This window comes from Stenotrophomonas sp. GQ19 (assembly GCF_059758695.1).
Genome location: NZ_JCAXES010000014.1, coordinates 1 through 89978, shown reverse-complemented (window position 1 = coordinate 89978; position 89978 = coordinate 1). Strand labels below are relative to the sequence as shown.

General features: G+C 66.9%; 76 protein-coding genes, 2 tRNA genes and 2 pseudogenes. 38 read left to right on the top strand and 42 right to left on the bottom strand.

Features of this window, described 5'->3' with window-relative positions; all coding sequences use genetic code 11:
• Nucleotides 1–436 precede the first annotated feature (436 nt).
• On the bottom strand, nt 437–2968 hold the full coding sequence (locus AC6CHL_RS20080) for a glycoside hydrolase family 3 protein (protein WP_498295949.1): 2532 nt from the start codon (nt 2966–2968) through the stop codon (nt 437–439).
• Nucleotides 2969–3352: 384 nt separating this feature from the next.
• Here AC6CHL_RS20080 and AC6CHL_RS20075 point away from each other — a divergent pair, with 384 nt between their 5' ends.
• Nucleotides 3353–4360: a LacI family DNA-binding transcriptional regulator gene (locus AC6CHL_RS20075; RefSeq protein WP_448134602.1), complete on the top strand. Its 1008-nt coding sequence runs from the start codon at nt 3353–3355 to the stop codon at nt 4358–4360.
• A gap of 9 nt (nt 4361–4369) precedes the next feature.
• Here AC6CHL_RS20075 and AC6CHL_RS20070 read toward each other — a convergent pair whose 3' ends face one another.
• Nucleotides 4370–5641 carry a sugar MFS transporter gene (locus AC6CHL_RS20070; protein WP_051598702.1) on the bottom strand — a complete coding sequence of 424 codons (1272 nt, stop codon included), beginning with the start codon at nt 5639–5641 and terminating at the stop codon, nt 4370–4372.
• A 411-nt stretch (nt 5642–6052) separates the two neighbouring features.
• Between AC6CHL_RS20070 and AC6CHL_RS20065 the strand changes: the two genes are divergently transcribed.
• The 3 genes from AC6CHL_RS20065 to AC6CHL_RS20055 all read left to right on the top strand — a co-directional run bounded on the left by AC6CHL_RS20065 (nt 6053) and on the right by AC6CHL_RS20055 (nt 11832).
• Nucleotides 6053–9052: a TonB-dependent receptor gene (locus AC6CHL_RS20065; protein ID WP_448134603.1), complete on the top strand. Its 3000-nt coding sequence runs from the start codon at nt 6053–6055 to the stop codon at nt 9050–9052.
• Between the two features lie 19 nt (nt 9053–9071).
• A complete protein-coding gene (locus AC6CHL_RS20060) occupies nt 9072–10079 on the top strand; it encodes a cupin-like domain-containing protein (RefSeq protein ID WP_498295947.1) in 1008 nt (335 codons plus the stop codon).
• A gap of 166 nt (nt 10080–10245) precedes the next feature.
• A complete protein-coding gene (locus AC6CHL_RS20055) occupies nt 10246–11832 on the top strand; it encodes a sensor domain-containing diguanylate cyclase (protein ID WP_498295946.1) in 1587 nt (528 codons plus the stop codon).
• A 36-nt stretch (nt 11833–11868) separates the two neighbouring features.
• Here the strand turns inward: AC6CHL_RS20055 and AC6CHL_RS20050 are convergent, their stop codons facing one another.
• The 6 genes and pseudogenes from AC6CHL_RS20050 to AC6CHL_RS20025 form a co-directional block, all read right to left on the bottom strand.
• Complete coding sequence (locus AC6CHL_RS20050) at nt 11869–12741, bottom strand: energy transducer TonB (RefSeq protein WP_498295944.1); 873 nt, start codon at nt 12739–12741, stop codon at nt 11869–11871.
• Between the two features lie 57 nt (nt 12742–12798).
• On the bottom strand, nt 12799–14535 hold the full coding sequence (aceK, locus tag AC6CHL_RS20045) for a bifunctional isocitrate dehydrogenase kinase/phosphatase (RefSeq protein ID WP_498295942.1): 1737 nt from the start codon (nt 14533–14535) through the stop codon (nt 12799–12801).
• A 587-nt stretch (nt 14536–15122) separates the two neighbouring features.
• The gene (locus AC6CHL_RS20040; protein ID WP_038685821.1) at nt 15123–15482 is read right to left on the bottom strand and encodes a hypothetical protein; all 360 of its coding nucleotides are present in this window, start codon (nt 15480–15482) and stop codon (nt 15123–15125) included.
• Nucleotides 15483–15532: 50 nt separating this feature from the next.
• Nucleotides 15533–15946 (bottom strand): annotated as a pseudogene (locus tag AC6CHL_RS20035) (roadblock/LC7 domain-containing protein); the annotation flags it as partial.
• Entirely contained in the window at nt 15939–16487 is a 549-nt protein-coding gene (locus AC6CHL_RS20030) for a GTP-binding protein (protein WP_498295940.1), read from the bottom strand. The gene AC6CHL_RS20030 and the pseudogene AC6CHL_RS20035, both read right to left, overlap by 8 nt.
• Nucleotide 16488: 1 nt before the next feature.
• Nucleotides 16489–17445: a hypothetical protein gene (locus AC6CHL_RS20025; protein ID WP_498295938.1), complete on the bottom strand. Its 957-nt coding sequence runs from the start codon at nt 17443–17445 to the stop codon at nt 16489–16491.
• A 315-nt stretch (nt 17446–17760) separates the two neighbouring features.
• Here AC6CHL_RS20025 and AC6CHL_RS20020 point away from each other — a divergent pair, with 315 nt between their 5' ends.
• The gene (locus tag AC6CHL_RS20020) at nt 17761–18651 is read left to right on the top strand and encodes a hypothetical protein (protein WP_498295936.1); all 891 of its coding nucleotides are present in this window, start codon (nt 17761–17763) and stop codon (nt 18649–18651) included.
• Between the two features lie 197 nt (nt 18652–18848).
• Here the strand turns inward: AC6CHL_RS20020 and AC6CHL_RS20015 are convergent, their stop codons facing one another.
• The 5 genes from AC6CHL_RS20015 to AC6CHL_RS19995 form a co-directional block, all read right to left on the bottom strand.
• The gene (locus AC6CHL_RS20015; protein ID WP_038685818.1) at nt 18849–21074 is read right to left on the bottom strand and encodes an NADP-dependent isocitrate dehydrogenase; all 2226 of its coding nucleotides are present in this window, start codon (nt 21072–21074) and stop codon (nt 18849–18851) included.
• A gap of 239 nt (nt 21075–21313) precedes the next feature.
• Complete coding sequence (locus tag AC6CHL_RS20010; RefSeq protein ID WP_038685817.1) at nt 21314–21817, bottom strand: hypothetical protein; 504 nt, start codon at nt 21815–21817, stop codon at nt 21314–21316.
• A 44-nt stretch (nt 21818–21861) separates the two neighbouring features.
• Nucleotides 21862–22155, bottom strand: a complete 294-nt coding sequence (locus AC6CHL_RS20005) for a LysM peptidoglycan-binding domain-containing protein (RefSeq protein WP_038685816.1) — start codon at nt 22153–22155, stop codon at nt 21862–21864.
• Nucleotides 22156–22523: 368 nt separating this feature from the next.
• A complete protein-coding gene (gene queF / locus AC6CHL_RS20000; protein WP_498295933.1) occupies nt 22524–23342 on the bottom strand; it encodes an NADPH-dependent 7-cyano-7-deazaguanine reductase QueF in 819 nt (272 codons plus the stop codon).
• A gap of 156 nt (nt 23343–23498) precedes the next feature.
• Nucleotides 23499–24830 (bottom strand): M20 family metallopeptidase, encoded by a 1332-nt coding sequence (locus AC6CHL_RS19995; protein ID WP_448136902.1) that lies wholly within the window; start codon nt 24828–24830, stop codon nt 23499–23501.
• A gap of 226 nt (nt 24831–25056) precedes the next feature.
• Here AC6CHL_RS19995 and AC6CHL_RS19990 point away from each other — a divergent pair, with 226 nt between their 5' ends.
• From AC6CHL_RS19990 to AC6CHL_RS19955, 8 genes are all read left to right on the top strand, one after another.
• Nucleotides 25057–26301, top strand: coding sequence for an efflux RND transporter periplasmic adaptor subunit (locus tag AC6CHL_RS19990; RefSeq protein ID WP_038685813.1), 1245 nt, complete (start codon nt 25057–25059; stop codon nt 26299–26301).
• An 88-nt stretch (nt 26302–26389) separates the two neighbouring features.
• Complete coding sequence (locus tag AC6CHL_RS19985; RefSeq protein WP_038685812.1) at nt 26390–29620, top strand: efflux RND transporter permease subunit; 3231 nt, start codon at nt 26390–26392, stop codon at nt 29618–29620.
• 34 nt (nt 29621–29654) lie between these two features.
• Nucleotides 29655–32780, top strand: a complete 3126-nt coding sequence (locus AC6CHL_RS19980) for an efflux RND transporter permease subunit (protein ID WP_498295931.1) — start codon at nt 29655–29657, stop codon at nt 32778–32780.
• A 213-nt stretch (nt 32781–32993) separates the two neighbouring features.
• Nucleotides 32994–35063 carry a TonB-dependent siderophore receptor gene (locus AC6CHL_RS19975; protein ID WP_498295929.1) on the top strand — a complete coding sequence of 690 codons (2070 nt, stop codon included), beginning with the start codon at nt 32994–32996 and terminating at the stop codon, nt 35061–35063.
• Nucleotides 35064–35541: 478 nt separating this feature from the next.
• Entirely contained in the window at nt 35542–37719 is a 2178-nt protein-coding gene (yccS, locus tag AC6CHL_RS19970; protein WP_141057790.1) for a YccS family putative transporter, read from the top strand.
• A 221-nt stretch (nt 37720–37940) separates the two neighbouring features.
• Nucleotides 37941–39830 (top strand): MFS transporter, encoded by a 1890-nt coding sequence (locus AC6CHL_RS19965; RefSeq protein WP_498295927.1) that lies wholly within the window; start codon nt 37941–37943, stop codon nt 39828–39830.
• A 214-nt stretch (nt 39831–40044) separates the two neighbouring features.
• Entirely contained in the window at nt 40045–40323 is a 279-nt protein-coding gene (locus AC6CHL_RS19960) for a CD225/dispanin family protein (RefSeq protein WP_038685807.1), read from the top strand.
• A gap of 64 nt (nt 40324–40387) precedes the next feature.
• Nucleotides 40388–40810, top strand: a complete 423-nt coding sequence (locus AC6CHL_RS19955) for a DUF2752 domain-containing protein (RefSeq protein WP_038685806.1) — start codon at nt 40388–40390, stop codon at nt 40808–40810.
• Nucleotides 40811–40859: 49 nt separating this feature from the next.
• Here AC6CHL_RS19955 and ampE read toward each other — a convergent pair whose 3' ends face one another.
• From ampE to AC6CHL_RS19930, 5 genes are all read right to left on the bottom strand, one after another.
• A complete protein-coding gene (gene ampE, locus AC6CHL_RS19950) occupies nt 40860–41753 on the bottom strand; it encodes a regulatory signaling modulator protein AmpE (protein WP_448134615.1) in 894 nt (297 codons plus the stop codon).
• Nucleotides 41754–41867: 114 nt separating this feature from the next.
• Nucleotides 41868–42773, bottom strand: a complete 906-nt coding sequence (nudC, locus tag AC6CHL_RS19945; RefSeq protein ID WP_448134616.1) for an NAD(+) diphosphatase — start codon at nt 42771–42773, stop codon at nt 41868–41870.
• A 73-nt stretch (nt 42774–42846) separates the two neighbouring features.
• On the bottom strand, nt 42847–43236 hold the full coding sequence (gene erpA, locus AC6CHL_RS19940; RefSeq protein WP_038685803.1) for an iron-sulfur cluster insertion protein ErpA: 390 nt from the start codon (nt 43234–43236) through the stop codon (nt 42847–42849).
• Between the two features lie 47 nt (nt 43237–43283).
• Nucleotides 43284–43745: a bactofilin family protein gene (locus AC6CHL_RS19935; protein ID WP_038685802.1), complete on the bottom strand. Its 462-nt coding sequence runs from the start codon at nt 43743–43745 to the stop codon at nt 43284–43286.
• Nucleotides 43746–43749: 4 nt separating this feature from the next.
• Nucleotides 43750–44502: a DUF6776 family protein gene (locus AC6CHL_RS19930; RefSeq protein WP_038685801.1), complete on the bottom strand. Its 753-nt coding sequence runs from the start codon at nt 44500–44502 to the stop codon at nt 43750–43752.
• A 183-nt stretch (nt 44503–44685) separates the two neighbouring features.
• On the opposite strand from AC6CHL_RS19930, the gene AC6CHL_RS19925 reads away from it, so the two are divergent.
• Genes AC6CHL_RS19925 through AC6CHL_RS19915 form a run of 3 tightly spaced genes read left to right on the top strand, consistent with a single transcriptional unit; the run spans nt 44686 to nt 49544 of the window.
• Nucleotides 44686–45315 (top strand): DUF4126 domain-containing protein, encoded by a 630-nt coding sequence (locus AC6CHL_RS19925; protein WP_038685800.1) that lies wholly within the window; start codon nt 44686–44688, stop codon nt 45313–45315.
• A gap of 21 nt (nt 45316–45336) precedes the next feature.
• Nucleotides 45337–47223 carry an EAL domain-containing protein gene (locus tag AC6CHL_RS19920; protein WP_425598290.1) on the top strand — a complete coding sequence of 629 codons (1887 nt, stop codon included), beginning with the start codon at nt 45337–45339 and terminating at the stop codon, nt 47221–47223.
• Complete coding sequence (locus tag AC6CHL_RS19915; RefSeq protein ID WP_498295924.1) at nt 47223–49544, top strand: ATP-binding protein; 2322 nt, start codon at nt 47223–47225, stop codon at nt 49542–49544. The genes AC6CHL_RS19920 and AC6CHL_RS19915 overlap by 1 nt, the downstream gene beginning before the upstream one ends.
• Before the next feature lies 1 nt (nt 49545).
• On the opposite strand, the gene bfr is transcribed toward AC6CHL_RS19915, so the two are convergent.
• The 3 genes from bfr to AC6CHL_RS19900 form a co-directional block, all read right to left on the bottom strand.
• On the bottom strand, nt 49546–50016 hold the full coding sequence (gene bfr / locus AC6CHL_RS19910) for a bacterioferritin (protein WP_128096615.1): 471 nt from the start codon (nt 50014–50016) through the stop codon (nt 49546–49548).
• 166 nt (nt 50017–50182) lie between these two features.
• A complete protein-coding gene (locus tag AC6CHL_RS19905; protein ID WP_038685797.1) occupies nt 50183–50392 on the bottom strand; it encodes a (2Fe-2S)-binding protein in 210 nt (69 codons plus the stop codon).
• Between the two features lie 138 nt (nt 50393–50530).
• Entirely contained in the window at nt 50531–51154 is a 624-nt protein-coding gene (locus AC6CHL_RS19900; protein ID WP_038685796.1) for an RNA pyrophosphohydrolase, read from the bottom strand.
• A gap of 119 nt (nt 51155–51273) precedes the next feature.
• Between AC6CHL_RS19900 and AC6CHL_RS19895 the strand changes: the two genes are divergently transcribed.
• Nucleotides 51274–51350, top strand: a tRNA-Met gene (locus AC6CHL_RS19895).
• Between the two features lie 51 nt (nt 51351–51401).
• Nucleotides 51402–51476 (top strand) — tRNA-Gln (locus AC6CHL_RS19890).
• A gap of 819 nt (nt 51477–52295) precedes the next feature.
• On the opposite strand, the gene rpsI is transcribed toward AC6CHL_RS19890, so the two are convergent.
• Entirely contained in the window at nt 52296–52688 is a 393-nt protein-coding gene (gene rpsI / locus AC6CHL_RS19885; RefSeq protein ID WP_017354549.1) for a 30S ribosomal protein S9, read from the bottom strand.
• A gap of 2 nt (nt 52689–52690) precedes the next feature.
• On the bottom strand, nt 52691–53119 hold the full coding sequence (rplM, locus tag AC6CHL_RS19880; RefSeq protein ID WP_038685795.1) for a 50S ribosomal protein L13: 429 nt from the start codon (nt 53117–53119) through the stop codon (nt 52691–52693).
• Between the two features lie 184 nt (nt 53120–53303).
• On the opposite strand from rplM, the gene coq7 reads away from it, so the two are divergent.
• Nucleotides 53304–53948, top strand: a complete 645-nt coding sequence (gene coq7, locus AC6CHL_RS19875; protein WP_038685794.1) for a 2-polyprenyl-3-methyl-6-methoxy-1,4-benzoquinone monooxygenase — start codon at nt 53304–53306, stop codon at nt 53946–53948.
• A gap of 188 nt (nt 53949–54136) precedes the next feature.
• Here coq7 and speD read toward each other — a convergent pair whose 3' ends face one another.
• Nucleotides 54137–54931: an adenosylmethionine decarboxylase gene (gene speD, locus AC6CHL_RS19870; RefSeq protein ID WP_025874620.1), complete on the bottom strand. Its 795-nt coding sequence runs from the start codon at nt 54929–54931 to the stop codon at nt 54137–54139.
• 147 nt (nt 54932–55078) lie between these two features.
• Here speD and crp point away from each other — a divergent pair, with 147 nt between their 5' ends.
• Both crp and AC6CHL_RS19860 read left to right on the top strand, forming a co-directional pair.
• Nucleotides 55079–55768, top strand: coding sequence for a cAMP-activated global transcriptional regulator CRP (crp, locus tag AC6CHL_RS19865; RefSeq protein ID WP_038685793.1), 690 nt, complete (start codon nt 55079–55081; stop codon nt 55766–55768).
• A gap of 262 nt (nt 55769–56030) precedes the next feature.
• Nucleotides 56031–56792 (top strand): sulfite exporter TauE/SafE family protein, encoded by a 762-nt coding sequence (locus AC6CHL_RS19860; protein ID WP_038685792.1) that lies wholly within the window; start codon nt 56031–56033, stop codon nt 56790–56792.
• Between the two features lie 54 nt (nt 56793–56846).
• Here AC6CHL_RS19860 and AC6CHL_RS19855 read toward each other — a convergent pair whose 3' ends face one another.
• From AC6CHL_RS19855 to AC6CHL_RS19835, 5 genes are all read right to left on the bottom strand, one after another.
• Entirely contained in the window at nt 56847–57563 is a 717-nt protein-coding gene (locus AC6CHL_RS19855; protein WP_447595943.1) for a haloacid dehalogenase-like hydrolase, read from the bottom strand.
• Nucleotides 57560–58363: an indole-3-glycerol phosphate synthase TrpC gene (gene trpC / locus AC6CHL_RS19850; RefSeq protein WP_038685790.1), complete on the bottom strand. Its 804-nt coding sequence runs from the start codon at nt 58361–58363 to the stop codon at nt 57560–57562. Before trpC ends, AC6CHL_RS19855 begins: the two co-directional genes overlap by 4 nt.
• A gap of 65 nt (nt 58364–58428) precedes the next feature.
• Nucleotides 58429–59466: an anthranilate phosphoribosyltransferase gene (gene trpD / locus AC6CHL_RS19845; protein WP_038685789.1), complete on the bottom strand. Its 1038-nt coding sequence runs from the start codon at nt 59464–59466 to the stop codon at nt 58429–58431.
• Nucleotides 59467–59499: 33 nt separating this feature from the next.
• Nucleotides 59500–60078 (bottom strand): anthranilate synthase component II, encoded by a 579-nt coding sequence (locus AC6CHL_RS19840; RefSeq protein WP_448134618.1) that lies wholly within the window; start codon nt 60076–60078, stop codon nt 59500–59502.
• Nucleotides 60079–60080: 2 nt separating this feature from the next.
• The gene (locus AC6CHL_RS19835; RefSeq protein ID WP_498295919.1) at nt 60081–60854 is read right to left on the bottom strand and encodes an SIMPL domain-containing protein; all 774 of its coding nucleotides are present in this window, start codon (nt 60852–60854) and stop codon (nt 60081–60083) included.
• 588 nt (nt 60855–61442) lie between these two features.
• On the opposite strand from AC6CHL_RS19835, the gene AC6CHL_RS19830 reads away from it, so the two are divergent.
• Entirely contained in the window at nt 61443–62564 is a 1122-nt protein-coding gene (locus AC6CHL_RS19830; RefSeq protein WP_498295917.1) for a PAAR domain-containing protein, read from the top strand.
• Nucleotides 62565–62617: 53 nt separating this feature from the next.
• Entirely contained in the window at nt 62618–63058 is a 441-nt protein-coding gene (locus tag AC6CHL_RS19825) for a hypothetical protein (protein WP_161578743.1), read from the top strand.
• A gap of 84 nt (nt 63059–63142) precedes the next feature.
• Here the strand turns inward: AC6CHL_RS19825 and trpE are convergent, their stop codons facing one another.
• The gene (gene trpE, locus AC6CHL_RS19820; protein WP_478070277.1) at nt 63143–64618 is read right to left on the bottom strand and encodes an anthranilate synthase component I; all 1476 of its coding nucleotides are present in this window, start codon (nt 64616–64618) and stop codon (nt 63143–63145) included.
• 171 nt (nt 64619–64789) lie between these two features.
• Nucleotides 64790–65722 (bottom strand): lipid kinase YegS, encoded by a 933-nt coding sequence (yegS, locus tag AC6CHL_RS19815; RefSeq protein ID WP_038685784.1) that lies wholly within the window; start codon nt 65720–65722, stop codon nt 64790–64792.
• Nucleotides 65723–66489: 767 nt separating this feature from the next.
• On the opposite strand from yegS, the gene AC6CHL_RS19810 reads away from it, so the two are divergent.
• From AC6CHL_RS19810 to AC6CHL_RS19800, 3 genes are all read left to right on the top strand, one after another.
• Nucleotides 66490–68355: a polymorphic toxin type 15 domain-containing protein gene (locus tag AC6CHL_RS19810; RefSeq protein WP_498295915.1), complete on the top strand. Its 1866-nt coding sequence runs from the start codon at nt 66490–66492 to the stop codon at nt 68353–68355.
• Nucleotides 68352–69035: a GAD-like domain-containing protein gene (locus AC6CHL_RS19805; RefSeq protein WP_498295913.1), complete on the top strand. Its 684-nt coding sequence runs from the start codon at nt 68352–68354 to the stop codon at nt 69033–69035. Before AC6CHL_RS19810 ends, AC6CHL_RS19805 begins: the two co-directional genes overlap by 4 nt.
• A gap of 589 nt (nt 69036–69624) precedes the next feature.
• Nucleotides 69625–70230 carry an SMI1/KNR4 family protein gene (locus tag AC6CHL_RS19800; protein ID WP_428712128.1) on the top strand — a complete coding sequence of 202 codons (606 nt, stop codon included), beginning with the start codon at nt 69625–69627 and terminating at the stop codon, nt 70228–70230.
• 52 nt (nt 70231–70282) lie between these two features.
• On the opposite strand, the gene AC6CHL_RS19795 is transcribed toward AC6CHL_RS19800, so the two are convergent.
• The 4 genes from AC6CHL_RS19795 to AC6CHL_RS19780 form a co-directional block, all read right to left on the bottom strand.
• A complete protein-coding gene (locus AC6CHL_RS19795; protein ID WP_498295911.1) occupies nt 70283–70477 on the bottom strand; it encodes a hypothetical protein in 195 nt (64 codons plus the stop codon).
• A gap of 86 nt (nt 70478–70563) precedes the next feature.
• Entirely contained in the window at nt 70564–71052 is a 489-nt protein-coding gene (locus AC6CHL_RS19790; protein ID WP_498295909.1) for a GNAT family N-acetyltransferase, read from the bottom strand.
• A 3-nt stretch (nt 71053–71055) separates the two neighbouring features.
• Nucleotides 71056–71733, bottom strand: coding sequence for a ribulose-phosphate 3-epimerase (rpe, locus tag AC6CHL_RS19785; RefSeq protein WP_038685783.1), 678 nt, complete (start codon nt 71731–71733; stop codon nt 71056–71058).
• A gap of 43 nt (nt 71734–71776) precedes the next feature.
• The gene (locus tag AC6CHL_RS19780) at nt 71777–72106 is read right to left on the bottom strand and encodes a J domain-containing protein (protein ID WP_313245000.1); all 330 of its coding nucleotides are present in this window, start codon (nt 72104–72106) and stop codon (nt 71777–71779) included.
• A 142-nt stretch (nt 72107–72248) separates the two neighbouring features.
• Here AC6CHL_RS19780 and AC6CHL_RS19775 point away from each other — a divergent pair, with 142 nt between their 5' ends.
• The 8 genes from AC6CHL_RS19775 to AC6CHL_RS19740 all read left to right on the top strand — a co-directional run bounded on the left by AC6CHL_RS19775 (nt 72249) and on the right by AC6CHL_RS19740 (nt 80202).
• Complete coding sequence (locus AC6CHL_RS19775; RefSeq protein ID WP_038691715.1) at nt 72249–73175, top strand: phosphoribosylaminoimidazolesuccinocarboxamide synthase; 927 nt, start codon at nt 72249–72251, stop codon at nt 73173–73175.
• A gap of 232 nt (nt 73176–73407) precedes the next feature.
• The gene (locus AC6CHL_RS19770) at nt 73408–73890 is read left to right on the top strand and encodes an Mpo1 family 2-hydroxy fatty acid dioxygenase (RefSeq protein ID WP_463601857.1); all 483 of its coding nucleotides are present in this window, start codon (nt 73408–73410) and stop codon (nt 73888–73890) included.
• A gap of 404 nt (nt 73891–74294) precedes the next feature.
• Nucleotides 74295–77123, top strand: a complete 2829-nt coding sequence (locus tag AC6CHL_RS19765; RefSeq protein ID WP_498295907.1) for a monovalent cation/H+ antiporter subunit A — start codon at nt 74295–74297, stop codon at nt 77121–77123.
• Nucleotides 77123–77512, top strand: a complete 390-nt coding sequence (locus AC6CHL_RS19760; RefSeq protein ID WP_038685779.1) for a Na+/H+ antiporter subunit C — start codon at nt 77123–77125, stop codon at nt 77510–77512. The genes AC6CHL_RS19765 and AC6CHL_RS19760 overlap by 1 nt, the downstream gene beginning before the upstream one ends.
• Entirely contained in the window at nt 77509–79044 is a 1536-nt protein-coding gene (locus AC6CHL_RS19755) for a monovalent cation/H+ antiporter subunit D (RefSeq protein ID WP_498295905.1), read from the top strand. Before AC6CHL_RS19760 ends, AC6CHL_RS19755 begins: the two co-directional genes overlap by 4 nt.
• Entirely contained in the window at nt 79041–79547 is a 507-nt protein-coding gene (locus AC6CHL_RS19750) for a Na+/H+ antiporter subunit E (RefSeq protein WP_498295903.1), read from the top strand. The genes AC6CHL_RS19755 and AC6CHL_RS19750 overlap by 4 nt, the downstream gene beginning before the upstream one ends.
• Nucleotides 79544–79828: a K+/H+ antiporter subunit F gene (locus AC6CHL_RS19745; protein ID WP_038685776.1), complete on the top strand. Its 285-nt coding sequence runs from the start codon at nt 79544–79546 to the stop codon at nt 79826–79828. Before AC6CHL_RS19750 ends, AC6CHL_RS19745 begins: the two co-directional genes overlap by 4 nt.
• Nucleotides 79825–80202: a Na+/H+ antiporter subunit G gene (locus AC6CHL_RS19740; RefSeq protein ID WP_038685775.1), complete on the top strand. Its 378-nt coding sequence runs from the start codon at nt 79825–79827 to the stop codon at nt 80200–80202. Before AC6CHL_RS19745 ends, AC6CHL_RS19740 begins: the two co-directional genes overlap by 4 nt.
• A gap of 136 nt (nt 80203–80338) precedes the next feature.
• Here the strand turns inward: AC6CHL_RS19740 and AC6CHL_RS19735 are convergent, their stop codons facing one another.
• Together AC6CHL_RS19735 and AC6CHL_RS19730 are read right to left on the bottom strand one after the other, a co-directional pair.
• Entirely contained in the window at nt 80339–81295 is a 957-nt protein-coding gene (locus AC6CHL_RS19735; RefSeq protein WP_038685774.1) for a sodium:calcium antiporter, read from the bottom strand.
• 119 nt (nt 81296–81414) lie between these two features.
• Nucleotides 81415–82026, bottom strand: coding sequence for a hypothetical protein (locus tag AC6CHL_RS19730; protein ID WP_498295901.1), 612 nt, complete (start codon nt 82024–82026; stop codon nt 81415–81417).
• A gap of 133 nt (nt 82027–82159) precedes the next feature.
• Here AC6CHL_RS19730 and AC6CHL_RS19725 point away from each other — a divergent pair, with 133 nt between their 5' ends.
• The 3 genes from AC6CHL_RS19725 to AC6CHL_RS19715 all read left to right on the top strand — a co-directional run bounded on the left by AC6CHL_RS19725 (nt 82160) and on the right by AC6CHL_RS19715 (nt 83421).
• Entirely contained in the window at nt 82160–82684 is a 525-nt protein-coding gene (locus AC6CHL_RS19725) for a hypothetical protein (RefSeq protein ID WP_498295899.1), read from the top strand.
• Between the two features lie 225 nt (nt 82685–82909).
• A complete protein-coding gene (locus AC6CHL_RS19720; RefSeq protein WP_141057821.1) occupies nt 82910–83161 on the top strand; it encodes a type II toxin-antitoxin system Phd/YefM family antitoxin in 252 nt (83 codons plus the stop codon).
• Nucleotides 83158–83421 (top strand): Txe/YoeB family addiction module toxin, encoded by a 264-nt coding sequence (locus AC6CHL_RS19715; protein WP_137190623.1) that lies wholly within the window; start codon nt 83158–83160, stop codon nt 83419–83421. Before AC6CHL_RS19720 ends, AC6CHL_RS19715 begins: the two co-directional genes overlap by 4 nt.
• Before the next feature lie 79 nt (nt 83422–83500).
• Here the strand turns inward: AC6CHL_RS19715 and AC6CHL_RS19710 are convergent, their stop codons facing one another.
• The 3 genes from AC6CHL_RS19710 to hppD all read right to left on the bottom strand — a co-directional run bounded on the left by AC6CHL_RS19710 (nt 83501) and on the right by hppD (nt 86803).
• A complete protein-coding gene (locus AC6CHL_RS19710; protein WP_498295897.1) occupies nt 83501–84301 on the bottom strand; it encodes a pentapeptide repeat-containing protein in 801 nt (266 codons plus the stop codon).
• The gene (hmgA, locus tag AC6CHL_RS19705; protein ID WP_498295895.1) at nt 84265–85566 is read right to left on the bottom strand and encodes a homogentisate 1,2-dioxygenase; all 1302 of its coding nucleotides are present in this window, start codon (nt 85564–85566) and stop codon (nt 84265–84267) included. The genes AC6CHL_RS19710 and hmgA overlap by 37 nt, the downstream gene beginning before the upstream one ends.
• A gap of 166 nt (nt 85567–85732) precedes the next feature.
• Nucleotides 85733–86803 (bottom strand): 4-hydroxyphenylpyruvate dioxygenase, encoded by a 1071-nt coding sequence (gene hppD, locus AC6CHL_RS19700; protein ID WP_448134877.1) that lies wholly within the window; start codon nt 86801–86803, stop codon nt 85733–85735.
• Between the two features lie 175 nt (nt 86804–86978).
• Here hppD and AC6CHL_RS19695 point away from each other — a divergent pair, with 175 nt between their 5' ends.
• Nucleotides 86979–87470: a MarR family winged helix-turn-helix transcriptional regulator gene (locus AC6CHL_RS19695; protein ID WP_128095606.1), complete on the top strand. Its 492-nt coding sequence runs from the start codon at nt 86979–86981 to the stop codon at nt 87468–87470.
• 115 nt (nt 87471–87585) lie between these two features.
• Here the strand turns inward: AC6CHL_RS19695 and AC6CHL_RS19690 are convergent, their stop codons facing one another.
• Together AC6CHL_RS19690 and AC6CHL_RS19685 are read right to left on the bottom strand one after the other, a co-directional pair.
• Nucleotides 87586–88728 (bottom strand): hypothetical protein, encoded by a 1143-nt coding sequence (locus AC6CHL_RS19690; protein WP_498295893.1) that lies wholly within the window; start codon nt 88726–88728, stop codon nt 87586–87588.
• Nucleotides 88729–89394: 666 nt separating this feature from the next.
• A pseudogene (locus tag AC6CHL_RS19685) lies at nt 89395–89978 on the bottom strand (IS3 family transposase); the annotation flags it as partial.

Genomic DNA, 89978 nt, shown 5'->3' with positions numbered 1-89978 from the left:
AGAGCGACGCGGTGCTGCCGGCCGCTGGCCGGCTCCACGCACAAACACCCACACCCGGGTAGTGCCGGCCGCTGGCCGGCTCCACGCACGAACACCCACACCCGGGTAGTGCCGGCCGCTGGCCGGCTCCACGCACGAACACCCACGCCGGTAGTGCCGGCCGCTGGCCGGCTCCACGCATAAACACCCACGCCGGTAGTGCCGGCCGCTGGCCGGCTCCACGCACAAATACCCACACCCGGGTACCGCCGGCCGCTGGCCGGCTCCACGCACGAACACCCTCGCTCGGGTACCGCCGGCCGCTGGCCGGCTCCACGCACAAATACCCACACCCGGGTACCGCCGGCCGCTGGCCGGCTCCACGCAGCCCCGCCGAACGCCAGCCGGGCAGAGCCCGGCTCTACGGACAATGCACGCCAGCCGGCAGAGCCCGGCTCTACGGGCAGCGCACCACGCCCGGCGCCTTGTCTGCATTCACCGACACGCGCACCTGGGTGAACGCCGCGGCAAACGGCGTGTCGGCACTCACTACGAACGGCGCTTCCACCGCCCCCAGGTCCACGCCGCGCTTGGCAAAGCACGCCAGCGGCACGGTCACGGTCTGCTTCTGGCCCGGCACCAGCGTGGTCAGCAGTGGCGCGATATCCACGCCGCCTTCGCACCCGGTGCCGCACTGCATGCTCACCGTCACCGGCGATGCCGGGCGCTGCACCAGCTGCACGTCGAACTGCAGCGCGCCGTGGTTGCGCGCCAGCGCGCCCAGGTTGCGCCGCGAGGTGCTGCGCGCGATCAACTGCGCCGGTGCCCGCCACGTGACTTCCTTGGCATCCTGCTGGGTGTTCACCTGCACGGTGCGCACCTGCACCACCGGCGTGGCGGTCGGCCAGCGCAGTGTGGCGTTGAGGTCGTTGCCCAGCGGCTGGGTGGCGCCGTTGGCAGCCACGTGCAATGCGAACGGCGGGGTATCGGCACGGTTGAAGATCGGCAGCGTGGTCACCTCGCCGCAGTTGTCCGGATTGGCTTCGGGCAGGCGCGTCAGCGTGCCGGGCGCGGTGTAGGCCAGGCCGTGACCCAGCGCGAACAGCGGCGGGCGCTTCGGGTCGGGCCGGTCAATCGGCGCCGGGCACGGCACGCCCGGCCACGGGAAGCTCAACCGGCCGCGGAAGTCGTGCGTGGGCTTGCCGTCCTTGCCCGCCACCAGCACGTCGGTGATGCCACGGCCTTCGCTGCCCGGCAGCCACGCGGCCACGAACGCCTGGGACAGGTTGAGCAGGTCGTTGGTGTACATCGGGCGGCCGGAGAAATACACGGTCACCACCGGCTTGCCACTGGCCTGCGCCGCGCGCAGCACGGCCAGGTCCTGCGGGTAGGCGCGGCTGTGGCTGACCGAATCGGAGGCCAGGATGTCGCCGTTGGTTTCGGCGTAGGGGGTTTCGCCCACCACCGCCACCACCACATCGAACCTGCTCGGATCCAGCCCGGTGCCGTCGGCGCTGTAGGCCACCTGCTGTGTGCCCAGTTCGGCGCGCAGCGCACCCAGTACCGAATCGGCGTTGGGGAAATCGGCGTTGGTGTTCTCGGTGCCCTGCCAGGTCAGCGACCAGCCACCGGCCTGGTCGGACAGGTTGTCGGCGCTCTTGCCCACCACCATCACCCGCGCGTCGCGGCGCAACGGCAGCGCGCTGCCTTCGTTCTTCAGCAGCACCAGCGACTCACGCACCGCCCGGCGCGCCAGCGCGCGGTGCTGCACGGCGTTGGCGTCACCGGCGTAGCGACTGTCCGAAGGTGTGTGCTCGAACAGGCCAGCGCGCAGCTTGACCCGCAGGATGCGGCTGACCGCATCGTCGATGCGCGCCATCGGGATTTCCCCCTTCTCCACCTGCGCGATGGTGTTGGCGATGAATGCCTTCCAGTCGTCGGGCACCATCACCATGTCGATGCCGGCGTTGATCGCCTGGGCGCAGCTGTCGTTGCGGCAACCCGGCACCTGGGCGATGCCGTTCCAGTCGGAGACGACGAAACCGTCGAAGCCCATCTTGTCTTTCAGGGCATCGGTGAGCAGCGCCTTGTTGCCGTGCATCTTGCCGTAGTCGACGCGGCCGGTGCGGTCGTTCCAGCTGTTGAACGAGGCCATCACCGTCTGCACGCCTTCGCCCAGCGCACCGTAGTAGCCCTGCCCGTGCACGTTGACCATGGTGGCCTTGTCCACCAGCGCCTCGCCCTGGTCACGGCCGTTGTCAGTCGCACCGTCGCCGATGTAATGCTTGGCCGTGGCGACCACGTTGCCGTCGTCGCCGAAACGGCCCTGCGCGCCCTTGACGTAGGCGCGTGCGTACTCGCGCACGCGTGCCGGGTCGGACGAGAAACTCTCATAGGTGCGGCCCCAGCGCGGGTCGTGCGCCACGGCCAGAGTGGGCGCGAACACCCAGTCGATGCCGGTGGCGCGGGTGGCGCGTGCAGTGGCCTCTCCGATGCGCTCGACCAGCTCGGCATCGCCGGCCGCGCCCAGGCCGATGTTGTGCGGGAACAGCGTGGCGCCATGGACGTTGTTGTGGCCGTGCACCGCGTCGGTGCCCCAGATCACCGGCACCGGCGTGCGTGCGTCGGTGGCCAACGAGGCCGCCCGGTACGCGTCAGCCAGTTTCAACCAGTCTGCAACAGTGGCGTGCTTGTTCATGCCCGGCCACGAGCCGCCGCCATTGAGCACCGAGCCGATGTAGTACTGGCGCACCTGCGCCGGGGTGATGGTCTTGATCTCCGGCTGGGTCATCTGCCCCACCTTCTGCGCCAGTGTCATCTGCGCCACGATCTGCTTCACCCGCGCCTCGATGGCCGCATCGCTGGCAATCGCGCTGGTCACCCGCGGCCAGTCCTGCAGGCGTTCGCCACTGGCAGGCGCAGCGGCCACCGGTGCGGCCAGGGCCAGCAGCAGGCAGCTGCCAAGAAGGGTCTTGTTGGGGCTGTTCACGGACAACTACCTCCGGTGGAATGACGCGCGATCGGGGTGGGCGCCGCGCGGATGACGACCACGCGCGATGGGCGACGACGGGGTGTCGGCGCGCATTTGGATCGGTTCAACGCCCCTGTCTGACAGCGCTGTCATACAAACACCCGGCACTACTGTCAACCACTGGAAGGCCCGCGCGGGACGTGCGCCCCGCTACGACGGGGATTACCGCGCGAGCGGTTGCATCGATCTCATGCTGGGTGTTGCAACGCCGCACGAAATTCAACGGCGCGCCACAAGCCATCGCGGCATGGCACCATCGGCCTGCCTCGGCAATCTCTACGTGATGTTGCCGCACTACCATCGGCAGTTGCCGACCTGCCCCTACATAGGATCCACCGCACCATGCGTAGTCGAATCGAGGATGTCGCCGCAGTCGCGGGCGTTTCGATCAAGACCGTGTCCCGCGTGCTCAACAACGAGCCCAACGTGCGCGCCGAAACGCGCGAGCGGGTCACCGCGGCCGTGGCGCGGCTGGGCTACAAGCCCAACCTGTCGGCACGCAGCCTGGCCGGGCAGCGCTCCTATGCACTGGCGCTGGTCTACAACAATCCTTCGCGCAACTACCTGATGGAAATCCAGAACGGCATGCTCGAAGCCTGCCACGCCACGCATTACAACCTGATCCTCGGGCCGGTCGGCGTCGGCCGCAGCACCCTGCCCGACCTGGCCGCCCTGTTCGAGAATTCGCGGCCCGATGGCGTGGTGCTGATTCCACCGTTGACCGACGATGCGGTGGTGCTGGCCTATCTGGAAGAGCACGACATTCCTTTCTCCAGCATCGCCCCGCGCCACCCGGACGGCCGCATCGGCGTGCGCATGGATGAAACCACGGCCGTGGTGGAACTGATGGGCCACCTGGTGGCGCAGGGCCACCGCCGCATTGGCCACATCAAGGGCCCGCGCGCGCACGGTGCCTGCCAGTGGCGCCTGGCCGGCTATCGGCAGGCGCTGCGTGAGCACGGCATCGCCTACGACCCGGCCCTGGTGGTCAACGGGCAGTTTTCGTTCGAATCCGGGATCGAGGCGGCCAATTCGCTGCTCGACCTGGCACAACCGCCCACCGCCATCTTCGCGGCCAACGATGACATGGCCGCCGCGGTCTACCGCGTGGCCGGCCAGCGTGGCCTGCGCGTTCCGCGTGACCTGTCGGTATGCGGCTTCGATGACACGCCCATCGCCGGGCATATCTACCCGGCGCTGACCACGGTGCGGCAGCCCACTTCGCACATGGGCCGGCTGGCCACCGAACAGCTGATCGACCACATCCGCTCACCCGACGCCGGCCGCATGGTCACGGTGGACCATGCGGTGCTGGTGCGCGAATCGACCCACGCGCCGCGACGGCGCTGAGGCGCGTGGTTACGCGGCGTGGCGCGAGCCCCGCCACGCGTAGAACACGATGTACAGGTAGCACAGCATCGGCAGCAGGAACGACAGCTGCAGGCCGTGGTTGTCGGCCACCCAGCCCATCGCCAGCGGTACCACCGCACCGCCCACGATGGCCATCACCAGCAGGCTGGAGCCCTTGCCGGTCAGCGCGCCCAGCCGCGCGATGGCGAGCGCGAAGATGGTCGGGAACATGATCGAGTTGAACAGCCCGATGCTGACCACCGCCCACTTGGCCAACCCGCCACCGGCCAGCATGGTCACCGCCAGCAGCGCCATCACCACCAGCGCGAAGATGCCCAGCAGGCGGCGCGGGTCGAGCCGTGCCAGCAGCACGGTGCCGACCAGGCGCCCGACCAGCGCACCGCCCCAGTACAACGACACGTACCGCGTGGCTTCCTGCTCGGTGAGCCCTTCGCCGATGCCCGGCATCGACAGGAAGTTGACCAGCACGCTGCCGATGGATACTTCGGCGCCCACGTAGAAGAAGATCGCCAGCACGCCGTAGCGCAGGTGCGGATGCCGCAGCGCGTCGCGGATGCGCCCGCCGGTGGCGCCCTCTTCCACGCCCGGGATGGCCGGCAGGCGGAACATCCATATGGCCGCGGCCAGCACGAACAGCGCCACCGCCAGGCCGAAGTACGGCAGCTGCACCGACTGCGCCTCGGCGGCGCGGTAGGCCAGCGCCTCGGCGTGCGGCAGCAGCGCCAGGGCTTCATCGGTGCGCGGTTCGGCCGACAGGATCAGCAGGCCGCCGAACAGCGGCGCCAGCGTGGTGCCCAGTGCATTCATCGACTGCGCCAAGGTCAGCCGGCTGGATGCGGTCTGCTCCGGTCCCAGCAGCGCCACGTACGGGTTGGCCGCCACCTGCAGCACGGTGATGCCGGTGGCGAGCACGAACAACGCTGCCAGGAACAACCCGTACACATGTGCATGCGCGGCCGGCCAGAACAGCAGCGCGCCCACGCCGGCAATGGCCAGCCCGGCCACGATGCCACGCTTGTAGCCCACGGCCGCGACCAGCCGTCCTGCCGGCAGCGACATCAGGAAGTACGCACCAAAGAAGGTGAACTGCACCAGCATCGCCTGCACCCAGGTGAGCGCGAAGGCGGCCTTGAGGTGCGGAATGAGGATGTCGTTGAGGCAGGTCAGGAAGCCCCACATGAAGAAGATCGCGGTGACCACCGTCAGCGCCACGCGGTTGCTTTGCACGTGTTGCCCGCGCACTGCAGCAGGGTTGTCCATTGCATGTCCTTGTTGAAGGGTATGCCAGCCATTCGGCGGCCACACATGGAACCCGCTTCGTCATCGATTGTCCAGCGCTGTCAGCAGACAGGACATGGGCGGCACGGCAGCCTGCGTGGGGCATCCGCGCAGTTTCGTTCTGCACTGCACAACGCTGCCGGCATGCTGCAGCGGCAGCACGGGATACCGCATGAAACACACCGCAGGCCCTGCGCCACGGTGCTTTACCGGTCGTCGCTACGGCCCGGATGACAGCGCTGGACGTGGCGCCCGTGCCGGTGGGATCGGCAATGGCAGGGTCGTTTGTTGACAACGCTGTCAACGATGGCCCCCAATCCGGCCCGTGTGCTGTTGAACCGTGCCATCACGCCGTAGGACGCCATTATCGATTTCCCTGGGGAGGGAGCTTTCATGAAGACGTACAAGGTCGTACCCCGCAAGGCGATGCTCACTTCCGCGCTGCTGGCCGTGCTGGCCAGCCCTGCCTGGGCACAGGATCCGGCCCGCCCGGCCACGGGCGAAGCGCCCGACCCGACCACGCTGGACGCGGTGCAGGTCACTGGCATCCGCGGCAGCCTCACCTCGTCGATGAACCTCAAGCGCGACAGCCAGGGTGTGGTCGATGGCATCGTGGCCGAGGACATCGGCAAGTTCCCCGATACCAACCTGGCCGAATCGCTGCAGCGCATCAGCGGCGTGTCGATCGACCGTACATCCAGCGGCGAAGGGTCCAAGGTGACCGTGCGCGGCATCGGGCCGGACTTCAACCTGGTGCTGCTCAACGGCCGCCAGATGCCCGCGTCCAACCTGGGCAACGGCGGCGGTGGCCTGTCCGGCTCGCGCTCGTTCGATTTCGCCAACATCGCCTCCGAATCGATCTCGGCGGTGGAGGTGTACAAGACCACCCGCGCCGACAATCCCACCGGCGGCATCGGCGCCACCATCAACATCAAGACGCTGCGCCCGCTGGAGGCCGAGCCGGTGATCAGCCTGGGCCTGAAGGCGGTCAACGACAGCTCCAACGACAACCTGCCGCGCACCCTGCAGGGCGCCAACATCACCGGCGAGCTGTCGGGCATCTTCAGCCAGCGCTACGCCGACGACCGCTTCGGCGTGACCCTCAGCGCCAGCCACCAGGAGCGCGATTCGGGCTTCAACCAGGCCACCGTGGCCGAGGGCTGGGCCACCTTCCAAGGCAACGAAAGCAGCGACTGGCGCGCCTTGCCGCAACCCGGCCAAGGCTATTCAGACCGCATCCAGAACCGCCCCGACGCCACCGACATCTACGGCCGCCCGCAGAACACCGCCTACAACGTCAACGGCGTGCAGCGCCAGCGCACCAACGCCCAGGCCACCCTGCAGTGGAAGCCGGCCGACAACGTCACCACCACGCTGGACTACACCTATGTAGAGAACAAGGTGCAGCAGCAGCGCAGCGAGTTGTCGGTGTGGTTCAACTACGGCCCCGGCGACAGCACCTGGACCAATGGCCCGATCGCGGCGCCGATCATCTACAGCGAAGACATGGTCAACTCGGACGTGTCGATGGGCGGCATGAAGCTGGCCACCAAGAACAGCATGGACGCGCTGGGCTTCAACGTGGCCTGGGAAGTCAACGATGCGTTGAACCTGTCCTTCGACGTCCACAATGCCACCGCCGAATCGCAGCCGGACGGCCCGTATGGCTCGGCAGGCGTGCTCGGCGTGGCCGCCTTCGTGCGCGGCAAGACCACCGTGGACTACAGCGGCGACCTGCCGATCATCAACATCGCGCTGCCGCCGGGCGGCGTGCAGGCCAACCAGGCGCTGGTCACCGGTTCGGTATTCCAGAACAGCTACAACAAGTCCAAGGTGCAGCAGTACCAGGGCAGCGGCACCTTCAAGTTCGCCGACTATTCCGCACTGGATTTCGGCGTCGGCCATACCAAGGTGGAGAACCGCTCGGCCTCGGCGATCATGCAGCGCGACAGCTGGGGCGGGCTGGGCAACCCGGCCGACTATGACGACAGCATCTGGTACGCCGACGACATGGCCAAGTACTTCGATGCGTTCTCCGGGCACAGCGACCCGCGCCTGACCGGCCAGTTCCTGGTGTTCGACTTCGACCGCCTGCGCGAGCGTGCCGGCCAGGTGGCCGCCAATGGCGAGCCGCCCTGCCCCACCTGCTACCTGGCGCCCACCGAGTACACCGAAGACATCCGCACCACCGAAACCTCCAAAAGCGCCTACCTGCAGTACCGCACCACCTTCGACTGGTCGATGCCGCTGCATGTGGCCGCCGGCGTGCGCTACGAGCAGACCGAGGTGGAATCGACCGCGCTGGTGCGCGTACCGACCAGCATCAACTGGGGCTCGGCCAACGAGTTCAACCTGGGCTATGCGGCCGAGGGCACCTTCATCGGCGGCAAGGGCAAGTACGACTACGTGCTGCCCAACGTGGACCTCAAGCTGGACATCACCGAGGCGCTGGCGCTGCGCGGCAGCTACAGCCGCAGCATCGGCCGCCCCGGCTGGACCCAGATCGACAGCGGCCGCCGCTTCGACAACATCGTGCGCACCCAGGGCGGCACCGGCTCGCGCGGCAATCCCGGGCTGGAGCCGCTGCTGGCCGACAACTTCGACCTGTCGCTGGAGTGGTACTACGGCGAATCCAGCTACGCCTCGCTGGGCTTCTTCCGCAAGAACATCAAGAACTTCATCAGCAACACCATCGTGCGCGACAACAGCGCCGGGCTGCACACCCCGGTGGGCGGCACCTACTGGAACGAGGCGCTGGCCTCGGGCTGCGGGGTGACCGACATGCCCTGCATCCGCGATTACATCTTCGCCAACCACGACGGCGACCCGGGCGTGACCGCCACCGGCACCAACTCGGCCGGCCAGCGCACCGGCACCATCGTCGGCCAGCCCGGCGACCCGGTCGCCGGGTTCGACATCACGGTGCCGGCCAACCAGCGCTCGGACCACCTGGACGGCTGGGAACTGAGCGTGCAGCAGCTGTTCGGGCAGACCGGCTTCGGCCTGGCGGCCAACTACACCAAGGTGAAGTCCGGCCTGACCTTCGACAACCTGAGCCTGGGCGACCAGTACCCGATGATCGGCTTGAGCGACTCGGCCAACCTGGTGCTGTTCTACGAGAAGTACAACTGGCAGGTGCGTGCGGCCTACAACTGGCGCGACAAATTCCTCAACGGCATCGGCGGGCAGGGCCCGAACCCGAACTACACCGACGCCTATGGCCAGCTGGACCTCAACATCAGCTACGCGGTGAGCGACCAGCTCACGCTGAGCCTGGAGGCGATCAACCTGACCGACGAAACCATGCGCACCTATGCGCGCCACACCAACATGCTGCGCTACGCCACCCAGACCGGGCCGCGTTACATGTTCGGGGTACGCTACAAGTTCTGAGCACAGGAACCACGGCGCGATGACAGGCCGGATCGAGGAAGTGCATGGGCTGGACCCGGCGCAGCTGCACACGCAGCTGCCCGGCTGGACCACGCCCAAGGTGCTGCGCGGGCTGGTGGCGCACTGGCCGATGGTGGCTGCGGCACGCACATCGGCGGCCGCAGCGGTGGCACACCTCAAGCAGTTCGACCACGGCCAGTTGCCGGTCACCGCCACCACGGCGCCGCCACAGGCGCAGGGGCGGCTGTTCTACAACGCGGACATGAGCGGCTTCAACTTCCGCCGTGAGCAGATCGCCCTGAAGGTGGTGCTCGACACCCTGCTCAAGTACCAGCCCGACCCCGACCCGCCCGGCATCTACGTGGCTTCGACCACGCTGGACAGCTTCCTGCCCGGTTTCGGCGCGTGCAATCCGCTGGCGCTGGGGGTGGACGACCCGCTGGCCAGCATCTGGATCGGCAACCGCTCGCGCATTGCCGCCCACCAGGATGTACCGGACAACCTGGCCTGCGTGGCTGCGGGCCGACGCCGGGTGACTCTGTTCGCCCCGGAGCAGATCGACAACCTGTACATCGGTCCGCTGGATTTCACCCCCGCCGGCCAGGCCATCAGCCTGGTCGACTTCGCCGCACCGGACCTGCAGCGCTTTCCGCGTTTTGCCCAGGCGTTGGCACATGCGCAGGTGGCCGAGCTGGGCCCGGGCGATGCGGTGTTCATCCCCTCGCTGTGGTGGCACCACATGGAAGGGCTGGACACGTTCAATGTTCTGGTGAACTACTGGTGGCGTCCGGTGCCGGCATGGATGGATGCGCCCATGAACGCGTTGATGCTGGCCATGCTGGCGCTGCGCGAGCTGCCTCCGCACCAACGCGAACAGTGGCGTACCGTCTTCGACCATTACGTGTTCCATGCCAACCCGGACACCGCCGCGCATGTCCCCGCCCACGCACGCGGGGTGCTGGGCGCGCTGGATGCGAACACGGCCGCACAGGTGCGCAGCGTGCTGCGCCGACGGCTGGAGCGCTGAACGCGTGCGGGTGTGCGCTTCACCCACGGCGCGCCGTAATCCGCAATAATCCGCGGCGTGACCCGTAGTCCGCCCGGGGGCGGGATGTTGCGCTCCTGATTGCTCCATCGCTGCCGTTCCATCCGCATCCCGGCTGGCGCTGCACCCTGCCAGTCCGAAGCCCCGCATGCGCCCGTTTTCCACCCGCCTCAACCTTGGCAAGCTGATCCTTGGCCTGGCCCTGCTCAGTGCCGTGGTGGCGCTGGCCAATACCCTGCACGCCAGTTACCGGGTGCAGCGCGAGCAGTTGATCGGCACCACCCTGGAAGCCAACCGGGTGTATGCCAGCAAGCTGGCCGAGACCACCCAGAACTTCATCCAGTCCGCGCAGCAGCAGCTGGCCTACAGCGCCACCGCGCTGGGCCAGCGCGCGCACGACCGCCGCGAGCTGGAAGCCGAAGCGGCACGCCTGCAGCTGCAGACCAACAGCTTCAATTCGGTGTTGATCGTCGACCCGGCCGGCACCGTGCTGGCCACCTCGCCGCAGAGCCTGGCGCTGCAGGGCGTCACCCTCAACAGCCGCGGCAACAAGGACGCGCTGGACCGGCGCGAGCCGTTCATCAGTGACCCCTACCAGTCGGCCACCGGGCGCCTGCTGGTGGCCATCTCCCATCCCGTCTTCAGCGCGCAGGGCCAGTACCAGGGCTACGTCAGCGGCACCATCTACCTGCGCGAGCGCAGCATCCTGCAGACGCTGCTGGGCAAGCACTACTACCGCGACGGCTCCTACCTGTACGTGGTCGACCGCAACGGCCGCATCCTGTACCACATCGAACCCAACCGGGTGGGTCAGTTCGCGATGGAGAACCCGGCGGTGCTGGCGGTCAGCAAGGGCCACACCGGCGCCCAGCAGGTGCGCAACAGCCACGGCGTGCAGATGCTGGCCGGCTATGCGCCGGTGCCGATCGTCGGCTGGGGCGTGGTGGCCCAGCGCCCGGCCGACGCCACGCTGGCGGCCTTGTCCACGCTGATGAAGGCAGTGATCTGGAATGCGATTCCGCTTGGCGTGCTGTCGCTGCTGATCACCTGGTGGTTTGCGCGGCGCATCTCGCTGCCGCTGTGGCAGCTGGCGCGCAACGTGCAGAACCGCGACACCGGCATCGCCATCCGCCATGTCACCGGCATCCGCGCGTGGTACTACGAAGTGGCGCACCTCAAGCAGGCCCTGCTGTACAGCTTCAACCTGCTGCAGGACCGCATCGGCAAGCTCAACCGCGCCAGCATGACCGACCCGCTGACCGGGCTGCAGAACCGCCGCGGCCTGCAACAAGGGCTGGAAGACTGGCAGGCGCGCGGGCAGCCGTTCGGGATCATCGCGCTGGACATCGACCGCTTCAAGACCATCAACGACCGTTTCGGGCATGCGGTGGGCGATGCGGTGATCCTGCGCATCGCGCAGCTGATGCGCGACGACTCGCGCGACACCGACCTGCTCTGCCGCAACGGCGGCGAAGAGTTCCTGATCCTATTGCCGGGCATCGACACCGAGGCGTCCGCACGCATCGCCGAACGCCTGCGCGTGCAGGTGGCCGCCGAAGTGTTCGAGGAGGTCGGCTCGGTCACGGTGTCGCTGGGCGTGGCCCACTACCCCAGCTATCACGAGGATCCGCAGCAGGCGCTGCGGCTGGCCGACAAGGCGCTCTACATGGCCAAGGAACAGGGCCGCAACCGCACCGTGGTGCACCCGGCACCGGAACGGCGCGGCACGAACTGAGGGCGCCGCCCGCCCCCGGCTGCACGGCCGGGGGGTTCAGGTGCCTGGCGGGGTCAGCAGCTGCGGCCCGGTGGGGGTTGCGTCCGCCATGTACACCCCGCCCGCTGGGAGCAGGTCGCCGGCATCGTTGGCCAGCGCCCGGTCCGCGCGCCAGGGCGCCTGCTGGCGGGGTCCGGGGACGTAGACGTCCCACGCGCCATAGCGGACATCCTCGCCGTGGAAGGCGAAGCTCACCGGCACCCGCACCGTCCAGTCGTTGGCGTCCTTGTCCATGCCGGTGGTTGGCGCGCGGAAGGTCCAGCTACGCGCAGCGGCCATCGACGCGCGCGCCAGTGCATCACGCATGCGCTGCATCTCCGCTCCCCTGGCCACCACCTTCATGTTCACCTGTTCGGTGGCCACATCCAGTACCTGCCCGTCACGACCAATCTTCAGCAGCAGCAGGACATCACCGCGTCCGCCGATCGACGCGACACTGTCAGGGTAGAACGGCGGCCGCATGGTCACGGCGGTCACACTGTCGGTGGCCACGGGATCGTAGTGGTCGAAATTTGCCGCCAACAGGGTGAGCAGGGTAGCGCCGTCGGGCTGTGACTTGCCGCCAATGCGCAGGATGACGGGCGTGCGCATGCGGACCGGGCGTCCGTCTTCGGTGCCGGGCGCGAAGCGCCATGCGTTCACCACCTGATCGACGAAGCCGGCGATGGGAACGGGCACGCTGTCGCGCTGGTCCAGCGTGAAGCCTTCCACCTGGCCTTCCGGACCCACATCAACGCTACCGGACAGCACCATGCTGGCTTCGGCCTGGGCGCGTATCGTGCGCTCGCTCTGCGCGGCAGCCTCGGGAAGCGCGGCCATGCCGATCGCGCCGATCGCCAACGCCATCGCAAGAATATGGGATGAACGCATCGCACCTGCTCCTTGTGGACGGCGCTGAGCGTAGCGCAGGGCTGGCAGGGTTTCCAATCAGGCCAGTCGCTGGCCTGAGGCATAAGGCGGCGTATCTGGAAAGTCACCGGCAGCAAAGCGTGCCTGCAGGCCCTGCCACCACGCAGGGTCGAACAGGTACGCGAAGTGCTCGCGCACGGCCGCCAGCTCGGCCCCCGGCAAGCCCATGAACATCCAGAAGCGCTCGGGAAACACGTCGCGTGGACCGATCTGGAACCATGGCTCGTCGGCCAATGCTTCCTCTGCATTGCGGGGCGTGGGCCAGGCGCGGAAGGTGCAGTCACTGACCAGGCACAGTTCGTCGTAGTCGTAGAACACCGCACGCCCATGCCGGGACACGCCGAAGTTCTTCGGCAGCATGTCGCCTGGGAAAATGTTGTTGCGCGCCATGTCGGTGATCGCCTGCGCGTAGTCCAGTGCCGCGTTGCGCCGGGCCTCGCTGGCCTGCTCGCGCAGGTACAGGTTGAGCGGACGGAACCGGCGCTGCACGTAACACAGCGTTACCACCACGTCGTCGCCGTCCTCGCTGACGCTGCTGCGGCACTGGGTCAACAGCTCGTCCAGCAGTGCCGGGGCGAAACGCGCACGCGGAAACCGCAGGTGGCGATAAGGCTGCGCATCCAGCAGGCGGCCCACGCGGTCAAGGTTGAAGACCAGCGCATACTTCTCTTCCACCTGCTGCCGGGACATCGCCTTGGGCCAGGCGAAGCGGTCGCGGATCAGCTTGAACACCAGCGGATAGCTGGGCAGCGTGAACACCGCCATGACCATGCCCGGGGTGCCATCGGCATGCACCAGCTGCTCGGTGGGATGGTCCTGGAAGTGCCGGAAGAAGGTGCGGTAGCGCTCGGTCTTGCCCTGCTTGGCGCGCCCCAGCACGGTGTAGATTTCATCGATGGGCTTGCCCGGCAGCAGGCTGCGCAGGAACACCACCGCATCGCCCACCGTGGCGAGGTCGGCCTGGAAATAGCTGCGCGACACACCGAACAGGTGCGCCACGTCGCGGCGCCGGGTCAGCACGGCCTCGGCGCGCAGGCCATGCTGGTCGTTGACCAGTGCGATCACGCACGGCGAAAAGCGATGCTCGCCGAACACGCGGCCCACCAGATACGCGCGGCGTTCGCGGTAGAACACGGTGTCCAGCAACTCGATGCTGCGCACCGGGTAATCGCCCCAATGCGCCAGGTCGTCCTGCAGCCGCACCGCGATCGCCGCCGCGCAGCGCAGCTGATGTGCATACGGTACATCGAACCGGTAGTCGCCCAGTACCCGCAACAAGGCTTCGGCCGGGCGCGTGGCCGACAGGGTGTAGCTGTGGCGGGCGACCGGATGGGTGATCGCGTCGGACGGCTCGACATCCATGGCCATGAACTCGATGGCCGCATCCACGCCCTGCGTGGCGAACAGCCGCCGCGCCAGGGTGTTGTAGAAGGTCTTGTACAGCTCGGCATCGATCAGGCCATCCAGCAGCGCGGCGTAGGCCTGGCGTACGTGCAGCCACAGCGTGCGGGTACCCACCTGCTCGCCAGCGCCGCGGCGCAGGGCATCCACGGTCTGGGCGATGCAGTGGTCATACAGGCCGATGCGCTCGACGGCGTCCTGCCGGGCACCGGCCCAGTCACGCGTTTCAAAGCGCAGCCGCGCCCGCTGCGTGACGGCCGCAAAGCGCGCGTGGTAATGCTCGAAGCCATCGCGGATCAGCAGCGCCAGCGTTGTGGCCAGCGTACCGGGATCAGGAATATCGGCGGCTGCCATTCATCGCACCGAAGGGACCAGCGGTCACCATACGACAGCCGCCGCTGCCTGGGGTAGCGGGAGAAAAAAGGTTCTTCTCCCCTCTGAGGGGAGCGCCTTGTTGCAAGGGCCGTCGCAGACTGTGCACGAAGCTACGCGGGTGGCCGGGTGTGCAGGCGCTGTTTGGATTGGCTTCGGTCTCCGATCGGGCCGGTCGCGAGCGTGAGGGCCCCGTAGCAGCCGGTAGGCCCCTGGTGCAAATGTCCCCCGGCCGCGGGGCGGCCTCCTCCTTTATTTTGCCCAGGAGCCTACCGCCTGCTACGGGGCTCGGCTTGCGGTGCGGACGGGGAGCTGGGCTTTTTTGATGGCCGTTGGTGGGTCGGGCGCTGGGTCCCTATGCCCTTGGAGGCGAAATAAAGGAGGAGGTGGCGGCCGCAGGCCGACGCCGGGGGCGTCGCCGGAAAGGGCATAGGGGCCCAGCGCCCGACCCACCAACGGCCGCGCCTGGAAAGATCAAAAGCACGCTTTTGATTGCCCCGCATAGCGACGGAGACCCAAAAAAAACGCCGCCGGCCGCCACCACGGCGCGGCCGGCGGCGGAGGGAACCTTACAGAGCCAGTTCGGCTTCCACGTCCTGCACCTTGCGGCGTGCCAAGGCGAGGTTGGACTTGTTGCGGTCCAGGACCAGGTACAGGAACAGGCCCTTCTTGCGCGAGACCGGGCGCAGGATGTGGTACGCCTTGCCCAGCGAGATCAGGATGTCTTCGATGGTGTCGTTGAGATTGAGCGATGCGGCCGTCTTCATCTTGGCGCGAATCACCTCGGTGTTGCCTGCCGCCGCCACTTCCATGTCCATCCCCGAACCGGCCTCCCCCAGCAGCATGCCGCTTTCGTAATCGACCAGCGCCACCGCCTGCGCGCCATCGATGGTCATCAGCGCGTTCAAGGTATCGTCGAGTCCTGCCATGTTGCACCCCGTTGGTTGTCGAGCCCCGTGTTCCCCTGCGGATCGGCTCGTGATCCGCTGAGTTCGGCCATGATGTTGCGGCCACATTCCTTCGCACTCCACAGCACCTTGCCGATCACGCAGCGCGCGTCGCAGGCGGTCATCAGCAGCAGCGGCGCCGGCGTTGCAGGCAGGGCCAGCATCAGCACCTTGCCCTCGCCGGCTTCCAGCATCAGCACTTCCAGTTCGCCCAGCGCCAACTCGCGGCCCACCGCAGCGGCCAGGGCCAGCATCGCGCTGGTCATCGCGGCCAGGCGCTCGCCATTGCCATGCGTGCCTGCCGCCGGCACCAGCGCGAAACCATCCACGCTGGCCAGCACCACGCTGCGCACCCCGTTGATGTCATCGGCAAAGCCCTGCAGGTGATGGCCCAGGCGCGCGCGCAAGGCCGGGTCGAGGCGGCGTGCATCGTGTCCATCAGCCATGCGCAGCCACCAGGGCACCGGCTTCCATTTCGCTCATCAGCACGTCCATCAGGCACAGCCCCTGTTCGCGGTCGCGTGCATCCACCGGCACCACCGGCAGCCAACGGCCCTGCTGGCCGGTGTGTACGGCGCAGGCCTCCAGGTCGAACTGCGGGGCCAGGTCCAGCCGCGACACACCGATCACCGCCGGCACCTGCGCAGCGTGCTGCCGCAACACCGCCAGGTACGCGGCCAGCTCGTCGGCCACGGTCTCGCGGGTGGCATCCAGCAGCAGCACCACGCCACTGGCCCCCTGCAGCAGGATCGGCCAGAGGAAATCGAACCGCTGCTGCCCGGGCGTGCCATACAGACGCAGGCGGTCGCCGTTGGGAAGGTCGATGTCGGCGTAGTCCATCGCCACCGTGGTCGATGCCTTGTCCGCGCCCTGGCGGTCGCTGTTGTGCACATCGGTGTTGATCACCGCCCCGGCGGCGATGGCACGCACCAGCGTCGATTTTCCACACCCCATGCTGCCCAGCACCACGATCTTGTGTTCGCGCACGTCAGCCCCCGCTGCGCTGGCGCACGCTGCGCCACATCCGGGCCAGCAGGCCACCGGCATCGCTGCCGCCGATGAACCGGCTGCCACCGGCCGGTGCCTCCAGCGCGGCGTAACCGCACAGGTAGGCCGGGTGTACGAAGGCGCGCACAGCGTCGCCGGAAATGTCCAGCAACGACGCACACTCGTCCACGCTGCAGGCCCGTTTCAGCAGCAGCGAACACAGCCGGAAGCTGTCGTGCTGGTGGCCCAGCACGCGGAAATCCGGCCAGCGCAACAGGCGCACCCGTGCGTGCTGTTGCAGGCGTACATCCAGGTCGTGCCAATGCGCCGGGTGCTGGCCCCAGTGCCACAACAGCGGGCGCAGCGACTGGCGCGGCAGCTCACCGGCCAGTTGCTGGTAACGCTTGGCGGCGATGCCATGCAGCGCCAGTTGTTCGAAATCATCGGAGAGCAGCTGCGCCAGCTCGGCATTGCCGCTGCCGTCAGGCACCACCATCTGGTCCTGCTCGAAATCCAGCAACAGCACCGGCAACCCATTCAAGGCCAGCACCGCATGCCCGTGCCGGGACTGCAGGCTTTCGCGCAGCGCGCGGGTGATCGCCTTGGCGCCGCGCGCCGCACAGGGCTCTTCGATCGGCACAACGGTCGGTGCGGCGGGCATCTGGCGCAGTGCGTGCTCGATGGCATGGTCGTCCAGCACCGCGTGCTCATCGCCCTGGCCATGACGCAGGCGGCCATCCTGGTCTTCGATCCAGAACTGGATCTTCGGCCGCTCGCGCACCATGCGCAGCGCGGCATTGCGCAGTGCCGGGGTGTCCTTGATCACCAACAGATCGCAGTCATCCAGATCACGGCAGCTGCGCACGGTGTCGGCCGGCAATGCCGCGGCCGAGCGCAGGCGCTGCAACAAGGCGTGCTCCCCCTGGATATCCGATCCGACCACCAGCACCCTGGCCATCGCCTTCCCCTGCGTTGTGAGAGATCACACTTACTGCAGAAAAGATCGTCGATAGGCTATGCCATCGATACCGGGGCTTAAGTGATGCATCGCACAGATTGAAGTGACGTTTCTGCACAGCCCGTGGGTGGCCAGACGTTGTGGCGACAAGGCAAGTTCCGTACCACTCGCGTTGACGCGGCCTTCATGCCCGCGCGCGAGCCTCGATGGACGTCTCAGTTCGGACGCGTGCGGAAGTCGCACGACGGGATGCGATAGAGTCGTTGCGTATCGGTGGGTCCAGCGGGCATGCAGGGAGGCAATGGAATGCGGGGCATGACACATGCAGGCGCCTGGTTCGCCGGTGGGCTGGCGGTTCTGTTGATGGGTGTGGTGGCCTGGAGCATGCTGCACAGGCAGCCCGGCGCGCAGGCCGCAGCGACCCACATGCCCACGCCGCCGTCGCCGCGGCACGCGGCACTCTCTGCCCATGCCGTCGCCGCACTGCCGATGTCCACTGCGTCCCTGGCACGCATGGCCGAAAAAGCCAACGCCGAGCTGGCGCAGCTCAACATCGCGGCGCAGGCCGGTGACCGCTTGGCGCAGCGCACCCTCGCCGAACGGTACGAGCACTGCACGTTCGTCAACCTGGCGCGTGCGGACTATCTGCGTGGCGTGGAGCATCTGGCCGACGGGGCGTTCGACCCGACGGCGGGCCCGGCCATCATCGATGCCGGGCACCGCATCTTCGCCCGCTGCGGCGGCAAGGAGGGGCTGCACTATCCGCTCACCGCCACGAGGACGTTGCGCAGACAGGCAGCCGCCCAGGGCGACCTTGCATCGCAGGCGTGGCTGCATGTTTCCGCGCAGGCCCCCTTGGACAAGGCCGACTACCTGGAATTGATCGAGCAGTCGATCGCCGCCGAGGATCTGGACGCCCTGAACTACCTGGGTCAGATGGCCTACCGCTACGACGATGGCAGCCAACCGGTCTCGGGCGAGCTGGCCGGGTACGCGTTGCAGATTGCCGCGTGCCGGCGCGGCGCCGATTGCGTGGCCGGTGGCCCGCTGATGGATCAGTTCTGCCAGATGGGGTCGTGCGGCAGCGGCGACTACGAGCAGCTGGTTCGCAACGAGCTGCTGCAGTCCGGCCAGCTCGCGGGGCTCGATGCGGCCATTGAGCGGCTCACGCCGTTGTTCCCGGCGCCGGCGGCCACGCGGCGGTAGTGCCGAGGTGGGGAGCCACACGGCGGTAGTGCCGAGATGGGCAGCCACCCATGGGGTAGATCTACCCACCGGGGTGGTTGCGTGCGGTTGGATAGGGGCGGGGTGCCGGTGCGTCGGTGAGGGTCAACCAAGCCCAACAAAAAACCCGCGCCGAAGCGCGGGTTTCTGTCGATCACCGCAGGTGCGGCGTCGAGACCTTACAGCGCAGCCAGCGCGCTGTTGAAGGTGCTGCTCGGGCGCATCGCGGCCGAGGCCTTGGCCACGTCCGGACGGTAGTAGCCGCCGATGTCGACGGCCTTGCCCTGCACCGCAGCCAGCTCTTCGACGATCGTCTGCTCGTTGTCAGCCAGTGCCTTGGCCAGCGGGGCGAAGCGGGCCTTCAGCGCGGCATCGTCGTCCTGCGCGGCCAGGGCCTGGGCCCAGTACAGCGCGATGTAGAAGTGGCTGCCGCGGTTGTCGATGCCACCCAGCTTGCGCGACGGCGACTTGTCGTTGTCCAGGAACTGGCCGTTGGCCTGGTCCAGGGTCTTGGCCAGCACCGTGGCGCCGGCGTTGTCGTAACGGTTGCCGAGGTGTTCCAGCGAGGCGGCCAGGGCCAGGAACTCGCCCAGCGAATCCCAGCGCAGGTAGTCCTCTTCCACGAACTGCTGCACGTGCTTGGGGGCCGACCCGCCGGCACCGGTCTCGAACAGGCCGCCACCGGCCATCAGCGGCACGATCGACAGCATCTTGGCGCTGGTGCCCAACTCCATGATCGGGAACAGGTCGGTGAGGTAATCGCGCAGCACGTTGCCGGTCACCGAGATGGTGTCCTCGCCCTTGCGGATGCGGTCCAGCGAGAACGCCGTCGCTTCCACCGGGGTCAGGATGCGGATGTCCAGGCCGGTCGTGTCGTGGTCCTTCAGGTAGGTTTCCACCTTGGCGATCACCTGCGCGTCGTGCGCACGTGCGGCATCCAGCCAGAACACCGCCGGGGTGCTGCTCAGGCGGGCGCGGTTGACGGCCAGCTTCACCCAGTCCTGGATCGGCGCATCCTTGGTCTGGCACATGCGCCAGATGTCACCGGTCTGCACGGCGTGTTCGAACACCACGGCGCCCGCCTCGTCGGTGACGCGCACGGTGCCGTCGGCCGGGATCTGGAAGGTCTTGTCGTGCGAGCCGTATTCCTCGGCCTTCTGCGCCATCAGGCCGACGTTGGGCACCGAGCCCATGGTGGCCGGATCGAACGCGCCGTGGGTGCGGCAATCGTCGATGACGGCCTGGTACACACCGGCATAGCAACGATCAGGGATGACGGCCTTGGTGTCCTGCAGCTTGCCGTCGGCATTCCACATGCCACCCGAGTCGCGGATCATCGCCGGCATCGACGCATCGACGATGACGTCGCTGGGCACGTGCAGGTTGGTGATGCCCTTGTCCGAGTTGACCATCGCCAGGCCCGGGCGCTTGCCGTATTCGGCGGCGAGGTCGGCCTTGATGGTTTCCTGCAGCGCTTCAGGCAGCTGCGGCAGACGCGCGTAGAGATCGCCGATGCCGTTGTTGGGATCGAAGCCGGCCTGCTTGAGCACGTCGGCGTGCTTGGCCAGCACGTCCTTGTAGAACTCTTCGACGACCACGCCGAACATGATCGGGTCGGAGACCTTCATCATGGTGGCCTTGAGGTGCAGCGAGAACAGCACGCCCTTTGCCTTGGCGTCGGCGATCTGCGCCTGCACGAAGCTGGCCAGCGCGTTGCGGCTCATCACGGCGGCATCGACGATCTCACCGGCCTTGACCGCGGTCTTTTCCTTCAGCACGACGGTGGTGCCATCGGCCTGCTGCAGCTCGATCTTCAGGCTGCCGGCGGTAGCCAGCGTGGCCGACTTTTCGCTGCCGTAGAAATCGCCGCCGTCCATGTGCGACACATGCGACTTGGACTCGGTGGACCACTTGCCCATGCGGTGCGGGTGCTTGCGCGCGTAGTTCTTCACCGACAGGGGCGCGCGGCGATCGGAGTTGCCTTCGCGCAGCACCGGGTTCACCGCGCTGCCCTTGACCTTGTCATAGCGCGCCTTGATGTCGCGCGAGACGTCGTCGGTGGGCACGTCCGGGTAGTTCGGCAGGGCAAAGCCCTGGTCCTGCAGTTCCTTGATGGCCGCCTTCAGCTGCGGCACCGAGGCGCTGATGTTGGGCAGCTTGATGATGTTGGCGTCCGGGGTGGTCGCCAGCTGGCCCAGTTCGGCCAGGTGGTCCACTTCCTTCTGCGCGTCCTTCAGGTAATCCGGGAACAGCGCCAGGATGCGGCCGGACAGCGAGATATCACGGGTTTCAACGGCAATGCCGGCGGTGGCGGTGTAGGCCTCGACGATCGGCAGCAGCGACTGGGTCGCCAGGAACGGGGCTTCATCGGTAAGCGTGTAGAGAATCTTGGGCGAACTGGACATGGGGGACGGAGGCTCTCTTGCGGATCTGATGAGTGACCGCGCCGGGTGGGGCGCGCTGCGGGAAACTCCCGCATTGTCGCGTTTTAAGCCCCCCGGAGCAAAGCCGGGCCATACGCGAACGTATTGGAACACTGTGGTGCGGCCAGCTTCGTATCATCTGAAACCAGCCCATAAAAAAGACGCAGCCTCGCGGCTGCGTCCATCGTGAGCCTGTTGCCGGGAGAGAGTCGGCTGGCGGCTTACTTGACCTCGAACTCTTGCGGCGTTCCTGCCGCCTTACCATCTACCGTGACTTCCGCGCGGTACTTGCCCGCCGGCCAGCCCTTGGCATTCTTGAAGGTGACGTTGGTGGTGTCGGCACCGGTGGTGTTGAGTGCCTGGTTCTGCTCACCGGCCACCTGCCCGTCCTGGAACGTCAGCTTGGCGGCCACGTTGGCGTTGTTGGCCGCGCCGTCAGTGCGTACCGAGACGATGATGTCGTCCTTCGGTGCGAACAGCGCCACCGTTGCCACGCTCTTGTCGGCGGCAGCGGTCTTGCCCACCGTCACGGCGGTCACGTTCACGCCGGCTGCCGCAGCCATCGGCTCGGGCGCCGCAGGCGTCATCGGTGCCGGTTCAGCCGGGGTCATCGCCGCCGGTTGTGCGTTGTTGTCGGCGGTGTCTTCTTTCTTCTTGCAGCCGGCCAATGCCACGGTGGCCAGCAGGGCAGCGAGAACGGCAGTACTGATGGATGTCTTCTTCATGTAATTCCTCCCTGGGAATTCAGTGGACTACAAGCAAGGGTGACTCAGGCTTTGGGCGGCAACTTGAGGGTCTGGCCGGGGAAAATCTTGTCCGGGTCCTCGAGTACGTCACGGTTGGCCTCGAAGATCTTCTTCCAGGCGTTGGCGTCGCCCAGTTCCTGCTTGGCGATCTTCGACAGCGAGTCGCCCTTCTGCACGGTGTAGGTGCCTCCTACCTTTTCGGCGGTGCTGTCCACCGAAGCGGTAACGCCGGAGAAATCCGCCTTTTCGACCTTCTGCGCGGTGCTGTCCACGCTGGAGGTGACACCGGAGAAATCGGCCTTCTTATCGGTACTCATCCACACACTCCCGTCTTCATTGACGACATGGAACGGACGGTGTCACAGCGGGTGTTAATAGGGCATGGCGTGGATGTGAAGACGCGCGGAACGCCGACGGGCGGCCACGTTGCCGGGGGGTAGAGCCACCCCATGGGTGGCTGCGCGTGGTGCCGGGTTCCGCGGTAGAGCCACCCCATGGGTGGCTGCGCGCGGTGCCGGGTTCCGGAGGTAGAGCCACCCCATGGGTGGCTGGGCGTGGTGCCGGGTTCCGGAGGTAGAGCCACCCCATGGGTGGCTGCGCGCGGTGCCGGGTTCCGGGGCAGCGACCCGTGGGGTCGCTCTACCAGGCGGTGCGGGGTTCCGGGGCAGCGACCCGTGGGGTCGCTCTACTGGCGTAGGTCGCGGACGGTGCGGGCCGGCAGTTCGATGCCCGGGCTGGCCCGCCACGGGTTGATGTCCAGCCCGCCGCGGCGGGTGTAACGCGCTTCCACTTCCAGCCACTGCGGTGCACAGCGCTGGGTGATTTCGCTGAAGATCCGCTCCACGCACTGCTCGTGGAATTCGGCGTGCTCGCGGTAGCTGACCAGGTACTTCAGCAGCCCCTCGCGATCGATCTGCGGCCCGTGGTAGCGGATGCTCACACTGGCCCAGTCCGGCTGCCCCGTTACCGGGCAGTTGGATTTCAGCAGCGCCGAACTCAACGTCTCGGTCACCACCTGCGCGGCGTCGGCCGACAGGAATTCCGGCGCCGGCGGCCCGTAGCGCTCGATCGCCACATCCAGCTCGTCCAGCGACTCGCCCTCGGCCACCTCGACCAGCATCGGCACCCCGAACCGCACCGTCACCACCGCCCCGGCGCACCCGGACAGATCGGCGGTGATCCGCAGCCGCGCCGCCTCGTCATCCTCGAAGCGCGTGCTGTTGAGCGAATTGAGGTACAGCTTGAACGACTTGGATTCGATCAGGTTGGGCGACGTGCACGGCACGCTGACCGTGGCCACCGCCACGCGCGGCTTGCCGCGCCGGTCCAGCCAGCTCAGCTCATAGGCCTGCCAACGGTCATGCCCGACGAACGGCAGGGCCGCCTCGTCCAGACCGATCTCTTCACGCGCGCCACGGCGCGGAATGGGAAACAGCAGCGCGGAATCGTACTGCGACGGGTATGCAACCTCGCGACCGAGGCTGGAGTCCTGGGGGGTATTCATCGCCCCATTTTACGCCGGGAGGCGCGCGGCGTCTGGCGACGAACGCGGAAGGCCATGGCGACCGGGGGGCAGTGCGCCCCCAGGCGGCGGGAGGGCCGGAACCCGCCCGCCCGTGTTGGTTTTCGCCCCGGCCAGCGGCCGGGGCCTACCGTCGTTTTACCCTGCCGCCGGCGCTGGCGCCGCCGTCCCGTTGAGATAATCCAGGCTCACCTGCAGCAACGCCCGCAGGCCCACGTCCAGCGCCTTCTCATCCAGCAGGAACTTCGGCGAGTGGTTGGCCGGCGCCGTCGCCGGATCGATCCCCTCGCTCGTCGACCCCACGAAGAAGAACAGCCCCGGTACCTCCTTGGCGTACAGCGAAAAGTCCTCCGCCCCCATCTGCAGCGGCGGCTCGTACACATTGTCCTTGCCCACCACCGCCTGCAGGCTCGGCAGCATCCGCGCCGTCAGCGCCGGATCGTTCACCGTCGCCGGATTGCCCTCGGACTCGTAGATCTCCGTCACCGCCTTGGCCCCGTGCGCCGCCGCCGTGTGCTCGGCCACGTTGCGCAGGTCCGCGAAAATCTGCTGCCGCATCCCCTCGTCGAACGTCCGGATCGTCCCCACCATTTCCACCTCGTCGGGAATGATGTTGTAGCGGATACCGCCCTTGATCGCCCCGAAGGTCAGCACCGCCGGCTGCTTGGACAGATTCGCCCGCCGGCTCACGATCGTCTGCGCCGTCCCCACCAGATCAGCCGTCGCCACGATCGGGTCCACCCCGTTCCACGGCGCCGACCCATGCGTCTGCCGCCCGATCACCTTGATCCCGAACCGGTCCGAGGCGGCCATCAACGGCCCCCCGCGCACCGCGATCTGCCCGGCCGGCACGCTCGAAAACACATGCAGCCCGAACACCGCCTCCGGCTTGAAGTCGGCAAACAGACCCTCCTTCAGCATCAACGCCGCACCGCCCTCTTCCGGCGGCGGCGCCCCTTCTTCAGCGGGCTGGAAGATCAGCATCACCTCGCCCGGCAGGTTCGCCTGCATCTTCACCAGCGCGTCGGCCACCCCCAGCAGCGTGGCGGTATGCGCATCGTGCCCGCAGGCGTGCATCACCCCCACCGGCTCGCCGCGGTAGGTACTGGTGGCCTTGGACGCGAACGGCAGCCCGGTCTGCTCGGTCACCGGCAGGGCGTCCATGTCCGCGCGCAGCGCGATCCGCGGGCCCGGCTTGCCACCCTTGATGATCGCCACCACGCCGTGGTGGGCGATGCCGGTTTTGGGCTTCAGCCCCATCGCGCGCAACTGCTCGGCCACCTTGGCCGACGTGCGCTCCTCGCGGTTGGACAGCTCCGGGTGCTGGTGGAAATCGCGCCGCCAGTCGACCACCTTGGCCTTCAGCCGGGTGGCCGCCGCCGTCACTTCCGGGCGCTCGGCGGGGGTAGCCGCGGCCAGCGCGGGGCAGGCAAGCAGCAGGGCGGACAGCAGCAGCGACAGACGAGGCATTGCACATCTCCACGGACGAACAGGACGGTCGAACCTGAATGTAGGGCATCGGCGCACTTGCTGCTGTAACTTTCTGCCCCCGCAGGCGTTCATTCATGGAACCCGGCCGGTCACATCCGGTCTGATCGCCCGTCCCATCCGTCATGCATGAAAGCTCCCGGGCGACGGGTATGCTTTGCACCAGCCATTTGGGCCCTGCCCTCCGCCAGCCTCAGGAGTTAGTTGAATGTCGCGTTTCTGGAAGATCGTGCTGCTGGTGGTCGCAGTGCTGGTGGTGGGGTTCATCGGGGTGCGCATGCTCGGCGGTGGCAAGCCCAAGGGCGACGCGGCGGCTGCGGGCGCCGGCCAGGAGGGGCAGGAGCGCAACGCCGGTCCCGTGCCGGTCACCGTGGTCGAGGCAGCCCGCCAGGACGTGCCGGTGTACGCCAGCGCGCTGGGCACCGTGGCGGCGATGAACACCGTCACCGTCAGCCCGCAGGTGGGCGGCCAGCTCATCAGCATCAACTTCAAGGAAGGCCAGGAAGTGCAGAAGGGCGACCTGCTCGCGCAGATCGACCCGCGCACCCTGCAGGCCAGCTTCGATGAAGCCGCCGCGGCCAAGCGCCAGAACCAGGCGCAGCTGGCCACCGCACGCTCCAACTACCAGCGCTCCAATTCGCCGGAGTACCGCCAGTACGTGGCCAAGACCGACCTGGACACCCAGCGCAACCAGGTGGCCCAGTTTGAAAGCGCGGTCGCCGCCAACGACGCCAGCATGCGCGCCGCCCAGGTGCAGCTGCAGTACACCAAGGTCACCGCCCCGATCTCCGGCATTGCCGGCATCCGCGCGGTGGACGCCGGCAACATCGTCAGCGCCGGCACCGCGCTGGTCACCCTGACCCAGATCCACCCCATCCACGTGGTCTTCAACCTGCCCGAGCGCCAGCTGCCCGACGTGCGCCAGGCCCAGAAGGCCGGCCCGGTCACCATCGCCGCGCTCGACCGCAACGATTCCCACGTGCTCACCGACGGCGGCACCCTGGACGTGGTGGACAACCAGATCAGCAGCGACAGCGGCACCTTCCGCGCCCGTGCGCTGTTCAACAACAGCGACAACAGCCTGTGGCCGGGCCAGTTCGTGAACGTGCGCATGCAGCTGCGCACGATCGGCGGCGGCGTGGTCATTCCGACCCAGGCAGTGATGCGCGGCCCGGACGGCGAGTACGTCTACATCGTCAAGCCCGACAGCACCGTGGCCATGCAGACGGTCAAGAGCGGCGTGGAAGTGGGCGACAGCAACGTGCAGATCACCGAGGGCCTCAAGGGCGGCGAGCGCGTGGTCAGCGAGGGCCAGTTCCGGCTCAAGCCGGGCAGCAAGGTCACCGCGCTCAAGCCGGGTGAAACCCCGGCGCCGCCGACCGACGCCGAGCTCAAGGCCGCCGCCCAGCAGGACAAGGGCGGTGGTGGCCGCCGCGGTGGCGGTCCGCGCTGAGCGCGCCTGCCTGACGTTCCCGACGCCGGCCGGCTGGCCGGCGTCTGCCCGCTTCAACGCCGCATGACGTAACAGCAAGGATCCGCCCGTGGGCTTTTCGACGATCTTCATCCGCCGCCCGATCGCCACCTCGCTGTTGATGGCGGGTCTGCTGCTGCTCGGCATCCTCGGCTACCGCCAGCTGCCGGTGTCGGCGCTGCCGGAGATCGACGCGCCCAGCCTGGTGGTGACCACCCAGTACCCGGGTGCCAACGCCACCACCATGGCCTCGCTGGTGACCACCCCGCTGGAACGCCAGTTCGGGCAGATCTCCGGGCTGGAGATCATGACCTCCGATTCGTCGGCCGGCCTGTCCACGATCATCCTGCAGTTCTCGATGGACCGCGATATCGATATCGCCGCCCAGGACGTGCAGGCCGCGATCCGCCAGGCCACCCTGCCCTCCTCGCTGCCCTACCAGCCGGTCTACAACCGGGTGAACCCGGCCGACGCGGCCATCGTCACCCTCAAGCTCACCTCCGACACGCGCCCGCTGCGCGAGGTCAACAACTACGCCGACTCGATCCTGGCCCAGCGCCTGTCGCAGGTGCAGGGCGTGGGCCTGGTGTCCATCGCCGGCAACGTGCGCCCGGCCGTGCGCATCCAGGTCAACCCGGCGCAGCTGTCCAACATGGGCCTGACACTGGAAGAACTGCGCAGCGCGCTGACCCAGGCCAACGTCAACGCGCCCAAGGGCTCGCTCAACGGCAAGACCCAGTCCTATTCGATCGGCACCAACGACCAGCTGACCAGCGCCGCCGAGTACCGCGACACCATCATCAGCTACAAGAACGGCCGCCCGGTGCGGCTGTCGGACGTGGCCAACGTGGTCGATGGCGTGGAGAACGACCAGCTGGCCGCGTGGGCCGATGGCAAGCCGGCGGTGCTGCTGGAAGTGCGCCGCCAGCCCGGCGCCAACATCGTGCAGACCGTCGAGCGCATCCGCGCGCTGATCCCGCAGCTGCAGAACGTGCTTCCGGCCGACGTGCACCTGGAGATCTTCTCCGACCGTACCGAGACCATCCGCGCTTCGGTGCATGAAGTGCAGTTCACCCTGATCCTCACCATCTGCCTGGTGGTGGCGGTGATCTTCGTGTTCCTGCGCCGGCTGTGGGCCACCATCATTCCCTCGGTGGCGGTGCCGCTGTCGCTGGCCGGCACCTTCGGGGTGATGGCCTTTGCCGGGATGTCGCTGGACAACCTGTCGCTGATGGCGCTGGTGGTGGCCACCGGCTTCGTGGTCGACGATGCGATCGTGATGATCGAAAACATCGTGCGCTACATCGAGCAGGGCAAGAGCGGCCCGGAAGCGGCCGAGATCGGCGCGCGCCAGATCGGCTTCACCGTGCTGTCGCTGACCATCTCGCTGGTGGCGGTGTTCCTGCCGCTGCTGCTGATGCCCGGCGTGACCGGCCGCCTGTTCCACGAGTTCGCCTGGGTGCTGAGCATCGCGGTGACCTTGTCGATGCTGATCTCGCTGACCCTCACCCCGATGATGTGCGCCTACCTGCTCAAGCCCGACGCGCTGCCCGAAGGCGAAGACGCCCACGAGCGCGCCGCGGCGGCCGGCAAGGAAAACCTGTGGACGCGCACCGTGGGCGCCTACGAGCGCAGCCTGGACTGGGTGCTGGACCACCAGCGCATGACCCTGGCGGTGGCCGCCGGTGCGTTGGTGCTCACCGTGGTGCTGTACGTGGTGATCCCCAAGGGCCTGCTGCCCGAGCAGGACACCGGCCTGATCACCGGCGTGGTCCAGGCCGACCAGAACATCGCCTTCCCGCAGATGGAACTGCGCACCAAGGCGGTCGCCGAGGCGCTGCGCAAGGACCCGGCCGTGACCGGCGTGTCGGCCTTCATCGGCGCCGGCAGCATGAACCCCACCCTCAACCAGGGCCAGCTGTCGATCGTGCTCAAGGAGCGCGGCGACCGCGACGGGCTGGATGAGATCCTGCCGCGCCTGCAGCAGGCCGTGGCCGGCATTCCCGGCGTGGCGCTGTACCTCAAGCCGGTGCAGGACGTCACCCTGGACACCCGCGTGGCCGCCACCGAGTACCAGTACTCGCTGTCGGACGTGGACAGCGCGCAGGTCGCGCTGCAGGCCACCCGCCTGACCGAAGCGCTGCGCCAGCGCCCGGAACTGGCCGACGTCGACAACAACCTGTCCAACCAGGGCCGCGCGCTGGAACTGACCATCGACCGCGACAAGGCCAGCGTGCTGGGCGTGCCGATGCAGACCATCGACGACACCCTGTACGACGCGTTCGGCCAGCGCCAGATCTCGACCATCTTCACCGAACTCAACCAGTACCGCGTGGTGCTGGAAGTGGCGCCGGAGTTCCGTACCAGCACCGCGCTGATGAACCAGCTGGCGGTGGCCTCCAACGGCGCCGGCGCACTGACCGGCAGCAACGCCACCAACTTCGGCCAGGTCACCTCGTCCAACTCGTCCACCGCCACCGGCATCGGTGCGCAGAACACCGGCATTCCGGTGGGCGCGGGCAACATCATCCCGCTGGCGGCGCTGGCCGAGGGCAAGATCACCAGCACCCCGCTGGTGGTGAGCCACCAGCAGCAGCTGCCGGCGGTGACGGTGTCGTTCAACATCGCCCCGGGCTATTCGCTGTCCGATGCGGTCAAGGCCATCGAAGAGACCAAGGACGGCCTGGACATGCCCTCGCAGGTGCATGCGCAGTTCATCGGCAAGGCCGCGGAATTCACCGGCAGCCAGACCGACGTGGTGTGGCTGCTGCTGGCCTCGCTGGTGCTGATCTACATCGTGCTGGGCGTGCTGTATGAAAGTTACATCCACCCCTTCACCATCATCTCGACGCTGCCCCCGGCCGGCGTGGGTGCGCTGCTGGCGCTGATGGTGTGCGGGCTGCCGCTGTCGGTGGACGGCATCGTCGGCATCGTGCTGCTGATCGGCATCGTCAAGAAGAACGGCATCATGATGGTGGACTTCGCCATCGAAGCGCGCCGCGCCGGTGCCAACGCGCACGACGCGATCCGCCGCGCCTGCCTGCTGCGCTTCCGCCCGATCATGATGACCACCGCCGCGGCCATGCTCGGCGCGCTGCCGCTGGCACTGGGCACCGGCATCGGCTCGGAGCTGCGCCGCCCGCTGGGTATCGCCATCGTCGGCGGCCTGCTGCTGTCGCAGCTGGTCACCCTGTACACCACGCCGGTGATCTACCTGTACATGGAGCGCTTCTCCGAGTGGATGCGCGAACGCCGCGAGCAGCGCGCGCTGCGCCACGCCAGCGCCCAGGACCGCGCATGAGCACGCCGTACCTGCGCGCCCCGGGGGCACCGGCATGAACATTTCCGGGCCCTTCATCCGCCGCCCGATCGGCACCGCGCTGCTGGCCATCGGCCTGTTCGTGGTTGGCCTGTTCTGCTACCTGAAACTGGGCGTGTCGGCGCTGCCGAACATCCAGATTCCGGTGATCTTCGTGCACGCCAGCCAGTCCGGCGCGGACGCCACCACCATGGCCTCCACGGTCACCGCGCCGCTGGAACGCCACCTGGGCCAGCTGCCCGGCGTGGACCAGATGCGTTCGTCCAGCTCCGAAGGCAGCTCGCTGGTCTTCATGATCTTCCAGAGCGGGGTCGACATCGATTCGGCCGCGCTGGACGTGCAGACCGCGATCAATTCGGCCCAGGCCGACCTGCCGTCCGGGCTCGGTTCGCCGATGTTCCAAAAGGCCAACCCGAACGACGACCCGGTGATCGCCATCGCGCTCACCTCGCAGACGCAGTCGGCCGACGAGCTGTACAACGTGGCCGACTCGCTGCTGGCCCAGCGCATCCGCCAGATCAGCGGTGTGTCCTCGGTGGATATCGCCGGTGCCTCCACGCCGGCGGTGCGGGTGGATGTGAACCTGCGCCTGCTCAACGCGCTCAACCTCACCCCCGATGACCTGCGCAACGCGGTCCGCGCGGCCAACGTGACCTCGCCCACCGGCTTCCTCACCGACGGCAACACCACCACCGCGATCATCGCCAACGACTCGGTGGCACGCGCGGCCGACTTCGCCAACCTGGTCATCAAGACCCAGGACGACGGCCGGGTGATCCGCCTCAAGGACGTGGCCAACGTCTACGACGGCCAGCAGGACGCCTACCAGGCCGCGTGGTTCGACCACAAACCGGCGGTGGTGATGTATGTGTTCACCCGCGCCGGCGCCAACATCGTGGAGACCGTGGACCGGGTCAAGGCGCAGATCCCGATGCTGCGCGACTACCTGCAGCCGGGCACGGTGATGACCCCGTACTTCGACCGCACCCCGACCATCCGCTCGTCGCTGCACGAAGTGCAGATCACCCTGCTGATCAGCCTGGCCATGGTGATCCTGACCATGGCGCTGTTCCTGCGCCGGCTGGCACCGACCCTGATCGCGGCGGTCACCGTGCCGTTGTCGCTGGCCGGTGCGGCGCTGGTGATGTACGTGTTCGGTTTCACCCTGAACAACCTGAGCCTGCTAGCGCTGGTGATCGCGATCGGGTTCGTGGTCGACGATGCGATCGTGGTGATCGAGAACGTCATGCGCCATCTCGACGAAGGCATGCCCCGCATGCAGGCCGCGCTGACCGGCGCGCGCGAGATCGGCTTCACCATCGTCTCGATCACCGCCTCGCTGGTGGCCGTGTTCATCCCGCTGCTGTTCGCCAGCGGCATGGTCGGTGCGTTCTTCCGCGAGTTCACCATCACCCTGGTGGCGGCGATCGTGGTGTCGATGATCGTCTCGCTCACGCTCACCCCGGCGCTGTGCAGCCGCTTCCTGAGCGCGCACGCCGAACCGGAAAAGCCCTCGCGGATCGGCCGCTTCCTGGATGCCACGCACGACCGCATGCTGCGCGTGTACACGGTCTGCCTGGACTTCTCGCTGCGCCACGCCCTGCTGCTGTCGCTCACCCCGATCCTGCTGATCGTGGCCACGGTGATGCTGGGCGGGGCGGTCAAGAAGGGCTCGTTCCCGGCCCAGGACACCGGCCTGATCTGGGGCCGGGCCAACTCCAGCGCCACGGTGTCCTTCGAGGACATGGTCAACCGCCAGCGCCGCATCACCGACATGCTGATGGCCGACCCGGCGGTGAAGACCGTGGGCGTGCGCCTGGGCAGCGGCCGCCAAGGCTCCAGCGCGCAGTTCAACGTGCAGCTGAAGACCCGCAAGGAAGGCCGCAAGGAAACCACCGCGCTGGCCCTGGCACGGCTGAGCGCCAAGGCCGACCGCTACCCCGACCTGCAGCTGCGCCTGCGCGCGATCCAGGATCTGCCCAGCGATGGCGGCGGCGGCAACAGCCAGGGCGCGCAGTACCGGGTCTCGCTGCAGGGCAACGACCTGGCCCAGCTGCAGGAATGGCTGCCCAAGGTGCAGGCCGCGCTGAAGAAGAACCCGAAGCTGCGTGACGTGGGCACCGACGTGGACACCGCTGGACTGCGCCAGAACGTGGTGATCGACCGTGCCAAGGCCGCACGCCTGGGCGTGTCGGTGGGTGCGATCGACGGCGCGCTGTACGGCGCGTTCGGCCAACGCCAGATCTCCACCATCTACTCGGACATCAACCAGTACAGCGTGGTGGTCAACGCACTGCCCGAACAGACCGCCACCCCGCGTGCGCTGGATGAGATCTACGTGCGTGCCGGCAACGGCGAGATGATCCCGCTGACCGCCGTGGCGCATCAGGTGCCCGGGCTGGCACCGCCGCAGATCACCCACGAAAACCAGTACACCACGATGGACCTGAGCTACAACCTGGCGCCGGGCGTGAGTACCGGCGAGGGCGAGGCGATCATCAAGTCCACCGTGGACGGCCTGCGCCTGCCCGGCGACATCCGCATCAGCGATGGCGGCGGCTTCAACGTGCAGCTCAACCCGAACTCGATGCTGATCCTGGTACTGGCCGCCATCATCACCGTGTACCTGGTGCTGGGCATGCTGTACGAAAGCCTGGTGCACCCGGTGACGATCCTGTCCACGCTGCCGGCCGCGGGCGTCGGCGCGCTGCTGGCGTTGTTCGTGACCAACACCGAGCTGTCGGTGATCTCGATGATCGCGCTGGTGCTGTTGATCGGCATCGTCAAGAAGAACGCGATCATGATGATCGACTTCGCGGTGGTGGCCCAGCGTGAGCACGGCAAGAGCCCCCGCGATGCGGTGCGCGAGGCCAGCATCGTGCGCTTCCGCCCGATCATGATGACCACCATGGTGGCGATCCTGGCCGCGGTGCCACTGGCCATCGGCTTGGGCGAAGGCTCCGAACTGCGCCGCCCGCTGGGCATCGCGATGATCGGCGGCCTGCTGTTCTCGCAGAGCCTGACCCTGCTGAGCACGCCGGCGCTGTACGTGATCTTCTCGTGCCTGCGCGAACGCTGGGTCAACCGCCGTGCCCGTCGCCGCGAGCGGCGTGCAATGAAGCGCGGCGCCATCGCCCGGTAGGTACCGACCGTTGGTCGGTACGCGCGGTCGGTACGCCACGGTTTGACGCCAAGCAACAAAACGCGAACAATTCGCATCCAGCCACGGTCCTGCATCGCCTTCGCGATGCCCCCGCTGCCGGTTCCCGGCCAGCCTGCGCGATCCAGCCATCGACCCTCCCCCGCCCTCTGTAGATCGCGGACGGCGTTGTGCTGTCCGCCAAGGAACCCATCGATGCTGTCGTCCCCCCTGCCCCGCCTGGCCACGTTGGCCGTTGCGCTGTCGCTGGCCTGCGCCGCCCATGCCCAGTCCACTCCGGACGGCGCCGTGCGCGCGCGCTCGGCCACCGATCTGGATGCGGTCAAGGTCATCGCCGAACGCACCCACACCGACACCGGCGCGCTCGGCGACCGCGCCGTGCGCGACACCCCGTTCGCGATCGCCGTGGTTGGCCGCGAAGAGATCGAAAAGCGCCAGGTGGTCTCGCTCGGTGACGCCTTCCTGACCGACCCCTCGGTGGTCACCCAGGTCAGCGCGTATGCCAGCGGCTGGAGTTCGCCGATCCGCAACCGCGGCATCGACCTCAGCTACGACAGCTACCGCGTCAACGGCCTGCAGGTGTCCTCGTGGGGCACCGAATGGCCGCTGGAAGTGATGGAACAGGTGGAACTGCTCAAGGGCCCCGGTGGCTTCATGTACGGCTTCGGCCAGCCCGGCGGCATCGTCAACTACGTCACCAAGAAGCCCACCGACACCCCCACCTTCGCTGCCCAGCTCGGCTGGCGAGAGGCGGGTATCGTGAGCGGCCAGGTCGACGTGGGCGGGCGCTTCGGCAATGAAGACATGTTCGGCTACCGCTTCAACGCGTACCAGGAGAAGGGCGAAACCTTCAATGGTGGCGAGGTCAACCGCAAGGTCGGCGCCCTGTCACTGGATGCGCGCCTGAGCGACAGCCTCACCTGGACCTTCGATGGCGTGTTCCAGTCGCGCGCGCTCAGCAACGAATCGCCGCAGTACTACTTCATCGGTCTGACCGAGCTGCCGCGCCCGCTGGCCGGCGACATCGACAACAGCATCGACGGCAGCTACTACGACACCCGTTCCAGCCTGCTCTCCACCGCGTTGAACTGGCAGATCAACAGCGACTGGAAGGCCAGCCTCAGCTATGGCGTGACCACCTCGTGGAACGACGTCAACAAGGTGTTCGCCTACATCGACAACGTCAACGGCGATTACAACGTCAACACCTACGAACTGGGCGGCAAGAGCGAGTGGAAGCTGGCCCAGGCCATCGTACAGGGCCGCTTCAACACCGGCCCGCTGTCGCACCAGGTGGTGGCCGGCGTCTCGCACCAGACCGGCCTCGGCTGGGACCGCCCGAACGAATGGAACACCATCGGCCGCGGCAACATCTACCAGCGCCCGGTGCTGCGCCACGATGCCGTGGGTTCGCGCGTGCTCAGCCGCGGCAGCGAAACCGTGCAGCAGGCGGTGTTCGTCAGCGACACGGTCAGCTTCGCCGATGGCTGGTCGCTGCTTGCCGGCGCGCGCTACAACGATTTCGAGAACAAGGGCGCCTACCACACCTACCCGGTCACCCCCACCTACGCCCTGATGTACAAGCCGGCCGATGCCGTCACCCTGTACGCCAGCTACGTGGAATCGCTGGAAGCAGGCAGCCGCGTCGGCAGCGACTACATCAACGCCGGCACCGTGCTCGACCCGACCATCAGCACGCAGTACGAGATCTGCGCCAAGATCGAGTACCCGCGCTGGAACGCCAACGCCGCCGCCTTCCGCCTGGAGCGCGGTGCCAATATCGACCGGCTCACCCCGGCCGGCAAGGTGCTGGTGCAGGACGGCATCACCCTGTACGAAGGCGTTGAGATCAGCGGCAACGTCCGCCTGACCGATGCGCTCACCGTCGGCGGTGGCGTCACCTGGCTCGACCCCACCTACGACAAGCTGTCCCCCGACAGCGTGGCCCAGCAGGGCAACCGCACCGTCGGCGCCGCCCGCTGGCAGGGCGTGCTGCACGCCGACTACAGCATCCCGCAGGTGGACGGCCTGAGCGTGTATGCGCTGGCCCGCTACTACGGCGATGTCTATTACGACGCCGACAACACCCTCAAACTGCCGGACTACACTCTGGTCAACGCCGGCCTGGGCTACCGCATGCAGCTCGACGGCCACCCGGTCACCTGGCGCGCCGGCGTAGAGAACCTGGCCAACAAAAAATACTGGTCCAACGCCGGCGTCGGCCTGCCGCGCACCTTCGCGGTGAGCGTGCGCTTCGACATGTAATTCGATCGGCCGGTAGCTCCCCACACCCGGGAACGCCGGCCGCTGGCCGGCTCCTCGCCCACCCTGCGCACCCGGGAATGCCGGCCACTGGCCGGCTCCTCGCACACCCTCCACACCCGGGTAGTGCCGGCCGCTGGCCGGCTCCTCGCACACCCTCCGCACCCGGGAATGCCGGCCACTGGCCGGCTCCTCGCACACCCTCCGCACCCGGGTAGTGCCGGCCGCTGGCCGGCTCCTCGCACACCCTCCGCACCCGGGTAGTGCCGGCCGCTGGCCGGCTCCTCGCACACCATCAACACCTGAGAATGCCGGCCGCTGGCCGGCTCCTCGCACCTCCGTCCGGGCGCACGGGGAGCCGGCCAGCGGCCGGCACGCGCATCGTGCCCGCCCTGCGCAGCACGTTGACGTTGGATCGCCGTCAGGCTGTCCCCTTCACCCCACACCCGCAATAATGGGCTGCCCCGCACCCCGAGCCCGCATGTCCGCCCGAGAATCCCGCCTGAGCCGCCTGTGGGCGCATGAAAAGGCCAGCTACGGCCTGCGGGTACTCATCGCGCTGTCGGTGGCCATGGGCCTGTGCTGGCACCTGGACCAGCTGCCCGCGCTGCCCGGCGTGTTCCTCGGCATCATTGCCAGCGCCATCGCCGAAACCGACGACAACTGGTGGGGCCGGACCAAATCGGTCGCCCTCTCCCTGCTCTGCTTCGTCATCGCCGCCGCCGCGGTGGTCGAACTGTTCGCCTGGCCCTGGCTGTTCATCGCCGCACTGGCCGTGTCCACCTTCGGCCTCACCCTGCTCGGCGCGCTCGGCGAACGCTACGCGTCCATCGCCCAGGCCACCGTCACCCTGGCCATCTACACCATGATCGGCCTGGAACAGCACGGCGCCAGCGACCGCGCCCAGGCCATCAGCGCGGTCAGCCACCTGCTCGCCGGCGCGCTCTGGTACGGCCTGCTCTCGATCCTGTGGACCGCCCTGTTTGCCAACCGGCCCGTGCGCGAGCGCATCGCCCGTCTGTACCTCGAACTGGGCCGCTACCTGCAGCTCAAGGCCGACCTGTTCGAACCCATCCGCGACGCCGACGTGCAGAAGCGCCAGCTGGCCCTGGCCGAACAGAACCGCCGCGTGGTGGAGGCGCTGAACATCGCCAAGGTCGCCATCCTCGCCCGCTTCGGTCGCTCCGGCCGGCCCGGCGTGCAGTCCGGCCTGTACCTGCGCCTGTACTACATGGCCCAGGACTTCCACGAACGCGCCAGCTCCTCGCACTATCCCTATGGCGCGCTCACCGAGGCCTTCTTCCACAGCGACGTGCTGTACCGCTGCCAGCGCCTGCTCGCCCTGCAGGGTGAGGCCTGTGCCAACCTGGGCCTGGCCATCCGCCTGCGCCGCCCGTTCCAGTACGGCGAGCGCACCAAGCAGGCCACCGCCGACCTCACCGATTCGCTCACCTGGCTGCGTGCCCAGCACAACCCGCAGTGGCAGCGCCTGCTGTCCTCGCTGGAGCTGCTCGGCCACAACCTGCAGAGCATCGAGCGGCGCCTGTCCGAGGCCGAAAAGTCCGACGCCACGTTGGACAACGTCGACACCCGCCTGCGCGACACCAATCCGCATACCCTGCGCGAAATGTTCGTGCGCATCCGCCAGCAGCTCACCCCCGGCTCGGTGCTGTTCCGCCACGGCCTGCGCATGGCGCTGGCCCTGATCGTCGGCTTTGCGGTGATCCGCCTGGTCAACGCCCAGAACGGCTCGTGGGTGCTGCTCACCATCGTGTTCGTGTGCCGCCCGCATTTCGGCGCCACCCGGCAACGGCTGGCCCAGCGTATCGCCGGCACCCTGATCGGGCTGGTGCTGACCTGGGCGCTGATGCAGCTGTTCCAGGACCTGCGCATCGAACTGCTGATCGCCCTGCTCTCGGCGCTGCTGTTCTTCTTCACCCGCAGCGACCGCTACCTGGTGGCGTCGGCGGCCATCACGGTCATGGCGCTGACCTGCTTCAACCTGATCGGCGACGGCTTCCTGCTGATCTGGCCCCGCCTGGTCGACACCCTGCTGGGCTGCGCGATCGCCGCGGCCGCGGCCTTCCTGATCCTGCCCGACTGGCAGGGCCGCCGCTTGAACCTGGTCATGGCCCGCGTGCTGGCCAACTGCGCGCGCTACCTGGATGCGGTGCTGGGCCAGTACGGCAGCGGCATGCAGGACGACCTGGCGTACCGCATCGCCCGCCGCGACATGCACAACGCCGACGCCGCACTGTCCACCGCGCTGTCGAACATGCTGCGCGAGCCGGGCCACGTGCGCCGCAACCTGGATGCCGGGTTCCGCTTCCTGGCGCTCTCCAACACCCTGCTGGGGCATCTGTCGGCGCTCGGTGCGCATCGCGCGCAGCTGGACAGCTACGCGCAGGACGCCCAGGCACTGGCCGGCGGCGAGCGGGTGGAACAGGCCATGCAGCAGATCGCCGCGGCGCTGGAGCAACGCCAACCGGTGGAGGAGGCCGATAACGACGGCGACCGCGCCCTGGCCGAGCAGCTGGAACAGATCACCGACGACATGCCGCCCAAACTGCAGCTGATCCGCACCCAGATGGGCCTGATGCTGCGCCTGCTGCCCAAGCTGCGCGGCGCCGCCAACGAGGCCGCGCGCACCTTGCGGTGAGGGGGCTCCGGGGCAGCGGGGCAGAGCCCCGCTCTACGACGGCTCCTGCAACGCCGTAAGACGTCCCCCGTAGCGCCGGGCTCTGCCCGGCAGCCGTCGATCGGCGCAACGCCATACGACCGTCCCCGTAGCGCCGGGCTCTGCCCGGCAGCCGTCGATCGACGCAACGCCGGGGGCCGCCCGGCTGCATGCTAGGCTGCGCCGGTTCGCAAGGAGTTTCCATGTCCGGCCACAGTCAGTTCGCCCTGCTCAAGCAGCGTCGCTTCCTGCCGTTCTTCGTCGTCCAGTCGCTGGGTGCGTTCAACGACAACGTGTACCGGCAGGCCATCATCGGCCTGCTGTTCTACCTCGGCGTCAGCCAGGAAGAGCAGTCGCTGTACACCACGCTGGCGCCGGCCATCTTCATCCTGCCCTACTTCCTGTTCTCGGCACTGGCCGGGCAGATCGCCGAAAAACTGGAAAAATCGCGGCTGATCGTGATCACCACCACCATGGAGATCGCGATCATGTCGCTGGCCGCGGTGGGCTTCCTCACCCAGAGCATGCCGGTGCTGCTGGTGGCCCTGTTCTGCACCGGCCTGCAGTCCACCCTGTTCGGCCCGGTGAAGTATTCGGTGCTGCCTTCGGTGCTGCGCCCGGAAGAACTCACCGGCGGCAACGGGCTGGTCGAGATGGGCACCTCGATGTCGATCCTGACCGGCATGATCAGCGGCGGCATCATCTTCACCCTGGCCGGCAGCTTCGGCCCGGTGGTGGCGGCCACCGCGGTGATCGCGCTGGCCATCTTCGGCAACATCACCGCGCGCATGATCCCGAAAGTGGATGCGGGCGCGCCGGACTTGAAGATCAACTGGAACCCGATCCCCGAATCGCTGGCCGTGCTGCGCCTGGCCAAGAAGCAGAAAGCGGTGCGCAACGCCATCCTGGGCGTGTCCTGGTTCTGGTTCGTGGGCACCATGCTCACCTCGCAGCTGCCCACCTACGCGGTGGTCAACCTGGGCGGCGAGCCCACCCTGTACATCTTCGCGCTGGCGCTGTTCTCGGTCGGCACCGGCGTGGGCTCGCTGCTCTGCGAAAAACTGTCCGGGCGCACGGTGGAAATCGGCCTGGTGCCGCTGGGCGCGTTCGGCATGACCGCCTTCATGCTGGACCTGTACTTCGCCCGGGCCGGCACGGCCACCGCGGCCGGGCTGAGCGTGGGTGCCTTCGTTTCCCAGCCGGGCAGCATCCGCATCATCATCGACCTGATCGGCATCGGCCTGTTCACCGGCTTCTTCGTGGTGCCCCTGTTCGCACTGATCCAGAGCCGCACGCCGAAGTCGGAAATGTCGCGCGTGTTCGCCGCGCTCAACATCCAGAACTCGGGCTTCATCGTGGGTGCGGCGATGATCGCGCTGGCCACGCAGAAGTTCCTGCACTGGACCATCCCGCAGCTGTTCCTGGCGCTGGCCATCGCCAATGCCGTGGTGTCGATCTACATCTTCACCATCGTCCCCGAATTCCTGATGCGCTTCCTCAGCTGGGTGATGGTGCGCGGCCTGTACCGGCTGCGCCTGCACGGGATCGAAGCCAATGTGCCCGACGAAGGCGCTGCGCTGATCGTGTGCAACCACGTCAGCTACATGGACGCGTTGATCCTGTCGGCGACGATTCCGCGCCCGGTGCGCTTTGTCATGTACTACAAGATCTTCAACATCCCGGTGATGCGCTGGATCTTCCGCACCGCCAAGGCAATCCCCATTGCCGGCGCGCGCGAAGACCCCGCGCTGATGCAGGCCGCCTTCGATGAAGTGGACAAAGCCCTGGCCGACGGCGAGCTGGTCTGCATCTTCCCCGAAGGCGCGCTCACCCGCGATGGCGAGATGGGCGCGTTCAAGTCCGGCGTGGAGAAGATCCTCGAGCGCCGCCCGGTGCCGGTGGTGCCGATGGCACTGCGCGGCATGTGGGCCAGCATGTGGAGCCGGCGCGACACCCGGCTGGGCCGCATGCGCGTGCCACGCCGGTTCCGCGCGCATGTCGAGGTGGCCGCCGCGCCGGCGCTTGCCGGCCAGGGTGCCAGTGCCGACATCCTGGAGCAGCAGGTACGGCAGCTACGCGGAGAAAATGGCTGAGGCCTAGTGCCGTCTGGATGTAAACGCATACATCCGGGCGTCCATCGGGTAAATTAGCGCCGGGGGACGTCCGATCCGCGCAGGCCAGCGCGGCGGCGGCCGAATATCATGCGTACCGTTTGTTGCACCGATCGATGACGTTGCCACTGTGTGTGCGTGCGTTGTACCCCGTTCCACGCCCGTCAAATCCACCCAAGAAAATGGAGCTTTTCAGATGAACACCACTGCCGCACAAATCCCGAACCACCTGGTCTGGGCCATCCTGGCCACCCTGTTCTGCTGCCTGCCGGGCGGTATCGTGTCGATCGTCTACGCTGCCCAGGTCAACGGCAAGATTGCCGCGGGTGACCTTGCCGGCGCGCGTGACTCGTCGGACAAGGCGAAGAAGTGGGCCATGTGGTCGGCCATTGCCGGCGTCATCGTCGCCGTGCTGTACGTCGTGCTGGTGATGGCGATGGGCGGCCTGGGCGCGCTGAGCAACAGCGGCTACTGATCAGCACCGGGACGGCCTGGCCGGGGAACCTGCATGGGTTCACCGGCCGGGCCGTTTGCGCGTCATGGCCCTGCCCTCCCGAACCACGCTTGCCCGCTGGGCGCCCACGGCACTGGTTGCCGGCCTGGGCGCAGGCGCCATCGTGGTGTTGCGCAACGTCAGCCCCTATGGCGCCAACAGCCCGCTGCCGGGTTGCCCGCTATACGCACTGACCGGCCTGTACTGCCCCGGCTGCGGCAGCACGCGCTGCCTTTACTCGCTGGTCCATTTCGATTGGCAGGGCGCCATCGCGATGAATCCGCTGCTGGTGATTTCGCTGCCCTTCCTGCTGCTCATGCTGCTGCACGGTGCCGGGGTGCGCCCGCGCGTGCTTGAACCGCTGATGCGCGTGCTGGCCAGCCCGATGTTCTGGCTGGTGTTGCTGGTGGGGTATGCGGTGCTTCGCAACCTGCCATGGATGCCGTTCGCCTGGCTTGCGCCGGGTTAGCGTGGCAGGTGCCGGGTAGAACCCGGCATTACGGGATACGGATGCCGGGTCAGGTTACCCAGCCGGCAATGACCAGTAGGGCCAGCGCGGCCATCCACAGCAACAGCATCCGCCACACCAGGCTCATCGCATCGCGCAGCTCCGGCAGGCGACGCCACACCGGCACCATCCCGGCATCGCTGTAGTCGTGTGCTTCTTCGCGCAGTTCGGCGCTCACGCTGGCGCGCGCCACCGCGCCCAGGAACACCGTCGAGGTCGCCCACTGGTTGCCGTGCGCCTGTCGCCAGGCCTTGTAAGCCGTGTCGAAGTTGCCCACCAGGGCCATCGACAGCGACATCAGCTGGGCCACCGGCCATTCCAGCCAGCCCAGCACCACCCGTGCACCGACCACGGCGTCGAGCGGGGCCAGCGAACGCATCGGCCCAACCGCCAGCAAGGCCAGCAGCCGGTACGCCACGGCGCCCACCGGGCCCAGCAGCAGGAACCAGAACAGCACCGCGAACCAGCGCCGCAAGCCGTTGAGCACCGTGGCCTCGACCAGCGACGATACGTCCTCGTGCAGGCTGCCCCCGGCCGATTGCAGCTGGGCGATCGCCGCGTGCCGGGTGGGTGCGTCATCGGCGTCGATCACCGCTTCCACATCACGGTCCAGGTCGCGCGGGCCCCAGCAGATCACCAGCGTGGCCACGCCCAGCAGCAGTGACGGCAGACCGAACACGCGGCCGTGCAACGCCCACTGCAGCAACAGCACCCCCAGCACCCACGGCAGCACCGCCAGCACCCAGCCCTGGCGGCTACGCCAGAACCCGTTTTCGGCCGCATGCGCATCCAGCCATTGCAGCCAGCGCCGGTAGAACCCGAAACCGCGAAGGGCCACGGCCGCAGCCGGCGCGACATGGCCCAGGGCCAGGGCGACCAGCACGGCAACCAGGGTGGTGAACATGTATGCCTCCGGCGCGGATCGTGGCCGCTACTATGCCTTGCGACCCGGCAATTCCCCGGGCCGAGGGTAATGTACGCCGCTGCGTGTTCAGCCAGCGGCAACGCAGGCCGTGGCTCAGCCCACCTGCTGGCGGTACCAGTGCTCGATCAGGCTGCGCGAAATCGAAATCGGCGGCGACAGGCGGATGCCCTCGCCGTCGTCTTCGACGTCCCGGGCCAGCGCCGCGCCCACTTCCTCGGCCGTGAACCAGCGTGCATCTTCCAGCTCGCCGTCCACCGTAGGCACGTCGTCTTCGGCCGTGGCCGCAAAGCCCAGCATCAACGCGCCCGGGAACGGCCAGGGCTGGGTGCCCAGGTACTGGCAGTGGCGAACGCGCACCTTGCTCTCTTCGAACACTTCACGCACCACGGTCTGCTCCAGCGACTCGCCCGGCTCGACGAACCCGGCCAGCACCGAATAGCGGCGCGGTGCCCAGTTGGCCTGCCGCCCGAGCAGCAGCCGCCCGTTGTTTTCCACCGCCACGATCACCGCCGGGTCCACCCGCGGGTAGTGCTCGGTACCGCATTGCGCGCAGCGCCCGACAAAGCCGCCGCGCGCGAAGGTGATGCCGCCGCCGCACACCCCGCAGAAGCGCGTGCGCGACTGCCAGTACGACATCCCGCGCGCATAGCAGAACGCGCTGGCATCGGCGGCCGACCACGTGGTGGCCGACTCGCGCAGATCCACCCGCTGCGGGGCGGTGACATCCACGGTCGCTGCTTCCAGCGAGAACCAGGCACGCTCACCGCGCAGCCCAAGGAAGATCGCCGTTCCCGGCCCGCCCCCGACCTGCGCGCCGGTCAGCGCAAGCGGCTGGCCATCGTCGCCGGCCAGCGCGCGGCCGTCGGTGTCGAGCACCAGCACGTGCGCATCGGGCCACAGCCGCGCCAGCGCGTCGGCGTCCTGGCGCAGCGGATCGGCACGTTCAAGGGGATCGGTGGTGAAAGCAAAGCCGGACAGCGGCGTAGAAAATGTCGACATGCGGCAAGCCTGCCCACATTCGATCACAGTGGCAAGCGCCAGCCGACCGGTGTGGTCGGCAGCGCCAGACACATCACATGCTGAAACTGCTGCCGCAGCCGCAGGTGGTTTTGGCGTTCGGATTGCGGATCACGAACTGCGCGCCAGTCAGGCTTTCGGTGTAGTCCACCTCGGCGCCCATCAGGTACTGCAGGCTCAGCGGATCCACCAGCAGGGTGACACCGTTGGTGTCCACCGCCAGATCATCCTCGGCACGGTTCTCATCGAACTCGAACCCGTACTGGAAGCCGGAGCAGCCACCGCCCTGGATGTACACGCGCAAGGCAAGGCTGGTACTGGCCTCGTCCTGGATCAATTCCTTCACTTTGGCCGCAGCGGCTTCGGTGAAGTTGAGGGGACGGTCCAGCGATTGGTAGTTCGGCGCGGCGACAGGTGCGCCGGGCAAGGAAACAAGCGTGCTCATGTCCCCAGCATGGGGGCGCATGGGCACGCTTTCAAGCTGTCAGCCGTTCAGGCCATGGCCTCGGCCAGCTTCTTGCGGGCTGCGCCGTCCTTGCCCTTGCCGGCGGTGTCGTCGGCCGGCGGCGGCAGCGCGGCCATCTGCGCGCTGCCATGGATCAGGCGACCGGTCAGCTGCGCGCCGGCGTTCATCTCCACCACCTGGTAGTGGATGTTGCCGGAGACCCGCGCGGTCGGGGTCAGCTCCACCTTTTCGGTGGCGTGCACGTCGCCGTCCAGGCGGCCACTGATGACCACCACCTGGGCGCGGATCTCGCCCTCGATGCTGCCCTGCTCGGCCAGGGTGATGGTGGCATTGGCTGCCCCCTCGGCGGCGATGACCTTGCCCAGGATGGTGCCTTCCACATACAGGCCCCCACTGAACTCCACGTCGCCGCGGATCACCACCTGTGCGCCGATCAGCGCGTCCACGACCAGATGTCCGTCGCGGTTGGATTTGTTGCTGCCAAACATGGGCTTACTCCCCTTCTTTCGCCGATGGTGCTGCCGGTGCGCCGGCCTGCTTCCAATCAAAAACCTGGGTGGCGCCCCCCGCGCCCGATCCCAGCGTGACCCGCACACGTTGCGGGGTGAAGTCTTTCGGCAGGATGATGCTGCCGGTGAGCTGCTGGAAATACCGGAAGGAATAGTCCTGGCCCGGCACCTTGGTGCGCTGGTGCAGCTCGTCCCAGCTGACCGAGGTCAGCTTGCCGCCTTTGACGCCTTCCACGGTAAACCGCATCTGGCCCTGGCTGATCGCACCGCGATTGAGGTTCTGGGTCAGCACCACCGCGTACTGCCAGGTGCCGCCGGTTTCCGGGCTGAATTCGACCGAATGGGTGTTCAGGCCCTTGCGCTGGCTGGTCGCCCCCACCAGACGCTCGTAGAAGGCCACGTCCGCGCGCAGACCGGCGATTTCCTCGTCGCGCTCGCCCAGCGAGGTCTGCACTTCATTGTTGGCGGCCCGGCTGATGCGGTCCGACGCCTGCAGCGTGGCCTGGCGCTGCTGCAGCTCGACCACCTGCTTGTTCAGGCTTTCCGCGCGCGCCTGCGCCGCGTCCAGCTGCTTGCCGGCATCCCCGCCGGGGCCGGCGGTCCAGCGCCCGATCAGGACGGCCAGGATGACGCTGACCAGCCACACCCCGGCCAGAATGGCCAGACGGCGGCGATCCTGCACGGGCGGCGTGCCGGGCCGGCGGATCTGGATACGCGATGGAGTCGGAGAGTTCATGGCGGTTGTCCGCGGCAGCGCGCTTGGCGATACCGGCACGGCCCCTGTCGGAACGAGCGACTGGCTAGTGTAAATCAGGGTCGGGCGATTTCACGCGCCAGCGGGCGTGGCCGGCGGTGGCGTTCATTGACGTCATCCCCGATAGTGTGGGCCTGTGCACACTTTGCAGGCGGAGCGCGCGTCATGACCGAAGCCCATCTGTTCGTCGTCGGCATCCTGCTGGCCTGGCTGGCGGGCATCCGCGTCTACCTGACCGTGTTCGGCGTGGGCCTGGCCGGGCTGCTTGGCTGGGTGGACCTGCCGCCGGCCCTGCAGGCCACCGAATCGTACTGGGTGCTGGGCACCTCGGCGGTGCTGGCGGTGGCCGAGTTCTTCGCCGACAAGATTCCCGGGGTGGATTCGGTCTGGGACCTGGTCCAGACCCTGGCCCGGGTGCCGGCCGGTGCCTTCCTGGCCGCCGCCACCCTGTCACCCGGCGGCGAACTCAGCGGCACCGCGCTGGTCGCCGGGGCCGGGGTGGCGCTGGCCAGCCACGGGCTCAAGTCCGGTACCCGCGCCCTGCTCAACACCTCACCGGAACCGGCCAGCAACTGGGTGGCCTCGGCTGCCGAAGACACCGTGGTGGTGGGCGGGCTGGCATTGGCGCTGGCCCACCCGTGGCTGGCGCTGATCCTGGTGGTTGGCTGCAGCCTGATCGGCGCGCTGGTGGTGTGGTGGGTGTGGCGCACATTGTGGAAGGGCATGCGCTGGTTGCTCGGGCAAGCCGCCGAGCGACCCGGGGCGCTGCCGAATCGCGACGTGCTGCCACCGTAGGCACAGCCAGGCACGGCATAATTGCGTCGCAGACTGGGAGTATTGATGGCCGTCACCGACAACGTTGTTGCATCCGCCCGCGCCACGCGCGCTGAGACCCCGCCCGCCGACCATTGGCAACGGTGGGTCGGCAGCGCCGCGCCGGTCGCTGCCGCGCCGAGCAACGTGGTACCGCTTACCGCAGCCATCGCAGCGGCCCCACCGCCGCTGCCGCAGGCACCGCAGGCACGCGAAGACGACCCCGCGCCGCTGGGCCTGGATGCGCCCTACCGGGTGCTGATTGTCGAAGACGACCGCTCCCAGGCCCTGTTCGCGCAGAGCGTGCTGCACGGCGCCGGGATGGAGGCCATCGTGCACAGCGACGCCGAAGGCGTGCAGCAGGCCATCGCGGACAACCGCCCCGACCTGATCCTGATGGACCTGCACCTGCCCGGCCTGGACGGCATGCGCCTGACCGCGCTGATCCGCCAGCAACCCGGCCAGCAGCTGCTGCCCATCGTGTTCCTCAGTGGCGATCCGGACCCGGAGCGCCAGTTCGAAGTGCTCGACAGTGGCGCCGACGATTTCCTGAGCAAGCCGATCCGTCCGCGCCACCTCATTGCCGCGGTCTCCAACCGGATCCGCCGTGCGCGTGCGCAGGCCGCCACCCAGCCCGGCGCCAATGGCGCGCCGGCCATGAACAACCCCGAGACCGGCCTGCCCACCCGCCACCATGTGATGCAGCAGCTGGCCGCCTCGCTGGCCCACCGCGACCATGGCGGCCTGTTCTTCATCGAAGTGGCCAGTGCACTGGGCCTGCGCGAACGCTATGGCTACGCCGCGTTCGAGCGCCTGATGGTGCAGGCCGCGCAGCGCCTGGCCGACAGCGCGCAGCCGCACCTGCTGGCACGCTTGAACGACAACAGCTTCCTGGTGCTGGCCCGCGGCATCGACGAGGAAAGCCTGGACGGCGTGGCCCAGCACCTGCGTGAGCAGTTGTCCGGGCGCGCCTTCGTGATCCGCGACGACGAGTCGGTGCACCTGCGCGGCGTGGTCGGGCATGCGCAGCTCTCGCTGGGCTTCAGCGACGCCGGTACCGCACTGGAAGCGGTGGAACGCACCACCCTGCAGGCGCGCCTGCTCAGCGCCGGTGTGGCCGCGCACGTGCGCCGCGAAGATGTCGCCGCGCAGGAACATTTGGCCCTGCTCGAAGGCCAGCTGGAACTGGCCTACCAGCCGATCGTGGCCGTTGCTGGCGGTAATACCGCCCAGTACCAGGTGCTGCTGCGGCTGCGCCAGGCTGATGGCACCGTGCTCGCCGCCGGGCAGGTGATTCCGGCCGCCGAAGCCGCCGGGCGCATCGCCGACCTGGACCAGCAGGTGCTTGACCACACGCTGGGCCTGCTCGATCTGTACCGCCATGCCACCCAGCCGCTGAGCCTGTTCGTGTCGCAGTCGCTGCGCACGCTGGCCCGCGACGCCTTCGCCGACTGGCTGCTGGAATCGCTGGCGCGCCGCCAGATCGCCGGCGAGGCGCTGGTCATCGACGTCCGCCTGCCGGACGCGCTCATCCATACCGTCACCCTGCAGCAGTTCTGCTCGCGCATGGCCGCGGCCGGCGTGCGGTTCTGCCTGAGCCAGTTCGAACCGGGCGGCGAAGCCAACGCCCTGCTCACCCAGTTGCCCCTGACCTACGTACGCATGGCCGCGCGTTTCTCCAGCAGCCACGCCAACCAGCGCACCCGCGACGAACTGCGTGCGGCCATCGACAACGCACACCGCGCCGGCCTGCAGATCATCGGTCAACAGATTGAAGATCCACAGGCGGCCGCCGCGATGTGGATGGGCGGGGTCGACTTCATCCAGGGCAACATGGTGCAGTCGGCGGGCAGTGAACTGAACTTCGACTTCCACAACGCGGTGTTGTGATGACGACCACCCAAGGACGGGTACCCCGCGCACTCTGGCTGACCGCCATGGCCGCCGCGGTTGCAGGCACCGCCGCACTGATGGCCGCCATCGGCAGCCGCGGCCCGTGGTCGCTGATTGCGGCTGCGGCGGCCGTGGTGACGGTGATTGCCAGCCTGAGCTGCGTGCAGCACTGGCGCGACACCCAGCAACGGTTGCAGCAGCTGCAACGCCGCGGCGACGCGCTGGCGGCCGAGCGCGATCAGCTGCAGCACGCGGTGCAGCAGCAGGACGTGCTGGAACAGGAACTGCTGCAGGCCAAGCAGGCCGCCGAAGCCGCCGCGCTGGCCAAGGGCGAGTTCCTGGCCACCATGAGCCACGAGATCCGCACGCCGCTCAATGGCATCCTGCCGATGCTGGACCTGATCGCGGGCGGCCAGCTGGGCGCCGACCAGCGGCAGATGCTGCAGACCGCCACCGTCAGCTCGCAGCAGCTGCTGCGCATCGTCGATGACATCCTCGATTACTCCCGTCTGGAGGCCAAGGGCCTGGACCTGGAGATCACCACGTTCAACCTGCGCGAGCTGCTCGAAGGGCAGGTCCAGCTGATGCAGCGCAGCGCCGATCCCAAGGCATTGAAGCTGTCGCTGGAACTGGACCCGGCGGTGCGCCTGTCGGTGCGCGGCGACCCGGTGCGCCTGCGCCAGGTGCTGGGCAACCTGCTGGTCAATGCCATCAAGTTCACCGAACGCGGCCAGGTCCGCGTGCGCGTGCAGCGGCTGGGTGAAACCAGCGCCCAGCACCAGTTGCGCTTCGAAGTGATCGACACCGGCATCGGTATCGACACGGCCCTGCAGTCGCGGCTGTTCCAGTCCTTCAGCCAGGCCGATGCCTCCACCACCCGCATTTACGGCGGCACCGGGCTGGGGCTGGCCATCTGCAAGCGCATCATCGACCTGATGCATGGCCGCATCGGGGTCAGCTCCACGCCGGGCCATGGCGCCACGTTCTGGTTCGAGATTCCGCTGCTGAAGGTCATCGGCGACCTGCCCGCCCTGGGCACCACCACCACCCGCGCGCTGCTGGTCAGTACCGACGTGCTGCTGGCCCAGCGCCTGGACCGCGTGCTTCAGCACTACGACATGCGCCTGCACGTGGTGGAAAGCGCCTCGGCCGCGCTGGACATCCTGCGTGCACCGCAGCGCCCCGGCATCGAGCCGGTGCTGAGCTGGGTCCTTGCCGATACCGAGGCCCTGCGCCACGGCGCCACCGCCCTGCACCGGGCCGTGCTGCGCGACGGTCGCGACCCCTTGCCCAAGCTGGTGTGGCTGCAGGGTGCCGAGCCCCTCGCGTCGGTGCTGCTGGAAGACGCGTTGCAGCTGCCGCGCGACGCCGCCGACAGCGACCTGCACGCCCTGCTCCGCCCCGCCATCGCCCCCGCCCGCCCGGCACCGCTGCTGGCCGAGGTGGTGGCCGATACCGACAGCGCTCCGTCCCCCCAGCTGGGGTTGCGCGTGCTGCTGGTGGAAGACAACAGCGTCAACCTGGCCGTTGCCCAGCGCCTGCTGCAGGTACTGGGCTGCAGCGTGGTGACCGCCACCGATGGGCAACAGGCGCTACAGCACCTGCACAGCCAGCGCGTGGACCTGGTGCTGATGGATTGCCAGATGCCGGTGCTGGATGGCTACCAGGCCACCCGCCGCTGGCGCGCGCACGAAGCCGACACCGGCGCGGCGCGCCAGCCGATCGTGGCGATGACCGCCAATGCCATGGCCGGCGACCGCGAGCGCTGCCTGCAGGCCGGCATGGACGACTACCTGTCCAAGCCGGTCAACCGCGCCTCGCTGCTGGCGTGCCTGCAACGTTGGCAAGCTAACGCGGCCCCGTCGCAGTGGCCCGCGCCGTCTGCCGAGGCGCGCGCGCCGGACATGTCGTTCGCCCCACTGCCGCCATCGGTGATGCCCGACAGCGATGACAGCCCGCTGCCCGTGCTGGACAGCAGCGTGCTCGATGAACTGGTGGAGGTGATCGGCGCGCAGACCGCGCAGATCATCGGTGTGTTCCTGGACGACACCCCGGCGCTGATCACCCAGTTGCAGGATGCCTCCGTGGCCGCCGACCTGGATCAGCTGCGCGCGCTGGCGCACAGCCTCAAGTCCGCCAGCGCCAATGTGGGCGCGCTGGCCCTGTCGGCCGCCTCGCGCCGGATCGAACAAGATGCGCGCGCCGGCACCCTGGAACGCCCCGCCGTGGCGGTGGCGCTGCTCATCGCCGAGTTCGCGCGCGCGCGGATCGCGCTGGCCGGGTATCAGAACGGCCTGCGCGTACCGCTGCAGGGCTGACTCAGTCGTCCAGCTTGGTCAGCAGGTAGTTCGGCTCGCTGATGCGTTCGATCAGGTCGAGCTGGGTTTCCAGCCAATCGATGTGCTCTTCCTCCGAATCGAGGATCTTCACGAACAGCTGGCGGCTCACGTAGTCGCCTACTGAATCGGCGTAGGCCACCGCGTCGCGCAGCGTGACCACGCCATCGCGCTCCAGCGCCAGATCGCACTGCAGGATCTCGGTGGGATTCTCGCCGATGCGCAGCTTGCCCAGCGCCTGGAAGTTGGGCAGCCCTTCAAGGAACAGGATGCGATCGGACAGCATGTCGGCATGCTTCATCTCTTCGATCGATTCCTTGTACTCATGATCGGCCAGTTCTTTCAGGCCCCAGTTCTTCAGCATCTTGGCGTGCAGAAAATACTGGTTGATCGCGGTCAGCTCGTTGTAGAGGACCTTGTTGAGGAATTCGATGACTTTTGCGTCGCCCTTCATGAGCCTGCTCCTGCTGCGTGTGAACGCGCGCACTGTAGCGCTTCGCGCCGGGGCATGAAGAAACGCGAATCATGCTCGCTACGGTGAGGTTCCGTCGACCAACGGTCGGCGGCTACCGTGGCCGCGCCCACACGGGTAGCACCCGACCGTTGGTCGGGTGGCCGCCTCAGGCGACCTGCGCCAGGCCCAACACAGGCAGCGGCAGATCGTGGGTCGCGCTGAACTTGGCCAGCAGGTCGGCTGCCATGTCCAGGCAGGAACCGCACGTGGCGCCGCAGCCGGTGCGCATCGTCAGTTCGGACACGCTCGCGACACCGCTCTGGGCGGCTTCACGGATCTGGTGGTCGGTAACCCCGTTGCAGATACAAACGTACACGTGCGGACTCGGCAGGCAGGCCAGGAAGGGCCTGCCGCTATTCCAATAGAAATGCGAATGGTTGTCAATTTCGTATCTGAATCATTCTCGATACGGTTCAGACAGGCCAGTTACGGCTGAACGCCGTGGCGCACCCCATCACGGTGCGCCCGGGTCGCCCTTGGCCTTCCGCGGCCAGTAGCCCCGCTTGGGCGGCGTGCGCTTGCGCGGCCGATCGTGCCCGGCGGTGTTGCCCGGCATCCAGGCTTCCTGGGCCGACTTGGGCATCGATTCCACCCCGGTGCCGGCCACGCCACGCGCCAAGGGCGCCAGGTGGCGCAGCGCGCGTGCATAGACCCCGCGCTTGAACATCACCACGTGCTCGACCGGGTACCAGAAATCCACCCACCGCCACTGGTCGAACTCGGGGCTGTCGGTATGGTCCAGCGTCACATGGGATTCGTCGCCGGACAGGCGCAGCAGGAACCACACCTGCTTCTGGCCGATGCACACCTGCTTCTCATTGCGCCGGATGGCGCGTGCGGGCAGCCGATAGCGCAGCCAACCCGGTGTCGCTCCGAGGACTTCGACGTGCTCGGGCAACAGCCCCGTTTCTTCGTGCAACTCGCGATACATGGCTTCGACGGGCGTCTCGTCGGTATTCATGCCGCCCTGCGGAAACTGCCAGCCATCCCGGCGCACACGTCGTGCCCAGAACACCTGCCCGTCTTCCCGCATCAGCACAATACCGACGTTCGGTCGATAGCCGTCCGGATCGATCACGATGCGGACTCCTAGAAAAATCTACTGATCCGACTTTGACACGCCCGCTGCCCACTCACAAGCGTGATGAAAAAGTGTTGACAGATCCCCGATACATCTCCAGAATTACCGGCTCCCTAGGCTATGTAGCTCAGCCGGTTAGAGCACAGCACTCATAATGCTGGGGTCGGTGGTTCGAGTCCACCCATAGCCACCAAGTTAACCCTTGGTTTTGTAGGGAAAAAGTGCAATACTTGCACGCACATATTGCCCCGTCGCCAAGCGGTAAGGCACCTGACTCTGACTCAGGCATTCGGTGGTTCGAATCCATCCGGGGCAGCCAAATAAAACAAAAGGCCTGATCGAAAGATCAGGCCTTTTGTTTTATTTGGTGCGGTTAGCTGGGCGCTATGCGCCCTGCACCCCAACCTTGCGGAGCAAGGTTGGGGTCCGCCTCGTTTACCTCCACATCCCCGCGCCTGTCGGCGCGCCCCCCTTGGACTCCAAGGGGGCTGCTTGGCCTGATGGGGTGTGGGAGGTGCTGGGCGCCATGGGTGCCGGTGGGTGGGTAGATGGCGTTAGCCATCGCCGACGGGGATGCACCGCGATAACCAGGCGATGACACGAATGCGGCCAACGGCCGGAGGATAGAAGAGCAGAATCGCGGTCACGGCCATCGCGAGCGACGCCATCGGCCTGCGGAAGGCCTGCGTGGTTGCCGGCCAGCGGCCGGCACTACCGATCAAAATCCCCAGGCGCCCGCCCCGTTTTGCCCCGCCCTTCCCATGTGCACCAGCCAACTGTCGAGGGTCGGCGCGGGTGGGTTGGCGGGACCCTGAGCCGCATGGATGCGGCGACGGAGCTTACATGGGTGAGGGCGCTTTGCTTGCGAGGCACTGCCTCGCAAGCGCCCGAACGCCCAGCCGCCAGCGGCTGGGCCGGGCCGCGGAGCGGGACTTGCAGCGTGTCCCGACAATCCACCCGCGCCGACCCAGCCAGCGGATACGCAGAGCAGACGCTCTCGCTCCGGCTCTAGCTCCAGCCTTGGCTCCGGCTCCAGCTCCGGCCCTATCGCCCCACAAACGACAAAAGCCCGGCCGAGGCCGGGCTTTTGCTGTCCTCCCAGCGGGATCCCGAAGGATCCCACGCCAGGCGCGATGGATCAGCGCTTGGAGAACTGGGTGGCGCGACGTGCCTTGTGCAGGCCGACCTTCTTACGCTCGACTTCACGGGCGTCACGGGTCATGAAGCCAGCCTTGCGCAGCTCGGACTTCAGGGTTTCGTCGTACTCGACCAGCGCACGGGCGATGCCCAGGCGGATCGCACCGGCCTGACCGGTGGTACCACCGCCAGCGGCGGTGACCATGATGTCGAAGCTTTCGGTGTTCTTGGTCAGTTCCAGCGGCTGACGCACGATCATGCGTGCAGTCTCACGGCCAAAGAACTCGTCCAGCGGACGGCCATTGACGGTGATGTTGCCGGCGCCCTTGCGCAGGAACACGCGGGCGGTGGAGGACTTGCGGCGGCCGGTGCCGTAGTTTTGAGTGATAGCCATGATTAGATATCCAGAACCTGAGGCTGCTGAGCGGCGTGCGGGTGCTCGGAACCCGAGTACACCTTGAGCTTGCGGTACATGGCGCGGCCCAGCGGGCCCTTCGGCAGCATGCCCTTGACGGCGGTCTCGATGACACGCTCCGGGTGGCGCTCAAGCGCCTGGGCCAGAGTTTCGGTCTTCAGGTTGCCGATGTAGCCAGTGAAACGGTGATACAGCTTGTCCTGCAGCTTGTTGCCGGTGACGACAATCTTTTCTGCATTGATGACAACCAGGTAATCACCGGTATCAACGTGAGGGGTGTAAACCGGCTTGTGCTTGCCGCGCAGACGGCGGGCCAGCTCGGTGGACAGACGGCCCAGCGTCTTGCCGGAAGCGTCGACGAGATACCAGTCGCGCTGGACGGTCTCGGACTTTGCAGTGAAAGTGCTCATGAAAGAACTCAAGTAGGTCGGGCTCATTACGGCGCTGAACGGCCGGAACTCTGCCACGCGTTGTGAAGAGGCGGGATTGTACTGGCCAACCCCGCCACTTGCAAGTTGCCCCCTGCCCCGGCTTGGCACGCCGCGCCCACGGGGCGAGAATCGACGGTCCCCCGCTGCATGCTGCCACCCCGCCATGACCGCCACCCGCCAGATCACCCCGCTCGATCACCTGCTGACCGAAGCCCAGCGCGCCCTGGACACGGTGTTTGGCAACCCGCCGGCCAGCCGCCCCTACCCGGCCGACACCACCCCCGACGTACAGATGAACACCCCCGAGCGCCGCCACGCGGCCGGCCTGATGCGCATCAACCACGTCGGCGAGGTCTGCGCCCAGGGCCTGTACTTCGGCCAGGCCGCCGTTGCCCAGGAAGCACAGACCCGCGCCCACCTGCTGGAAGCGGCCCAGGAAGAAACCGACCACCTGGCCTGGTGCGCCCAGCGCCTGCGCGAACTGGACAGCCGCCCCAGCCTGTTCAACCCGATCTGGTATGCCGGCAGCTACACCATCGGCACCCTCGCCGGCCTGCGCGGGGACGGCTGGAACCTGGGCTTCGTGGTCGAAACCGAGCGCCAGGTCGAGGCCCACCTGGACGAACACCTGGACACCCTGCCCCCGGCCGACCTGCGCAGCCGCGAGATCCTCAAGGTGATGAAGATCGACGAGGCCCGGCACGCCGACCACGCCGAACACGCCGGTGCCCGCAAGCTGCCCTTCCCGATCCCCGGGGTGATGGCGCTGGCCTCCAAGGTGATGAAGACCATCGCTTATCGCGTGTGACCTCCCGTCCCGGCTGAGGGGCCCGACCGGCGGCCAGACATAAAAAACGGCCCGGCGTGTTCACACCGGACCGTCATCGGCTGGCTTCCGTGGCGCCAGGTTCTACGCGACCCTGGCACCCCGGCGCGGGGCCGTCCCGCCTGTGCAGCACCGCCACGGGTTGCCCCGGGCGGCTGTCACCTGTCGCCTTACTCGGCCAGGTTGCGGCCGTGGAACAGCTCTTCGATCTCACGACGCAGCAGCGCCTCGATCTTCATGCGTTCCTTGAAGGAGATGTTCTTGGCCTTCTCTTCGAACAGGTACTGGTCCAGGTCGAAGTCCTTCAGGTGCATCTTCGTGTGGAAGATGTTTTCCTGGTAGACGTTGACGTCGAACATCTCGTAACGCGACTTGATGTTCTTGGCCAGGAAGTTCTGGATCGAGTTGATCTTGTGATCGATGTAGTGCTTCTTGCCCTTCACATCACGGGTGAAGCCACGCACGCGGTAGTCCATGATCACGATGTCCGATTCCAGACTCTCGATCAGGTAGTTCAGCGCCTTCAACGGCGAAATCACGCCGCAGGTGGCCACGTCGATGTCGGCGCGGAAGGTGGCGATGCCTTCCTGCGGGTGCGTTTCCGGATAGGTGTGCACGGTGATGTGCGACTTGTCCATGTGCGCGACCACGGCGTCGGAGATCAACTCCTTGCCGGCCTGCTTCTTGTCGATCACCGGCTCTTCCGAGATCAGGATCGTCACCGAGGCACCCTGCGGATCGTAATCCTGGCGCGCCACGTTAAGGATGTTGGCGCCGATGATCTCGGCGACATCGGTCAAGATTTGAGTAAGCCTGTCGGCGTTGTACTCTTCATCGATGTATTCAATGTAACGCTGACGCTCCTCTTCGGTGCGCGCGTAACACACGTCATAGATGTTGAAGCTCAGCGCCTTGGTGAGGTTGTTGAAACCCTGCAACCTGAGGCGAGGCAACGGCTTGACCACGGCGGTCGATCCTGTGAGTGGTGGGAAAGGGGGAATTATGGGGCAAAGTGATCGGGGGCGAAACTTGCATTGACACGAGTAGCTGTGCTTTGTTTGCCCTTAACAAATCGGATCGTTAAGCTCGCGGCACATAGCCGTGAATTGTTCATGAGCAAAGGGAGCGCCTCAACCGTGTCAACAGTGCGCCTTGCCGCAAGTCCATTGGCCCTGGATATCGCCACCATCGACCGGTTTCTGGCCCACAGCCATCGTCGCCGCTATCCCGCCCGCACCGACGTGTTCCGTCCCGGAGACCCGGCTGGCACTCTTTATTACGTGATCAGTGGCTCGGTCTCTATAATTGCTGAGGAAGAGGACGATCGTGAGCTGGTCCTCGGCTACTTCGGTTCAGGTGAGTTCGTCGGCGAGATGGGCCTGTTCGTCGAATCGGACCGCCGCGAGGTGATCCTGCGCACCCGCACCCCCTGCGAACTGGCTGAAATCAGCTACGAACGCCTGCACCAGCTGTTCCTCGGCCCGCTCTCGGCCGATGCCCCGCGGCTGCTGTATGCGCTGGGCCAGCAGATCTCCAAGCGCCTGCTGGACACCAGCCGCAAGGCCAGCCGGCTGGCGTTCCTGGACGTTACCGACCGTATCGTGCGCACCCTTCACGACCTGTCCCGCGAGCCGGAAGCCATGAGCCACCCGCAGGGCACCCAGCTGCGCGTGTCGCGCCAGGAACTGGCCCGGCTGGTCGGCTGCTCGCGTGAAATGGCCGGCCGCGTGCTCAAGAAGCTGCAGACCGACGGCCTGCTGCATGCCCGCGGCAAGACCGTGGTCCTGTACGGCACCCGCTAACCCCCGCGCGCGCGGTAGAGCCGACCGTTGGTCGGCTACTGGTCGGCTACCCGGTCAGCTCCCCCATGCCACCCGGCACGCTATTAGACACCCCACCCGGCATCCCGCCGGGCTCGGACTGCCCACGGTTGCCGGCCAGCGGCCGGCACTACCCGGCAGCACCCCACCCGACCTCCTACCCGACCTCCCGCCGGGCCCCGACTGCCCACGGATGCCGGCCAGCGGCCGGCACTACCCGGCTGTTTCCCGGTAGGCTGGCGCCATGGAGCTTGGCAGCGAATTCTATTGGTTCATCCTGATCGGCCTGGGCGCGCAGCTGGTCGACGGCGCGCTGGGCATGGCCTTCGGGCTGATCTCGTCCTCGATCCTGCTCAGCATGGGCCTGCCGCCGGCGGCGGTCAGCGCCAGCATTCATACCGCGGAAGTCTTCACCACCGGCGCGTCGGGGGTCTCCCACCTGGTGGCCGGCAATGTCGACCGTCGCCTGTTCCTGCGCCTGGCCATTCCCGGCGCGGTGGGCGGGGTCGTAGGCGCCTATGTGCTGACCCAGTTGCCGGGGGAGTTCATCCGCCCGTTCATCTACTGCTACCTGTTGGTGCTGGCGATCTTCATCCTGCTGCGTGCGGCCGGACGGCTGATGCCGGCCCAGGAAGTGAAGCGGGTGCCGGTGCTGGGCTTCTTCGCCGGCCTGCTGGATGCCAGCGGCGGCGGCGGTTGGGGTCCGGTGGCCACCTCCACCCTGCTGGCCCGGGGCGGCCAGGCGCGGACCACCATCGGCACGGTCAACGCCGCCGAGTTCGTGGTCACTCTGGCGGTCTCGATCACCTTCCTGCTGACCATGGGCCTGCAGTACCTGAACATCGTGGCCGGCCTGCTGATTGGCGGGATGATGGCCGCACCGGTTGCCGCGCTGCTGGTGAAGCGGGTCAAGGAGCGCTGGGTGCTGGTGGGCGTGGGCGTGCTGGTCCTGGCCATCAGCCTGTTCCAGATCGGCCAGGCCCTGCTGCAATGGCGCGCCGCCTGAGCCGGTTGCGTCATCCAGTCTGGAAGACGCCAGACGCATATTCAATCGCGTCGGTCAGACCGGATCGCCCGCTCGATCGACGCAGCCCCAGTTGAGGATCGGCGTGCCCGGCGGCAGCACCTGCCGGAAGTGCGCCACCCGCGAGGCCTTCGGGTTCACCACCACCGGCGCCTTGGCGGCCAGCAACAGCGGCAGGTCGGCACTACTGTCGGAGTAGGCAATGGCGATCTCGCCGTAGCCGCGCTCGCGCAGCATGCGCATCTTCTCTTCGTTGTGGCAGTGGCGCGTGGCAACCACCGCGCCCAGGCACGGACCGACCTCGGTACCGATCACCGGCACGCCCTGGTGGGCGACGAAGGTGAGGATGGCGCGGGCCAGCTCCGGCGGCGCGCCGGTGGCCACCACCACCCGGTCGCCCTGCTCACGGTGCTGGGCGAACACGTCCAGCGCCACCGGCAACAGCCGGCGGCGGATGTCCGCCTCATGGGTCAGCACGTAGCGGTCGATGGCCTTGTTGAGGTCACGCGCACGGTGCAGGCCGAAGGTGGCGATCCACACATACCCGGAAATGCCGCGGCGGCGGGTGGGCAGCAGCGCCACCAGCGGGCCCAGGATCGGGGTGGCCAGCAGCGCGGCCAGCAGCCGCAACGGGTTGCGCTTGATCAGCCAGGCAAACAGATGGCTGCCCGAGTCACCGTCATACAGGGTGTGATCGAAATCGAAGACCACCAGCGGGGCGTCGTCGCGCGGCGTTGGGTAGATCGCAGTCATGCGCTGAAGAATAGCTGACGCAGGCCCTCGCCGGGCTCTTCCACCCGCATGAACGCCTCACCGACCAGGAAGGCATGCACGCCGGCGTTGCGCATCAGGCTGACGTCGTCGGCGCCGAGGATGCCGCTTTCGGTCACCAGCAGGCGATCGCGCGGCACCGCCTGGCGCATGTCCAGGGTGGTCTGCAGCGAGACCTCGAAGGTGCGCAGGTTGCGGTTGTTGATGCCGATCAGCGGCACCGGCACCTGGATGGCGCGCTCGAGTTCGTCGATGTCGTGCACTTCCACCAGCACGTCCATGCCCAGCTGCATGGCCAGGTCGGACAGCGCGGCCAGCTGGCGGTCGTCCAGCGCCGCCACGATCAGCAGGATGCAGTCGGCCCCGAGCACGCGCGCCTCGTACACCTGGTAGGCGTCGATCACGAAGTCCTTGCGCAGCACCGGCAGCGTGCACGCGTCGCGGGCCTGCTGCAGGTAGGCATCGCTGCCCTGGAAGAAGTCCACGTCGGTCAGCACCGACAGGCAGCTGGCGCCGCCGAACTCGTAGCTGACCGCGATGTCGGCCGGGTGGAAGTCGGCCCGGATCACGCCCTTGGACGGGCTGGCCTTCTTCACCTCGGCAATCACCGCCGGGTTACCGGCGGCGATCGAGGCGCGCAGCGCGTCGGCGAAGCCCCGCACCGGCGGCGCCTGCTCGACCCGGGCGATCAGCGCCTCCAACGGCACCTGCGCGCGGCGCGCAGCCACTTCTTCGGCCTTGCGGGCCAGGATGGTGTCGAGGATGTCGCTCTTGTCGCTCATGTCAGTCAGGGTCCTTCAGGCCGGCCATTATCGGCCAGCCATGGGCAAAGCGTGAAACGGACGGCTCAGCCGTCCGCGCGGATGCGCTGGGTGGCCGCCACGTACTGCGCCATGCGCGAACGGGCGCTGCCGTCGGCAATGGCCGCCCGGGCGCGGGCCAGACCGTCGGCGATGCTGTCGGCCACGCCGGCCACGTACAAGGCCGCGCCGGCGTTGAGGGCCACGATATCCAGCGCCGGGCCGGGCTGGTTGTCGAGCACCGCGCGCAGCATGGCAATGGATTCTTCAGGGTTGGCCACCTTCAGGTTGCGACTGGCCGACATGGCAATGCCGAAATCTTCCGGGTGGATCTCGTACTCGCGCACCTTGCCGTCGCGCAGCTCGCCCACCAGCGTGCCGGCGCCGAGCGAGATCTCGTCCATGTTGTCGCGGCCCCACACCACCAGCGCGCGTTCGGCGCCCAGCTCGCGCAGCACGCGTGCCTGGATACCGACCAGATCGGGGTGGAACACGCCCATCAGCACGTTGGTGGCGCCCACCGGGTTGGTCAGCGGGCCCAGGATGTTGAAGATGGTGCGCACGCCCATCTCGCGGCGTACTGGTGCCACGACCTTCATCGCCGGGTGGTGCATCGGCGCGAACATGAAGCCGATGCCGGTCTCGGTGATGGCGCGCGCCACCTCATCCGGGCGCAGGTCGATGACCGCGCCCAGCGCTTCCACCGCATCGGCGCTGCCGGACTTGGACGACACGCTGCGGTTGCCGTGCTTGGCCACCTTCGCCCCGGCCGCCGCCACCACGAACATCGCGCAGGTGGAAATGTTGAAGGTGTGCGAGCCGTCGCCACCGGTCCCCACGATGTCCACCAGGTGGGTCTTATCGTCCACCGGTACGGCCAACGCGAGTTCACGCATCACCGTGGCCGCGCCGGCAATCTCGCCCACCGTTTCCTTCTTGACCCGCAGGCCGGTGAGGATCGCGGCCGTCATCACCGGCGAGACGTCACCGCGCATCACCTGACGCATCAGGTCGACCATTTCGTCGAAGAAGATTTCGCGGTGCTCGATGGTGCGCTGCAGGGCTTCCTGGGGGGAGAAGGTCATGCGGGGGTCCTTTGTGGTGCGGGTGCGGCGCGCTCAGCGCTGCAGGAAGTTCTTCAGCAGGGCGTGGCCATGCTCGGTGAGGATCGATTCGGGGTGGAACTGCACGCCTTCGACCGGGTGCTCGCGGTGGCGCAGGCCCATGATCTCTTCGACGCTGCCGTCCGCGTTCTCGGTCCAGGCGGTCACTTCCAGGCAGGCCGGCAGCGTGGTCTTGTCCACCACCAGCGAGTGGTAGCGCGTGGCCTGGTAGCGATCCGGCAGGCCGGCGAACACGCCCCGGCCCTCATGCCGGATCGGCGAGGTCTTGCCGTGCATGATGGTGCCCGCGCGGATGACATCGCCGCCGTAGACCTGGCCGATGCTCTGGTGGCCCAGGCACACGCCGAGGATCGGCGTGGTCGGGCCGAGCCGGCGGATCAGCTCCAGCGACACGCCCGCTTCGTTGGGCGTGCACGGGCCGGGCGAAATCACGATGCGCTCGGGGGCGAGCGCAGCGATCTCATCGACGCTCAAGGCGTCGTTGCGCACCACCTTGACCTCGGCGCCCAGCGTCTGCAGGTACTGCACGAGGTTGTAGGTGAAGCTGTCGTAGTTGTCGAGCATCAACAACATGGTCAGGGTCCGTCTTGAATGAGGAAAATGGCGTACACGTTTTCATTGAAGCTGATCGGCCCGGCCTGCACCGATTCCGGCGGACGCATCGAGCCAGTCGCTTCGACACTGCTCGGCGGCTGCGGTGGGGCTGGTCGGGCAGACCACTTTTCCGCACGCGGCCAAGTGCCTGCCTGCACGCCATAGGCGAAGCTCGGCGCTACGTCGGAGATGCTGTACAGGCCGGTGATCCGGGCCCCATAGGCCTCGGCCAGCCCCTTGGCGGACTGCCGCGTCTGCGCGGCCGCCTCGGCCTTCAGCTCGGCACGCAGCGCGGCCTCCTTGGAGTAGCCGGGCTGCAGCGCGGTGATCTGCAGGTCTTCGTTGGCGTTGGTGTCGCGAAGAAAACCTTGCAGCGCCTCGGTACTGGCGAAGCTCCCGCGCACGCGGCGGCTGACACGCGTCCCGGCAAATACCTGTTTGCCGTTCTCATAGCGGTGCTCAGGTTGAATGGTCAGATTGTCCGCCCTGACCGTATCGGCCACGGCCCGATGCCGTTTGAGCGCGGCGAGCACGCTCCCCACGTTGTCCTGCACGCGGGCACGCGCTGCATCCGGCTGCATGTCAAGCGCCTTCACCAGGAGATCCACGCTGAAACGGTCGGGCATGACTATGCGCGTCCCCTCCCCCTTCACCAGCAGATGCGGCTGTGACGGGATGGAATTGGCCTGCGCCCATGCGGGGGCGGCCGCCACGGCCAACGTCGACGACAACAGCAATGCGCTTACCAGCTTCATGCAGTGTTCCTTGTCAAAAGAGTGGAGCGGAGCGTGCCGGACGTGCACGAGCGCACCGCAACGGGCCGGAGGCCTTGTCGCGAGGGGTCACAGTGCAGGGGTACGCCAGGGGACAGCAATCAACACGCTCCTGTTGGGGGGAGCCGCCGTGCCGGGGAGCGTTGAACTGGATCTTGCCCGCCGATACGGCGGCAAGGTGCGGTCCGGGACCGCGACGACCTGCCGCTTCCTATTGGAAGCGCCACCACTTGGCTACGTTGTTCAGCGCGGTGCAGGTCATGGGATAGCTCTGAGGTTTCAACCGGATGCAGAGGCCCTGAGGGGCCGTTGCGGCGTACGCGGCTAAGCGTATCAGATCCCGGCTGCCGGGGCGCGGAGGATGCGGGCAGGTCCAGATCGGGGCATGGCATTCAGGGGCAGCGCCACGGGTGACGCAATTGCCACGGCAATAATGGGGCTGCGTCCCAGACCAGCGGATTGGCCCCCGCTGGTCTGTGACCCGCCCTGCACTTACCGTCCTGCGCAGTTGAGGCCGCCATTCCTGACCGCCACCCTTCCCCGCAGTTTCAGGAGCATAGGAGCGTCAGGATGGCGCGAGTGTTCATTGTCGTGGGCGACGGACTCAGCAGTGGCGGCAGTGTGGTCACCGGTTCGCCGTTCACCGATATCGACGGGCACCCCATGGCCCGCGTGGGCGACCGCACCCTCTGCCCGGCGCACGGCCCTGGCACCATCATTACCGGCGATGGCACGCTGATTGTGGATGGCAACGCAGCGGCCAGGCATGGTGACTGGGTGAGTTGTGGGTGCCAGTTGATTGCGGGGCGCCAGTCGTTGGTGTTTGTGGATGAGGGCGCTACATCGACCACCAATGTGCCGGCACCGGCCCCGTCGCGCGAGGCAGGGACTACCTCGCGCTCCCCGGCAGCGCAGCCGGAGCCGGGATCCACATTTATATCAAGGAGAAGGGCTCCAGAATGCTGGGGCGAGGATCATCAGATAGAGGTGGCCACAGATGCATATGGACGCTACTACCTTGTATATGACGAGAACGGAAATCCGCTAGAACTAAGTCTGCGAAGAAAATTCAAAATTTTCGTCCCGTTGAAATCAACAGGCAGCGTGGAAGTACTGGTCCGGATCAAGGCGGCTGCTGTGCAGACTGATGCTGAGGCCGATGAAACAGTGTCCGAAGAGGACATGGACGCAGCCAAGGCACGGATGGAAGCCGGCATCCAGACACTGTGGAACAACAAGTTCACGATGGATGTATTCGACCCTATCTGTGGAATCAGAACCTTACCCATAGACTTCAAAGTGGAGTGGGTCGCCAGAGGCCATCACTACGCGATGAATGTGAGTCCAAGCGAATTGCGTGAGCACGTCGTAAACATGAACATCAACGTGTGGAAAGAAACAACGACGTGGACCTTCGCCCATGAGTACGCGCATTGCTTCGGCGTAGCGGACGAATACTCCTACCACCGGGTAAACACGTGGGCATTGAAATACTATCGTCCTGATGGAACATTGGACCCAGAAGCCATACGAATTCCCGTCAACAAGCCAGATGACGATCCAAGCGCCACCATGATGTCAACCCAGAACAACACCAAGGTCGAGCTTCGGCATGCGTGGCAGATTGCCCTGGAAGCTCAGGCATTTCTAAAGCGTCACACGGGCAGGGATATCCAATGCAGCGTCAGATAGCTCTTTGCATCGCAATGGGATTCATCAGCATACTCAACGCGGGAGATCGCCCCATGGACAGAAACCCTGACTTTGAAGTCACTGCAGGCTGCAAGGGGCAAGCACCTTGTATCTTTGATGGCCGCAGGATCGACTTCGAGATCAGCGTCAGGAACGTCAGGGACTCTTCCATCCATCTCCCCTTGGAATTCATTCGTTACGGAGGCCCTTACATTGTTCTTCATGACAACCGTACGCAACGTCATCTGACGCTTCCCTCGCACATGTTCGATGGCGCCCTTCTATCTAACCTGACAGTGGTAGCACCAGGCCAGTCGGTGTCTATATCAGCATCCATCGATGCCTCCTATCTGGAGGCATGGGGAGGCGCAAGTGCAGATGTGACCGCCGTGGTAGAGCTCGGCGCCCCCTTGGAAGGCTCCACAGAATTCCGTCTGATTGGAAAGACTGAGCTTCGAATCGTCGGAAGCAAGGCCGCCAGACGCCAGGGGTAAGCAATACGCCCCTGCCAACACGCCATTGCCTACCGTCTCAGTCGGCAGGTTGAAGGCCAGCCGCCCCGATCCGTCACCCCGGACTCACAGCCCCTTGGCCGCCTGCGCCACGGCACGGAACAGCGCGCGGCCCTTGTTCATCGTCTCGTCCCATTCCTTGCCGGGATCGGAGTCGTACACGATGCCGGCACCGGCCTGTACGTGCAGGCGGCCGTCCTTGATGACGGCGGTGCGGATCGCGATGGCGGTGTCGGCATCGCCATGCCAGCCGATGTAGCCGATGCTGCCGGCGTAGACGTTGCGCTTGATCGGCTCCAGCTCGCGGATCACTTCCAGCGCGCGGATCTTCGGTGCGCCGCTGACCGTGCCGGCCGGGAAGGTCGCACGCAGCACGTCGGCGTAGCTCAGGCCCGGCTGCAGCTTCCCGGTCACTTCGCTGACGATATGCATGACGTGGCTGTAGCGCTCGATGACGAACTGCTCGCCCACTTCCACCGTGCCCGCCTGCGAGACGCGGCCGGCATCGTTGCGGCCCAGGTCGATCAGCATCAGGTGCTCGGCGCGCTCCTTGGGATCGGCCAGCAGTTCGGCTTCCAGGGCGTTGTCTTCGTCCACCGTGGCCCCGCGCGGGCGGGTGCCGGCGATCGGGCGCACGGTGACGTTGCCATCCTGCAGGCGCACCAGGATCTCGGGCGAAGAGCCCACCACCTGCACGTCACCGGTGTCCAGGAAGTACATGTACGGCGACGGATTCAGCGCGCGCAGCGCACGGTACACATCGACCGGGCGCGCCTTGAACGGCACGCTCAGGCGCTGGCTGAGCACCACCTGGAAGATGTCGCCGGCGCGGATGTACTCCTTGGATTTGTCGACCGCGGCAATGAAGCCCTCGCGGGTGAAGCCGGACACGAAGTCGTTCTCGTCGAGCACGTCGCGGGTGATCGGTGCCGGATAGCCCGCGCCCGGTGCACGCAGCTTGGCCACCAGCGCATCGAGCTTGGCCTGTGCCTGGTCCCACGCTCCGGGCTGGCCCGGGTCGGCGTGCACGATCAGGTACAGGCGGCCCTTGAGGTTGTCGAACACCGCCAGCTCTTCGGAGTGCAGCAGCAGGATGTCCGGCGTGCCCAGTTCGTCGCGGCCACGCGGCGGCGCCAGGCGCGGCTCGATGTAGCCGATGCACTCGAACCCGAACCAGCCCACCAGGCCGCCGGTGAAGCCCGGCAGGCCGGCCAGCTTGGGCACCGAATGGGCGCTGCGCAGCGCCTCGACCTCGGCGAACGGGTCGGCCACCTCACGGGTTTCGACCACCTGTCCCGACTCGCTGATGGTCAGGGTGTGGCCGTGGAAGGCATACACCCGGCGCGCCGGCAGGCCGATGATGGAATAGCGCCCGAAGCGTTCACCGCCCTCGACCGATTCAAACAGATAGGTATGCGGGCCGTCGGCGAGCTTCAGATAGACCGAAAGCGGCGTGTCCAGGTCGGACAGCACTTCGCGGACGACGGGGATGCGGGTGTGGCCTTCAGCGGCCTGCTGCTGGAACTGCTCGAACGTGATCAAGACGACTTTCCTTCCGGGATGCGGCGGGGGTGGGACGGACGACGGCAACAGGCCACCATCGCCACCAACGGCGAGCGGAAGAAAGGGTATGCGGGGTCGTCAGAATGGACACCCGGTGACTGTATCGCAGCTGGGGGTGCCAGGGAAACCCTGGCGGCCCGCCACGTTCGGTCAGGGCGGCGACAGCAGGTGGCTGCCCGGGTGCAGGTGCATGCGGACCCGCGCGGCCACGCATTCGATGCGGAAATGGCGGGCCTTCACCGGCTCACCGTCCAGGTTGAGGGTGATTGGCTGGTCGGCCTCGATCTCCACCCACGGCGCGCGGGTGCGATGGGCGACCTGCTCCAGCGCCCCCTGCTTGCCGCCCTTGAGCAGCGCGCCGATGGTCGAGGCGACTTCGCCGGTGAGTTCGGGAATCACGGTGACATCGAGCAGACCGTCGTCGATCACCGCATCCGGGCACAGCACCTGCCCGCCGCCGGCCTGGCGCCCGTTGCCGATGCCCAGCGCGATGAAGCCGCCCTCCCAGTCGAAACCCGGCGCGCGCAGGCGTGCACGGATCGGGTCGATCCGGCCCAGCCGCGAGATGCCGGTCACCAGGTAGGCCAGGCCGCCGAGCACCTTCTTCAGGCCTTCATCGGTTTCCACGGTGACCTCGGTTCCGAAGCCGCCGCTGGCGACATTGGCGCACCACCAGCGCTTGCCGTCGGCATCGATGTTCAGCAGGTCGACCGGGCGGGCGGCCTCCTGCGCGATCAACGTCAGTGCTTCCAGCGGCGCATCAGGAATGCCGGCGGCGCTGGCGAAATCATTGGCGGTGCCCAGTGGCACCAGCCCCAGCGAAGGCAGCGCGTCGGCGGGCTCCGGCCGGTGCGCGAGGGTCTCGGCCACTTCGCTCAGGGTGCCGTCACCACCGGCGGCGATGATGGTATCCACGCCGTGGTCGATCGCCTCGGCCACGTAGCGCTCGGCGTCGCCATCCTCCCAGGTCACCCGCACCTCCAGCTGCACACCGCGCTCGCGCAGGGCGTGCACGGCCTCGCGCAGATCCGTGTTGCCGGTGGACTTGCCGTTGAGGATCAGACGCCAGCGGGTACGGCTCATGCAGCACTTCCACGAGAGGGGGAGGCGCAGGCTAGCAGGGCCGCCGTCGAGGCCGGTGAACGTCATCAAACGGTCACCGAAGGCCGGGAGAATGAAAGGCCATAGCAGGGACGATGGATGGAGGCAGGATCAGCCTCCGACTCATTTCTCCAGACAGTTGGCTTTGCGCACATTTCCAAGGCCACAACTGGGTGGATACTCGCATAGACACCCCCAGCTTCGACAGAAGGCTGGGCGTTTCTATGCGTCACCACAACGCGGCCCGGAGCCCTGGTGCCCCATACGTACTGTCCTCAGGAGCAACGAGCACGGTGACCAAATGGCATATGGCACTTAGGCCTCACACCAAAGCCGCACCCGTGAGAATGAAGGTGGTCACCATAACTGCAGCAATAAGCATGTTCAGCATGGCCGAACTCTATCACCACGGTCAGGCCTGCTGGTGCACCTACACGCCTCTCGTCCATTACTTAACCGGCGAGCGTATCCGGACGTAATCCTGCTGCGCCAGCAAACACTGGTGACAGTTGGCAACACTGGTAACCGTCACACCGCGTCGATCCCCGCAGGTGGGAGTGGACAGCCGCGCGAGCTCAAATTCCGCTCCTGGCTGCCGCTAGACGGCGGAAATGCCCGCATTTCCAGGTAGGAAACTTCCGAATCGACCGTAAGGGTGACCCGCATCACGCGCACCTTGAACTGGCCGCCAGCAAACACCCCGAAACCATTGCTACCCTTTCTCGCATGACCAAAGCTAAGGATATGGCGTGGCAAGGATTGCTATTGTCGTGGGTGATAGGACCAGTAGCGGGGGAACGGTCCTCACCGGCTCGCCCTTCACCGATATCAATGGAATGGCGGTTGCTCGTGTAGGTGATAAGGCCTTCTGCCCCAAGCACAAGGGACCCTTTCCAATCATCACGGGCGACCCAACCTTCATAGTCGATGGCCAGCCTCTGGCCAGGCACGGCGACTACCTGGCATGCGGCTGTCAGGTACTGGCGGTCAAGCAGAGCACGGTTTCAGTGGAATCAGGCGGCAGCGGTGGTACTCGCAGCGGCCCTGCTGCCGCCGCTACCGCAGCTACCGCCACGGCCTCACCCGCCGGGTTTGTGCCAAAGGGCACTATCCCGCAGGGATCCCCGGCCTCGCCCCCGCTCAAACAGGACATCGTCCTGCACTACCACTACGGCGACCTCGACCGCACCCCGGTGCGTGGCGTCGCCTATCAGGTAATGCTGCCGGACGACAGCGTGGTGACCGGCAATCTGGATGACGACGGCCGCTCACGCATCCCGCAGGTAACAGTCGGCCCCGCGCAGATGGTGCAGGTGCTGTTCCAGCCTGACGTGAGCGACGACGATGATGCGCCCATTCTGGCTGCCCGCGAAAAGGTCAAGCTCGCGTTGGATGCCATCGTGGCCCAGACCCGCACCGACATGGCCGCTGAGTGGCAGCAATGGGACGATGCCGGTACGGCCAAACGCTGGGGGCTGCAGCGTGGCAACCAGGTGCTGGGGGCCGGGCAGGGCGCATGGGACTACGTGGCAGGGACCGTAGAGACGGCGGTGGACCTCGCCGTGCTCATGTACAAGACCGACCGTGAGATCAAGGAATGGACCCGGCTACTGCTCACCGGCGACCGCGACGGTATGGACCGCAAGATCGCCGCGATGCGCGCTGCCGGCGGCAAAGTGATGGCGGTTGCCAGCGAGGCCAAGGAGCTGTTCAACCTGCTCATTGAAGACCCGGCCATCACCCTGCAACTACCCGAGTTCGGCAAGGCCTGGTGGGAGGCCGTGCCACCCGATGAACAGGAGCGTATACAGGCACGTTTCAGCTCGCAGATCATGACCGATGTCGTAGTGTCCATCCTGCTTGCGGCCGTGACCGTGGAGCTGGGGGGCGCAGGCGGGTTTGGTTATGCTGCGGCAAAGGCCGGCAACACCGCCGCCCGTATCGGCAAGCGGTTGCTTCACTTGATGGAGGAAGTTGAAGACGCCTTCAAGGGCCTGGCGAAGGCATTGCGCGCACGCAAGCGGCGCCAGGGCGATGGGAACCGAACGCCTGATGGCAGCAGGACCGTGGAAACCAAGCGGCTGCCCAAGCGGATGCCGCGCAAGGATCTACCCTGCTTCAGTCCGCAGAAGCTGCCAGCGTCCAAGTATCCGGAGATGGACCGGCAGTTGAAGGGGCAGGAGCAGGGGCTCAATGATATGAGCGTTGATGAGTACCTTGAGGCGCGGAAGGCATTTGATCCGAAGAATCGGGATAGAACGGTCGCCGAGGCGGCTAGAAAGCAGTACAAGCGCGATATTTTGGAGCAAAAGGAGAACGAGCTAAAAGATCTTGGAATCGATAGAGAGACGCGCAAGAGAATGGCTGCCGAGCACGCAGATGAAACAATGAAGGTGATGCACGCGCTTCACAATCCAGACCTCGTGGCTGGGGGCAACGACAATATTGCCGACTTCGGTGATGGCCAGGTTAACTCGACCATTGGGCGGCAGTGGAAGCATGCCAAGAAAGGGCGAGCATCGCGTATCGATGAGTTGGACGAGGCAGCGGCCAACGTTCCTGTGAGCGAAAGAAGCAAGACAAAAATGAACGGCGGACTGGAGCGTTGCAGATGACTCATATGGTTGACGAAGATTTCGAGTATTTCTATCAGAACTCCGGTTTCGGACCCGCAATTGACACGCAGCCTGCGGGGGAAGCCACCCTGGCCTTCTATCGGGGAAAGGTTCCCGACAAGCTGCTTGAATACTTGGCCGCCTATGGCTTTTCCGGCTACGGAGATGGCCTGTTCTGGATGACTGATCCAGCTGAGTATTCTGAGGTTCTCAATGCTTGGATCTACGGCACACCGTTGTACGGTACGGATGACTTCTATGTTATCGGTCGGACGGCATTCGGGCGGCTGATGGTTTGGGGAACTCAAACGGGTCCGTGCATGACCATCCTGTCGATGACGTCAATGATCTTTCCAAAAGACAATTCAGCGTGGATGAGCCAAGGCAAGGGCAATTTTCTGGCGTCGAGTTGGCTGGAGCACCTGGATAAGGCCGATCTGGATGAAGATGACGAAGCCGGCAAACTACTATTTGAGAGAGCACTGAAGAAACTAGGTCCGTTATCACACGATGAAATGTATGGCTTCGTCCCCGCGCTAGCCATGGGCGGCCCGTGCCGCCTCGACCACTTGAAGAAGGTGAAGGCTGTCGAACACCTTATGTTCCTGGCCCAACTTGGAGAGCCAGAAATCATGATGGACATCGTGAAGGAAGCGAAAGGCCGTGGCCTCTGGAAGTAGCGGGCGTTTTATGACGGTGGCTGCACCAGTGCGGCTATGCATAAGCTGCCAAGCCGCCGCCATTTCGCGGCGGCGGATAGCCAGATCAGTGTTCGATGTGGGTCAAGCAGCGTGCTCAGCTTTGGCTTGTCATTGCAAAATTGGCCTTTGCACCGGGCGGTTGACCAACTGCATATCGACGCCATCCAGATCAAGCGTTGAGATGCCCATGGCCCCGTTCACCAAATCAGTGGACACCCTGGCGTTTTCGGGTCCCTACCGACCCTAGCCAGGAACGCGGCCCGTATCTCATCGTCGCTACCGCGTGATTCCAATCTATTGTGGAAACCTCGGCGCAGCCATGAGGTTTCCAACCTTCGTCACGAGCGCTGAGTAGGCATCTTCGGCAACGCGCGCCACCGCCTCGCGAAGCTGCTGCGCCCTGATTTCAAGGGTGCGGCCTTTTTTGCTCTCCGTGGCACCGCCCGCCCCTACCCCGTCACACTCTTGCGCGCTCCTTCCACGCTACGTCCCAGAATGCACACGGCCTTGTGGAACAGGCCACCGGTCGCCGCTAACGTCTTGGGCCGGCAACTACCGAGCACTGCTGATGGACTGGCAAGCGATGTTGAACGAGCTCAATCAGGCGATTCTGGACAACCTGGCGAACAGCGCACCCGATGTACTGAGAGACCGCATCAATGGGCCGGCCGAAGAGCAGGAGCGATTCCAGCGTGTTGTCACGGCCACCAAGGAGGCGCTGAGCGGGGAACGACAGTGGTTCGGATGTCCCGGGGCGTCCGAACAGGAAATATCAGCACGGGAGGCCCACCTGGGTGTGGCCTTTCCTGACAGCTATCGCGCGTTCCTGAAGGCATCCAATGGCTTCATCATTCCGGGTAGCTTCAACGGCCCATTGCTGCCGGTGTCGGAAGTGCAGCTGTTTGGCGAAACGAATGCGTGGATATGCGAACTGTGGGCGGAAGCCGATTACCCAGAGATCACAGCGGAGAGCCGCTTGAAGGGGTTGATCCGGGTCTCGTCCACCGGGCTGTGGGACAGCGACTACCTGCTGGTTGAACCAATGCCCCCAACCGCTGACTGGCCATACACGGCCTACTGCTATGACCGCATGGGCGTGAACGAGCTGGAGACCTTCGCGGACGTCATTGCCGGAGAGATCCGGTGGCAGAAAAGCATGGCGGGCGCTGGATGACGACGTGGAGCAGCGCGCGGGTCGGCCCGGTCGGATCACGTCGCGTGTGCTTTTAGGTACGAAGTTTCCCGCCCTCTACATGCGGAATGCTGGCGATCTTCTGCTGGGACAGCCCTGTGGCCTTTTGAATCGCATGCCCGTCCACGGGACACACAGGGCGCTCTCGCGATGGGCTGCATTCGCCTTTCAGACGTTCATCGGCTTCCGCCACGCTTCCCATCAGCTCGGCAAAAAGTTGCGTGTCCATGGTCATGTCCAGCTCCCGATCCATGCCCGTGTGAACGCAGGCGTTTCGATGAAGATCGTCGCCGGAATATACGCCAATGGCGTACATCAACCCGCAGCAAACGCCTTCAATGCCTCACCTTCCATCCGGTACACCGTCCACTCGCTCTGCGGTTTCGCCCCCGCCGCTTCATAGAACTTGATCGCCGGTTCGTTCCAGTCCAGCACCGACCATTCGAACCGCCCGCAGCCTTCAGCCACCGCGATGCGTGCGATGTGCTGCAGCAGCGCCTTGCCGGCACCGCTGCCGCGGCTGTCCGGGCTGACGTAGAGGTCTTCCAGGTAGATGCCGTTGCGGCCCAGCCAGGTGGAGTAGTTGTAGAAATACACGGCGTAGCCGATGGCCGCGCCGTCGGCTTCGCAGATCAGCGCGTGCGCCTTGGCATCGGGCCCGAACAGGCTGGCGCGGATGCCGGCCTCGTCGGTCTGCACCGACGACTCAGCCTTTTCATAGATCGCCAGTTCGCGGATGAAGCGCAGGATCAGCGCCGCATCGTCGGCGGTGGCCACGCGGAGGGTCACAGTGGCCACCGTCATGGCTCAGCCCCGCGCCTGGGCGACGTTCTGGCGCATCTGCGCGATCACGTCCTGGTAGCTGGTCTTGGCGTTGAAGATCGCCGAGCCGGCCACGAAGGCATCGGCACCGGCGGCGGCGATCGCCCCGATGTTGTCGGCCTTCACCCCGCCGTCGATCTCCAGGCGGATGTCGCGGCCGCTGGCATCGATCTTCTGGCGGACCACGCGCAGCTTGTCCAGCGCCGACGGAATGAACGCCTGGCCGCCGAAGCCCGGGTTGACCGACATCAGCAGCACCAGGTCCAGGTCGTCCAGCACCCAGTCCAGGATGTCCACCGGGGTGCCGGGGTTGAGCACCAGGCCCGGCTTGCAGCCCAGCGAACGGATCAGCTGGATGGTGCGGTGAACGTGGCGCGAGGCTTCCGGGTGGAAGCTGATGTAGGTGGCACCGGCCTCGGCGAAGTCCGGGATGATGCGGTCCACCGGCTCCACCATAAGGTGCACGTCGATCGGCGCGGTGACCCCGTGCTTGCGCAGGGCCTGGCAGACCATCGGGCCGATGGTCAGGTTGGGCACGTAGTGGTTGTCCATCACATCGAAGTGCACCCAGTCCGCACCGGCGGCGAGCACGTTGTCCACTTCCTCACCCAGGCGGGCGAAATTGGCGGACAGGATGGAGGGGGCGATGATGCAGTTGGACATGGCCGGGGCCTTCAGTACTTGGAAAGGGGCGCCCTGCGCGCGCTCAGCGCTTGCGCAGGGTCTTGATGCGGTCGTAGGCGGCGTTGAGCTGGCGCGACTTGCGCTCGGCCTGCTGGCGCAGCTCCGGGGCGGCGCCGACCACCTTGTCGGGGTGGTACTGGGACATCAGCCGCCGGTAGGCCAGGTCGATTTCGGCGTCGGTGGCCTCGGAGGTCAGCCCCAGCTCGCGGTAGGGGTTCTCCTTGTTCAGGCGGAACCAGTCGGCGTCGAAGGCATGCCCGAGCAGCAGCCCGACCACGGCACCAAACAGCGGATTGGGCCTGAACAGCAGGGCCCCGGCGATGAATCCGAGCAGTTTTCCGTACCAGCGCATGGTCGTCTGGGCGGCCGTGGCAACAAAGGAGCCTCATTTTACGTCACAGCGGGCCCAACCCGCTTTACACTAGGCCGCCCGCTGTCTGTGCGGGCCCTCAGGGTCCCTTGGACGGCTGTCATGACAAGCCCCAGGAGTGCCCGTGCCGACCACGTTGTTGCAATCCGATCTCCCCGGCCTGCCCTTGCGCCATCGCGGCAAGGTGCGTGATGTTTTTGACATTCCGCGCGACCGGCTCCCCGCCGGCACGCCGCCGGGGGAGTACCTGCTGATGGTCGCCACCGACCGTCTGTCGGCCTTCGACGTGGTGCTGCCTGATCCGATCCCGGGCAAGGGCGAAATGCTCTGCCAGGTGTCGAACTTCTGGTTCGCCAAGACCGCCCACCTGATGCCCAACCACCTGACCGGCATCGACGTGGCCAGCGTGCTGCCCGACGGCGTGGACCCTGCCCTGTACGCCAAGCGCGCGGTGGTCACCCGCAAGCTCAAGCCGGTGCCGGTGGAAGCGATCGCCCGCGGTTACCTGATCGGCAGCGGCTGGAAGGATTACCAGCGCACCGGCAAGGTCAGCGGCATCGACCTGCCCGATGGCCTGCGCCAGGCCGAGCAGCTGCCCGAGCCGATCTTCACCCCCTCGACCAAGGCCGCCGTGGGCGACCATGACGAGAACATCGATTTCGATGCGATGGTGAAGGCCGTGGGTGCCGACCTCGCCGAGCGCGTGCGGGATGCCACCCTGCGCATCTACAAGTTCGCCGCCGACTACGCCCGCGAGCGCGGCATCATCCTGGCCGACACCAAGTTCGAGTTCGGTACCGATGAAGACGGCCGCCTGTACATCATGGATGAGATGCTGACCCCGGACTCCTCGCGCTACTGGCCGGCCGACGAGTACGAGGTGGGCACCAGCCCGCCGAGCTACGACAAGCAGTTCGTGCGCGACTACCTGGAGACGCTGGACTGGGGCAAGACCGCCCCGGGCCCGACCATCCCGGCCGACATCATCGAGCGCACCCGCGCCAAGTACGCCGAGGCGCTGCAGCGCCTGGCGGGGATCAACGTCGACTGATGCGCCCGCGCCCCCGGCCGTGATGGCAGGGGGCGCCCGGGCCGGGGTCGACCCGGGCATGGGTCGACCGTAGAGTCGACCGTTGGTCGACTGCCGCGGACGTTGGTCGACTGCCGCGGACGTTGGTCGCCTGCCGCGCGCAGTGCCAGGAATGTTGTCTGGGCCAGGCGCAGCCGACCAACGGTCGGCTCTACCCGCCGGGGCGGTATGCTGTGCCGATCCTGGAGGGACCATGACCACCACCACCGTCGCGCGCCCGATCGACCGCTACTTCGCCAGCTATTCCGACGACCACCGCAATGTGCTCAACCAGCACATCCACGTGGTGGCGGTGCCGGCGATCCTCTGGTCGGTGGTGGCCCTGCTGTGGTGCCTGCCGCCGCTGGTGACCTGGTTCCAGAACGGGATCTGGTCGGCCTTTGCGATGTTCGCCGCGTGGTGCTTCTACAACCGGCTGTCGCGTGCGCTGGGCATCGGCATGCTGGTGCTCTTGTTCGTGTTCGGCTGCCTGTGCCGCCTGCTGGAGGCCGAAATCGGCCTGCACAACCTGCTGCGGGTGGCCATCGGCGTGTTCGTGGTGGCCTGGATCGCGCAGTTCATCGGCCACAAGTTTGAAGGGCGCAAGCCGAGCTTCCTGACCGACCTCACCTACCTGCTGATCGGGCCGGCGTGGGTGGTGGCCAAGCTGTACCGGCGGTTGGGTGTGGCTTACTGAGTGCCCCGTGCCGACCAACGGTCGGCACCTACCCGGGTTTTTCGGCGCCTGCCCGGTTTTGACACGTACCGCGGTTTTTTCTGAACGAGATCGATGCTCACCGGCGCGCGACGCGGGGGCGTCCAGCATCGTCGTGGACGGGCCGTGGCATGCATCCGGCGTTCATCTTCGTGCAGGGCGCAGGCCCTGCCGTTGCTGGCTTCGGACCCGTTCGAGGGGCCAGATCCGGCAAAGTCGAGCGCGCCGTTCCATACGCCCGTCAGCGGTCTCGAATGGGCACGACAGGAGGGTGGAAAAAATGAATCACGCACGTTACATGCAATTGATGGCGTATTCGGGTGTATCGGCAGCAATTGCCTGCCTGTTAGACTGAACGACCTGCTCGTGAATCGCGTATTCCCTGCATGAATCCCAGCCTGATCCTGCTGCTCGCCCTGCCGTTCCTGATGGCCGTGGCGGTCGCCTCATTCCGCCGCACCTCCCGCTCCACGGCCGCCTGGTTGGCCGCGGCAGCGCCGTTGGGGGGACTGGCGCTGTTGGCCACCATGACCCCGGCGATCATGGACGGCGGCGTTGTCCGCAGCTTCGGCACCTGGCTGCCCCAGATCGGCCTGGCCTTCTCGCTGCGCCTGGACGGCCTGGCCTGGATGTTCGCCGGCATGGTGCTGGCCATCGGCGCGCTGGTGGTGATGTACGCCCACTACTACCTCAGCGCGCGCGACAGCGCCCACCGCTTCTACTGCTACCTGTTGCTGTTCATGGGCGCCATGCTGGGCATGGTGCTGTCGGGCAACCTGTTGCTGCTGATGGTGTTCTGGGAAATGACCAGCATCAGCTCGTTCCTGCTGATCGGCTTCTGGTCGCATCGCCAGGACGCCCGCGAGGGCGCGCGGATGGCCCTGGTGGTCACCGGCGGCGGTGGCCTGGCCCTGCTCGGCGGCGTGCTGCTGATCGGCCGCATCGTGGGCAGCTTCGAGCTGGATGCGGTGCTGGCCAGCGGCGATCTGATCCGCGCCAGCGCGCTGTACCCCTACGCGCTGTTCCTGGTACTGGCCGGCATCTTCACCAAGAGCGCGCAGTTCCCGTTCCACTTCTGGCTGCCGCACGCCATGGCCGCGCCCACCCCGGTGTCGGCATACCTGCACTCGGCGACGATGGTCAAAGCCGGCGTGTTCCTGCTGGCGCGGCTGCATCCGGCGCTGGCCGGCACCGACCTGTTCTTCTATACGGTCAGCGGCATCGGCGCGATCACCCTGCTGATCGGCGCCTGGAACGCAATCTTCCAGCATGACCTGAAGGGCCTGCTGGCCTATTCGACGATCTCGCACCTGGGCCTGATCACCATGCTGTTCGGGCTGTCCACGCCGATGGCGGTGGTGGCCGGCGTGTTCCACATCCTCAACCACGCCACCTTCAAAGCCTCGCTGTTCATGGCCGCGGGCATCATCGACCACGAAACCGGCACCCGCGACATGCGCAAGCTGGGCGGGCTGCGCCGGTTGATGCCCTTCACCAGCGCACTGGCGATCATCGCCTCGCTGGCCATGGCCGGCATCCCGCTGCTCAACGGCTTCCTGTCCAAGGAAATGCTGTTCGCCGAAGCGCTCACCGCCGGTGGCCCGGAAACGATGCGGGTGGTGATGTCCATCGCCGCGCTGCTGGCTGGCGTGTTCGGCGTGGCCTACAGCCTGCGCTTCGTGCACGACACGTTCTTCGGCAAGGGCCCGCACGACCTGGACCGGGTGCCACACGAGCCGCCGCGCTTCATGAAGGTGCCGGTGGAGATCCTGGTGGTGGTGTGCGTGGCCGTCGGCGTGGCCCCGGCCATCACCATCGCCCCGGTGCTGCACGCGGCAGCCTCGTCGATCCTGGGCCCGGCGATGCCGGCCTACAGCCTGTCGGTGTGGCATGGCTTCAACACGCCGCTGATGATGAGCATCGCCGGTGTCATTGGCGGCATCGCGCTGTACTTCGGGCTGCGCCGGTTGATCAACCTGCATGCCGTGGTGAGCCGCGCGATCGGCCGCAACATCTTCCACAAGCAGCTGGACCTGGTGTTCGGCTTCGCCCACCGGCTCACCCAGGCGCTGGCCAACGGCAGCCTGCAGCGCATGCTGATGGCACTGGTGGTGGTGGCGATCATCGTCGCGCTGGCCCCGTTCGTGGCCAACCCCGGTTCGCCGAACTGGCCCTCGCCGCAGCCGCTGCCGCTGCTTGGCTGGACGCTGTGGCTGGTGATGATGGCCTGCGCGGTCAGTGCGCTGTTCGTGTACCGGCAGCGTCTGCTGGCGGTGCTGGTGCTGGGCGGCGTGGGCCTGATGGTGTCGCTCACCTTCGTGTTCCTGTCCGCCCCCGACCTGGCGCTGACCCAGCTGCTGGTGGAAATGGTCACCCTGGTGCTGATGCTGCTGGGCATGAACTACCTGCCCGCCCAATCGGCGCCGGAGCATTCGCGCTGTCGCAAACGCCGCGATGCCCTGATCGCCATCATCGGCGGCGGCGGTCTGGCGGCCGCGGCCTATACCGCCATGACCCTGCCGCCCAACACCATGGCCGGCGAGCTGGTCGCGCGTGCCCTGCCCGAGGCCTATGGGCAGAACGTGGTCAACGTGATCCTGGTGGACTTCCGCGGCTTCGATACCTTCGGTGAGATCACCGTGTTCGGCATCGCCGCCCTGGTGGTGCACGCCATGCTGCGGCGCTCGCGGATGGCACCGGAGCAGATCATGCCGGGCCCGCCGATCAAGCTGCCGGTGCCGGCCGATCTGGCGCAGATCATGTTCCCGCTCACGCTCACCGTGTCGATCTTCCTGTTCCTGCGCGGCCACAACGCCCCCGGTGGCGGTTTCATCGCCGGCCTGGTGCTGGCCGTGCCGCTGCTGATCCAGTACGTGATCCAGGGCACCACCTCGGTGGAGTCGCGGTTCGGCTTCGACTACATCCGCTGCATCGGTGCGGGCCTGCTGATCGCCATCGTCAGCGGCAGTGCGTCGATGCTGTTCGGGGTGCCGTTCCTGACCAGCGGCCACCTGGACCTGCATATCCCGCTTATTGGCGAGGTGCCGCTGGCCAGCGCCATCGGCTTCGATACCGGCGTGTACCTGGTGGTGTTTGGCGGGGCGATGCTGATCCTGTCGATGATGGGCACCATCAAGCCGTCGCGTACGCGCAACGCCCGCAAGGGCGAGATCGATCCCAACCGTCGTTCGGCAAAAACCGGGGAGATGCACTGATGGAACTGGCCCTGGCAAGCGCCATCGGCGTACTCGGCGCGATCGGCATCTACCTGCTGCTGCGCGCGCGCACCTTCGACGTCATCCTCGGTATGACCTTCCTGTCCTACGCCACCAACCTGCTGATCTTCGCCGGTGGCCGGCTGGTGTCGGGCAAGGCACCGGTGCTGCGCGAAGGCATCGACAGCGACCTGGGCAACTACACCGACCCGTTGCCGCAGGCACTGGTGCTCACCGCGATCGTGATTGCCTTTGCGATGACCGCAGTGAGCATCGTGCTGGCCATGCGCAGCCGCAGCGACAACCACAGCGACCACGTCGACGCGCATGAGGAAGAGCAGGACACCGCGCCGGCCGATACTGCGCCGGGCCGGGAGGGCGGCGCATGAACCATGCGGTGATCCTGCCCATCCTGATCCCCTTGTTCGGCGCCGCCTGCTCGCTGTTCGTCGAGCACCGCCGGTATGGCCCCAAGGTGCAGCGCACGGTGGCGTGGACCACGCTGGCCGCGCTGGCCGCCGCGGTAGCCCTGCTGTTCGCGCAGACCGCCGATGGCAGCATCGCGGTGTACCTGCTGGGCGACTGGCCGTCGCGGCTGGGCATCGCGCTGGTGGCCGACCGGCTGTCGGCCTGGATGCTGGTGACCACGCTGCTGCTGGCCATCCCGTGCCTGCTGCACGCGTGCTCGGGCTGGGACCGGCGCGCGCCGCACTTCCATGCACTGTTCCAGTTCCAGCTGGTGGGCCTCAACGGCGCCTTCCTCACCGGCGACATCTTCAACCTGTTCGTGTTCTTCGAGGTGATGCTGATTGCCTCCTACGGCCTGCTGCTCAGCGGCGGCCGCGGCCTGCGCATGCGCATCGGCCTGCACTACGTGGTGTTCAACGTCACCGCCTCGACCCTGTTCCTGATCGCGCTTGGCCTGCTGTACGCCTCGCTGGGCTCGCTCAACATGGCCGAGCTGTCCCAGCGCATCGCCGAGGTACCGGCCACGCACCTGGTGCTGGTCAAGGCCACCATGGGGTTGTTGCTGCTGGTGTTCTGCAGCAAGGCCGCGCTGATGCCGCTGTACCTGTGGCTGCCCGAAGCCTATGCGCGTGCGCCCGCGGCGGTGGCCGCGCTGTTTGCGATCATGACCAAGGTGGGCCTGTACGCGGTGCTGCGGGTCAGTTCGCTGTGGTTCGGCGACGATGCCGGCCCGATGGCCGGATACGGCAGCGACTGGCTGCTGTGGGCGGGCGTGGCCACGCTGGTACTGGGCGGGCTGGGCGTGCTGGCCGCGGCGCGGTTGCGGGTGATGATCTCCTACCTGGTGGTGGTGTCGGCCGCGACGCTGTTCATCGCCTTCGCGGTGCGCACGCCCGAGGTGCTCTCCGCCGGTCTGTACTACCTGCCGCACAGTACCTTCGTGGCCGCCGCGCTGTTCCTGATTGCCGACCTGATCCGCCGCCGTCGTGGCGGGGCCAGTGACAGGAAGGAAATCATCGCGCCGATGCCCGGCAAGCAGACCCCGGCCGTGCTGTTCCTGATCGGTGCGGTGGCCGTGGCCGGTCTGCCGCCGCTGTCCGGCTTCCTGGCCAAGGCCGCCTTGCTGGCTGGCATGCCCGCGCAGTACACCGCCGTGGTCTGGACCGCCGTGCTGGGCAGCAGCCTGATGGTGATCGTGGGCATCACCCGCGCCGGCATCCGCCTGTTCTGGCGCGTGCCGGTGCAGGAAGACGGCGTGCCACCGCCGCGCAAGGCCCCCACCCGCACGGTGGAACTGTTCGCCGCCGCGCTGCTGCTGGTGTATGGCATTGCCATGAGCCTGTTCGCCGGCCCGCTGATGCAGCACACCGATGCGATGGCCACCCAGCTGCTGCACCCCGCCGAGTATGTGGGCGAGCTGCGCGCTACCACGCCGGAGATCCGCCAGCCATGACGCGCAAACCGTCGCTGTACAAGCGCCTGATTCCCTCGCCGTCGCTGAGCGTGATGGTGGTGGCGTTCTGGCTGCTGATGTCCGACAGCTTCACCTTCGGCCAGTTCGTGCTGGGCATGCTGCTGGGCCTGGTGGTGCCGCTGTTCGCCGCGCGCCTGGACCGCGAGTTCGCCCGCATCGGGTCGCTCAAGCCGGTCCCCAAGCTGCTCTGTGTGACCCTGTGGGACATCCTGGTGTCCAACATCCGCGTGGCGATCCAGGTGCTGGGCCCGGAACGCCGCATCCACCCCCGCTTCATCTGGTTGCCGCTGGACATCGCCAACATCCATGGCATCGCCGCGCTCACCAGCATGATCACGCTGACCCCGGGCACGGTGTCGGCCGCGTTGTCCGACGACCGTCGCCACCTGCTGGTGCACGTGCTGCACCTGGACGACCCGGACGAGCTGATCCGGCAGATCAAGCACCGCTACGAAGCCCCGCTGATGGAGATCTTCCCATGACCGGTTACACCTTCATCCAGACCACCATGGTGGTGTGCATGCACGTGGTCGGGTTGGCCATGCTGCTGGCCACCTGGCGCCTGCTGCGCGGCCCCACCGTGCCCGACCGCATCCTGGCGCTGGACACGCTGTCGGTGACGGCCATCGCCGAGCTGATGCTGTTCGGCATGTACCTCAACTCGGCGGTGTATTTCGAGGCGGCGCTGATCATCGCCATGCTCGGCTTCGGCAGCACGGTGGTGCTGAGCAAGTTCGTGCTGCGCCGGGACATCGTGGAATGATCACCTTCATCCAGATCGTGCTGTCGATCCTGCTGCTGTTCGGCTGCTTCTTCATCCTGGTGGGCGCGTTGGGGCTGGTGAAGCTGTCGACCTTCTTCAAGCGCCTGCACGCCCCGACCAAGGCCAGCACGCTGGGCGTGGGCTGCGTACTGGTGGGATCGGTGTGTTACCACATCTTCCTTGGCCAGGACCCGCAGCCGCGCGAACTGCTGATCACCGTGTTCCTGTTCATCACCGCCCCGATCAGCGCGCACATGATGGCCAAGGCGGCGTTGTCGCTGATGATGGAAAAGCGCCCCAGCCTGCCCGGCCATGAAACCGCCAAGGAAGAACAGCTGCCGCCGCCGCGCCCGGAAGGCGAACAGACCCGGTAGAGCCGACCGTTGGTCGGCTGCTCCAATCCACGTCCGGTAGAGCCGACCGTTGGTCGGCTGCCCCCACATCGCGCCCAATGCAGCCGACCAACGGTCGGCTCTACCGCCGGGGGGCGACGGTCGCCGACGCGGCCTCTCAGCCGCCCCAGACCAGCGCCAGCTCCAGCGCCACCCAGCCCAGGAACGCCACCAGCAGCACGCCGCCTTCGCGGCGGCTGATGGTCAGGTCGCCACGCAGCATCGGGTACAGCACCAGCACGAAGGCGATCGCCGCCGGCAGCTCCAGGCGCACGAACGACGCCGGTACCGCCAGCGGCCGCAGTGCGGCCATGCCGCCCACCACCACCAGCAGGTTGAACAGGCTCGAGCCGATCACGTGGCCCAGCACCATGTCGCCCTGCCCGCGCCGTGCCGCGGCCACCGCCGCCGCCACCTCGGGCAGCGCGGTGCCAATGGCCACCGGCAACAGGCCCACCAGCAACGGCGACCAGCCCAGCCCCGCGCCGAACACCGGCGCGGCCTGCACGATCCAGCGCGCGCCGTAGTACAGGCACAGCCCGGCGAACACCACCCGCAACAGGTTGAGGAACAGGCCGGTGCGGGTCATCGCATAGCCGGCGATGGCCTCGCGCACGGGGTCCGATTCCAGCCGCGCGCGGCGCAGCACGAACACCAGCGATGCCACGAAGCCGAGCAGCAGCAGGCCGCCTTCCCAGCGCGTCACCACGCCGTCCAGGCCGAACACGATCAGCGCCAGGCTCGCCACCGCCACCATCACCAGCAGCGGCGACAGCAGCCGCGCGCGCACCAGCAGCGGGGCCGCCAGCGCGGCCAGGCCCAGGGTCAGGCCGACGTTGACGATGTTGCTGCCCACCGCGTTGCCCAGCGCGAGTTCTTCGGCTCCCACCACGAACGCACGCGCGTTGACCACCAGTTCCGGCAGCGAGGTGCCGAAGGCCACCAGCAGCAGCCCGGCCATGAACGGCGAGGCGCCGAAGCGCTGGGCCAGGCCGGAGGCCGCCTTGACGATCGAATCGCCGCCCAGTGCCAGCAGCAGCAATCCCAGCAGGAACCAAGCAGTGGCAGCAATCATCGGCAATCCCCAGGCATCAATGGGCCGATTCTAGAGCCAGACCGCACGCAGGGGGTGAGGAATCGGGCGCCCCTGGGCAGAAGCGGCGCGGCCTGCCCACGGCGCGCGCCGCAGCAGGCTTACGAGCAGCCTTCGACGTAGTCCACCTGCGGGGTCTGGCCGACCCGCCAGGCGCTGACATTGCCGTCGCCGTTGATCTCGAAGTTGATCAGCGCGCCGCCCTCGGTGGCCGGCCGCACGCGCAGGTTGTGGCCCTTTTCGTCGTACTTGTGCGGGGTGACATCGCCGCGGTCGGGGTACAGGGTCTGCAGCTGGCCCAGCGACATGCCGACCTTGCCGCCACCGGGCGCGGTGATGCGGTCGTTGCGCACGTCGTAGCGGACCAGACGCTTGCCTTCGATCATCAGGATCACATCCTCGGCCTGCGCCCCCTGCGGGCGCAGTGCATGGCAGTAGTCGTCCGGCACCTCGCCCTGCAGCGGCGCCTTCCAGGCGGCACGCACCTCGTCCAGGGTACTGCCCAGGGTCAGCGGACCATACCCATCCAGCCGCGCCGGGCCGGCGGCGGCCGGGTCCTGGGCTGCGGGCGTAGCGGCGGGCGCGGCCGGCGCTGTGTCGACCGGCGTCGGCACGGCGGCCTCGGCGTCCTTCGACGGGGTTTCAGGGGTGCGCTCGCAGCTGCTGAGTGCCAACGCGATGCCCAATGCCAGAACGCTTCCCAGCTGCTTCATCTGCACTTCCTCCAGTCGGTGGTCGGCAGCCTAGCGCGAACGCTGTGCAGTGGCTGCATGCAGGAACGTGATTGTCATCGCGGTTTCACCTGCCGCGTTCAGGCTCGGCCTGCACCGCATCGACCCCACGCCCATGCAACCGCGCAAGACCGACCTCGCCCGCACCGCCCTGCAGGCCCACCGTGCGCCCCTGGACATGCGCCAGCGCCGCCTGCTGATCCTGTGCGACGGCCAACGCGATCTGCCGCAGCTCACCGCCATGATCGGGCCGGAAGCGTCAGCAATGGTGATCCAGCTGATCCAGGCCGGGTACCTGGTGTCCAATGCGGCGGCCGATCCCCCGCCGCGGCCCGCCCCTGAGCCCGTGCAGACCCCCGCGGCACCGGCAGCAGTCCCGACCGAGCGCCGGCGCTCGCTGGTGGCCGCGCGCATCTACCTGCTGGGCATCCTGGAACTGCAACGACACCCCCACGCGGCCGCGCTGCTGCATGCGCTGCAGCAGGCACGCAGCGACGAGGCGGTGATCGCCGGCCTGCATACCGCGCTGGATGCACTGCCCGCGCTCACCTCGCCCGGCTATGCCGAGCGGGTCCGCCAGCGCCTGCTGGAAGTGCTGCCGAAGGAGCAGGTGGACGGGTTCCAGACGCTCGCCGTTTGATGGCGTCTTGCACGTCGCCGATGTCTTCACTGGTCGTGTGAGGTTCAACCGGCTTCACGCCACAACCGGGCGACGTCGCTTTCAGGCGACGATGGCCAAGTGCAATCGCAAATCGATTTGCCATTCAAACTATAGGTTGTCGGCCGAGTGCCTAGGGCAGGATCAATTGACTGGCGGCAATCGATGCGTACAATTTTCTGTACAAGAACGCCGGAGCCATCGACCATGCAGACCCTTACCTACAGTGCAGCCCGTGCTGCCTTGGCGGAAACCATGGATCGCGTCATCAATGATCACGAACCCATCACCATCACCCGCAGCGGAAATAAGGCGGTGGTGATGATGTCACTGGAAGACTATCAGTCCATTGAAGAAACAGCCTACCTGATGCGTTCGCCGGCGAACGCAGCACGACTGGCAGCCGCAATGGAACAGCTCGACGCTGGTGGAGGCACCGCCCGCGAGCTTGCCGAGTGACGCTGCAGTTTTCCGACGCCGCCTGGGAGGACTACCTGCATTGGCAAGCCTCGGATCGTCGCAGGCTGGAGCGCGTCAACATGCTGCTGAAGGCCATTGGACGCGACCCGTACGAAGGCATCGGCAAACCCGAGCCGCTTCGTTTCAACAAGCATGGCTGGTGGTCGCGGCGGATCGATACAGAACATCGCGTCGTGTATCGCGTGACTGACGGCATCGTGTTGATCGCAGCATTGCGTTATCACTACCAAACGCCTTGAACGTGCAAATGCACAGACTCGGCCCTGTGCGTTGGCCTCCACGGATGCGGCGCTTCCTCGTCTCGCCTGCACCTACTGATCAGCCTGCCGTCAATGCCGCAATCAACGCCTCTGCAACCGCCGGTTCTTCTACATGGCGCAGGTTGTCCAGATTCAGGATGTCGCCCTGCATCTGCGCGTAGCGGCGAAGGCGGCGCGTGAGCACCTTCGTGGCGGCATCGGCCGGTGCCGCGGACAACGCCTCCAACGCCCGGCGCGCACGTGCGGCGATATCCGGCAGGAAAACATGGCGCGGATCGCGTGGCGGAATGACGCTATCCAGCCGGCAGTTCTCGAAGGACACGTAGTCCAGAACGCAGGCGCTGAAGTCCGCATCCAGCAAGGCCGGTGCGCCGGCGGCAACAAACCTCACGTCCTTCAGCACGCCCTCGAACCGGCAGCCGGTGGTGGCGTGTGCCGGCATGCCGGTGTCGACGATCCGGCAGTTGATGAAGGTGCAGCCGTCGAGCACGCAGGCATCGAAACGGCTCTGGCGGAAATCGCAGGTGTCGAAGACGCAGCCGCGAAACACGGTGTCATTGAGGCCACTGGCGCGAAAGTCGACACGGGTGAACTGGCAGGCGTCCATCACGGTGCGCGCGAAGAACCGCACCTCGGACATATCGCAGCCCTCGAAGACGGTACGCTCCAGCGTGCAGCGCTCGAACAGCGGCGCTTCCAGGCTGACGCCGCGCAGGTGCAGACCCTCGATATGCTCGCCAACGAAACGCGATCTGGCGGGCAGCCGCAACGAGATGGCCGCCTCGTGCAACAGGTTCAGTGACGCGTGCGGCAAGGTCGCGCTCACGCGGTGAAGTTCGCCTTCAGGCCCTGCCAGCACTGCTGGTAATCGCGCTGCCGGTGCTCGGCGTCCATGGCCTGCGCGGTCGGGCGGATCACCCCACGGGTTTCGAACATGAAGGCCATGGTGTCCTTGATCACGTCCGGTTTGCTCAGGTCAGCCGCCGAGGCCTTGTCGAACGTGGCCGCGTCCGGGCCGTGCCCGCTCATGCAGTTGTGCAGCGAGGCGCCCCCGGGCACGAAGCCGGCCGCCTTGGCGTCGTAGGCACCGTGGATGAGGCCCATGAACTCGCTGGCGATGTTGCGGTGGAACCACGGCGGCCGGAACGTGTCCTGCGCCACCAGCCAGCGCGGCGGGAAGATGGCGAAGTCCATGTTGCTGGTCCCCGGGGTGTCGCTGGGCGAATGCAGCACCAGGAAGATCGACGGATCCGGATGGTCGTGGCTGATCGAGCCGATGGTGTTGAAGCGGCGCAGGTCGTAGCGGTACGGCGCGTAGTTGCCGTGCCAGGCGACCACGTCCAGCGGCGAGTGGCCGATGGGCGCGCGCCACAGCTGGCCGCCGAACTTGGCGATCAACTCGAAGTCCCCCTCGATGTTTTCGAAGGCGGCCTGCGGCGTTTCGAAATCGCGCGGGTTGGCCAGGCCGTTGGAGCCGATGGGCCCCAGGTCGGGCAGCTTCAGCAGGGCGCCGAAGTTCTCGCAGATGTAGCCACGAGCCTGGCCGTCGGGCAGTTCAACCCGGAAGCGCACGCCACGCGGGATCACCGCCACCTGCTGCGGCTCGATCTCGAGCACGCCCAGCTCGGTGAGCAGGCGCAGGCGACCCAGCTGCGGCACGATCAGCAGCTCGCCGTCGGCATTGTAGAAGTAGCGGCCCTGCATGTCGGCGTTGGCCGCATACAGGTGGATGCCCACGCCATGGTGCGCGTCGGGCGCGCCGTTGCCGCCCATGGTGTACAGGCCATCGATGAAATCGGTGGGGGTGCCGGGCAGCGGCAGCGGGTCCCAGCGCAGCTGGTTGGGCGACACCGCCCCCGCGGCGAAGTCGCCGTGCAGGTGCGGCTGGGCGTAGGCAGTGAACTCACCGTGCGCCACCGCCGGGCGGATCCGGTACACCCAGCTGCGCCGGTTGCTGCCGCGCGGTGCGGTGAACGCGGTGCCTGACAGCTGTTCGGCGTACAGGCCATGCGCCACCCGCTGTGGCGAGTTGCGCCCTACCGGCAGCGCGCCGGGGACGGCCTCGGTGGCGAACTCGTTGCCGAAGCCGGTCTGGTAACCGCGGGCGGTGATGGAGGTGCTCATCTGTGTGTCCTGGCGGAGCCTGGGAGGTGTGCAATGGGTAGTGCGTTGGAGAAGCCGGGCAGAGCCCGGCTCTACGGGCATGTCCGGCATTGCAGCGGCCGGGCAGGGCCCGGCGGTACGGATGGGTCCGGCGTGGCGGGAGCCGCGCCGGACCTGCCGGGTTACGTTACAGCACGCCGCGCTTCATCTGGTCGCGTTCGATGCTCTCGAACAGCGCGGTGAAGTTGCCTTCGCCGAAGCCTTCGTTGCCCTTGCGCTGGATGATCTCGAAGAAGATCGGGCCGATGCAGTTGGTGGTGAAGATCTGCAGCAGCTTGCGCTGCTTGGTTTCCGGATCGGCGTCGATCAGGATCTTGTTCCTGGCCAGGCGCGCCACGTCTTCGCCATGGCCCGGCACGCGCATGTCGATCACGTCGAAATAGGTGTCCGGGGTGTCCAGGAATTCCACGCCCTGCGCACGCATCGCCTCGACGGTGTCGTAGATGTTGTCGGTGAAGCAGGCGATGTGCTGGATGCCCTCGCCCTTGTAGGCGTCCAGGTATTCGTTGATCTGGCTCTTCGGATCGGACGATTCGTTGAGCGGGATGCGCACGATGCCGTCCGGGGCGGTCATCGCCTTGGACACCAGGCCGGTCTTGAGGCCCTTGATGTCGAAGTAGCGGATCTCGCGGAAGTTGAACAGGCGCTCGTAGTAGTCCGACCACTGCTGCATGTTGCCGAAGTACAGGTTGTGGGTGAGGTGGTCGATGAAGGTCAGGCCGAACCCGGTCGGGCGCTGGTTGACGCCTTCGATCGGCGCGTAGTCGGCATCGAACATGCTGCCGTTGGCGCCATAGCGGTCCACCAGGTACAGCATGCAGTCGCCGATGCCCTTGATGACCGGGGCCGGCACGGCCTTGCTGTCAGGCTTGAAGTCGATCGCTTCGGCGCCGTTGCCCAGCGCCATCTGGAACACCTCGTCACCCGGCTTCTGGAAGCGGATGGCGAAACCACAGGCGCACGGGCCGTGCTTTTCAGCGAAGTCCGAGGCGAACGAATCGGGTTCTTCGTTGACCAGGAAGTTGACGTCACCCTGGCGGTACACGGTGATGGCGCGCCGCTTGTGGCGCAGCACGGCGGTGAAGCCCATCTTGCGGAAGTAATCGTGCAGTTCGGCGGCGCGGCCGGCCGGCGCGGCGAACTCGACGAACTCGAACCCGTCGATGCCCATCGGGTTCTCGAAGGTGGTGACCTGCATGCCCGGATCGGGTGCGTGGGACGCGGTGCTCAGTTGGCTGGTCATGATGTGGCTCCAAAGCAAAGTCCGCATCGGAAAAAACCAGGTGCGGGAGGCGGGCAGACCCGCGAGAATGCGGTGTCCGGAACTAAGGTTTATAGTTTCACATGAAACCACCATCAAGGTGCACCGCAGCATGAACCCACCCGATCCCAGCAGCCACAGCATCCGTGCCTCGCACGCCCTGCTCGACCTGGAACAGTTCCTGCCGTACCGGCTGAGCGTCCTGTCCAACCGGGTCAGCGGCAATATCGCCAAGCTGTATGGGGACCGTTATGGTCTGGCGATCCCGGAATGGCGGGTCATCACCATCCTGGCGCTGTATCCGGGCTCGTCGGCCAGCGAGGTGTCCGACCGCACCGCGATGGACAAGGTGGCCGTCAGCCGCGCCGTGGCCAGACTGCTCGAGCGTGGCTTCATCAAGCGTGAAACCCACGGCGACGACCGGCGCCGCTCGGTGCTGGCGCTGTCGGCGGCCGGCTTCGAGGTGTACGAGACCATCGCCCCGCTGGTGATCGAGATCACCCGCAAGCTGATGTCCGTGCTGAGCGAGGAAGAGGAACAGATGCTGGAGACCCTGATCCTGCGCCTGGCCGGGGAAGGCCTGCAGAAGATGGACCAGGGCTGAGCGACCGGCGTACCCACCAACGGTGGGTACCTACGTAGCCATTGCGCCTTCGGCGCGCCCATCAACGGTGGGTACCCACGTATTCCGGTAGGCAACGACCGTTGGTCGTTGCGCGTCAGCTCAGATGCTTGCGCCGTGCGTGCACCCACGGCGCAGCCAGCGCGCCGATGGCGCCGCCGGCGAAGGCGAGCGAGGCGGCCACTACTGCCGCCTCGATGGCATTGGGCAGGGCCAGCGCGGCCAGCACCAGCAGGGCCGAGGGCAGGCCGATGAAGGTGGCCATGAAGTAGCCCCAGCGCGGCGCCCAGGTGCCGACCTGGAGCAGGCTCACCGGCATCCACGTTTCGGCCGAGGCGTCCTGTTTGACCTTGGCCGCCACCTTGGTCAGGTCCACTTCCACCGGCCCCTTGCCGGTGCGCGCCACGGCCAGCATCTGCGCCACCTCCTCCACCGGCGGGAACGAGGTCGGCCACGTCATCGGGGCGGTGACCCCGTAGGCGGTCAACAACGGCACGCTGATCCACGGCGCCAGCAGCGGGCGCAGCTTGCGCCGGTCGAGCACGCACCAGAGCTGGCTCACGCCATGGGCCACCACCGCGTACAGCGCCAGCTGGCCCGGTTCGGGGTACGGCAGCATGCTCACCCGGGCGGCCATGCTGTCGTAGCCCATCTGGCGCAGGAAGCCGGGGCGGGTACGGCCCTCGTGCGCCCAGGCCAGGCCCAGCGCCCCCACCAGATAGGCCTCGGCCGGATCCTTCACCCCGGCACTGGCGCGGTCGTCGCTGGCCAGGAAGAACGCCAGCGACTTGGGCTCGTCCACGTCGTCGCGGTCCCAGCGGCCGGTGTCGCCCAGCACGTGCTTGAGCGGCAGCCGTGCCGGGGCGGTCTCGGCCTTGGCCGCGTTCTGCAGGAACGGCAGTACCGACAGCACGAAACTCTGCAGGTCCAGCGCGCGCAGCCCGCTGCCCTGCCATTCCGGCGGCAGCAGCCCGGCCAGGGCCGGGTTGCGTGCCAGCACGTCCAGCTGCGCCTTCTGCTCGACCAGCTTCTGCACCGCGGCCTTGAGCATCACGTTGTCGGGCACCGCCACCAGCGGCAGCCGGTAGCGGATGGCGCCGGGAGCCGGCGCATCGTCGTGCGCATCGCCGCCGTCCAGCGTGCCGTGGTCGTCGAGCAGCACGTCCACCGGGGGCAGGCTTACCCCGCCGGTAACTTCAAGGCTGGTGTCCGAAGTGCTGTCGCTGGTGCCCGGCTGCATGCGTATCCGTCCGTTGGTGTGCGCCACGAAACACGCGCGGCATGAGGTCCTTGGAGGTAACGGCAGCGGTACGCGTAAATTGAGGGTCAGGGTGGCGCCGGAGTGCAGGATTCCCCGCGCGTGCTTCCCATCGTGGGGAGAAGAGCAGAAAAGGCTCTTCTCCCATCTCAGGGGAGCGTCTTGCTGCAAGGGCCGTCGCTGAGTGAGCACGACGCTATGCGGGTGGTCAGGTGTGCAGGCGCCGTTTGGATCGGCTGTCGTCTCCGATCGGGCCTGTCGCGAGCGTGAGGGCCCCGTAGCCGCCGGTAGGCCCCTGGCGCAAATGTCCCCCGGCCGCGTGGCGGCCTCCTCCTTTATTTTGCCCAGGGGCCTACCGGCCGCTACGGGGCTCGGCTTGCGGTAAGCAGGGGGAAGCCAGCTTTTCTGGCGCTGGTCGGTGGGGCGGGTGCTGGGCCCCCATGCCCTTGGAGGCGAAATAAAGGAGGAGGGGGCGGCCGCAGGCCGACGCCGGGGGACATTCGCCGGAAAGGGCATGGGGGCCCAGCGCCCGACCCACCGACGGCCGCGCCGAAAAGCGTCAAGGCCCGTTTTTGCGTGTCCCGCAGATAGGCGAAGATGACCCGTCCTGCCATAGGTTGACACCTGTGGTGGATGAACCGGCCGCCGTCAGGCGGCCAAGGACGCCCGATGCACTGCATCGGGCGTCTGCATTTTAAGGGACAGGTGCGGGCGTTCGGCGTTATAGATCGCCACCGCCTCGGCCACCATCTGGCGCGCCTGCGCCAGGTCTCGAGGCCGATACAGCAGGAACTCACCTTTCAAGATCCCATTCACCCGTTCGGCCAGCGCATTCTGGTAGCAGTCGTAGCCGTCAGTCATCGAGCAGGTCACGCCGTGCTTGGCGTGGATCTTTTGGTAGTAGTCCGAGCAATATTGGATGCCACGGTCGGAGTGATGGACCAGACGTTGGCGCGTTTTCGCCCCTTCAACGCCATTTGCAAGGCTTGGGCGACCTGCTCTGTCTGCAAGGTGTCGTGCACGCTCCAGCCAACGATCTTGCGTGACCAAGCATCCGTAATCAGGCTCAGATAGACGAATTTCCCTTGCGTTGGCAGGTAGGTGATGTCGGCGACCCACACCTGCTCGCAGCCGGTGGGTACCACGCGCCCCTCGCCAGCTTTGAGCAGGTTGGGGTGCCGCCGGAAGCGGTGATGGCTGTTGGTTGTCTTGTGATATGCGCGCCGCATGGG

What these genes read in the sequence shown, in the direction of transcription:
- AC6CHL_RS20075 (WP_448134602.1), top strand. Translation starts at nt 3,353, where the DNA reads ATGCGTAGTCGAATCGAGGATGTCGCCGCAGTCGCGGGCGTTTCGATC.
- AC6CHL_RS20070 (WP_051598702.1), bottom strand. Translation starts at nt 5,641, where the DNA reads ATGGACAACCCTGCTGCAGTGCGCGGGCAACACGTGCAAAGCAACCGC.
- AC6CHL_RS20065 (WP_448134603.1), top strand. Translation starts at nt 6,053, where the DNA reads ATGAAGACGTACAAGGTCGTACCCCGCAAGGCGATGCTCACTTCCGCG.
- AC6CHL_RS20060 (WP_498295947.1), top strand. Translation starts at nt 9,072, where the DNA reads ATGACAGGCCGGATCGAGGAAGTGCATGGGCTGGACCCGGCGCAGCTG.
- AC6CHL_RS20055 (WP_498295946.1), top strand. Translation starts at nt 10,246, where the DNA reads ATGCGCCCGTTTTCCACCCGCCTCAACCTTGGCAAGCTGATCCTTGGC.
- AC6CHL_RS20050 (WP_498295944.1), bottom strand. Translation starts at nt 12,741, where the DNA reads ATGCGTTCATCCCATATTCTTGCGATGGCGTTGGCGATCGGCGCGATC.
- aceK (WP_498295942.1), bottom strand. Translation starts at nt 14,535, where the DNA reads ATGGCAGCCGCCGATATTCCTGATCCCGGTACGCTGGCCACAACGCTG.
- AC6CHL_RS20040 (WP_038685821.1), bottom strand. Translation starts at nt 15,482, where the DNA reads ATGGCAGGACTCGACGATACCTTGAACGCGCTGATGACCATCGATGGC.
- AC6CHL_RS20025 (WP_498295938.1), bottom strand. Translation starts at nt 17,445, where the DNA reads ATGGCCAGGGTGCTGGTGGTCGGATCGGATATCCAGGGGGAGCACGCC.
- AC6CHL_RS20020 (WP_498295936.1), top strand. Translation starts at nt 17,761, where the DNA reads ATGACACATGCAGGCGCCTGGTTCGCCGGTGGGCTGGCGGTTCTGTTG.
- AC6CHL_RS20015 (WP_038685818.1), bottom strand. Translation starts at nt 21,074, where the DNA reads ATGTCCAGTTCGCCCAAGATTCTCTACACGCTTACCGATGAAGCCCCG.
- AC6CHL_RS20010 (WP_038685817.1), bottom strand. Translation starts at nt 21,817, where the DNA reads ATGAAGAAGACATCCATCAGTACTGCCGTTCTCGCTGCCCTGCTGGCC.
- AC6CHL_RS20005 (WP_038685816.1), bottom strand. Translation starts at nt 22,155, where the DNA reads ATGAGTACCGATAAGAAGGCCGATTTCTCCGGTGTCACCTCCAGCGTG.
- queF (WP_498295933.1), bottom strand. Translation starts at nt 23,342, where the DNA reads ATGAATACCCCCCAGGACTCCAGCCTCGGTCGCGAGGTTGCATACCCG.
- AC6CHL_RS19995 (WP_448136902.1), bottom strand. Translation starts at nt 24,830, where the DNA reads ATGCCTCGTCTGTCGCTGCTGCTGTCCGCCCTGCTGCTTGCCTGCCCC.
- AC6CHL_RS19990 (WP_038685813.1), top strand. Translation starts at nt 25,057, where the DNA reads ATGTCGCGTTTCTGGAAGATCGTGCTGCTGGTGGTCGCAGTGCTGGTG.
- AC6CHL_RS19980 (WP_498295931.1), top strand. Translation starts at nt 29,655, where the DNA reads ATGAACATTTCCGGGCCCTTCATCCGCCGCCCGATCGGCACCGCGCTG.
- AC6CHL_RS19975 (WP_498295929.1), top strand. Translation starts at nt 32,994, where the DNA reads ATGCTGTCGTCCCCCCTGCCCCGCCTGGCCACGTTGGCCGTTGCGCTG.
- yccS (WP_141057790.1), top strand. Translation starts at nt 35,542, where the DNA reads ATGTCCGCCCGAGAATCCCGCCTGAGCCGCCTGTGGGCGCATGAAAAG.
- AC6CHL_RS19965 (WP_498295927.1), top strand. Translation starts at nt 37,941, where the DNA reads ATGTCCGGCCACAGTCAGTTCGCCCTGCTCAAGCAGCGTCGCTTCCTG.
- AC6CHL_RS19960 (WP_038685807.1), top strand. Translation starts at nt 40,045, where the DNA reads ATGAACACCACTGCCGCACAAATCCCGAACCACCTGGTCTGGGCCATC.
- AC6CHL_RS19955 (WP_038685806.1), top strand. Translation starts at nt 40,388, where the DNA reads ATGGCCCTGCCCTCCCGAACCACGCTTGCCCGCTGGGCGCCCACGGCA.
- ampE (WP_448134615.1), bottom strand. Translation starts at nt 41,753, where the DNA reads ATGTTCACCACCCTGGTTGCCGTGCTGGTCGCCCTGGCCCTGGGCCAT.
- nudC (WP_448134616.1), bottom strand. Translation starts at nt 42,773, where the DNA reads ATGTCGACATTTTCTACGCCGCTGTCCGGCTTTGCTTTCACCACCGAT.
- erpA (WP_038685803.1), bottom strand. Translation starts at nt 43,236, where the DNA reads ATGAGCACGCTTGTTTCCTTGCCCGGCGCACCTGTCGCCGCGCCGAAC.
- AC6CHL_RS19935 (WP_038685802.1), bottom strand. Translation starts at nt 43,745, where the DNA reads ATGTTTGGCAGCAACAAATCCAACCGCGACGGACATCTGGTCGTGGAC.
- AC6CHL_RS19930 (WP_038685801.1), bottom strand. Translation starts at nt 44,502, where the DNA reads ATGAACTCTCCGACTCCATCGCGTATCCAGATCCGCCGGCCCGGCACG.
- AC6CHL_RS19925 (WP_038685800.1), top strand. Translation starts at nt 44,686, where the DNA reads ATGACCGAAGCCCATCTGTTCGTCGTCGGCATCCTGCTGGCCTGGCTG.
- AC6CHL_RS19915 (WP_498295924.1), top strand. Translation starts at nt 47,223, where the DNA reads ATGACGACCACCCAAGGACGGGTACCCCGCGCACTCTGGCTGACCGCC.
- bfr (WP_128096615.1), bottom strand. Translation starts at nt 50,016, where the DNA reads ATGAAGGGCGACGCAAAAGTCATCGAATTCCTCAACAAGGTCCTCTAC.
- rpsI (WP_017354549.1), bottom strand. Translation starts at nt 52,688, where the DNA reads ATGGCTATCACTCAAAACTACGGCACCGGCCGCCGCAAGTCCTCCACC.
- rplM (WP_038685795.1), bottom strand. Translation starts at nt 53,119, where the DNA reads ATGAGCACTTTCACTGCAAAGTCCGAGACCGTCCAGCGCGACTGGTAT.
- coq7 (WP_038685794.1), top strand. Translation starts at nt 53,304, where the DNA reads ATGACCGCCACCCGCCAGATCACCCCGCTCGATCACCTGCTGACCGAA.
- crp (WP_038685793.1), top strand. Translation starts at nt 55,079, where the DNA reads ATGAGCAAAGGGAGCGCCTCAACCGTGTCAACAGTGCGCCTTGCCGCA.
- AC6CHL_RS19860 (WP_038685792.1), top strand. Translation starts at nt 56,031, where the DNA reads ATGGAGCTTGGCAGCGAATTCTATTGGTTCATCCTGATCGGCCTGGGC.
- AC6CHL_RS19855 (WP_447595943.1), bottom strand. Translation starts at nt 57,563, where the DNA reads ATGACTGCGATCTACCCAACGCCGCGCGACGACGCCCCGCTGGTGGTC.
- trpC (WP_038685790.1), bottom strand. Translation starts at nt 58,363, where the DNA reads ATGAGCGACAAGAGCGACATCCTCGACACCATCCTGGCCCGCAAGGCC.
- trpD (WP_038685789.1), bottom strand. Translation starts at nt 59,466, where the DNA reads ATGACCTTCTCCCCCCAGGAAGCCCTGCAGCGCACCATCGAGCACCGC.
- AC6CHL_RS19840 (WP_448134618.1), bottom strand. Translation starts at nt 60,078, where the DNA reads ATGTTGTTGATGCTCGACAACTACGACAGCTTCACCTACAACCTCGTG.
- AC6CHL_RS19835 (WP_498295919.1), bottom strand. Translation starts at nt 60,854, where the DNA reads ATGAAGCTGGTAAGCGCATTGCTGTTGTCGTCGACGTTGGCCGTGGCG.
- AC6CHL_RS19830 (WP_498295917.1), top strand. Translation starts at nt 61,443, where the DNA reads ATGGCGCGAGTGTTCATTGTCGTGGGCGACGGACTCAGCAGTGGCGGC.
- AC6CHL_RS19825 (WP_161578743.1), top strand. Translation starts at nt 62,618, where the DNA reads ATGGACAGAAACCCTGACTTTGAAGTCACTGCAGGCTGCAAGGGGCAA.
- yegS (WP_038685784.1), bottom strand. Translation starts at nt 65,722, where the DNA reads ATGAGCCGTACCCGCTGGCGTCTGATCCTCAACGGCAAGTCCACCGGC.
- AC6CHL_RS19805 (WP_498295913.1), top strand. Translation starts at nt 68,352, where the DNA reads ATGACTCATATGGTTGACGAAGATTTCGAGTATTTCTATCAGAACTCC.
- AC6CHL_RS19800 (WP_428712128.1), top strand. Translation starts at nt 69,625, where the DNA reads ATGGACTGGCAAGCGATGTTGAACGAGCTCAATCAGGCGATTCTGGAC.
- AC6CHL_RS19795 (WP_498295911.1), bottom strand. Translation starts at nt 70,477, where the DNA reads ATGGACACGCAACTTTTTGCCGAGCTGATGGGAAGCGTGGCGGAAGCC.
- AC6CHL_RS19790 (WP_498295909.1), bottom strand. Translation starts at nt 71,052, where the DNA reads ATGACGGTGGCCACTGTGACCCTCCGCGTGGCCACCGCCGACGATGCG.
- rpe (WP_038685783.1), bottom strand. Translation starts at nt 71,733, where the DNA reads ATGTCCAACTGCATCATCGCCCCCTCCATCCTGTCCGCCAATTTCGCC.
- AC6CHL_RS19780 (WP_313245000.1), bottom strand. Translation starts at nt 72,106, where the DNA reads ATGCGCTGGTACGGAAAACTGCTCGGATTCATCGCCGGGGCCCTGCTG.
- AC6CHL_RS19770 (WP_463601857.1), top strand. Translation starts at nt 73,408, where the DNA reads ATGACCACCACCACCGTCGCGCGCCCGATCGACCGCTACTTCGCCAGC.
- AC6CHL_RS19765 (WP_498295907.1), top strand. Translation starts at nt 74,295, where the DNA reads ATGAATCCCAGCCTGATCCTGCTGCTCGCCCTGCCGTTCCTGATGGCC.
- AC6CHL_RS19760 (WP_038685779.1), top strand. Translation starts at nt 77,123, where the DNA reads ATGGAACTGGCCCTGGCAAGCGCCATCGGCGTACTCGGCGCGATCGGC.
- AC6CHL_RS19755 (WP_498295905.1), top strand. Translation starts at nt 77,509, where the DNA reads ATGAACCATGCGGTGATCCTGCCCATCCTGATCCCCTTGTTCGGCGCC.
- AC6CHL_RS19750 (WP_498295903.1), top strand. Translation starts at nt 79,041, where the DNA reads ATGACGCGCAAACCGTCGCTGTACAAGCGCCTGATTCCCTCGCCGTCG.
- AC6CHL_RS19745 (WP_038685776.1), top strand. Translation starts at nt 79,544, where the DNA reads ATGACCGGTTACACCTTCATCCAGACCACCATGGTGGTGTGCATGCAC.
- AC6CHL_RS19740 (WP_038685775.1), top strand. Translation starts at nt 79,825, where the DNA reads ATGATCACCTTCATCCAGATCGTGCTGTCGATCCTGCTGCTGTTCGGC.
- AC6CHL_RS19735 (WP_038685774.1), bottom strand. Translation starts at nt 81,295, where the DNA reads ATGATTGCTGCCACTGCTTGGTTCCTGCTGGGATTGCTGCTGCTGGCA.
- AC6CHL_RS19730 (WP_498295901.1), bottom strand. Translation starts at nt 82,026, where the DNA reads ATGAAGCAGCTGGGAAGCGTTCTGGCATTGGGCATCGCGTTGGCACTC.
- AC6CHL_RS19725 (WP_498295899.1), top strand. Translation starts at nt 82,160, where the DNA reads ATGCAACCGCGCAAGACCGACCTCGCCCGCACCGCCCTGCAGGCCCAC.
- AC6CHL_RS19720 (WP_141057821.1), top strand. Translation starts at nt 82,910, where the DNA reads ATGCAGACCCTTACCTACAGTGCAGCCCGTGCTGCCTTGGCGGAAACC.
- hmgA (WP_498295895.1), bottom strand. Translation starts at nt 85,566, where the DNA reads ATGAGCACCTCCATCACCGCCCGCGGTTACCAGACCGGCTTCGGCAAC.
- hppD (WP_448134877.1), bottom strand. Translation starts at nt 86,803, where the DNA reads ATGCAGGTCACCACCTTCGAGAACCCGATGGGCATCGACGGGTTCGAG.
- AC6CHL_RS19695 (WP_128095606.1), top strand. Translation starts at nt 86,979, where the DNA reads ATGAACCCACCCGATCCCAGCAGCCACAGCATCCGTGCCTCGCACGCC.
- AC6CHL_RS19690 (WP_498295893.1), bottom strand. Translation starts at nt 88,728, where the DNA reads ATGCAGCCGGGCACCAGCGACAGCACTTCGGACACCAGCCTTGAAGTT.